We start from the raw sequence: 115,343 nt of genomic DNA, 5'->3' as shown, positions 1-115,343 counted from the left end.
AGCTAAAAGAGGATTTGATCCTATATATGGCGCGAGGCCATTAAAAAGGTTGATCCAAACTTTAATTCTTAATCCCCTAGCCCAAAAACTTTTAGAATTTAAGGACATGGCTAAAGTGGATAAAAGTTTTAAAGCCGATATAAACAACAAAGAAGAAATATCAATCAGATAAAATAATCCCCCGACCTTGCGTCGGGGGATTTCCACAACAAGGTTGTTTTAAGGTTTTGCTTTGTATGTTAGTATTGTTTAGACATAGTACTCTGAAATTATATAGGTTTTACGCCATTTGGTTTTTTCCACTGGAGCTTATTTTTTCCACAGTTGGCATAAGCTGGACACGATTTTCTTTATGGTATAATGTCTTTAACACAAGTTCAGGGTTTCCTGTTTAGCCAGCGGTTCGGAGACTTGATGTCGTTTTGTTTACCCCGTAGAGCAACTTTGACAGTCGCCTTTCATTAAACCGATGGTTAAATAGGGTATTTGTTCCAAAAGCAATTTGATTGTTAAGGCACTTAACTAGATTAGTCGGCGACTAGGTTTAATGGTCAAAGTTGTCTTACGGGGTTTACCCTGTTAGTAAAGCAACGCATTTTGACACAAAAATCAAACTGTCTTCAATTAAAATAAATTATTGACACAGAGGGGCTAGATGCGTAAAATACTTTCAGGTAAGCTAAATGAGCGTAACCTATGAATTTTCCAAATAAATATTTCAGGGCCAATTAAAAAGGCTGTTTTGTTGTTTTTAGAAAGCAGTTTTAAAAAATATCGTGGTTCTTAATTCTCAACCAAGAAAAAAGATGTAACGGAAGTAATAAATGGTTGCGGATTAAGGATTGTGATGAATGAGCAACGTTGAAAGGCCAAGCCCTTTAACAATTGAATATCTATCTGATATACAGAAATTCTTAAAGATTTATTATTCAGTTTTGAAAGATCGCTCTATATCCCAATTAAGTTTTGGTTTTATGGAGTTTCGAAAGTTAGGTCGGTTCCCTTTTGGGAAAATGACTTGGCTCCGATTATTAGTTATTAAATTTGATTTATAAGTAGTTTTAGAAATTAATTAAGAGATTTAAATATGTTTAGAGACTTCTTTACAGGGGTGTCTGGGCGCATTTAGATCAAAAAAGGAGAAAAACAAATGAGTTATTTTACTAGCAAGCGCCGTGAGCTCGCTAGCAAAGTTGTTTCTTTCGGTTTGATGGTAACAACTTTTGCTTGGCTCGTAGGCGTTCCTACTGCTGGCGCAGCTACAACTGCGGAGACGATTGCGCTTTTACTGTCGCAAATCCAAGCTCTTCAGGCACAGTTGATCGCTTTGCAGGGCGGTTCTAGTTCGGCTGGCGCAACTGCCTGTACGTTTACTAGAGCATTAACTGTAGGCGCGCGCGGAGATGATGTTACGTGCTTACAAAACTATTTAAAATCCATGGGGAATTTTAGTGCTACTGCTACGGGTTACTTTGGCAATGTAACCAAAGCCGCAGTGGCATCTTGGCAATCTGCCAATGGTGTTAGCCCAGCCGCAGGTTATTTTGGTACGATTTCAAGGGCTAAATATTCTTCTATGGCTGGTTCTGTTGCTGTTACGCCAACCACGCCTTCTGCAACCACGCCAACCGCACCAGTCGCGGCGGGTAGCGGTTTAACAGTAGCTTTGGCAAGTGATACGGCGGCGGCGGGTCTTTTCGGTGAAAGCTTTGCTTCCCGACCCTTCACCAAGATTAACTTTACAGCTTCTTCGGATGGCGATGTTACGGTTAAATCGGTAACGATTGAAAGAACTGGACAAGCCCAAGACGCAGTCTTTAGCGGTTTGATCCTTTTGGATGAAACAGGCACCAGAATCGGTACTTCCAAAACACTAAATTCCAACCACCAAGCTGTTTTGAACGAACCCTTTGTGGTTAAAGCTGGCACCACGCGAGGTATGAGCCTTGCCGGCGATTCCGACAACAACCAAGACGCTTATGCTGGCCAAATTGCCACTTTAAGTTTGATCGCGGTGGATGCCGGTTCGGCCACGGTTAATGGCACTTTACCAATCGTTGGTAACGGTATGACGATTAACTCTACCCTAGCAGTGGGCACTTTGACTTTGACCACAGGTGCACGAGAACCCGGTTCCAGTCCCACTAAAGAAGTTGGTTTGACCAATTATACTTTTGCTTCCATTAAACTCTCGGCAGGTTCATCGGAAGATATGACAGTTAAATCCATAAGATGGAATCAATCCGGTTCAGCCGCTACAGGCGACTTAACCAATGTTAAAACCTGTATTGATGGCGGTGATTGCTACGACCATACTGTTTCCAGCGATGGTAAGTATTTTACAGCTAAATTCGGCGATGCCGGTTTGAAATTAGCTAAGGGTGAGTTCAAAGACATCTACATTAAGGGCGATATTATTAGCGGTTCCGGTCGCGGTGTAGACTTTGATCTTTACAGATATGCTGATATTAAAGTTGCTGGCAATGTTTACGGTTATGACATTTTGCCAACAGCCAGTAACTCTGCTGATTCAGCTACGGATGATGACGGCACTTTCCAAGATGCTAATCCTAACTATGATGGCTATGAAGTTACGATTTCCAACGGCACTATTAACGTAACCAAATCTAGCAAGGTAGCCGCGCAAAATGTTGCGGTTAATCTTTCCAACCAGATTTTGGGCGGGTTTGATGTAGAAATAAAAGGCGAAGAAATTTCTGTAGCATCCATGAACTTTGATGTTTCCACGGTTGAATCGGCTGGCGTGGGAGGCGCTATTGATTCTGTTGACATTACCAGTATTACTTTGGTGGATGGCAACGGCAATACAGTGGCGGGTCCGGTAGACGGTGTAGCTGGCGGTAATAACGGTATTCAGTTTACCGACACGGTTACTTTCCCTATCGGCACCAACACTTACACCATTAAGGGTAAGATGGGTACGGATTTCTTGAGCAACGACACAGTGTCGGCTTCCACCACACCCAGTTCCGACTGGAGCACTGTCAGAGGCAAGACTACAGGTAATTCCATTACGCCCGGTCCGGCTAGCGCTGTTACCTTAAATACCATGACAGTGAAAGCGGCGGCGCTTACAGTAACTGTATCCCCGACCCCATCAGCTCAAAATATAGTTACCGGTTCCAAATCTTTCGTTTTTGCCAACTATGTTTTTGACGCTTCGGCTTCGGGCGAAGATATTCGCACCACCTTGTTTAAGACGAGAGTTACCGGTACGGCCAATACATTTGACCAGTTACAGAGTTGCGCCTTGTTTGACGGTGACACCTCACTGACCACAGGTGGTAATACCAATAGCCCGGCTAACAGCGTAACCACGGGTGATGATCTTACCTTCAACTTGGACAGCGGTTTAATTACGCCCAAAGGTTCGGTCAAGACGATTGCCTTAAAGTGCGATGTTAAAGGCAATGTGGATGCGGAAGCTACAGCGGGCACAACCACATTTAGTTTGGGTGTAACCAGTGCGGCAGGCAGTATAACTTCTACCGGCCAAACATCGGGTCAAGCAGTTACAGAAACCCTTTCCACGGCTAACGGACAGGCTATGACCTTGCGTAGTGGCGGTTCGGTATCGGTAGTTTTGGATTCTTCCAGCCCAGCTCTAAAATGGGTGCAAGCTGGCGCGACTGATCAAACTCTGGCTGTATTAAGAGTCAATGCTACTTACGAGGATATAAAACTAGAAAGAATGGGTCTTCAGATTGCTTCTTCAACGGATGCAAATGATACTATGGCTTCCAATACGCCTTCGGATATCAGCAAGGTTACTTTGTGGAGTGGCGCTAAGAAAATCGGTGAGGCCACATTTACTAGCAGTGATTATGCTACTACCACCTTTAGCACTAGTTTTGGTGCTACTGATGCTGATTTAACCATTACTAAAGACACCCAGATGCTTATAACCGTTAAAGGTGATATTGGCACTGTTGGTACAGTTACCAGTGCTTTCCCGGGGCACTTGATTATGGTGCAACATGATGCTGCGTCATCGGATGATGAAACTAATCTTGGATTGAAGGGTACAGGCGCATCTTCCGGTACTGCTCTTTATTCTGGCGGATCTGACACGGCTTCTAACGGCGCTAGAATTGCCAAAGCTGTTCCCACAGTGGAAAGAGTGGCTTTAACCAACACTAAGTTTTCCAACCTATCGGAGCAAAGCTTGTACCGGTTTAAGATTTTGTCTCCGGCTAGCACTAACGGCATTAGCTTGTACAAGTTTACCTTCTCGGTGTCCACTTCGGTCAGCGGTTATCTGCAGGAGTTCCCCGAAGGTCCTAATACAGAAGATCCGCCTGTGTCTGACTATCGGGTGACCAACTACCAAGTGTTCTGTTATAGCGATGCCAGTTTCAGTGTGCCTGCCTGTGGCAACACCAACAACAGTGGTTTACTTAACGGTACTGGTATTTCCGACTTCTCTACTATAGCCAGCACCACGGCGGGTGGATCTAACGAGCAGATTGTCAGCATAACCTTTAACCCCGCCAACCCAACCAGTGCTACCGCTGAAGCGGTTGCGATTCCGGCGGGAGAAACCAGATACTTTGTGTTGAAAGCCGATGTTACTGGTGCGAGTTCCACACCTTCAATTGTGGCTAAGATGCAGAGCGATGCCCAGTTTGCTTCACTGAATAATGGCGAATATGCTGATGATAGTGTTGATATTGAAGTATGCGGTGGTGATATAACCTGCAGTGGTGATAATTACACGACTGGTCGTTATGTCTTTGCTACCACGGCGGCTAATGTGGATGCTTGGCCGGACAATGATTTCATTTGGTCTGGTAATTCCACTAACACTGCCCAATCAGTTAGCTCCTACGATTGGTTCAACGGTTTCTTGGTGTCCGGTCTCTCCAACACTGACGGCGGTGTGACCGAGACTCTAACCTTGACGCAGTAAGTTAAATCTAGTTTACTTGTGCCTTCCGATCCGCCAGCTGGCGGATCGGAAGAGAAACTAGTAACCCCCTCACTCAAATTGAGTGAGGGGGTTGTTTTTTATTAAAAGTTCGGTTATTATTCTATCTTGTTATGTTTATGCTGAATAAAAAATTGTTAATAATTTTGGCTGTTGTTTTGGCCCTAGTCGGTATTATTGTGGCCAATTATATTTTTAAAAGCGATGAAATACCGTTTCAACCATCTCAAGACTCCAACAATTTCGATGCTATTATAAAAGAAACTCCAATCAACGAACCCAGCCCTTTTTTGGGTAAACCTATAAATGAAATTCCAAAATATACCGGCCGTCCGCTAAACGAAGTTATTTTTGGTCAAGGTTTTAGCGATCCAGGCGGTGGCGCCATAGAAAAGAAACGTGGCGATTTGAAAGTTCTGGCCGCGGTCTTAACTGCGAAGCCCATGGGAAATGCCGGTGTGGATGATTGGATTGCGGTCGGGGTTATAAAAAAGTTTTTTAACGATTTTGAAGGCACGCGCGATGCTTGGGAATATGCTGGGGTTTTATATCCGGCCAATGCGCTTTCTTTTGCCAATTTGGGCAACCTCTATGGATTTTATTTGCATGATAATGCCAAGGCCGAACTAAACTTTAAAAAAGCCATTACCAATGATCCTTACCAAGTAGGTTATTATTTGGGTTTAGCTGATTTTTATAAAAATGTTTATACAGCTAAAAAGTCAGAAGCGCCCAAAGTTTTACTGGAAGGTATAAGTATAATCAAAGATATTAATTTGGTATTAAGTTTGGCTACTTATTATAGAGATACTGGTGATAAAACCAATGCTTTAAAATATTACCAAGAAGTGCTTAAAATATCGCCCGATCAAACAGGTATACAGGATGAAATAGATAAGTTAAAGTAATACTTTAACTTAAATTTCTAATTTCTAATTACTAATTTCTAAACAAATTCTAAATTCCAATTTACCAAATTTAAAACAGTTTGGGGTTTTGGGTATTGTAATTTGTTTAGGATTTATAGTTTAGTGCTTAGAATTTGTTAGTGTTATATTATCTTGCTGTAATGGGTTACATTATTAGTATGGATAATGCCAAAAAACCTCGTATTTTAATCTTTTCTCTAGCTTACTTTCCCTTAGTAGGCGGAGCTGAAATTGCCATAAAAGAAATCACCGATCGTTTGGGTGATTCTTTTGATTTTGACTTAATAACTTTGCGGTTTGATAGAAGTCATGCGGATCATGAAGTCATAGGTAATGTTAGTGTTTATAGAGTTAAGGGCGGTAAATCACTTTTTCCGGCTAAAGCATTTTTTTTGGCCCGCAGATTGCATCGCGAGAAAAAATATAAACTGATCTGGTCTATTATGGCGGCTTATGCTGGTTTTGGCGCTTTGTTTTTTAAATTATTTAACCCCAGAGTTCCGTTCTTGCTAACTTTGCAAGAAGGCGATTCAGAAAAACATATATTAAAAAGGGTGGGAATATTTTATCCATTATGGAAGCAAATATTTAAAAAAGCGGATTATATTCAAACCATAAGCAAATATTTGGCTGATTTTGCGCATCGGTACGGTGCGATTTGTCCGGTGGAAGTAGTGCCGAATGGAGTAGATCTTTCCAAATTTCTAATTTCTAATTCCCAATTTCTAAATAAAACTAAAAATCCAAATGTCAAAATAATTATTACCACTTCGCGATTGGTTTATAAAAATGGGGTAGATATTCTTATTAGGGCTTGCGCCCAATTACCAATTACTAATTATCAATTACTAATTGTCGGCGATGGTCCAGATAGGTCAAATTTAGAGAAGTTAACTAAGGATTTAGGTATTGTTGATCAAGTAAAATTCGTCGGGCATGTTGATCCTGATCTGATTCCGAAGTATCTTTACCAAGCAGATCTTTTTGTACGCCCCTCCAGATCAGAGGGACTAGGCAATTCTTTTTTAGAAGCTATGGCGGCCGGTTTGCCGGTTATTGGCACTGAAGTTGGAGGCATACCTGATTTTTTGATCAATAATGTTAACGGATTATTTTGCCAAGTTGACGATCCAGATGATTTATCTAAAAAAATAACCACAATACTAAACGATGCGGAATTATCTCACGAGTTGTCGGAGAATGGTAGAAAAACTGTTGAAGAAAATTATTCGTGGGAAAATATATCGGTAAGAATGAAGCAAATTATGGAGAAAATGCCTAAAAAAAAGTTACTATTAGCGACAGGTATTTATCCGCCCGAAATCGGCGGGCCGGCCACGTATGCTGTTTTACTTGAAAAAGAGTTACCTAAGCGAGGTATTAGTGTATCCGTGTTACCCTTTAGGGTCGTAAGAAATTGGCCCAAAGGGGTTCGTCATTTATTTTATTTTTTTAAAGTTTTACGTTTGTGTTGGCAACATGATTTTGTTTTGGCTCAAGATACTATCAGTGTTGGCTTGCCGTCAATGCTCGCTACCAAATTGTCTGGCAGGAAATTTATAATCAGAGTGCCAGGGGATTATGTTTGGGAACAATCTGTACAGCGTTTTGGAGTAAAAGAGGGAATAGACATTTTTCAAAATAAAAAATATGGGTGGAAAATAGAATTTTTAAGAAGTATTCAAAAGTTTGTGGTTGGCAGTGCTGATATTGTTATTACCCCTAGCAATTATTTTCGCGATTTGGTGAGAGGATGGGTCCAGAATAAAGATAGGGTGGTTACGATATATAATGGCATTAAATTAGAAAATCCGAAATCCGAAATCCGAAATCCGAAACAAACCTCAAACTCTAAATTTCAAACTCCAAAAACTATTATCTCTGCAGGAAGGTTGGTGCCGTGGAAGGGGTTTAGTTTTTTGATTGAATTGATGAAAGATTTGCCGGAATGGAAACTTATAATTGCCGGGGACGGTCCGGAACATGCAAATCTCAAATCTCAAGTCTCAAATCTTGGATTACAAGATCGAGTGGGACTTTTGGGCCAAATTCCAAGAGATGAATTGATGCAAAAAATTAGTGAAGCCGATATATTTATGCTTAACACCTCTTTTGAAAGTTTTTCTTTTCAAATTGTGGAAGCTATGAGTTTGGGCGTGCCTGTTATTGCCACTAACATCGGCAATCTGGCGGAGATTGTGGAAAATGGTGTTGAGGGGCTATTGGTGGAACCGAACAATAAGGCACAATTTTTAAACGCCATAAATAAGTTGGATAATAATAAAGATTTTAGAAAAAATATTGCTGAAAAAGCCAAAATAAAAGCCCAAAAATTTTCTATAGAAAATACAATAAATGAACTTATAAAATTATTTTAAAAATGGAATTTAAAACTCAAAAAAATAAAGCTCACTATTTTAAATCCAAGTATAATAGTTTGGAGCGTTTTATATCGTATTTTTATCAAATAGATCTGGTGTCTTCGCTAGTGGAAGATAAGGCTAAAAGCAAGATTTTAGAGGTGGGTGTAGGCTCTGGTATGGCCTCTAATTACCTCAAAACGGCTGGTTTTAGCGTGGTTACCTGCGATTTGGATAAAAGCCTTAATCCCGACTATGTGGCCGATATACGGCAATTGCCATTTGGGGATGGGTCTTTTAGCGTGGTTACAGCTTTTGAGGTTCTGGAGCATATCCCCTTTGAAGAATTGGACAGGGTCTTAACGGAAATTAACAGGGTAAGTTCTAAGTATGTTGTTATTTCTTTGCCATATCGTTCAACTGGGTTTGAATTTGTTTTTAAATTTCCAGGCATTAGGACCTTATTTAAAAGAAATTTTCTAGGTTTTCTTTTTAGAATTCCATTAAAATTCGGCGGATTCAAAACCTCCGGCCAACATTACTGGGAGATAGACGGTTATAACTATCGGTTGGGCAAAGTAATGAAAATCTTAAAAAATAATTTTAAATCGGTTAAAAAAGTACGGCCGGTTTTGGATAACTTTAGATTGTTTTTTATTTTAGAAAAATGACCCCAGCACCAAAACCCAATCGAATATTTACATCAAAAAAATACTACAGCGAAACGCCTGCGGCTTTCACTTTGCACCAAAAAACTCTCTCTGCAGGTTTGGTGCGGGGTTCTATATTTTGTAGTCGCTCGCTAACGCTCACGAACAAAATATGAAAGTTTTAATGCTGTCTACGGACGAGAATATTTTTAAAGAAGGTTCGGAAGTTTTGGCTCGGATTGTAGATTATGGAAAGTTAGTAGAAGAATTACACGTAGTAATAAAAAGCTCCCAAAAAATAAATAAAGTTATTGGGAATATTTTTTTGTATTCCACAAATAGTTTTGGTGTCTTTTATTTCTGGAATGCTTATAGAATTTCTTCCTCGATAATTAGAAATTGGAAATTAGAAATTAAAAATTGTGTAATCACTTGTCAGGATCCTTTTGAGTTGGGTTTAGTTGGTTGTTTTTTAAAATTTTTTAAATCAGTTCCCCTGCAGATGCAGGTTCATACTGATTTTTTAAGCCCATATTTTAAAAAAGGGTCTTTTAAAAATAAAATCAGGGTTATTTTAGCTAGGCGGATTATCAAAAGAGCTGACAATATACGCGTTGTTTCTGAACGGATTAAAAATTCCCTAAAAGCTAAAAGCTATAAGCTAAAAGCTAGGATAGATGTTTTGCCAATTTTTATAGATACACAAAAAATAAAAGATGCTCCAGTTAATATAGATTTGCATAAAAAATATCCAAATAAGTTTATAGTTCTTATGGCTTCAAGGTTAACCAAAGAAAAAAATATTGGTTTAGCAATAGAAGCTATGGTTGAAATCGCTAAAAAATATCCACAAGCACTTCTTTTGGTAGTCGGCAATGGTCCCGAATTAGAAAAGCTAAAAGCTATAAGCTATAAGCTAAGGGCTAATGTGATTTTTGAAAATTGGTCTAACAATTTGTCTTCATACTATAAAACTGCGGACTTATTTCTATTAACGTCTAACTACGAAGGTTATGGCAGGACAGTTATAGAAGCTACAGGTGCTGGTTTGCCAGTTGTAATGACAGATGTGGGTATTGCCATAGGGTCTGTATACCCTGTTGGTAGTAAGAGAGAGTTAATAAAACAGTTAGGTATTTTAGTTGAAAGCAAGGAAAAAAGATTAGAAATTTTTAAGAGTCAAGAAAAGTTTTTAAGTTTTTATAATTCGAAGGAAGATTATCTTAATAAGATTAAACAATCATGGCAAAATTGCTTTTTATAACTCAAAAAATAGATAAAAACGACGATGTTTTGGGTGTTTATCACCGCTGGGCGGAAGAATTGGCCAAAAAAACAAATAAACTCAACATCATTTGCTTATATAAAGGCGAAAGCACTTTGGATAAAAGTATTAATGTTTTTTCCTTAGGTAAAGACGAAAGAAATTTAGAAATTAGAAATTGGAAATTAGAAATTATTTGGAAGTTAAAGTATGTTTATAGGTTTTATAAATATATTTTTTCAATAAGAAAGGAATACGATACTGTTCTAGTTCATATGAACCCAATCTATCTAGTTCTAGGTGGTGTTTTTTGGAAACTGATGAATAAGAAAATTTTTCTATGGTATAACCACCCCATGGGTAATATGTTAGCCATGGTCGGCATATTTTTTTCTAATAAAGTTTTTTGCACATCGCCTTACTCTTTTTCGGCTAAGTATAAAAAAACTTCACTAATGCCAGTGGGTGTAGATACAAATTTTTTTAGGCCAATGCCGGAAATCTCAAAAAATAACAGGCAGGTATTATATTTAGGGCGGATTTCGCCCATTAAAAAAATAGAATATCTTATCGAAGCCGCCAAAATATTGGATAATCGCAGTTTTGATTTTAAGGTTTTGATAGTCGGTTCTCCCAGTTCTTCTATAGTTGATAAAGAATATGAATTAAAGTTAAAAAAAATGTCGGCGGATTTGTTGTCTAGGGGCAAGATTGAGTTTAGGCCAGCGATATCTAATCAAAAAACTCCAGAAGTTTATAATAGTAGCGGAGTTTTTGTTAATCTTACCCCTACCGGCAGTTTTGATAAAACTATACTAGAAGCTATGGCTTGTGGCTTGTTGGTTTTGGTTTCTAATAAAACAGTGGAGGCTATAATTCCAATAGCGTATAAAAATCGAGTTATTTTTAAGGAAGAAAATGTTGGTGACCTTGCCGAAAAAATAATTGCCTATACTAAGATTACAAACAACGAGCAAGAAAATATAACTGTTTTTATGCGCCGATTAGTTGTGGAAAAGCATAGTTTGGTACAGTTGATAAACAAGCTAGCCGTTTTTATTGAAAATTAATTCTATGTCTAAAAATATGGAACCTAATAATAAGCCCAAAAGATTGTCCAGCTATTTTGTGAGCGTAGAAACCACTAGGCGTTTTTATGGAGCCCTAGCCACCTTTTTTAGTTTAGCTAGTTCCTTTTTTATCATATCCAGTTTGAGTGTTTTTCAGTTTGGTCTTTACCAACTATTGCTATCGTTTATAGCCATTTTACAAGGATTCAATGCCGGTATTGTGGCCAATGTGGTTGTTGTTGAAATCCGCAGATATTTCAACACGCACAAGCTTAAAGAAGCCAAGCAACTTTTTCTGGAAAGCGCTTTTGTTAGAATTTCTCTGGCACTGGTTTTGTTTTTGGTAGCCTTTTTAGGTGCTGAGGTTATTGCCAGATTCTATGATCAAGATATTTCCTCAATCATTAAGATAGGCGCGATTTTGATTATTATTCATACTCTTCAGTCGGTCCAAACCGCCCTGCTTAAACCAGCGCTGATATTTTCTTATTGGGCTTCGCCAGCCATTAGAGAAGTGACTAAGTTTTTGTTGCTGGCTGTGTTGTTTTTTTATTCTACACTAAGTATCTTAAATGTAGTCACTGTTCATATTATAGGAGAAGCCGTGGCGTTGGTAGTGATTACTTTATGGTCTTTCATTAAGGCATACGGACATTTTTTCGGTGGTTTGAAATCTGAACGTAGATTGACTATGTTTGCTGAAATTTTAAAAAAATATGGCGGATTTATTTTCTTAAGGTATGGTTTGGCCCAATTGACCAAAAACAGTATGCCCTGGTTGATTAAGTTTTTTATAAATGTAGAGGCGGTAGCTTTCTATTCATTATCTCTAAACTTGGTGGCTTTTGTCGAAAAGTTAATGCCCACACAAGGCATAGGCGAGGTTTTATTGCTAAGGATAGATAACAAAAACCAGGCCAGTTTTATTTTTACAAAAGCGGTTAAGTATACTGTATGGTTGGGCTCGATTCTTTTTGTGTTAGGCCTGGTGGTTATTCCCAATGTGATACCACTGCTTTTCCCCAATTACGTCCCGGCTTTACCCCTAGTTATAATTATGTTGATGGTATTGCCCATCTATGGTACATATAAATTGCTTAAGACCACTCTAACTATTTTACGGGAATACAAAATTTTAACTCTCCGTTTGTTTAACGAGGTCATTATTTTACCATTAGGTTCGCTTATTTTTCTGCCCACTTTAGGGATTTTAGGCGCGGGCGTTGTTTATGGGATTGTTTATATTGAACGTGTGGTTCTTTTCTATAGCCAGTTAGTAAAAAAGTATCCAGAATTTAAATTAAAATGGGGCGGGTTAATGAAATTTGACAGTTTAGATAAGGAAATAATATCTAAAGTAGGACGTCAGTTTATAATGGCGGCGAGATCTTTTTTTGTTAAAACATAAATAATACCTATGAAAACTATTTTCGTATCCAGTTTTTTTGGATTGATTGCTAGAAATATTCTGGCTACTGATTTTTTAAGAATTTTAGGCAGTCAGCCGGATATAAGAATAATTATTTTTGCGCCCCAAGAAAAAAAAGCGTCTTACCAAAAAATGTTTTCTGCGGGGAACATTGAGATAGAGGGGGTGGATAAGATGCCAAGTTTTTTTTGGGAGCGAATTATTTCGGCACTATTCTTGAATGCTTCGGATACCGCCGCCCGCAGAATACACCGACTTATTGAGCGCAAAAAATATGGGAAGTATTTGAGTTCGGGCTGGCATTTTATTGCGGCGAAAAGTTCTAAATTTAAAATCTTTAGGTCGTTTTTACGCTGGTTGGGCCGTCTTTTTTTAAGGGATGAGACCTTTGCCCGTTATTTCGAAAAATACCAACCGGATCTTGTTTTTGCCACCGACATCTTTGAACCGAGCGATGTTTGTATGATCCAATCAGCCCAAAGAAGAGGGGTTCATGTTATAGGTATGGTTCGTTCTTGGGATAACATAACCACCAAGGGTTTGAATAAGGTTATGACAAATGAACTTGTGGTTAATACACCTAAAATAAAAGAAGAAGCTGTAAGATATTGTGATTTCAAGCCAGATAACGTCTCTATAGTGGGTATACCCCATTATGATGCCTATGTTGCTGAAAAAAGAATTTCTAAAAAATTATTATTTGAAAAGCTGGCGCTGGATCCTAACAAAAAGACTATTTTTTTTGCCGCCCCTAGCGATATTTATACGCAAGGAGATTCTATAACCAAGAAAGTGGTTGATGCATTGGAAACAATAGATATTCAAATCATTCTTAGATTATATATAGTTGGCAGTGTGAATTTAGATGGCATCAAAGAAATTCCGGGAAGATTGGTTATAAATAATCCTGGCAAAGGGGATGATTTTATGTCAGCTGATCTTACCGGCAAGGATGCCTATTTGGCTGATTTGCTGTATCATAGCGATGTAGTGGTGGCTTTTGCTTCAACCTTAGCTATAGATGCTACGGTATTTAATAAACCGGTGATTTTTGTAGGTTTTGATGGCGAGGCGAAGAGACCATATTGGAAAAGCTTGCGTCGATTTTACGACTACGATCACCAACGTTCCATTTTAAGCACTCAAGGGGTTAAGTTGGCCAAGACACCGGCAGGCCTGATCGTATATTTGGAGCGTTATTTGGCCAACCCTAATTTAGACTTAGCGGGGAGAAAAAAGATTATTGAAGAGAGATGCTGGAAATTGGACGGCCAATCTGGTAAAAGGTTAGCCGATGTTATACTTAAAAAGTTAGTCTAAAATAAATTGTAATATATATGAAATATTTTAATCCCAGTGAAATAAAAAATGACAAAGAAACGATCCAAAAAAGATTTGAAATTCATCCCGACAGAAGGTTGTTAGCTCTGAAAGGCAGAAATATCGGTATTTTTGAAAGAACTGTTTTGAACAAAGAGGCTAAAGTGTTGGATATAGGAACAGGTTCCGGAGCTTTTCTCAAGGCAGTGCATGACCGTGGCTATAAAAATATTTATGCCTGTGATATCGATAATTATATAGCCACGGATTTTAAACCATTAATAAAGGAGTTTAATGACTTGGATATAAGTCTTGAGAATCTTAAGTGGGATAATTGTTTTTTTGATGTTGTAAGTGCTTGGGAAGTTTTTGAGCATTTAGAAAATCCGCATCATGCCATTAGAGAAATCCACAGGATTTTAAAGCCAGAAGGTTTGTTTATTTTTTCTGTGCCAAATATATTTCACATTGTATCCCGTCTTATTTTTTTAAAAAAGGGTTTGTTTCCTAGATGGAATGAAACAAACAATCATATAAGTGTTTTTCCGCACGGCATATTCGAAAAAACTTTTCTAAAATATTTTGAGTTGATTGAAGAAGGTTATATCCATTCCAAAATTAGTTTGCCGGTGCTGAAAAGATTGAAGTTTCTACCAGAGAATAAATGGTTTGGCAATTGGGTTTATTACATCTTAAGGAAAAAATGAAATCGGTCGGCGCCGATATTTTATATGATTTCTTCCCAAGACAACTATATTATAATCAATTATCATTATGTTGAAGATCCTCGTGCGGCTTGGGGCGGCATACATCCCTGTCCAGTCAAGGAGTTTGAAAAGCAGATAAGTTTTTTGTCTAAAAATTATGAGATTGTTTCCGTAGGCCAAGTTTTTGATTTTGCCCGAAAAGAGTCAAAGGGAAAGTTTTGCGCTATCACTTTTGATGATGGTTTGAAGGGACAATATGATAATGCGGTGCCAATATTGAACAAGTATAAAGTCAGAGGGACTTTTTTCCCCATAACCTCTACTTTTGAAGGCAGTTTGCCGGCTACCCATAAGATACATGTTTTACTTTCTAAGCTATCTTCCTCCGAACTTATTGATGTCTTCCACAGGTTTCTGGGTGAGTTTTATTCTGATCTTAAAGTTGTTTATTTTATTCCCACAGACAAGCGATTGTTTGAGCGCAGGCAACATGAGGATATACCCACCGCCAATTTCAAGGAAACTATGATTGGCCTACCCGAGGATGTTAAGGGCAGATTTTTAAGATACTGTTTTAAAACAACGCGGCTTGATGAAAAAAAATTGAGCCGACAAATTTTTATGAGTCAAACGCAAATTTTAGAATTACGTGATCAGGATATGGAAATTGGCAACCACTCTCATGGTCATTACGCGCTAGATACTCTGGGTGGCGATGTTTTAAAGCGAGATATTAGATTGGCTAATACAGTTTTAAAAGATTTACTAGCTAAAACTCCAGTTATATTTTCTTATCCACACGGGCGGGCTGGAGTTAGTACCATTAAAGTTTTAGCTGAAGAGGGTTTTAAATACGCTGTTACTATTGAGCCAATGGCCGTTTCAAAAAATGATCAAGCTATGTTAATACCGCGCTACGATACCAACGATGTTCAAGACTTCTTAAATCTAAATAAAACAGATTAGAAACCATGGGGGTAGTTTAGAAGTTATTAGATTTAAGATAAGCCAAGGATGGTTCTTATAAAATTCAACCAAAAAACCAGAGAAAGGGGAAAGTATGAATTCCAATGTTGTAAATAGTGGCGGAATACTGGTAGGCGACCACAGGATTTTTCTAGTGGCAGAAATAGGCATAAACCATAATGGTGATGTTGGAATTGCCAAGAAGCTGGTAGATGTTGCTGTAGAGGCGGGGTGGAATGCGGTTAAGTTTCAGAAAAGAACTGTTGATGTAGTGTATACACCCGAAGAATTAGCGCGTCCCCGGGAAAATCCTTTCGGTTCTACTAACGGTGATCTCAAGCGAGGTTTGGAGTTTGGTCAAGATGAGTATAGGGAGATTGATCGTCATTGTAAGGAAAAGGGTATCATCTGGTTTGCTTCTTGTTGGGATGAACAGAGTGTTGATTTTATAGATCAATTCAGCCCGCCGTGCTACAAGATCGCTTCGGCTTCTCTGACTGATGATAATCTTCTCCGTTATACCAAAGGCAAGGGTAAGCCCGTTATCATCTCTACTGGTATGAGTACATTAGAGCAGGTGGATCACGCTGTTTCTGTTCTGGGGGTAGAAAACCTGGTTCTGATGCATTGTGTAGCTACCTATCCTGCTGATTGGCATGAGCTGAATCTCCGAGTCATACAAACTCTGCGAGAACGCTATAGAGTGCCGGTGGGTTACAGTGGTCACGAGGTCGGTTTATACCCCTCTTTGACGGCGGTAGCTCTGGGTGCCTGTATGGTGGAACGCCACATCACGCTTAACAGGGCTATGTGGGGTACGGATCAATCGGCCAGTATTGAGCATGAGGGTTGCAAGAAATTAGCAGAGGAAATCAGGATTTTTGAACAGTCACAGGGCGATGGTGTCAAAAAACTCTTGGAATCGGAAATACCGGTTATGAAGAAGCTCCGACGCAAGGGATAGTTCATTCTAATAGGCGAAAAAACGCAACCGGCGAGTGTCAAAACTCGCCGGCTTTTTAATGGGTTATATTACAAGTCAGTTAGTTCTTTAACTTTTTGAAGAGGAGATAGTCATGATCGGGCAATCATCAGGTATAAAGTTGGGGCCAGAGCTAAAAACACTTGCTGATACTTTCGCTACCTTAGTAAGTGAAGAAAAAACTATTGATGCTATTGGCACTTTGATTGTTAGCGCGTTAAGGTCTGGTTACAAAATATTATCTTGTGGCAACGGCGGCAGTGCTTGTATTGCCGAACATTTTACCGAGGAATTGATGGGCCGCTTTAAAACAGATAGGGCGCCCTTGCCAGCTATCTCTTTAACCTCAAGTTCTGCTTGATCACTTGCATTGCCAATGATTATTCTTTTGATGCGATTTTTTCAAGGCAGGTTCAGGCTTTGGCACAGAGTGGCGATATTTTGTTGGTTTTTTCCACTAGCGGCGATTCATCTAATATCGTCAGAGTTGTTGAGGTTGGGAGAAATAAGGGTTTAGCCACTATAGGTCTTTTGGGTCGTGGGGGTGGTCAGGTTAGAGGAATGGTGAATTATAGTGTGGTAGTAAAATCCGACAGCACTGCTCGGATACAGGAGGTTCATACTTTTCTGATTCATTATTTTTGTGAAATGGTTGAGTTAGTTTTTAACCCTAACTATCGGAGGTAAAATATTATGGGTTCAGATCTGTCAAAACGATTGAGGCAGTTGAAATTGATTGCTTTTGATTTTGATGGTATTTTTACCGATGGCAAGGTTATTGTAGATCAACACGGTAATGAAAGCGTGATTTGTAGCCGCAAAGATACGTTGCGGTTTCCAGAGTTGAGAAAGCACGGGGTTGATCTCGTGGTCATATCCAAAGAAAAAAATCCTGTGGTGACTAAACGTTGTGAAAAAATGAAGGTTGATTGCTTGCAGGGTGTGGATGAAAAGTTGATCGCATTTAAGCAATTACTACAGGCTCGAAATCTGTCTATAGTAGAAATAGCTTTTATGGGTGATGATATCAATGACATGGAATGTCTCAAATTTGCGGGTTTAGCTTTTACTGTGGCTGATGGTCATGTCGAATGTATGGCGATTGCCGATTATGTAACCAGCCGCAAGGGTGGGGATCATGCCGTCAGAGAAGTTTGTGACTTGATTTTAGAAGCGATGGAAAAGTAAAAAGCTATTAGACGTAGATTAATAGCCAAGAGCAAAAACCTCTTGGCTTTTTATTGGGTTATATTTTTATGAAAGATATTTTTTCGGTAGAAGGTAAGGTCATTATAATAACTGGAGGCAGTGGTTTTTTGGGGAAGCAGTATTGCGAGTTTCTAAGGGGACGTGGTGCCACAGTTGTTAATTGGGATCTGGGAACAAAGGTTGATGTTATGGATTTTACCAGTGTTAATAAAGCAACCAAGGCGGTTGTAAAAAAATTTGGGCGTATTGATGTGTTAATAAATAATGCTGCTTTTAACACGCAGGTTGGCAGTGGTAAAAATGAAAATAGTTGGGCTCCTTATGAAGTGTTCTCATCTAAATTGTGGAGCCGGGAAATTGATATAAATCTGAAGGGTCAAATGTTACCTACTCAAGCGGTGGTGTGCCATATGATCCAACAGAAGTTTGGCTCAATTATTTTTATAGCTTCGGACTTGGCCATTATTGGCCCCCAAAATCGTATCTATGATGCTGGGAAGTTTAAAGATATTGCCTACATTACTTCCAAGGCGGGCGTATTAGGCCTGATGCGGTCTTGGGCGGCTTATTTAGGTTCGTATAATATAAGAGTTAACGCTTTTGTGCCAGGTGGCATGTATAGAAACCAGCCAGAGGATTTTGTTCGTCGAAATTCTGAACTTAATATGTTAAACAGAATGTCTAAGGTAGGAGAATATAACGGTCCGATTGTTTTTTTGGCATCGGATGCATCTTCATATATGACAGGTGCTTGTTTGATTGTGGATGGTGGACGAACAGCTTGGTAAAAAATAAAGATAGTTTTTATTGACCGAGCTAAGCTCGGTTGACCAAGCTCAGCTTGATTGACAAATAAACCCCAAAATTTAAATATTAGTATATAATGATAATGAGTAAAAATATTAAAGATGTAAGGACATTAGGAATTATTCCGGCTCGCGGAGGTTCTAAAGGTATTCCTTATAAAAACATCGCGCCTTTGGCCGGCCGGCCTTTGATTTATTACACCATTAAAGCAGCTCAAAACGCTACTAAGTTAGACGCTTTTTTAGTTTCTACAGATGATTTAAAAATTGCCGAAGTAGCTAAATCATTTGGGGCCGATGTCCCATTTTTACGACCCAAAAAGTATGCTCGCGCTGATTCAACCGATATTGAATTTTTAAAGCATGCTGTGGAGTGGGCAGAAAAACATCGCGGTTGGCAGCCGGAGTTTATTGTTTTGTTAAAACCCACTAGTCCTTTTAGAACCAGTAAAGATATTGATCAAGCTATAGAATATATAGAAAAAACAAAATGTGATTCAGTACGGACAGTGCATATTCCATCGCACAGTCCCTACAAAATGTGGAAATTCAAAAAGAACACTAACAAGCTAATGCCAATTTTATTAACAAAATATTTTGCTAAACACACTACCGATGTTCCGAGGCAATGGCTTGATCCGGCCTACTTGCAGGATAGTAATGTGGATATTACCCGGACCAAATTTATAAAAAAAGGAAGAGTTTGGGGGAAAGATTTGCGAGGAATTGTTGTTGACTCTAATAAAACAATTGACATTGATACGCCTATGGATTTGGAATTAGCTGAGTTTTTGATAAAAAGGGGTTATCTGCCCCAGCTTAATTAAATAGGATGAAACTAATTCACCTCGCTAATTTCAAAAGTACCAATATTGGTAATGGAGCTTTAATTTATGGTACCGAACGAGTTTTGACTGAAGACCTCGGTCCCGTAGAGTTTTTAGCTGAACCGTGGGATGATTATACTTTTGAAATAAAAAAATTTGACCAAAGTTTTGTTGATAAAGTTAATAATGCTGACGGATTATTGGTGGGTGGAGCCGTGGCTTTTAACGGCAGACATTATTTGCCTAATACCGGTTTTCGTTTAGATCTGCCCTATAATCTTTTGACACAGATTAAAAAACCCATAATTTTTTACGGTATTTCCTATAAATTTTGGCCCAAGCAATATTATCATCATCGTGACAAATTGATTAAGGCTATGGCTTGGTTACTCTCTAATCCTAAAGTTTTATTCGCGGTTCGCAATGACGGTTGTAAACCCTGGCTGGAATCCCTGATTGGTTACCAATCAGATAGAATTATTGAGGTTCCAGATCCAGCTCTTTTTGTTACAGCCACCGATCACGAATATCCTGAATTGGTCCGGGACAAGCCCAATGTGTTATTATCTCTCAATAATGAAGATGAAGTTTATCGCTATGGTGGTAGAACTCGAGAGTTGTTCTGGTCGGTTTTAGGTTCCCATGTTTCCGAAAATAGACTTTTAAAGTTCTGGCGTAATGTCCCAGATTGGCAAGGACGAAAGACGATTTTTTTGAAACGATTAGCCCGAGCCATTGAAAGACTAGTTGCTGAACAAGAACTAAATCTTATTCTTGTACCACATTATTTTGACGACTACAAAACCATGACCGAATTGATTGGCTTTTTGAAACCCAGGATTCTCCATCAGGTTACCATCTCCACTGGTTTACAGCGTGTTTCCCAGACAGAGTATTTCTATGGCCGCTATGCCAAAGCTGATCTGGCGCTTAGTATGAGAATTCATTCAATGTCACCGTCTATTGGTTTAGGTACGCCGATGATTCCTTTAATTTCTCAAACACGTATGTCGGATTTTCTAGATAATGTCGGTTTGCAGGATATTGGAGTCGATATTTTTGATCTTGATTTAGCAGATAAAGTTTATATTAAAGCCCGGCATGCTTTGGCCAACAAAAAAGAATTAAAAGATAGGTTTAGAAATGTTTTCGAAGAACAGAGAGATGAATTTAGGAGGTTTAATAAAAAGGTTTCGGAACTTTTGGGCGTATCCTCACTCTTTTAAAATTTTAATAATTTTGCCATGGAAAAATTGGGATTCAAAATAAAGGAGTTTGTAAAATTAAATAAATTTAGGCCTATGGAAATAAACCCCAGTATTCCGTTGGAGTTTTATCAAAACTGTCCCGCGTGTGGTTTGGCCTTTAAAGCGGTTTGTGCTTTGACCAGTATCAAGTATAAAAATTTTTTAAGAATCGGATGTTGTGATTTTTGTGGGCATGTAGCTTACATGGATAGGCCGACTCAATCATGGATTAGTAATTTTTATTCGGAAGAATGGGGCGATCAGTCATTTAAAAATTTAGAGAAAAGAATAGATAAAGCTAAAAGAAAAGTCGAAATGAGCCAACTAATGTTAAAGATGAATGTAACCATCAGGCTAGCTAACAAATTTTCTGAATATAAAGAAGTTGTGGTGTGTGAAATTGGTAGCGGTGTTGGCCAATCATTAAGACAACTTTCTGAATTGGGCTTTAGGAATTTAGTAGGTGTAGAGAGTTCAAGAGCTCAAGTTGTGGTTGCTTCACAGGGTTATGGTATGAATGTGCTCTTCGGGGATTTTGAAAGTAGTTTGGTTCAAGATCAGTTAAAGAATATTGCCCCAGTGCGGATGTTTCTTGCTCAGCATGTACTTGAGCATGTCACTCAACCAGATAGTTTTTTCGAAAAAATTTCCTGTTTACAGGAAAATGGAGATTTGATTATTTTAAGTGTGCCGAATTTTGCACAGGAAGCAGCCATGGGCACCTTACTATACTTGCCCCATCTTCACTCTTTCACGATAAAATCATTAAATATGTTGCTTAATAATGCGGGGTATCAAATTATTGATGATTCTTTAACCACGGATCAGTATATTAATGTAGTTGCCAAAAAGACAGGTCAATTTCCTCAGAGCGAGACAAAAACCGGAAATTATTTCGATAAGGCTATTATGAAATTAAAAAGCGGTTTATTGTTAAAGAAACGACTCAAAAATCTTAGTTATTATTGGAGTTGGCCTGATTATCAAAACAGGTGTGAAAAAATGGTACGAGGAGGGTCATTTAAAAAATGGTTATGGTCCACATTCTCGTCCCAATGGAGATCTACCAAATTAAGATGTGTTCTTGTTGAACCGTTAGCTATTCCGTTTGTTTCTTCACCAAAAATACCGATAGAAGTGCAATTTGAGGATAATATAAAACTTTGGGTTGCCTAAACGCCAATGTTTATTTACAAAAGATATATTTTAAAAATAGTTAATCGTGCTTTATTAGTTCTAGGACGTTTTAAAAAGTTGTTGGTTTTTTTGGTGACTAGGCCCTATTACGCTATCCGGACATCTTGGCCGGTTTGGTACTTTATTTTAAATCGCGAAAGTGTTCGTTTGTATAGAAAATATAATGCCACTGTAGTTTTGTCCAATGTTCAAAAAAAAATTATTCAAGACCTGAAAGATAAGGGTCTGGCCATAGTCCATATTAACGAACTTTTCCCAGAAGAAATTCTATTTCAACTGGAAAAATATTTTAAGCAACTATTGCCCACAGCCCAATCAAGAAGGGGCAAGCCCTTTTTAAAGGAGCTATGGGAGATGTTCCCATTAATTAATCTTGATAATCCATTTGTGGCGCTGGCGTTGGATTCGCGAATTTTAGAAATCGTTAACAGTTATTTGGGGCTTTTTTCCAAATTCCGTATTTTTACTTTAAATGTTACTGTTCCAGTTGGAGTAGGTATTGAAGCTATTAAATCACAACGTTGGCATCGGGATCCCGAAGACAAAAAGATGTGCAAGGTTTTTCTTTATTTAAATGATGTAGACGAACAAGCCGGTCCATTTACATATGTAATTGGTTCTCAACACGGAGGTCCTTGGCGGAATATTTTTCCACAGCGTCCACCCAAAGGTTTTTATCCGCCGGCCGGATCAGTTGAGAGAAAAATACCGAAAGAGAACGTCAAAACAATTACCGGCAAAGCTGGGACTTTAGTTTTTTGCGACACCAGCGGCTTACATAAGGGTGGCTTAGCGACAACAAAGGAAAGGGTAATGTTCACGGCTTGTTATAGTTCTCAAGCATCTCTTTGGCCAGTTATGTATCGTTATCCGGAGAATTTTGACAGACAGCTGGTTACTCAGCATGAGTTGGCGCGCTACGCACTGAAAAATCAACCATCTAAAAAAGCAGTTTCTGATTACTAATTTTAAAATGAATTTAAAAATTTCTTTTTCTTTGCCGCGCCACTGCCAAGTAAAAAGCCCAATTCCTGTGGGGGGAATTTCTTATTGGGCTCAATACTTTTTAGATTGCGCTCGCGAAATCACCAACTTGGTTCGTTATGGTAACGTCGGTCGAGGAGTCAGAAATCAGCATTTAGTTAAAAAAACGTATGAAAAGATTTGGGGTCTGGGTAACGAAGCGTGGGTTAGGCAAATGACCACAGCCACTTATAAAAGTGTCTTTGCGAATCAAGAATTGATAACAAATAAGTGGTTTGGTAAGAATATTTATTTGCAAATCGTTTCACAACTTTTTGATCAATTGGATTGCAGATCAGTTTTAGAGGTCGGATCTGGGCGAGGTGATAATATTACTCTATTATCTTTTCAGAATCCAAAACTGAAATTAACAGGGTTGGAGCTGTCGCGTATGGGCACCCAAAGAAGCCAGGAACTTATTACCAATTTTCCCAAACAGCTGATTTCTGATTTTTTTGGAGAGAAGTATTTAATTAGCAAGGAAAGTCTGGAAAATTTGAAGCAGATAAAGTTTTTTAATGGTGATGCGACACAAATGGATTTTCCCGATAACTCTTTTGATGCCACTTTTACGATTATGGTGTTGGAACAAATGCCGCATAGTTACCCAAAGGCTTTAGAAGAAATATGTAGAGTAACAAAAAAATATTGTATTTTTCTTGAACCTTTTCGGGAGGCCAATGGTTTTAAGGGTAGACTACATTTAAACAGGGTGGATTATTTCCGATCCAGCTATAAAGAATTCCAAAAATTTGGGCTTGAGCCTATTTTTTTCTATAAGGACTACCCTCAAAAAGTAACTTTTGGTACTGGTATTTTGGTTGCCCGCGTGGTTAAATAAATTATTAAAATGAAAACTGTTTTTTTATTTTTAAAAAATAGTCTGTTTATTTCGGATTTATTAAAAACTAATTATATCAAATACCTCTCGGAGAAATACCGAGTGGTTATTTTTAGCAATACTATCAGTTTGGAAAGTGTGCAAGCGGGAGAATATTTTTCTTCGCCCAATGTGGAATATGTTAACTGGCGGGTTCAAAACCCAAAGTTGTTTGCCATTTTTAAGTTTTTAAGGATGGCTTGCATGCATGAACTGGATCGTTTGCCGAGCATGAAGATATATTATAATAGCCGGCCATTTAGAAGAGACAAGCGGGCTCGGTTGCTTCGTTTTCTGTCCTGGCCGTTGGCACCATTACTGACCATAGATTTTTTTACCAAACTGGAAACCATTTTTACTTGCCATGTTAGTCTTTTTCAAGATTATGTTAAAAAATATCAACCAGTTTTAGTTATAACCGCTACCCCAGGGATTCAAGTTTTTGACGCCGAAGCAATCATTCTGGCAAAAAAATTCAAGATACTTACCTTAGCAACTAATTTTAGTTGGGATAATCTAACAGCTTTTAAAGCGGTACGAGTGCGTAAACCGGATTATCTTTTTGTCTGGAATAAAATTATCCAAGAGGCAGCACTGGCTGTTCATTACTTTTCTCCACAACGGGTTTATATAACCGGAAGCACTCGGTTTGATAAATATTTTGACGATTCTCATCCCATTATTGACCGCAATAAGTTTTTACTGTCTAAAAATTTAGATCCCAATAAGAAAACTATTTTATTTGCCACAGTTGCTTCGGGGAATTGCCCATATCAGTTAACAGTACTCCAGGCAATTTTGAAAGCACGCCAGATTGGTGAGTTGCCACCAGTGAATGTACTAGTCCGTTTACATCCCTTTAACGGTGGAGAAAGTTATCGGGACATACAAGATGAACCTGATTTTTATCTTGAAAAAGCTGGTCGAGAGGTTAAAATTCAGTCTGGAGAGAGTAGAATTGAAATGGATCAAGCCGATTTCATTAATTTAAAGTCAACATTGGCCCACACTGATATTAACATTAATTATAAATCCACTATTTCTTTGGAGTCGTTTATTTTTGATAAACCTGTGGTTAATTTTATTGATCCGACAGCGCCTTTTCAAAATAATTATTACTACCAAGAAGGGTCTTATTATTATCCGCTGGTTAAAGAGGGTGCGGTAACAGTGGCGGTAGATAATAATGAACTTATTAAAATTATAAATACTTACCTAGCTAACCCAAAAATTGGTAGTGCTAGTCGTCAAAAAATCGCCAATAGTTTTTTTGCTTCTCAAGATGGCTCGGCTTATAAGCGCAATGTGGATTTTTTGGAAAAGATAGTTGCGGTTTAACTTGTAAAAACATACAATGACGCTCCGCCAGTAACTCGCTGGTGCTTTTCCTTGTTGTTATATATAGGTGTTCCATCAAGCTTATGAGATATAGTATTTTGGTCGTTATTCTGGCAATTACGGTCGGCGGGCTTTATGCTACGCCACAATTGTTTATTAGGCAGGCAGTAGTAGAACAGGAACTGCCTTTTATTTTGTCGCAGTTTATTAATCTTCACGATGGAGGTGATGCCTATTTTCAGTTTGCCCGAGAGGTGGTAGACGGACATTTTCCTCCATCAAATATATTTTTTGACTATCGGACGCCCAATATTTTTCCTTATTTGTCATCGCTGTTTTTGGCGAGCATCATTTTCTTATTTAGGGATATTAACATTGCCTACATAGTCGCCAATTTTTTATTCAGCTCTATTTTATTTTTGTTGTTCCTGTTTTTAGGTTGGGTTGTGTTTAACAAAAATAAAGCGTGGTCTATTTTTATGGGGTTAGTGGGAACGCTGACGCCGATGGCCATCCACTTGCCCTATGCTTTTTTTAGTATTGATAACTTTACCAATATTGTTCTTAAAAATTTTTACCCGGGAATAAAAACTTTTTTACCGACTTTATTTTTAGCCCGAATTGAATATCCGCTGATGACCTATCTTATTTATTTGCCGGCCATAATTACCTTTTTTGTTTTTTGGCAAAAACCCAAGTTTATCACGGCTATATTAGCGGGTCTTTTTTCCGGATTATTGTTTTACACTTATTTTCACAAGTGGGTTTATTGGGTGGTGGTCATCGGCCTTGTTTTTTTATATACGCTTATTTGGGAACGCCAAAATAAACGTCGCCTGACGGGGTTAGTTATTTTAATCGGCACAATGATTTTAATAAGCATTCCCTATTTTGTAAATTATTTTGAATATAGTAGTTGGCCGGGCGCGCCAGATCATATACTGCGACTGCAATTAGAGATGGGGCATAGTTTCAATTGGTCGGTTTGGCCGAATTATGTGGCCTATTTATTGTTGGGAGTTTTGGTTTATCTGGTTTTTTGGAGAAAACGTGAACTTAGAGATCGGGCGATATTATATTGGGTATTTTTGGTGTCCGCTTTTTTAGTTTGGAATGTTCAAATTGTCACTGGTTTTGTGCCTCATCCGGATCATTGGCCCAGAGCCATAAGTCCTTTAACATTCTTAATGTTTTTTGATCTTGTTTACACTGGAATTAAAAGGTTCCAACCGGGTTTAAGTAAATCAATGCCTATCCTGATTACTATGGTTCTTGTTTTGATGTCAGCTCTTTTGGTAGTAAAGAAGGTTGTGAACGCCCTTGGGTTTGTTGTGCCTCCGCAAAATATTTTTAAAGATTACACCTTGCCTGGAAGCATTGTGAGTTCGTGGCGTTGGCTGGATATTAATTATGATGAATCTAAAATAATTTCGCCGTCGTTTATAAGTTCAATTTACTTGCCGGCTTTTACTTCGGCGCGACCGTACTTGCCGTGGGGAGGAATGATTTCTTTGTCCAACTTTGACTTAGAAGAATTATTTTTGAAATCAAACAAGGTTTTAGGCGTTGATTCGGCTACCTTGGAAAAAAGATTGCGAGATGGCCAAGGTTTGGAGTGCCGCGGGTTCTGCGATCGCTCTTATATTGGCAATAATATAAAAAGTGCGCCTGCCTTTCTCTACGGTCTTTATTTTGTTGATGGCGTCAAGTCGCGGCCACACCAAATACCGGAATATAAGATACAGGAACTGGTTAAACGATACGGAGGATTGCAGGTTAGCTGGGAAAACCTGGATGCTAATTATGTTTACTATGGTCCTTGGGAAAGGCAATTTATTGATAGGGATTTAAATCAAGATCAAAAACTGCAGTTGGTTTATAAAAACAGCTTAGTAGAACTTTATAAGATTAAGTGAGTTGTATTAATATACTTTAGTGGTATGTGTCATAATCAATAAAATATGAAAGTTGTTATTTTATGCGGCGGTAAAGGTATGCGCCTGCGTGAAGAAACTGAACATAAACCTAAGCCCCTAATTACCATAGGGGAAATGCCTATTTTATGGCATATTATGAAAATTTACGCTAGTCATGGCTACCGCGATTTTATATTGTGCTTGGGCTATAAGGGCGAGATGATTAAGGACTATTTTTTAAATTTTGATGAAAAGGTTAACAACTTTACACTTAAACTGGGAGCTGGTGTAAAAGAAGTCATACATCACAATAAGAAACGGTTGATTGACGAATGGAATATAACTTTTGTTGATACTGGCTTAAACACCGAGACAGGCGGGAGAGTAGCTTTGATTAAAGACTATATTGGAGACAATGAAGATTTTTTTCTAACTTACGGCGATGGTGTGGGTGATATAAATATTGCTGATACTTTACGTTATCACAAAAAGAAAGGCAGGATAGCCACTCTGTGTGGAGTTAACGACATTAATCCTTTCGGTGTGATTGAACCAAAAAATGGTTTGGTAAAAGCGTTTGTGGAAAAACCTAGATCCACAGCTTTTATCAGTGGCGGTTTTTTTGTGCTTAATAAAAAGTTTTTTGATTATTTGTCGCCTGACCCAAGTCTAAAATTTGAATTGAAACCCATGCAAAAATTGGCGAGCGAAGGGCAGCTAGCTGTTTATTCTCATCACGGTTTTTGGCATTGCCTGGATACTATGAAGCACCTAGAAGATTTGAACAATATGTATTATCAAGGCCGAAGACCTTGGATGATTTGGGAAAAATCTTAATACCAGTCTAACTCTGCCGAGAGTATCTGTTTGTGGTGGCCTATTATGTTTTTAGGCGTTTTTTTAGCAAACCATTTCCCGCCCGCTGGTTTTTTGCTGATTTCTGCCAAATAACACAGTGAAAATGTATGTCCGCGGGAGTCTATTAAATTATAAATACCATCAAGTCTTTTATATCTTTGCACCGTAGCATTCAGTTCTTTGTTAATAACTGTTTTTAATCTGTTTTCGGGTTTTTCTCCAAAACGAACAAAACCACCAGGAAAGTGCCAACCCTTATAGTTTTTATCTTCCCGCCAAGTTAGGAATACTCTAGTTGGGTTAGTAATGCTATCTACTACGATCGCTTCCACGGCAATTTGTGGCACGATTTTAATAATAGCTTCAAAAAGATCACTCCCTAGATCATGTGTTTTTCTTACTTTGGCGAGGTATGTTAGATATCCAGTTAGCAGTTTCTGGAGTTGTTGTTCTGATAGGTTCGGGAGTTTATTTTTCATTTTTCCAGAAAAGCTTACGGTCAATCATTTTATTTTTGGTAAGGTGTTGTAATTGGGCTAATCTTATAAGGTTTCTAGAAGTGGGAATTTCTTTGGCCAGGCCTATTTTTTGGAAATCGTTTTTTAATTCCTCGGCAGCTTTTTTTAGCGTCCATTTAAATTTAAAATCAGGCAAGATTCGGGCTAGTTTATCAAAACTAACTTTGTAAGTTCGGGAATCCTTATCGGGTTGTGAAGCATACGAAACCCGGATACCTTTTTGGATTTTTTGAACTGTGGTAGCAATATCTTTTACTTGGAAATTTTCTTTATTTTGACCACAGTTGATTATTTGGTTATGGACTTTTTTAACAGGAGCTTTCAATAAGGCTACAAACAGTCTGGCAATATCTTCGGCATGAATCATAGGGCGCCAGGGTGTGCCATCACTCATGATTTTTATTTCGCCGGTGGTGAAGGCGCTGGCCGCAAAGTTGTTTAATACTAAATCTAACCGTAGCTTTGGCGAAGATCCGTAAGCGGTAGCATTACGTAAAATTATTGGACAGAAATTTTTATCCGCTAGTTTTAATAACACTTTTTCAAATTCCACTTTGGATACAGCATAAGCTGTTTTGGGGTCTACGGGTGACTTTTCGGTGATCAATTTATCTCCCAGTGCTCCGTAGACGCTACAAGATGAAGAGAATAAAAATTTTTCTACTCCGCATTTTTTGGCTAGCTGGGCTAGTTTTTCCGATGCTTTCAGGTTTATATCTTGTGTCAACTTGGGATTAATAGCTCCCATAGGGTCGTTGGATAAAGCGGCTAGGTGGCAGATAGCATCAATATTTTTTAAATCTAATGACGTTACTTCCCGGATATCTTTTTTAATAAATTTATCTTCACAAGTATTGTGTTTTTTAAAAACACATTCTGGGTCATTAAAATAGCCCGTGTCTAGACCCACAACCCTAAAACCTGCTTGAGCTAATAGTGGTGTCAACAAGGAACCAATATAACCGTGTGAGCCTGTAACTAAAACTGTTTTGATCTCTTCCATACACGTTTTATAATACATCGGCAGGCCTAATTGTTTCAAACTAAAAGCCCCGTTTTCAGTGCCAAACCTTGATAAAAGATGCCGTTTCTCGTATAATAACCGAATTATTTATGGATAACAAAACAGCTAGTAAGCTGGATCCAATTATTCAAGAAGACCTTAATCATATTATTGATTCATTAGGGAAGGTTTTTGGCGCGCTAGCTGGCCAAACTATTTTAGTTACTGGCGCTAATGGTTTTTTGGCATCCTATTTGGTAGATACTGTGTTGAGCCTCAATAGAACCTTATTGTTGGAAAAACCGGCTCGGGTTATTGCTTTAACACGAAGACCAATAGAACAAAATAATAGATTAGTTCAGCACATAGGCAATCCTAATCTGGTTTTTTTGAAGGGTGACGTTGCCCAATCTTTTGAAATTCCTACTGGCATTGATTACATTATTCATGCCGCTTCTTTAGCCTCTCCCAATGATTATTTTATTAGGCCTATTGATACTATTAACGCTAATACTTTGGGAACAAAAATCTTACTGGACTATGCGGTTAAGAATCCCCTTAAAGGTTTTCTTTTTGTAAGTAGCGCGGAAATTTATGGCAATCCCGATATTCATCACATACCAATCAAAGAAGATTATTTTGGCAATGTTAATCCTATTGGGCCTCGTTCCGTTTATCAGGAAGCGAAACGGTTTGGTGAAACCCTATGTTATACTTTTTGGAAATCTTTTGGTGTTCCGGTAAAAATTGTTCGCTGTTTTCATACCTATGGTCCCCGTATGAGTCTTAACGATGGCCGAGCCATTCCCGATTATATGAAGAAAGGCTTTAAGGGTGAGGATATAGAATTGGGAGATGGCAGAGATTTTATAAGGACATACGCTTATGTGGCCGATACCATAACCGCTTTTTGGCGGGTCTTGCTTTTGGGTCGTAGTGGCGAGGCCTATAATGTCGGATCAGAAGAAGAAGTTACTATTAAGGATATGGCTCAGTTATTTGTTAATATTTTTGATAATGCGATAAAGGTAAGGGTTATTGAAAAAAATAACTCACTCAATATTGTTGACGCACCTCAAAAGACCACGCCTGATATAAGTAAGCTTAGAAATGAATTGAAATATTCTCCCAGAATCAATTCTTTGGAGCAAGGTCTACGCCGGCTCAAAAATTGGTATGAACTATATGGTTAACGATCAAAAAAAAATATCTATTATAACGATTTGTTACAATGAAGAATCCAACATTGTACCAATGTACGAGCGACTTAAAAAAACATTAGAACAGGCAAACTGTTCTTTTGAGATAATTTATGTAGATAATAACTCCGATGATAATTCCTTATCAATCTATGAGGATTTATGTGCTAAAGACAAACGGGTGAAGGTAATTTTAATGAGTCGAAATTTTGGCTATTCACAGTCCAGTTATTTGGCCGGTTTAAAATATTGTTCTGGGGATTGTGCTATTTTGTTGGACGGTGATTTACAAGATCCACCGGAATTAATTTCTAAGTTTTTAAAAAAATGGCAAGAGGGTTTTGATGTTGTTTACGGCATTCGCCATAAACGCCAAGGCGGTATTATATGGCAGATTTTGTATAAGTTGTTTTATCGTGTTTTTAGAAAACTGGCCTATATTTCGGTGCCGGTGGATGCCAGTGATTTTGGTTTAATGGACAGAAAGGTTGTTAATGAAATTATTAAATTTGGCGAGAGAGATATATTTATTCGGGGTGTACGCCCTTATGTTGGCTTTAAACAAACTGGTATTGAGTATGAGCGAGCGCTACGCTTAAGTGGCCAAACAACCCAAAGCTTTTTTCGGGGATTGTTTAATGCCAAAAGACTCATTATTAACTTTTCCTACAAACCGTTGGAATGGATTTCCAATTTTGCTTTTTTGGTAATGGTTTTAGCTTTCGTGGCCATAATAATTTATATGGTGGCGTTCTTTTGGGGTCCTACTCCGCCTAGTGGTATACCCACACTTATTGTATTTATACTTTTTTTTAGCGGAATTCAATTACTAGCCATATCAGTTATGGGAGATTATTTGGGTAAAATTTTTGAAGAAGTGAAACATCGCCCGCGTTTTATTGCTAGAAAAATATTGAATGATGACCGAGAAATTCCATTGGTTGATGATCTATAGTATAATATTATTCATCTTTTTATTAACATGATGTCTTCTGCCCTATCTGACTATAAACAAACTTCAACTCGCGTTCGGCGTACTGTGCTGGGCATGATTCATGCCGCTAAAGCAAGCCATATTGGGTCATGTTTTTCGTGCATTGATTTATTGACGGTTCTTTATAACAAAATTGTTAATTTAGACAGCGAACTTAAAGAGGATCGTGATCGGGTCATTTTTTCCAAAGGCTGGGCGGCCGCAGCCGCTTATGCTTTTTTAGCAGAAAAAAAAATTATACCCCAAGAAGATCTAGCAACTTATTGTCAGCCAGGTAGTCCCTATATTGGCTTAGTGGAGCGTTCGGTTAGGGGTATTGAGGCTAGTACGGGCAGTATGGGCCACGGCCTGCCGATTGGACTCGGCATGGCTTTGGGAGCAAAGCGCAGTGGTCAAAAATGGAAAACTTTTGTCTTGATGTCAGATGGAGAAATGAATTGTGGTACTACTTGGGAATCGGCTCTTCTGGCCGCCCATCACCAGCTTGATAATTTAATGGTTATTGTAGACTGTAACAGCTGGCAAGCTATCGGTCGTATCAACGAAGTATTAAATTTAGAACCGTTAACTGATAAGTGGCGGTCTTTTGGTTGGGAGGTTAGAGAAGTTGATGGGCATGATTTTGAAGCCATAGAAAAAGTCCTATCTGATTCACCGCTAACAAAACCAGTAGTTATTATTGCCCGTACAGTTAAAGGTAAAGGGGTGAGTTTTATGGAGGACAAAATTATTTATCACTATAAAAATCCTTCAGATGAAGAATACAGTCTAGCTCTTGAAGAACTAGACAAGCAAAAATGACAAACACTAGACAAGCTTTTATAGAAACTTTAACCAAATTAGCCTATAAGGACGATAGAATTATTTTAATAGTTGGTGATGTTGGTTTTTCCTATATTGAAGATTTCGGTAAAGAATTTCCTAACCAGTTTCTCAATGCTGGTGTAACCGAACAATCGTTTATGGGCTTGGCGGCCGGCTTGGCTCTTTCGGGTTGGAAACCGTATGTTTATTCCATGGTGCCTTTTGTGACTATGAGGAATTTTGAGCAGTTGCGAAATGATGTTTGTTATAACAACGCCAATGTAAAAGTTTTAGGGGTGAGAGGCAATGTCCACTATAAGTTTTACGGATTCTCACACAATATCAGTCCAGACGAAGATATTAAGATTTTAAGTCATTTGCCGAACCTTAAAATTCATATTCCAGAAACTCCAGAGGAAGTTGTGGAAATAATTAGTAGTAGTTATTTGACCAATAATCCAACCTATATAAGATTATAAAAATCTTAGGGAACAAACTGATGGATCACAATTTTTCGTCTGATGCTCAAAAACTTGTGGGTAGTTCCACATTTAAAATATCGGCTAGAACTAAAGAATTAGAAAGTTTAGGTCTGGATATTATTCATTTTGAAATTGGTGACCCGGATTTTAATACCCCCAGCCATGTTATTGATACAGCCATTGATTCTTTAAGGCGGGGTGATACCCATTATGTAAATCCTAGCGGGATTTTTGAACTTCGTGAAGCAATCTGCCAAAGTACATTTGATAGTTTAGGTTGGGAGCCGGCTATAGATCAGGTGGTGGTAGCGCCAGCTAAATCGTTTATTTACTTTGTAGTTAAAGCTTTAGTTAATCCCGGCGAGGCGGTAATTGTGGCTGATCCGAGCTATTCATCTTATTTCTCCACATTTGACTTTATTGGTGTTAAAGCTAAAATAGTTCCGTTACACGAAAAAAATAGCTTTAAAATGAAGGTAGCCGACTTAGAAAAAGTTATTACTCCAGAATGTCGTTTATTAATTTTAAACTCGCCAGGAAATCCTACCGGAGCAGTTATAAGTGGTGAAGATTTGGCGGAGATATATAAGCTGTGTCAGAAAAATAATATTTATATTCTAAGTCTAAGTGACGAGATTTATTCTAAAATGGTTTACGATAAACCTCACGAATCAATTTCTATTCACGATCATTGCAAAGAAAGAACCATTATACTTAACGGTTTTTCTAAAGCTTATGCTATGACCGGCTGGAGATTAGGTTATGCTATTGCCCCTATTGAGATTGCTAAGAAGCTAGGCTTGATGGTTGAGATGGTTATATCTAATGTGCCCCCATTTATTCAGCATGCTGGAGTAGCCGCTCTTAAGGGTGATCAGACAGCCATTAGTTCTTTGTTGTTTGAACTTAAAAAACGCCGAGATATTTTGGTTGATGGTATAAATGCTATTCCCAGCATATCGTGTATTTTACCAGAGGGCGCTTTTTATGCTTTTGTTAATATTAAAGAAACAGGCATGACCAGTCTAGAGTTTTCAAAGTTAGCTCTAGATAAAGCTGGCGTGGCTGTGTTACCAGGTACAGATTTTGGCGCTAATGGTGAGGGCTATGTACGCCTGGCCTTTGTAACTTCTACAGCCAAAATTACCGAAGGTGTTAATCGTTTATCCGCATTGTTAAATAATAAGGTATAGATTTTTATGAACAGCGAACTAAAGAAAAATATTATAGACCACTACCGTAAATCTTTGGCAAGCAAAAAAAAGTTTATTCCAGGTAAAGTTCATATACCGGCTTCAGGTAAGAGTTTTGACCATAAAGAACTTTTAGCTATGACCGAAGCAGTTTTGGATGGTTGGTGGACGGAGGGACGTTTTGCTGCTGAATTTGAAAATAAACTGGCTGAGCTTATCGGTGTAAAACATTGTTTAATGACCAATTCCGGTTCTTCGGCTAATCTTTTGGCGATTTCAGCTTTAACCTCTGCTAACTTAGATGAACGTAGGTTAAAACCAGGCGATGAGGTTATCACTCTAGCTGCGGCTTTCCCAACAACGGTTAACCCTTTGATTCTTCATCAGTTGATTCCGGTTTTTATAGATATTGAATTAGGCACGAACAATATTGATGTCAAACAACTGGCCCAGCTGATTTCAAAAAAAACTAAGGCAATTTTTTTACCTCATCACTTAGGCAATCCTTTTAATGTTGATGCTGTAAAAAAAATCTGCCGACAGCATAATCTATGGTTGGTTGAAGATTGTTGTGACGCTTTGGGCGGTAAATATAGAGGTAAAATGGTAGGTAGCTTTGGTGATTTGGCTACATTTAGTTTTTACGCCGCTCACCATATAACTACCGGCGAAGGCGGGGCTGTAGTTACCAATGATCCCAAACTAGCTAGAATTACCAGATCCCTGCGTGACTGGGGGCGAGAGTATTGGTTTAAGACCGGTGAAGATAAACGTCAGGACACTGGTCTTGGTACATCTAATAAACATACCGAATTGCCAGCTGATTATGATGATAAATTTATTTTTTCCGAAGTTGGCTATAATCTTAAAACCACCGATATTCAGGCGGCTTTGGGTTTAGCGCAATTAGATAAACTAGATAAATTTGCTAAAATTCGCGCCGCAAATTTCGAAAAACTATATAAATTTTTGTCGGCTTATGATAAATTTTTGTTGTTACCTAGGATAGAAAAATTCTCTTTGCCCTCCTGGTTTGGTTTTATGATAACACTTAAGTTCGACTGTCCTTTTAGCCGCCGTGAGATGCTGGATTATTTGCATCAACACAATATTGGCACTCGGATGCTTTTTACGGGCAATATTATCAAACAACCTTATTTTCGTATCTATCAAATTAAGTTTAGACAGGGTGATTTAACCAACACAGATTATGTTTTAAATAATTCTTTCTGGGTGGGCGTGTATCAGGGTATTGATAAAATCAAGCTGGATTACATGATTGGTGTACTAGGTTCTTTTCTTAACCAGTATAAATAGTGTTTTATCGAGTCTTATCTCTGGGTTTAGCCAGAATGCACACACTCTCCGTTCCCATCATTTTTAGTAGAACTATTTTTTTTATATCAAGCGTTTCCGAGATAAGATCCGATAACACTTTAGTTGGTCTAATGTATTCTCCTCTATCCATATAGGCTAAGAATCTTCCAATCAGATTATTCTTACTTTGGGTAACTGGATCGCAAATAACTATAAATTGTGAGGCTATTTTATTAAGAGTTTTAATTAAGATTCTATTTTCTTCATCAGAAAGGTGATGAGTGGCATCAATTAATAGGGCAACATCATAAGAGCCGTCCGAAATTTTAGAGGTGTTAGCGTCAGCGCATAAAAATGTTTTATTGTCTTTGCCATACAATTTTTTTGCGGTTTCTATATATTTTTCGCTGAGGTCAATTCCCAAGTACTGAAAATCAGTGATAGTACTATATTGACCAGTGCCACAGGCTACATCAACAACAGAAAGCTGATTGGTAATGCCGAATTGTCTTATTATGGCTTGTCGTTTTCTATAAATACCAAACAAAATATCTATGATTTTTCTGAATGGTTGCCAAACGACTGGATGCTCCAGTATATCGGTTATTTTCATAGGTTATGTGTATATTATCATTTTAATTAAGAGGCAGAATATGCTCGTTTTACTTGCGACAAATTTAACTCAGTTGAGGTTATATTGTAGCCCACAACGGGATTTAAGTGAAGACTATTTTTGTAACAATTTTTCAAGGTGTAGAAGCTAGAAATATATTACGCACCGACATTTATAAAAAATTGGCTAAGACCCCTTATGTCAGGTTGGTTTTATTTGTTGATAGCGAAGCCAAGAAAGAATATTATAAGAAAGAATTTAATGGTCCAAATATTGTTTATCAAGTAATTGAGAACTATATTGCTAAAGGTTTATTACAAAAGTTATTCGGTGCTATCAAATTTAACCTAATTAACACTGCCACAATTGATATTAAAAGAAAGTTGTTATTCAACTCAGATAAAAGCTTTATTAAGTTTCTATATCGATACTTTTTTAATCGTATTTTTGCTAGAAGGTTTTTTCGTCGGATTGTACGCTGGCTGGATTGGTATCTTATTTCGGAAGATTTTTTCTCTTCTTACTTTGATAAATATAAACCCAGTCTAGTATTTTTGGCGCATCTTTTTGGTGGTGTTGAAATTGCCATGCTCCGTGAAGCTAAACATAGGGGGGTTACTACCGTAGGCCTTATTAATTCCTGGGATAAAATAACAGCTCGAGCCATGGTAAGACTTCTGCCGGATTGGTTGATGGTTCATAATGATTTAGTTAAAGATGATGCTGTAAAATACATTGATATTCCAGAAAGACAAATAATTGCAGTAGGTGTGCCCCATTTTGATTATTATTTTAAAGAAAAAAGAACACCAGCCGATCAGTTTTATGAAAAATTAGGTTTAAGTCGAGATAAAAAAAATATTCTCTATTTACCAGTAGGCCGAACAGCTAGTGATGACGATTGGGATATGTTAGAGTTTTTTGATGAAATAATATCTAGCGGACGCTTGAATTTTCCTTGTCAAGTGATTGTTAGATTTCCTCCCAATGATGAAGTGGTGGTTAAAAAGAGTTATAAAAATAAGTTTATATTCCAAATTCCCGGTAAGAGATTTTCCAGTAAAAGGGGTATGGATTGGGATATGAATTTTGCCGATTTTAGGAGTTTGGCTGATACTCTTTATTATTCGGATGTGGTAGTGGGTTATCCTTCAACTATGATGATTGACGCAGCTATTTTTGATAAGCCTATAATTAATATAAAATTTGAACGAAAGATCCATCCCATGAATTTTGTTTTATGGGCTTATAAAGTAGCTCACTATCAATTTATTTTAAAAACTGGGGGGGTTCGTTTAGCCAATAACGAAAACGAGTTAGTAAAATGGTTGAATAACTATTTAGATGATCCCAGATTAGATAATGAAGGTAGGAGGAAATTAGTTAGTTCACAATGTTTAAGTGTTGATGGCCAAGCCGGCAGACGAGTAGCTGATTTTTTAATAAAACGGCTTAGCTAAAATAAATATGTTTAAAATACAAATTTTAAGAAAGTTTAGCACAAAGGTTCTTCAAGATATCAACCAACTTCTGCCACAGTTGGCGCTTTCAAGCGTGCCTCCCAAACTTCTTACGCCCGCTAGACTCAAGCGTTTACTGAAACAAAATAATGTTTATCTTGTTACGGTTGTTGATTCTAGCCAAAAGTTATCCAGAATTATTGCTATGGCCACTGTGTATTTAGTTTATATTCCTACGGGGGCTATTTCAGTTATTGAAGATGTTGTAGTCGATATGGCCTATCGTGGCAAAGGTTTGGGACGCAAATTGACCGAGAAATTAATAGAGATTGCCATGGCGAAAAAGGCCAAACACATCAGTGTTCGGACTAACCCAGTTAGAATAGAGTCCAATGCTATGTATATAAGTATGGGCTTTATAAAGAAGGAAACCAATTTTTACAGAATAAATTTACCATGGAAATAGGTATAGATATTGAAGAAGTTGGCCGCTTTAGAAAATTGCCGTATAAAAGCAATCAGTCTTTTTATAAAAAGATTTTTACTTTTGCTGAAATAAATTATTGTTTGTCTAAAGTCGATCCCTACCCCCATTTTGCTGTGCGTTTTGCAGTTAAGGAAGCTATTATTAAAGCAGTCGGCTTAAGATTAAAAGATTTGATCGACATAGGAATTACTAGCAGCCAAGACGGTGTTCCCAGCGCAAAAGTTAAAGGTCAAAAAGGCAAGTTTTTAATATCTTTGTCGCACACTAAAAAACATGCGATAGCTATGGCATTATGGTTAAATTAGTCCAAGAATATTTTTCCGAATCTGCTAAAAAATATCCTAACAAAATCACTGTTAACTTTGGTGATGTTAATTCGACTTTTTCCGAATTAGAAAAATCCAGTAATCAATTAGCTCGCGCCTTAAAAATAAAAAAAATAGAAAGAAATGATAGAGTGGCTTTCTGTCTGCATAAATCTACTAAGTCAATTCAGGTTATTTTGGGCATTCTTAAATCGGATGCGGTTTATGTGCCATTAGACGCACATTCGCCTAAAGATCGTTTGAGGCAGGTGGTGGCCGATGCTGAACCCAAAATTATAATCTGTGATTCTGATACTGCGAGCTTGGTTGTGGGTCTGGGTAGCATTCTTAATTTGGACGCTGAAGCTAGTTTTATTACCTCTCAATCAGAATCAGAATTGGATTATCAGAATAACTCCGGTGATCTAGCGTATATTCTTTATACTTCTGGTTCTACAGGCAAACCTAAAGGTGTGATGATAACTCATGCCAATATTATAAACGCCACAGATTGGGCGGTGGCAGAGTTGGATATTAAACCAGAAGACAAGATGTCCCAGCATCCGCCTTTGCATTTTGATCTTTCTACTTTTGATCTATACTGTGCTTTCAAGTCGGGTGCTACGTTATGTTTAGTTCCAGAAGAACTGTCTCTTTTCCCCGGCCAGTTGTTAAAATTTATAGAAGAAAACAAACTTACTATTTGGGATTCAGTGCCGTCGGTGATGGTTTATATGTTTACAGCTGGTGTGATTAAAGTTGGACGTATGCCCTCCATTAAAAAAATATTTTTTAATGGAGAAGGGTTTCCCACCAAATTTTTGGCTAGTTGGATGAACACTTTTCCAGATAAAGAATTTGTAAATATGTATGGACCAACCGAAACAACTGTCCAGTGTACGTTCTATAGAATACAGCAACCACCGATAGACTTTTCTAAATTAGTACCGATAGGCAAGGCGCAAAGAGGTGTAGAGGTGTTTGCAGTAAAAGATGATGGCACCATTGCAAAAGCAGGGGAAGAAGGAGAATTATATGTTGGTGGCTTGGGGGTTGGTTTGGGTTACTGGAATAATCCAGAAAAGACTAAAACTTCTTTTTTAAATTTTACTGGCAAGGGTCGAGTTTATAAAACTGGCGATTTAGTTAGATTACTTAACGATGGTAATTATGAATTTATTGGGCGCAAAGATTTTCAGGTAAAAGTTATGGGGCATCGTATTGAGCTTGGTGATATAGAATCAGCTTTGTATTCTTTACCGTATGTGCAAGATGCAGGTGTAGTAGCTGTTAGCGTGATTGAGACTGGAGGAACAAAAATAGTTGCTTACGTTAGTATCAAAGAGCCAAAATCAGTTAGCGAAATTAAAATCGATCTAGCCCGTATATTGCCAGATTATATGATTCCCCACACAATAGAATTAAGATCTTCTTTGCCTCGCACTAGCACTGGTAAAATAGATCGCCCTAAATTAAAAGATGAATATCAAAGAAACAATTAAAGTATTTTTAGAAAAAGAAACTCAAAAGAAGGTTGAAGACGATAACACTGATTTAATCAAAAATGGTTTATTGGATTCTTTTAATATGATTCGACTGATTAGTTTTATTGAAACAGAATTGGGTATCAGGGTTAACATGGAAGAAATTGGTTCCGATAACTTTAATTCAGTAGAAAATATAGCATCTACAATTCAAAAATGGAAATAAGACTACTTAAAAAAAGAGATTGGCCTATTATAGAGTCTTTCAATAAAGAACAGTATCGCCATGGTCATATTTTAGTTAACAAAGAGTATTATGATTGGCAGTTTGATAATATTTTTAATACAAGTAAAGAAAATTATACTTCTTTGGGTCTTTTTAATAAAGACAGGGAATTAGTTGGTACAGTTGGTTTATTTTTGGCAGATTGTAATTTTTTTGGAAAATCAATTAAGTGTAACTGGATTGCTAATTTAATTGTTAAAGAAAATTTACGATCTTTAGGTTACGGAGTTTTACTTTTAAAAGAAGCAGAGAAGGGTTTCGATCTTTTGGTGGATCATAATGTGAATGCTTTGGCCCAGCCATTGTTTGAAAAGATGGGTTATAAGGTTGGTAATGTTAAAAGATATGTTTGTATTTTAAACTCTGGGGCAATGGAAGTGCTGACAGATCAAAAAAATTTGAATTTTAAAGTTTATGAAAACCATCATGCCTCAAATCCTTTATCCTTAAAGTTTAAAGTGGTGACCCGCTGTGGTAAAGAATTTGATAGTTTTTGGGCAGAGATTAAGTCAAAATATCCTATTTCTATTGATCGCTCTAGCCAGTATCTAAACTGGCGTTATGCCGATAATCCTTTAGTTAAGTATGATATTCTTACCATATCCGAAGGGGACAAAATGATGGGTTTTGTTGTTTTAAGAATAGAGGAGGTAACAAGCGGTATTGAGAAAAAAACTACTGGAATAAAGATTGGAAGAATAGTAGATATGGTGGTCAACAAAGAAGTTGAGAGTCAATTGCTGTTAAAGACAGTAGAGTTTTGCCGAGGCAAAAATTTGGATCTGGTAGATTTCTTCTTTACAGGAAATTTTTTATTGTCAACCTTAGAAGAAGCAGGTTTTGCTAGTTCTGATATCCAACCGTACTCGTTTATCCCAACATTGTTGAATCCTATAAACAGAACAAAAAGAACAAAGAACAATTTCGCTTTTAAGCTTATTAATCAAAATTATTTTAACAAAGATATAGGGAATTTAGATAATTGGTACACCACCAAAGGCTGTGGTGATCAAGATAGGCCTTATTAAACTATGCAGTTTAGTGAATTACAACTTGAGGTTTCAAATTTGATGGCTAAAAGCGGTGGTTCGGTGGCAGATTATTTGTCTTTAGCCGAAGAATTACCTAGTTATGCCGACAAGCAACCACATTATTTTAGAAAAATAAGAGTGGCTTTTTTAAGTAACTTTACTTTGCAGGCTTTGCCGGAAGTTCTTAAGGTTCAAGCAGTTTTTTATAATATTTGGGCAGATACTTATCTTGGAGGATATGATCAATATGCACAAGATATTTTAAACTTGGAAAGTGAATTATATAAATTTAAACCAGACTTGGTTTATTTTTTAATAGATGAAATTGGTATAGATAAAAATCAAATAAAAGAATTAGCTAATAAACTATCCGATGGCGGTTTTAAGACTAAGCTTATTTGGGGCAGCACTGTTAAGGAAAAATTTAAAGATCATTGGTATACAAAATATAAAGAATTAGGCGATTTAAGGCTGGCGCCTCAAGCGTTCCCAAGTTTTTCAAACAAAGAACTTATTGCAGAAGTAATTGCCATAAGCGGATCAACAAAAAAATGCCTAGTCGTTGATTTAGATAATACTTTGTGGAACGGCATCGTAGGTGAAAGCGATCATAAAGAAATAAAACCCGAACAAGATCTGCAAAAATATATTTTAGAACTTTATAACAAGGGTATTATTTTGGCCATAAATAGTAGAAATAATTATGACGATTCTTTATCTGTAATAAATGAACATCCGGATATGGTTCTTCGGGCTAACAATTTTATCGCAATGAAAATCAACTGGGAAGATAAAGCTAAAAATATGATAGAGTTGGCTTCGGAATTAAATATTAGTTTAGATAGTTTTGTTTTTATTGATGATGATTCTTTCCAAAGAGAAAGTATTAAAAACAGGTTTCCAGAAGTTGCAGTTTTGACTCCAGAGAGCTTAAAAGGCTATCAAGGTTTCAGTTCTTCGGCTTTGACCGAAGAAGATAAAAATCGTGGGAAAATGTATGCGGAAGAAAATAAAAGAAAAAAATTACAATCTTCTTTGGGTGGTGTAGAAGATTTTCTCAAACAGCTAGATTTAAAAATTGAGATAGCTCCAATCAACTCTAATAGTTTAGCTCGAGTGTCCCAACTTACCCAAAAAACCAATCAGTTTAATTTAACAACTCGGCGCTATTCAGAAAAAGAAATTGGAGATTTTGTGGCCGATGGTTGGAAGGTGTGGACCGTACAAGTTAAAGATAAATTTGGAGATTATGGTATTGTGGGTGTTTGTATGATTGAACCTAAAGACAGTATTTGGTATATAGATAATTTTTTATTGAGTTGCAGAATTTTGGGTAGAGAGATAGAAAAAGTTTTTCTTGGTCATGTTTTAGCTCAAGCTAAAACATGCGGAGCCGCATCTGTTTTAGGCGAGTTTATACCGACTGCCAAAAACCAACCCTGTCAAAATTTCTATCCTAACAACGGCTTTAACTTAACAAGGGAAAATGATAATGTAACATCCTATAAGCATAGTTTGGCTCAAGCTTATAAAGTTCCAGATTTTATAAAGATTAGCTATGAAAACTGTTGAAGAAATTTTAGAAAAAGTTTTAAAAATTAGTGCTAAAACCATATCTGACTCAACCAAACCAGAGGATATCGAAAGTTGGGATTCATTTAATGGGTTGGTGCTGGTAACGGAATTGGAAAAAAACTTCAATGTAGAATTTAGTTTGGACGAAATTGTTTCTGTAAAAAAAGTCGGCGACATAAAAAAAATACTTAAACGCCATGGGGTCAATATCCACAAAAATAATTCCCAATAAATTAAGTTTTAAATTATTTGAAACATCGCGGATCAGTAATAAATAAGGTTTTTGAGGAAAGTCATGTATTATACTGCCGAATCTGAATTGAAAAGTAACTCGTTTATCATTAATAAGGGTGATTGATAACAAATTTATTGTAGTGTTAATTGTTTTGGCTTTGGTGGTGGGTGCTCTGAACATCTTACCGCCTGTTTTAATTTGGCATAATCTTGCTCAAAAAGGCACTGATTTTTTATTAGCCCAGCAAAGCGGCTACCGTGATGAATTTTTCCAATACTTGCCCCGCGCTCGCGAGGTTTTTGATGGCCACTGGCCTCCTCGCAATGTTTTTTCTGGAGAGAATGGATTATCTCCATTAAACCCCTTGCCGTCGGCCATGTTTTCCCCCTTTTTATTTTTATTTAATGGCAATCTTAACTGGGCCTATATCAGTGCCCAGTTTGTGTTTGCTATCATAATTTTTTTGCTGTTTTTTTGGTTGGGTTGGCTTATGATTCGTTCCAAGTTGTGGGCTATATTTTTTGCGTTAACAGGTGTTTTAACTCAAATTCCCCAACTGATATTTAGATATTATGATCGTGATTTTTTGGGCATCACTTTAAAAAAATTTATTCCCATTGTTAGAACCCCTATTGATAAAATGTATTTTGCCCGCATAGACGATCCTATGTTAACTTATCCCGTCTTGTTAGCGGCCATAATATCATTTTATTATTTTTGGGTCAGACCCAAAAAAGTTACCGCCCTTGTCGCTGGTGTTTTTGCTGGTTTGCTGGCTTATACTTATTTGCACTATTGGCTTTTTTGGGCGATATTTCTGGGTGTGTGTTTTTTATGGACTTTATTTTCAAGAAAGTCGGGCAAACCCAGATTAAAAAATTATTTGATCCTGTTATCAACGTTCTTTTTGATCCTAATCCCATATGTAATTAATTACTTTAATTTCTCGCAGATCAACTATAGTGCTGATTACATTTTTCGTTTGGGTAAGGAAGCTGGTCGGTTATTAACATTTGACTATATTAGTTCCTCTTGGGGCTGGACGCTAATTCTCAATCATATAATTTATTTGGTAATCTTGACCGGAGTTTATTTCTTTTACTTTAAGAAAAAGATCAATCCAGCCAAGGGGTGTGTTTTTATATGTCTAGTAGTCACAATGTTTCTGGTTTGGTATACGCCTACGCTTTTTGGCTTCGGTTTTGCACTGGCTCATTTCAATAAACCTATCGGTTTGATTATTTATATTATTTTATTTAATCTTGTTCATGATTTTTTTAAAAACTATAGCCAAGAAAAATCTAAACAAATAAAAGTAGCAATCGATATTGTGTTGGTGGTACTGATGGCATTATTGATAAGCAAGCACACAATTAATGTTTTTATTTTGAAAAATCCTCCCCTAGAGCTTTCCAGAAGGTATGATTTCCCTCAAGATATTGTTTCTTCATGGCGTTGGATCAATAAGGGTGTTGAAGGTGAACCCCGTGTAGTGTCGTCATCGTTGATTACTTCTTTATATCTGGCATCTTATACTTCGGCTCGTCCATATTTGGCCTCCGGTTTTTTGTCGCCCTTAACTGATTCCGAAATTGAAGATAGATTTTTGACTAGCAATAAGTTATTTCAAGTTTCTAATGAAGTTTTAGCTCGTCGGTTGGATGTTTATTTTAAAATTGATTGTTCTAACAAGTTGTGTCCTAAAGACAGTCAGATAAATTTTGAAAAAACTCCATGGTACCTTCTGTCGGCTGGATATGGTATTAGTGATTTTTATAAGAATCCGCAGGAGGTGTTAAAACAATATGAGAATATATTGCCCAGTTGGTATGAAACTAACTCGGATTACGTGTATTATGGTCCATGGGAGAAACAGTTTGGCCAAGTTGATTTCTCCTATGATCGAAATTTGAAGTTGGTTTATCACAACCCTTTAGTCAAGATTTATCGCGTTATCAAATAGATGGTTACTCATTTTGCCTTTATTGAGTTTAATTACTATGAAGAATACGGTGTTTCTGGCTGTGCCTAATTATGTTTTTGCTACTGATCTTTTGCGGACAAGATATATTGAATATCTTGCATCTAAGTATAGGGTTATAGTTTTAACTCCTTTTTTGGGTCAGAATAAGGCGGATCAATATTATCAATCCGCCGATACTGTCTATGTTCAGAGGCAGTTGGAGAATCCAAAATTTTGGAGTGTGTTTAAATTTTTAAGGATATGTTGGGTAAATGAATTTGATTATTTAGCTTCCGCTCAGCATTTTTATAAGCGGCCAAATTATAAAAATAATTGGAAGAGACGTTTGTTTAGAACTATAGGTTTACCTTTTTCAAGGTTTCTTACCGTGAATTTTTTTACGGCTATAGAAGCTATGGTTTTGCCGAATTCAGTTTTTTTTCGGTCGCTGATAAAACAATATCGACCGAAGTTGGTTATTACGGCTACTCCGGGTTTTGATCCTTGGGAGGCAGAGATAATTCTTTTGTCAAAACGCCTGGGTTTATCCACTGTGGCGGTTAATTTTAGTTGGGATAATTTAACCATGAATTCTAAACATATTCGTAAAGCTGATTTCTTGATCCCTTGGAATGGAATTATGAAACATGAAGCGGAGACAATCCATAATTATCCAGAGAATCAAGTTTTTGTTTCAGGCACACCGCGTTTTGACCCATATTTTAAAAAAGAAGAATCTGAACCAACTCGGGCCGACTTTATAAAATCGAAAGGGTTGGATCCAAAATATCCTACAGTTTTATATACTACCGTAACAAAGGCCTATCCTTTCCAGAAAAAATATATCTATGATTTAATTGAGCTTCGAAAGAAAAAAGTTATTCCCTATGTTAATATTTTTGTTCGGCTTCATCCATTAGATCTGCCAGGCAATTACACCGAATTTACGGGGTTGCCGAATTTTTACATTGAAATGGCTGGTCGAGAGGTGGTACCTGGACGAGTAGAAATGAATTATCAAGATCTTTTAAATTTAAAATATTCACTTAAGTACACTGATCTAAATATTAATTATGCTTCAACTATCTCTATTGAAGCCTGTATTTTTGATAAGCCAATTATTAACATTGGTTACTTAGGTGTTTATGCTCTGGCCTACGACTTCGATCATTATCGGCCAATTTATCAAAGTGGTGCGATTCGATTGGTTAAAATAGATGATGATTTGCCAAAACTAATCAGCTTATATTTAGAAAGTCCAAAATTAGATAGCGGCCACCGGAAGAAAATCGTTGATCGGTATGTTGAGTTTATTGACGGATTATCCTACAAAAGAAGTGTGGATTTACTAGAAAGATGTTTTTTATCGCAAAAATAAAATGGTAAAAATTAAAATAATTAAAAAAGCCAAAGAGCGTGAACTGGTGGATATCAATAACTTGATTTCTCAAATGAGCTTGACTAAAGTTTCACCTAAACACATAACCATGACAGAATACAAAGAAATGCTTAATCAAGAACATTTATTTTTTATAGTAGCAGTTGGCAAAGTTAGCAAAAATCAAGAAAAAATAATCGGTGTTTTGAGTGTCTATTTTGTAAAAATACCAACAGGTTTGATTGCCTGGTCAGAAGATTTAGTGATTGATAAGCCCTATCGGAAGTGGGGGGTAGGTCGTTTACTTATGGAGGTGGGCATAAAATTAGCCCATCAAAAAAGGGCTCGCCATTTGAGTTTACGTACTAACCCGGTTAGAGAAGAGGCTAATAAACTCTATCAAGCAATGGGGTTTAACTTGGTGGAAACCAATTTTTACCGATTTAACTTATTTAAGTGATAAATAAAACTATTTTTATATCAGCTTTCAACCCTTTTATCCTAAGGAACGTTTTGGCAAGCAATGTTTTAAAAACACTTAAGATAGATGCCAGTATAAAAGTTGTAGTTTTTGTGCCCGATTACAAAGCTGATTTTTTTAAACATGAAATTGGTGCGCCTAATGTGATTGTTGAGGGTGTAGCAGTTTGGAAAACTTCACGCCGAGACACTATATTTAAATATCTTACCAGTTCTTTAGTTAGTACAAGGACTATTTTGGTTAATAAACGAGTTAGATTAGCGCGGGACGGTAGATGGTTTCGTTTTGCTGTTTCGTGGCTGATAATGGAACTGTTTAGCCGGTTACCAATATTCAAAGCGCTAGTGAGGCGATTAGATTATTCAACTATAAGAAAAGATTATTGTTCAAATTACTTTTTTAAATATCGACCACAACTTGTTTTTATCACAGATGTTTTTAATGATAACGATATTTTTTTGTTGGCTACGGCTAAGCGCAGGGGCGTTAGCACCATAGGCATGATCCGCTCGTGGGATAATTTGACCTCCAAAGGCATTTTACGTATTAAGCCGGATAAGTTGATAGTTCACAATGAAATACTTCAGAAACAAGCAATTAAATATAACGATTTTTCTAAAAAAGATATTTTTATATCGGGTATTCCTCAATACGATCGCTATATTAATGGTGAAAGAATGAATCGTGAAGAGTTTTTTAAAAAAATAGGTTTGGATCCAAAACAAAAATTAATACTTTTTTCTCCTTTTGGCGGGCGTTTTACAGATACAGATTGGCAGATTATGGAAATTTTAAAAGGCTTTATTAAAAATAAGGAAATTATACCTGCTCAAGTTTTGATAAGGTTTACGCCAAATGATCCAGTACATCTGGGTAAGTTTATTCCAGATGAGAATTTTTGTATTGATAAGCCTGGCCGAAGTTTTGAAGGTAGAAGCATCAGAGATCAGGAATTAATCGATGCAGATATGGATTGGTTGGCCGATTGTCTTTACCACTCTGATGTTATTGTTGCGGGCGGAGGTTCTATTGGTATCGATGCCGCTATATTTAGTAAACCTACTATTTTAATACATTTTGATGGGTTTGATAAAAAACCATATTGGCAAAGTGTTAAAAGATTTTTAGAATACCAACACCCTTACGATATTATAAAATCAGGTGCAATGTTTTCGGCTCAAAATATTGAAGAATTTAAAAAATACTTAGATGCTAGTTTAAAAAATCCCGATTTAAATACTTCTGCTAGAAAAGAAATGCTTGAAAATCAGTGCTGGAAACTGGATGGCTATTCGGGCGAAAGAATTGGAAAGTTTTTGTTATCATTGTTATATTAAAACCATGTTTAATCTTGCGAGTAAAAAAATTTTATTAACGGGTGGCGCAGGTTTTTTGGGTAAATTTGTTGTGTCCGAATTATTAAAAAATGGTGCCAGTATAGAAAATATAACAATTCCAAGATCCCGAGATTGCGATTTAAGAGATCGTTCTAATTGTGAACAGGTTGTTGCTGGGCAGGATATTATTATACATTTGGCTGCTAAAGTTGGCGGAATTGGCTATAACAAAGAAAACCCCGCATCTTTGTTTTACGATAACGCTATTATGGGTATTCAGCTTATGGAAGCGGCTCGCCAAGTCGGCGTGGAAAAATTTTTAGCGGTAGGAACTATTTGTAGCTATCCTAAATTTACGCCTTCGCCTTTTAAAGAAGAAGATTTTTGGAATGGTTATCCCGAAGAAACAAATGCACCTTATGGTTTGGCTAAAAAAATGTTAGCAGTTCAGGCCTCTGCTTATCGTCAACAGTACAATTTTAATGCTGTAACTCTTTTGCCTGTTAATCTTTATGGTCCCGGTGATAATTTTGATTCTGCTTCTTCTCATGTCATACCGGCTTTAATAAAAAAAGTTTTTGAAGCCAAAAAACAAAATCTAAATACAGTAGAGGTGTGGGGTAGCGGTGAAGCTACAAGAGAATTTTTATATGCCGAAGATGCTGCCGAGGGCATAGTTAAGGCTTTAGTGTATTATAATAATTCGGAACCTATAAATTTAGGTTCTGGTAATGAGATTTCTATAAAAAATCTTGCCGAAAAAATTGCGGAACTAGCTAATTTTAAAGGCAAGTTAACGTGGGACAAATCTAAGCCCGATGGCCAACCACGTCGATTATTGGATACCTCTAGGGCCGAAAAAGAGTTTAATTTTAAGGCTAAGACAAACTTTGAAGATGGTTTAAGAAAGACGATTAAATGGTATGAACTGTATGGAAAATAGATATAAAACAAAAATTATTTCCTATAAAGAGGCGGCAACCATTGCAAAGCGACTTCATCACGATAGCAAAAAAATTGTTTTTAAGACAGGCTGTTTTGATATTTTTCACATTGGGCATGTTCGAGCTCTTCGTTATTGCAAAAGTATAGGAGATATCTTGGTTGTAGGATTAGGTAGTGACAAAACCTTAAAAGCACTCAAGGGTGAAAATCGCCCGGTTTTTTCTGAAAAACATAGAGCTGAACTGCTTGCTACCCTTGAGTGTGTGGATTATGTGGTTATTTTAAAAGAACCCCTTAAGGGACGTATTGATCACGAAAAAATTATATCTATTATCTGTCCCACATATTATATGTTGCCACCCGATGATAAAGCTTTGCTGTTAAAACAAAAAATTGCCGATAAATATGGAATTAAAATTTGTCTTAGAAAAGAAATGAAAGGAGAATTTGTTTCTACTACGGCATTACTGAATAAGGTAATACTAAAGAATTTTACTTAAATGAGTACGGATCAAAAAGAAAAATTTGAAAAAAAATTCAACCGTGAACTTAATTTTTTAAAAAATAAAGGAAGATTGGTAGACGATTGGATAAATGTTTTTAATCATTGTTTTACAGAAGGGCTTGTTGCTAGTGTTTTAGGGGAACTACTTGGGTTTAAAGAAAAAGATCAGGATATGTTGATAATAGCCGCAATACTGCACGATTGGTTTAAACGCAATGAACGAGAGGCAGTTAATAAATATGGAGCAGAAGAATACAATAAAAAAGCAAAAGAAAGTTCACAGTTTTTGAAAGAAGCTGGATATTATGATGATGTTATTTTGCTTACTGAATCGGTTGGCCATTCTTCTTTAAGTAATATCCTTGGTAAGGATTTCATTTATCAGGTAATGCACTATATTGATGATATTACATTTGGCAATGCTGTTGTTAGTTTGGATGAACGAATAGATGAGCTAGAAAGCGCTGAACGATATCGTGAGTTAAATGAATCAGGTAAGAAGCTTTTTAACGGCAAAACTTATTTTCAAGTCCAAAGAGAGGTTGGGCATATTATAGAAAACGAGATCGCCAAAAGACTTAAGGTTAGTCCAGAGATGATAGTTTCTCTTATTAAACGCAAACTCAAAGAATTATTTAACATATAACATATGCCGAAGATATTATTAGCCGAACATTTTGATTTAAAGGCAGAAACTCGAGATTATTGGAAAAAGCGAAATTGGTATTATCACCAAAATCTTGAAAATTTATTATGTTTTTTAATACCTAAAAAACAGCTTGTGCTCGAAATAGGTGCTGGTACGGGAGATTTATTAAATGCTGTTATGCCCAGCCGGGGAGTGGGGGTTGATATAAGTTCGCGAATGATGAATAAGGCTCGTTCAAAATATCCTTCTTTAGAGTGGCGAGTTGATAATGCGGAAGATTTAAAAATTGGAGAGAGTTTTGATTATATTATTCTTTCCGATTTAGTTGGCTCAGTAAATGATGTTGAGTGCGTTTTTTCAAATTTAAGACGTGTTACTCACGCAAAAACAAAACTTGTTATTACGTATTACAACTATCTCTGGGAACCTATCTTGAGACTCGCAGAGTTACTCCACATAAAAGATCGTCAACATTTGCAAAATTGGCTTTCACTAAAAGATGTAGAAAACCTGCTATACATGAGCGGGTTTGAAATTATTAAAAGTGACAACCAATTGGTTTTACCTGTGTATATACCGTTTATTTCGGTAATTATAAATCGCTACATAGGCAACCTACCTTTAATTAGAAAAGTTGGTGTAATTCAGTATGTCGTTGCTCGTCCTATTCCTCAAGATCGAGAAGAAAGATCAGTTTCCATTATTATTCCATGTCGCAATGAAAAGGGAAATATTGAGGATGCTGTTAAACGAATACCTAGATTTGGTACTTATCAAGAGATTATTTTTGTTGAAAAAGGATCATCGGACGGCACATTTGAAGAAATTAAACGAGTAGCAGAGATATATGTCGGAAAACAGAATATACATTGGTATGAAGGAATTATTGATAACAAACGAGATAAGGTACGGTTGGGCTTTGAAAAAGCCAAGGGAGAAGTTCTGATGATTCTTGATGCCGATTTAACTATGCCGCCGGAAGATTTGCCAAAGTTTTATAATGCTATAATTTCTGGAAAAGGAGAATTTATAAATGGCTCGCGTCTGGTGTATCCGCTAGAAAACGAGTCAATGAGATTTTTAAATATTTTAGGCAATAAATTTTTTAGTTTGATGTTTAGCTGGATTTTAGGCCAACGCATAAAAGATACTCTTTGTGGCACTAAAGTTTTATTTAAAAAAGATTACGAATTTATTGCAGCTAACAGGAAATACTTTGGCGATTTTGACCCTTTTGGCGATTTCGATTTGCTTTTTGGTGCGGCTAAATTGAATTTAAAAATAGTAGAAATGCCTATTCGGTATCAGGCTAGAACCTATGGCGATACCAATATTCAGCGCTGGCGCCATGGCTGGCTTTTGCTAAAAATGACTTTATTTGCCGCGCGAAAGTTTAAATTTAGGTAGCTAAAGTCATGAAAACTTTAATTGTTGAGTCAGAGGATTATTCTCTAAAAGCCCTTGCTTTGTATAAAAAATTGGGGCAGGTTTATTTTTGTACTTCAGTTGAAGCCTTAAAAAAACAAGGGCCAAAGTTCTTGGCTGATATACTTGTGGTCAGATTAAAATATGCCATAGATAGATTCTGGATTGATAAGATGCCCAATCTTAAAATAATTGCAACTCCAACGACTGGTCTAAACCATATAGATATAGGTTACTCTAAATCAAAAGGAATTGAAATTATTAGTTTAAGGGGACATACTGGTTTTTTAAGAAATATTACTTCTACCGCTGAATTAGCTTTTGGTTTAATGATATCTTTAGTAAGAAACATAAACCCTGCATTTGAAAATATTAAAAAAGAAAGTCAGTGGGATAGAATGAGTTTTCGTGGTTATCAACTTTCTGGAAAGATATTGGGAATTATTGGGTACGGTCGGCTTGGAAAAATTATGGCTCGATATGGCAAAGCTCTTGGCATGAAAATAGTGGCTTATGATCCTTATGTGAAGCCTGCAAGAGGTGTTGATTTTGTTAGTTTAGAAAAATTGCTAAAAATTTCCGATGTTGTTTCTCTCCACGCGCTTTTGACAGAAAAAAATCATAGTTTCCTAAAATTGAAGCATTTTAGATTGATGAAACCCACGGCTTATTTTATCAATACTGCACGGGCAGAGTTAATAGAAAAGCAGGCTTTGTATAAGGCTCTGTCCCAAAAAATGATAGCCGGATCGGCCATAGATGTTATGGATAACGAATTATCCGATGGCGCCCATCTCAAGCAGGATTTTTTGTGGAAGTATGCCAAGGCACACGACAATTTAATAATAACTCCGCATATAGGCGGAGCTACTTTTGAGGCTATGCATATAACTGAAGATTTTATAGCTAAAGAGGTTGAAAAGTTCGTCAAGTCTGGGAAACTAAGATAAGTTAAAAATTGTTGTAATAGGCATAAAAATGGGGTTTAAAATAGAAAATTTAAAACACGCAAATAACTCCGTTTTTGTCGTAGCCGAAATCGGCAAAGGTTTTATACAGACCGAAGCCGATCAAACGCCAGAGGTTTATTTAGCTAATGCTAAAGAGCTGGTTCGTTTGGCCAAAGAAGCTGGTGCTGATGCTGTTAAGTTTCAAACTCACACCGTAGACGATGAGCAGGCCAATATAAATGTTGTGGCTCCTCATTTTAACGGAGCAGACAGATATAGTTGGGTTAAGAGAAATACCAGTGCTACGCCAGTTTGGTTTTGGCAGGAACTAAAAAAGTATTGCGATGAGCTTGGTATTATTTTTTTCTCTACACCAATGAGTCGCGGTGCGGCTAGGCTTTTAAACGAAGAAGTTGGCGTAGATTTATGGAAAGTAGGTTCGGGCGATATTTTGGATTTTGTAATGCTAGATTATCTGGCTTCAACCGGAAAGCCGATTATAATCTCGGCGGGCATGAGCACATTGGCAGAGGTGGATCTGGCTGTTAAATTTTTAAAAGATAAGGGCGCGGATTTTTCTTTGTTGCATTGTGTTTCTAAATATCCCTGCCCACCCGAAGAACTTCAGCTGCAAACGATTAACTTTTTTAAGGAAAGATATAATGTGCCCATAGGTTTTTCCGATCATTCTATCGGTATGGATTCGGCTTTAGCGGCTGTAGCTCTGGGCGCCAAAATAATAGAAAAACATTTTTCTTTAAATCGCGATTTATGGGGTTCGGATCATAAAGTGGCTATGACACCAGAAGAACTTAAGCTTATGGTTTCAGAGATAAGAAACATAGAATCAAATCCAAATAAAAAAGAAGAATATCTTAACAAGGAAATTGTAAAAGAGGGGATGGGTAAAACCATAAAAGTTTTACAAGAAGGCGAAGTTAAGTTTAGGCCGTTTTTTAGAAAAACGTTGGTAGCTTTAACAGATATACCAGCAGGCATAGAGATCAAACAAGAAATGTTGGGAGCTATGCGCCCACAATTGCATTTGGACGGCTTGCCTTCCGAAAAATATGAAAATATTCTTGGTAAAAAAGCTTCTCAAGCTATAACTAAGAACCAACCGATTTCTCTAGAAATGATAGTTTGACTGTTATGAATCCTAAAAGAAAAATTTTAGTTCCAATATTTAACCGAGCCCACTATGGTCGGTTGCGTCCGGTTCTTAATGCTATAAAAAATCATCCAAACTTAGATTTAAAGATAATAGTAGGTGTACCCGCGGCTTATGGTTATTTTTTAAAAAATATAATAAATAGCCGTCCCAGATCTTGGTTTTTAGCTTTGCCTTGGTATATGTTAGCGCGAATAAGATCTTTCTTGGGTAAAAAATATGTTTTTAAAAATGATTTTTTAGCCAGAAATCTTTTAGCAGATGGTTTTGAGTTAGAAGCATATGTGCCAATTTTTTTTGACGGCGGTAAATCGGAAACAATGGCTAAAACCGCAGGGTTTGGACTAGAAAAACTAACCGATGAAATTAGAAAAATAAAACCCGATGTGGTTTTCGTTAATGCCGACAGATTTGAAATGATGGCTGTGGCCATGGTCGCTTCCTATCTAAACATTCCCATAGCCCACAATGAAGGCGGTGATATGAGTGGCACTATAGATGAAAGCGTAAGACATGCTATAACCAAGCTGGCGCATATTCATTTCACTTCTACAGAATCTAGCAGAAATAGAGTTATACAAATGGGTGAAAATCCAGAGAAAGTTTTTAACGTGGGTTCTCCGGCCATAGATGCTATTGCTAATGTGGATTTTAAAATTAGGCCGGATGTCTTTTCTAAACTGGATATATCAAAACCCTATCTTTTAATCTTAGCTCATCCCGTTACTACAATTTCTTCGGAAGAAAATTTTAAATTTGCTCAAAATTTAATCTCTGCTATAAAAGAAATATCAATACCCAAAATTATTTTAGGTTCTAATATTGATGCCGGTTCAGACGCCTTAGGTGGTGTTATTAAAAATTGGTTAGAAAAAGAAAAGCCCAATAATGTTTTTTTTACAAAAACATTACACCCCGATGATTTTTATAAGTATTTAAAATATACAGCCTGTGCCGTAGGCAATTCTTCCAGCTTTATTCGTGAAGGGGCCTATTTTGGTACCCCGGTGGTTTTACTGGGTTCCAGACAAAACAACAGAGAAAGGGGAGATAATATTTTAGAAGTCATTGATAACCAAAAAGATTCTTTAAGACAAGCAATTTTGACTCAAATTAACCGAGGGAAGTTTCCTGTTAGTAATATTTTTGGCGGGGGCGACTCGGCTCTTAAAATAGTCGATGTTTTTGCCACAGTTGATTTGGATATTCAAAAAGTTTTTCACGAGATTTTTATTTCTCCAGTAGCTTAATATTGTGTTAGGGTATTCAAAATATGATAGATGATATTTTTAAAAATAATTTTTTTGCCGGTGCATTGGTTTTTTTAGGCGCTCTACTGGTAGGCGCGCTATATATAGGACCTCCGCTATTCGTAAAGAAACATTTTGAAAAATCAGACAATGTTTTTGTTTTGGCGCAGTATAAAACTTACCGAGATTCGCTACAAGCCTATTTGCCTCGAGCTAGAGAAATTTACGACGGACATTTTCCACCCTCGGAGCTTTATGGTTCCCCTGGCGCGCCGACTATTCAAAACTTAATACCATCCACATTGTTTTCGGTTTTTATTTTTCTATTCAAAGGCAATATAGATTTAGCTTATTTAGGTGCTCAATTTGTATTTTCAGGTATTATATTTACCCTTTTTTATGTTCTGGGGCAAATCATATTTAGATCGCGAGTTTGGTCGTGGTTTTTTTCTTTAACTGCCGTTTTATCTCCGATTGTTTTAAAATTACCTTTTTACAAATGGCAGGGCTTCTCGGAATTTCAGGCTTTCTTTATAAACAATTTTTTGCCTTTTGTTAGGACTCAATTTGACCAACTTTATTTAGCGAGAGTGGATGAACCTTTATTGACCTATCCGTTCTATCTAGCCGCTATTATATCTTTTTTCATTTTTTGGACAAGACCCACTCTAAAATTTGCCCTATTTTCAGGATTTTTTGCCGGTTTAATGTTTTATACTTATTTTCACCACTGGGTTTACTGGTTGGTTGTGTTGCTGGTTCTTTTTCTGTATGCGCTAGTTGCGCGGGATAGAAATCGCATCAAATCTTACCTTGTTTTGTTTTCTGCTTTGGCAGTTACCACTATTCCTTATTTTTGGATGTATAACAATTTTAGATCTCTAGATACATATCAGGATTTTATCTTAAGAGCGGGGGTAGTTTTTGGACATTCTTTGGGAGTAGCTAGAGACAATATTGCGGACTATTTTGTTTACTTGCTATTAGTCTTGGTGGTTTATTTTGTCTACCGCCACCATGACCGCAATAAGTTCGTTTTGTTTTTGGGTCTTATTGGTGGAATGATGCTGGTGTGGAATATCCAGATGGTGGTTGGTTATTTACCGGTGCCCCATTTTTTTAGGAGGTCTATATCTCCGATTATCTTTATAATTGTTTTTGCTGTACTTCACGATCTTTCTAGTAGAGTTACACTTAAACGGTTACGATTAAAAAAAGTTTTTTTGACGGGCTTAGTAGTTTTATCTTTATTTATTGTTGCCAAAAAAATAATCAATATAGTTTTAATAAATTATTCTCTGCAAGAACATATTGTAGATTACTATAAATTTCCGAGTGAGGTCGCAGTTTCCTGGAAATGGGTCAATCACAATCTTTCGCCCGAAAGCGTGATAGTTTCTCCTTCAACTTTAACATCTTTTTATCTTAATACTCACACCTTCTCTAGGCCTTTTTTGCCGACGGCCTTTATAACATTGTTGAGTGTCAAAGAAATGGAAGACAGATACCTTTTAAGCCACAAATTATTTGGAGTGAGACCGGAAGTTTTAGAGCAACGTTTAGCTGGTAAACTTGATCCGCAATGCGAAGCTTATGATTGTTTTCCCGACAAGGATAGTAATCTTAACGATAGTTTTGGTAATTTGTACGGAGGTTATTTTTCTAGCCGATACAATACTTTTAACAGTATTTACTCCTCAAATTCTGATCAAGATTTTGTAACCAAAAAAAGGCAAGAAAAGATAATAGAGTTGTCGGGTCGTTACAAAACAATGCGCAGGGATTGGTCAGAGATCGGAACAGGTTATGTTTATGTGGGGCCGTTAGAAGAACAAATTACTGGTAATAATAACTTTATTACAGACAGGGGCTTAAAAATAGTTTATAAAGATCCTCAGGTATCAATGTATAAGATTTTGAAGCAATAGTGACCAGTGCTAGGAATGAAAAGTTGGCGACGGTCTAAATGTGTTTGCCTGAGTTAATTGTGTATGTCATATACTTGGATTTTACCATTAAGTGATTCCAAGCTATTGGGCCATAACGGCTGGGTTGACTTATACACTATCTTATGATAAAATTTATTTAAATCAAGCCAAGGTGGTTTGATAAACCGTAGTAGTACATTAAATAAAAAAGGAGGTGTGCCTTGGATATTCTGGTTGGCAGTTATACAGAGGATGGGTATCAGCCTATTCCTTCGGTACGTCTTACGGACGATGAGTATAGCAGGGGGCTTCAATGTTTCGTCCCAGCATGTACAGATGTTGTCCCAATTGATACTAATCGGAAAGTAATCTATCTTGCAAAGCGAGTATCAATACCCATGACTGGCTGGTGGTGGATTGGTGGTGGTATGATGCCGCATGAGACCAAGGAAGAAGCTGTGGCGAGAAATTTCCAGCGGGAAACCAAGTTAGAGCTTCCTCAAGATCGTTTCGAATTGATAGCGGTTTTTGACTATCGCTGGAAAGATCGAGCTCAATTGCCACAGGAGATTGGTTGTCACATGCTCGGTTACACATTTACAATCGAGCTCACAGTGGCCGAATTGGGCTCTGTCTATGCAAATCTTGAGGATAGAGAATACAAAGAAAATACTGGCCTTTTCGCCTTTGATCGAGAGCGGTTAGTCAGCGAGAAAGTTTTTCCTTCAATTCTAGATCTATACGATCGAGTGTTTTCTTGAGACATAGTACTGTTTAGAGGGTCCGTTTTTACGGACTCTTTTTTTATTCATTTGTTAAACTAGACAATCGGATTTATAAGCTGTTAGTATTCATAGTATATTTTTATGAAAAAAGCTTTAATTACAGGTATAACTGGTCAGGATGGTTCGTATTTAGCTGATTTTTTATTATCTAAGGGGTATGAAGTTCATGGTCTTATACGACGTTCTAGTTCTTTCAATACTAAGCGTATTTCTCATATACCAATAGACTTGCTTAGGAAAGAAGGAAATTTTTTTTTACATTATAGCGATTTAACAGATGGCGCCTCTATAAATCGTATATTAAAAAATACAAAACCAAATGAGATTTATAATTTGGGTGCCCAAAGCCATGTCAGGGTGAGTTTTGATGTTCCTGAATATACGGCCGATGTTGTTGGTTTAGGCTCGTTACGCCTTCTAGACGCTATACGTGAAACTGGAATTAAGACAAAATTTTATCAAGCTTCTTCTTCTGAAATGTTTGGTTTGACTCCACCTCCCCAAAGTGAAACTACCTCATTCCATCCTCGCAGTCCTTATGCTTGCGCCAAGGTGTTTTCTTATTGGATAACAAAAAATTACCGCGAGGCCTATGGCATGTTTGCCGCTAACGGTATTTTGTTTAACCACGAATCGCCAAGACGAGGCGAAAACTTTGTTACTAAAAAAATAACCCACACCGTCGCTAGGATTAAGGCAGGTTTAGAAAAAAAACTTTACTTGGGGAATCTAGAGGCTGTGCGCGACTGGGGCTATGCCCCAGAGTATGTAGAGGCTATGTGGCTTATGTTACAGCAAAATAAGCCAGACGATTTTGTTATTGCTACGGGTGAGGCGCATACAGTTAAAGAATTTGTTGAGGAAACTTTTCGTCTGGTAGGTTTAGATTGGAAGAAATATGTAGAAATAGATCCGCGTTATTACAGGCCTTCAGAAACTCCAACTTTGATAGGGGACTATAAAAAAGCCAAAAGGGTTTTGAAATGGAAACCCAAAGTGAAGTTTAAAGAGTTAGTAAAGATAATGCTGGAGCACGATTTAAATGAACACAACCTTAAAATATGAATCAGGCCAACAATTTTTATCATAACAAAAAAGTTTTGGTTACTGGCGGAGCTGGGTTTGTAGGCAGTCATTTAGTAGAAATGTTGGTTGATCAAGGTGCTGATGTCACAGTTCCGGTAAGAGCTACCACAAATTTGAATTTTTTAAATAGTGTAAAAGATAATATTAAAATCGTTATAGCTGATTTGAGAGATAGGGATAGCGTGGCCAAGACAATTAAAGACCAAGAAATAGTTCTAAATCTTGCCGCTTCTAAGGGTGGCGGTATTGAACATAGTATGAAACACCATGCTAGTCTTTTTCGTGATAACCTTAGTACTTTTATGAATGTTATAGATAGTGCCCGCCTAGCTAATGTTGAGCGTTTTCTAGTGGTTAGTTCGGCTTGTGTTTACCCAAAGAACGCCACTAATCCTACTCCGGAAGAAGAGGGTTTTAAAGATGCCCCCGATTCGGCTAACGCGGGCTATGGCTGGTCTAAACGCATGGAAGAATATTTAGGGCAGGCTTATGCCGATGAGTTTGGCATGAAGATTGCTATTGCTCGGCCTTACAATGCTTATGGCCCTAGAGATGATTTTTTTGCCGAATATTGCCATGTTATACCTGGTTTGATCAAAAGGATTCTAGGGGGAGAAAATCCTTTAGTGGTCTGGGGTACCGGAAAGCAGACAAGATCATTTGTTTACGCTACTGATTTTGCCCGGGGACTTTTAGAGGTTTGTGAAAAATATCCGGTAGCTGATCCGTTAAATATTGGAACACAAGAGGAAACAGCCATAGGTGACTTGGCTAAATTGTTGGTTGAGTTGACGGGTTCAAAAACAGAAATTGTTTTTGATACTTCAAAGCCAGATGGCCAGCCTCGTCGAACTTGCAATGTCAAGAAAGCCGAAGAAAAAATAGGTTTTAAAGCTTCTATTCCGTTACGCCAAGGTCTTAAAAAAACAATTGATTGGTATATTACGGAGAAAGAACTAAGAAAAAAATTATGAAAATAACTTTATTAGCGCCAACTTTAAACGAAATCGAAGCCGTTCAGGTTGTTTTGCCTAAAATTAAAAAAGAGTGGGTAGATGAAATTCTAGTTATAGATGGAGGTTCTACCGATGGTACGATAGAATATTGCCAAAACAATGGCTATTCTGTTTATAAACAAAAAGGGCGGGGGTATGGTCAGGGTATGAAAGAAGGTATGAATGTAGCTCAAGGGGACATTATTATTGAGTTTCCTCCAGACGGCAATTCTCCGCCCGAAAGGATATTGGACTTAATTAGTAAAATAAACGAAGGTTACGATTTCGTAATAGCTTCCCGATATCTTAAAGGAGCCAGAAGTTATGATGACGATTTTTTGACTTCTAAGGGTAACCGTATTTTTACTTTTTTAGTAAATCTTTTATTCAGGTCTAATTATTCAGATGTTTTAATAGGTTTTAGAGCCTATAGGAAAGATGCTTTTAGTAAACTAAAGATGAATGCCTCTGGTTTGGATTGGTCTATTCAAATGCCAATCCAATTTGCCAAAAATAAACTCAAGGTTGCTGAAATTCCTGTAGATGAACCTAAGCGCATAGGAGGAGAACGTAAAATGTTGCCATTTAGAACCGGTTGGAAAATTTTAACTCTTTTAATAAAAGAATTTTTAAATAAATAGAAAATGAACGGCTTTTATAAAAATATTAAAAAATGTCGTATTTGCGGTAGTGGCAACCTTACTCCTGTCTTGAGCTTGGGTAAGCAATATCTATCCTCATCTTTTGTTAAAGATAATTCCGTTGAAAAAATGAGTCAGATTAAAATACCCTTAACTTTACTGTTATGTGATAGAAATCGCAATAACTTGGCTTGTGGTTTGGTGCAACTAAGAGAAACCGTAAACAGGGATTTGCTATATAAGAATTATTTTTACCGTTCGGCGATTAATCCTTTAATGAAAAAAGCTTTAAAGAATATTGTTAACGAAGTTATGGAAAAAGTAGAGTTTAAAAAAGGTGATCATATTTTAGATATAGGGTGTAATGATGGTACGATGCTTTCTTACTTTCCTAAGAAAACTGTAAGAATTGGTATTGATCCTGCAAGCAATATTGATCGATCTTGGCTAGATAAATCTATATCAGTTGAAACAGATTATTTTTCTAAAGAAAAAGCTATAAAGCTTAGCCGTGGTTCGTTATTTAAATGCGTTACCTCAATAGCAATGTTTTACGACCTAGATAATCCTATTTCATTTGTTAATGAGGTTAAGTCTGTATTGGCACTAGGCGGTGTTTGGTGCATTCAGTTAAGTTATTTACCTACTTCATTAAAGACATTAAATTTTTATGACATTTGCCATGAGCACTTAGGGTATTATTCTTTAGGAGTTATAAGCAACTTAATGTCCACTCAGGATTTGAAGATTTTTGATGCTTCTTTGAATAGTGTTAACGGGGGAAGTCTAAGAGTCTTTATTTCACATAAGAACGATAACAGGCCGATTTCAGTGGGTCTTAAAAAGTTGTATGCAGCTGAAAAAAAGATGGGTTTATACAGTCCAGAAACTTATAAATCTTTTGGAGCCAAGATAGATAATCTAAAAGAAATAACCAAGGATTTTATTCTCTCGGAGAAGAAAAACGGTGGGTTAGTAACGGGATTAGGTGCTTCCACAAAAGGCAACGTTTTGCTTCAGTATTTTGGTATTAATAAAAAGATGCTTTCTTTTATTAGTGAAAGAAATTCAGAAAAGGTTGGGCTAAGAACTTTGGGTACAGATATGGAACTAATCTCCGAAGAAAGAGCAAGAGAGCTTAATCCTAGCGCTATGCTTGTTTTGATATGGTTTTTTAAAGATGAAATAATAAAAAGGGAACGTAATTACCTAAAAAATGGAGGTAAGTTGTTTTTTCCAATGCCTTATCCGCATATCATTACTAAAAAAGGTGAAAATCAGTTAGATTTTATGTATTCATAATCTTTTTTCATGAATTCTAAGATTAAAATACTAGGAATTATTACAGCTCGAGGTGGGTCTAAGGGTATACCCGGCAAAAATATTAAAGATCTTTGCGGTAAGCCTTTGATCGCCCACACTATTGAAGCCGCTCAAAAGTCGGGTGTTTTTGATCGTATTATTTTAAGTACAGACGATGAAAAAATTGCCAATATAGCCAAAAATTACGGCATAGAAGTACCTTTTATACGCCCAGCCGAACTGGCTCAAGATGACACGCCTCACTTGCCAGTGTTACAACATACCGTTTCTTGGCTCAAGGAGAATCAAAACTATCAGCCCGATGCTGTAATGTTGTTGCAACCGACAGCGCCACTAAGACAACCGCAACATATTAAAGAGGCAATTAAATTATTTGACGAAAAATTGTCTGATTCCGTTGTTAGTGTTTCGGAAATACCCGGACATTATAGCCCATATTGGGCTGTAATTAAGGACGAAAATGATTATGGAAAACTTTTTAATGGAGATTCAATAATGCATAGAATTCCCCGCCGCCAAAGTTTTCCTACACCAGTATATTATCATAATGGCGCTATTTATCTTTTTAAAACAAGGCTATTGTTTGATAAAAATGAACCTAATTTTTATGGCAATAACGTAGCTCTTTATCCTATGGCGGAGAAATACAGTGTTAATATAGATAGTCCCGAAGATTGGCTTTTAGCCGAAAGAATGGTGATGGAGTTGTAGTACGATTGTTGTTGGTATGTTTTTGTGTTATATAAACTTAATATGTTGAATAAGAAATATATAAACTGGATTATCAAGCTTGGCCTTTTAGCTGTTCCCATTTTACCTTTAGTCATTACTAAATCACTTTATTTCCCATTCATAACTGGGCGTAATTTTATTTTTAGAATAATTATAGAAATTATTTTTGTGTTATGGGTTTGGTTGATGATGGTTGATGCCAACTATAGGCCTCGCGCTTCAATTATTTTATATAGCGTCATAGCTTGGCTAGGAGTATTGTTTTTAGCCACAATTTTTAGCGTTTCGCCTTATAAGAGTTTCTGGTCGGGTTTTGAACGTATGGAAGGTTTTTGGGGTTATTGGCATTATTTTATTTATTTCCTTGTGCTTATTAGTGTTTTTAAAAAAGAGCGCGATTGGGTCACTTTTTTTGGCGTGTCTTTGGCGACAAGTTTGGTAGTAAGTTTTTACGCTGTTGCTCAAATATTTGGTTTAGCCGATATTCACCAAGGCGATGATCGTATAGATGCTACTATGGGTAATGCCACTTATTTGGCTATTTATATCGTTTTCCATATTTTCCTTTTAGCTTGGTTATTTTTTAAATCAGAAGGGAAAAGCATTTTTTTAAGAATGGGTTTGTTGGCCCTAATTTTATTTGAAACCTTCATTGTTTATAAAACGGCTACCCGTGGGGCTATCCTAGGTTTAATTGCGGGGTTGTTTATCGGCACAATTGTTAATGCTATTTATAGTCGCGGTCTAACTCGAAAATTAGCGCTGGGCGGGCTCGGCGCTATAATATTTTTAGTAATAGGTTTTATTACGGTTAAAGATACTTCTTTTGTAAAAAGTAGCGACGTCTTAACTCGATTTGCCAGTATTTCTTTTAGTGAAACTACAACCCAATCTCGTTTTATTATTTGGAATATGGCTTATCAAGCCTGGCAAGAAAAGCCTATTTTGGGCTGGGGTCCGGAGAACTTTGTTTATATTTTTTCTAAATATTATAAATCGGAACTGTGGCGCCAGGAACCGTGGTTTGATAGAGCTCATAATGTTTTTTTGGATTGGCTTACGGCCACAGGCCTTGTAGGTTTGTTATCTTATTTAGGTATGTTTGCCTCAGCGGTGTTAGTTTTGTGGAAACTGTTTAGATTAAATAAAATAACGCCTAAAATAGCGACTGTGTTTTTGGGAATGTTGGTGGCTTACTTTATCCATAATATTTTTGTTTTCGATAATTTTACCAGTTATATGGTTTTCTTTGCGGTTTTGGCCTATCTGCACTGGTTATATGTTAGAACTAGTGCAGACTTATCGGATAGCAAATTGCTCGAAGCCATGATTGTGCCCAAGATTGCTAGATATGTTATTACGCTTACTATAGGGGTAGTGGTTGTTTTTTCTTTGTATTGGTTTAATGCTAAGCCCATTTTAGCCGCTAAAAGCATTATTGATTCTTTGCAGTTAGTAACTTATTCTCAAGACGGTAGCCGTATTCGCGATTTAGACGCAGGTGTAGACATGCTTAAAAAGGGTTTAGCTTACAATACTTTCGGCACTCAAGAAATTAGAGAACAGTTGACCCTTTATTCCGAAAAGATTAATCAAGATCCAGTTACTTCGGCCGAAGACAAGGAAAAAATTACTGAACTGGCTTTAGAGCAGATGAAAATTCAAGCAGAAAATTTTCCCTACGATGTTCGGGCCTTGGCTTTTTTATCAACTCTTTACGGTACCTCGGGCGATCACGCTAATTCCATACTTACCGCTAAAAAGGGTTTGGAAGTGTCTTCTAGCAGGCAGCAGTTTTATTTCTTGTTAGCCGAAGCCTATTTTAAAGCCGGCGAAGAAAACTTAGCTTTAGATACGCTTAAAACAGTTTACGAACTTTCTCCAGATTATCCCGACGCTATTAACAATTATGCGGTTATAGCTATTTTTGCTGGTAAACCAGAATTAGCCGAGAGTTTGCTCAAGAAGCATTTTGGCTCGGAAATTATTGCCGATACAAAATATTTAAATGCTTACGCGGCCATAGGCGATTTTAAAAAACTAACTCTGGTCTGGGAAAAGCTGGTGCTAAGTAATCCAACTAGTGTACAGTATCGTTTAGGTTTGGCTTCGGCTTATGTAAAAACTTTTCAAGACAAAAAAGCCATAGAACAACTAGAAAAAGCTATAGAAATTAGTCCAAGCTTCAAAAATCAGGGGGAAGCATTTATTAAACAGATCAAAAGTGGAAAACTAGAAAGATAGTATATTAAAACATTTAATCCCGCACCTTTTTGATTAAAAAGGTGCGGGATTTTCTTGTGGATAACTTATGTTTATTTTATTCCCTAGATTTATAGTATACTGTCTGTTATATAGGTATTAGACTTATAACCTAACAAGTGACCTCTGTGTTTCTTTAAAAAAGAAGTACATGGCTTGTTGGATTAAAAAATTAATAAGTTAATGAGTAAAAATAATATGAAGTCTTTTTTTTCAAAACGGTATTTTTTGACTACCGTTGTTTCTTCCTTATTATCAATTTTTGTAGTCGCGGTGGTAGCTTATGGCGCTACTATGACTATAAGCAATGTCGGTTTAGGTAGTGGTACTTCCACGCCAGGCGCGGCTTTGGGCGTTCAAGGTGCGGCCATTATAGATGACTTTGTTTGGGCCAATGCGTTTGTAGCCACATCTACAAGTATGGCTTCTGGTTTTGGCACAACCTCGCCCGGTGCGGAATTTGCAGTGGCCGGTGGCGCATTGTTTGAGGGTAGAGTTATTGCTTCTTCCCTAGAATCTACATCAACAGTTGCTTCTAGTTTTGGTGGGGCTCTGGGTATATCAACGTCTTCTCCTTGGGCTTTAAATTCGATATCTGGAGTAGTTGGTACAACGGATGAAGAAACACCTAGGTTTGTGATTAGTGATGTTGGTACGAGTACTCCAACGATGATTGTTAAAGCGACATCATCTGTTGGTTTTTATACAAACAATCCCAGAACCAAGTTCAATGTGCACGACGAGTTTGGTACTAGCACAATATATATTAGCACCGGTCTTAATTATGGAGACCAAAACCATGGTGGAACGATAATTCTTAAGGATGCTAAAGGCGATACTTGCACAGTAATCTCGTCTGATACCGGAGTTCTAAAAACAGATGCTATTACTTGTCCGGGACAAGAGTAATTTAAAAGTTAATCGTTGGTCTTTCCAATTCTTTATAAATAATTATGAAATTAACTTATTTTCTAATTGCTCTAGCCTTGTTGCTTTCTCCAGTCTTAACTTTTGCCGCTTATAATGATGTTAGTCTTACAACAGGTACGACTTTAAGGGTGACTGTTGGTGGTACGGTGCTTGATTTGACGGTTACTAGTGGCACTGTTGAGAGTATGACTGTTATGGACAGTAGCTTGAGTATAGGTTTGGCTGGAGGGTCTTCTATAGATCTTACTTCGGCAGACAAGATTACTTTTGGCTATACTAAAACAAATACCATTGCTGGTTTTGCCTGCAACAGTGCTTCATCGGTTTTAAATCTTTCTTTGGCTAGTGGTCAAACAGCAGAGACGGTGTTTGTAACTCCCAATACAACCACCTGTGCGGCTTCCACATCGGGCGGTGGTGGATCGTCCACAGTAACTACAGCTACCCCAACTACCACGACCACAACATCCACGACATCTTCAACCTCATCCTCATCTGCTTCTCCTACAACCACAACCACGACAACAGCTACTACTCCAACTACTACGACCACAACGACTACAGCACCAAAACCAGCAACTCCAGCCGTAACGGCTCCTGCTCCGGTTGTGTCGGTTCCAGCGTCCGTTGTCAGTATGTCTCCTGTTTTAATGAAGGAACTTAATCCCGGCGCACGCAATAATGAAGTTATGGACTTGCAAAAGTTGTTAGCTAGGGATCCCGAAATTTATCCCGATGGCACAGTTAGCGGTTTCTATGGTCCAAAAACAGTTGCGGCTGTAAGAAAGTTCCAAGCCAAATATGGTTTGCCTGTGGTGGGTAGAGTAGGACCAGCAACTTTGGCTAAAATAAATGAGGTGTTAAGTTCCAAACCGGCAGAAATAGCCCAGCCTTCGGTTCAAGATCAAACAACAGATCAAATAACTTCGCAGATTCAAGCCATTCAATCTCAAATACAAGCTCTGACTTCTGGTAGCGCTGTGGCTGTTTCTTCTGTTGTTGGCGTGAGTGTTAATTCCGAACTCAACCCTGGCGCGCGTAACGACGAAGTTATGGACTTACAAAAATTGTTAGCTAGGGATCCCGAAATTTATCCCGAGGGTACAGTGTCTGGTTTCTATGGTCCTAAAACAACTGCCGCTGTAAGAAAATTCCAAACCAAGTACGGTATTAACCCTGTAGGCCGAGTTGGTCCAGCTACGATGGCAAAAATTAACGAAGTGTTGGGTGGCGAAAGCATAGTTGTTCCTGTTACTCCTTTGCCAGTAGCTCCCGCAACTGAATCTTCACAAACCCAGCAGATTGAAAATCAGATCAAAGCCATTCAAGATCAGATTAATTCTTTAACTGCTCCAGTTGCTCCGATTCCAGCACCCATACAAACCACCTCAAACGATGCTTTAACGAAACAGATTGAAGATCAGATGAAAGCCATACAAGCCCAGATAGATGCTCTGCTGAAGCAATAATGATGTAATGAATAAAAACTCCTCCGATCAAATCGGGGGAGTTTTTGGGTTACTTTTGACTTAAATTCTGGTTATATTAGAGTGTATATTTAGACTAAATTGATGATGTCAAAAACAAAAGTAATAGTTACGGGCGGAGCTGGGTTTATTGGGTCACATATAACTGAAAATAGATTTAAAGAAAGGTCTAGCAGAGCTTAAAGAGTTTTATTTTTAAATATGCCAGCTCAAGCTAAAAAAATATTGATTTTATTTGGAGACATAGCGATTCTTTATTTCTCGCTGTTTGTTACTGTTTATTTAAGATATAGCAATGTGGCTGATTCTACCAGTTCTAATTTCACTACCTCTCAACTTTTTTCTATTCACGTTCAGGCCTTCACCCCCTTGATACTTATTTGGCTTTTAGTTTTTTATATACATAACCTTTACGAAATTACTTCGGCCAAAAATTCATTGGAATTTTATAGTGGCCTAGCGCGCTCACTCGCGGTAAATTTTTTGGCAGCGGTACTGTTTTTTTATTTTGCCAACTTTACTTATGTGGCGCCCAAAACAAATTTATTTATATATTTTGGCATATTTTCTGTTCTTTTTACGCTATGGCGGGGACAAGTGAATATAATTTTTAAGAAAAATTTACTGCTAAAAACTTTTATAATTTCAGATAACGAAAAAGGTGAAAAATTAGCTGTTAAACTAAACCAGAACCCCCAGATAGGTTATAGAGTAGAGGCTGTAATAAATGCTGATAGTAGTATTGGCGAATCTATAAAAGAAAAAAAAATTGGCGCCTTAATAGTGGATGATAGGTTTTTTAGTAAAGAAGGCTTAGCTGTTTCGCTTTACAATTTTATAGATAAGATCGAAGTTATTACGTTAGATAAATTTAACGAAAGAGTTTGGCGCAAAATTAATTTAGCTAATGTTAATCATATTTGGTTTTTAAATAATATTGTTTCGGGTAAAAGATCTTTTTATGAAACAACTAAACGTTTTTTCGATTTTATTCTAGCCATCTTACTGACGCCCATTCTTTTTTCTTTGGGCTTGCTTATTATTCTTATTATTAAAATTGAAGGCGACGGCCCGATTTTTTACCGTCAAATAAGAGTGGGGCATAAAGGTAAAAATTTTAATTTAATTAAATTTAGAACTATGCGTCAAGATGCCGAAAAGAATGGCGCGCAGTGGACTATCGAAAACGACAGCAGAGTAACCAAGGTGGGTAGGTTTTTAAGGAAGGCTCGCCTAGACGAATTGCCTCAACTTATAAATATATTAAAAGGCGAAATGTCTTTTGTGGGCCCCAGAGCCGAACGCCCCGAATTTCATCAGCTCTTGGTTAAAGAAATTCCTTTTTACGATAGAAGATATTTGGTTAAACCCGGCTTAACGGGCTGGGCGCAAATAAATTATACCTATGGCTCTTCGGTGGAAGATACCAAAGAAAAATTATCTTACGATTTTTACTATTTAAAGAATCGTTCATTTATATTTGATGTTGGTATAATCTTAAAGACTGCCAATATAGTTTTAGCTGGATTAGGCAGGTAAAATATGGTACAATCTAGGTGTATAAAAAGGTCTATATTATATTTATTTAAATATTGAACTTTAATATGAAAGCTATTCATTTTGTTGCTTTTATACTGCTTGTAGTCGGAGGTTTAAATTGGCTTTTAGTAGGCGTCTGGGGTTGGGATATTAGCCGTTGGTTGGGCGGTATGGATTCAACCTTGGTTAAGGCCGTCTATATTTTAGTTGGTCTTTCAGCTGTTTTTGAACTGGTTACGCATTCTAGGGGTTGCAAAACATGCAAAAAAGACAACATGGACTCTATGTAATTTTTGGTTGAGTATTCTTATTTAAAAACTACCCCTTGACTTCGCTCGGGGGTAGTTTTTTTAGGTGGAAATTATTTTTTTAAATTTTTCTACCAGAGGCACCTGTTCCGGATCATTACCGTAATATTCAGCTAGATTCAAGGTTATGTAGTCAGCGAGCAACAAAGAATTAAAAATACTTTCAGTTTTTGTATCTCCATATAGGGGCAATATAGTCACTTCAAGACCTTGTTGTTCTAAAATATTTTTTGTAGCGTCTATTCTTTTTAAAATTCTAGCATCATCTTTTTCGTCTTTTAGAAAAACAAAATGAAATTGTTCCATTAAACTTTTTGTGTTCTCTTTAGAATCAAAACCCGTCATTTCGTTATGATTGAGTTCCGGCCATGTATTAGAAAAAGCGGGAATTTTAGAGGTTTCATTAAATTTTATTTTCCAGATATCAGCTAGAGCCTTGTTTTTTAAAGATGAGTAAATTACAGGAATTTTATTTTGTAATTTTTTAGAAAGATTATTAGCTTGGTTTTTAATGGCATCTAAGTCTAGTTTATTGGCTAAGGCATCGGATTCGCCCAAAGTGCTGGTTTCGTCTAATAGTTTAAGTATGGCCCTAAAGCTATAACCCAAGGCTAGGCGGGGCTGTATATTTTCGGCAGGCATTTTTACATAGGCAATATTATTTTTTATAGCCAAATCTAAAAGTTGTCCTCCGGTTGCAATTACGGCCAAAGCCAAACCTTGTTTATGCGCTGTATTAAAAGAATCTAAAACTTCTTCGGTGTTGCCAGAATGAGAGCTTAGTATAATTAAACTATTTTTTAAAAGTTTTTCCGAAACATCGGGCAAGCCATAGCCACTATGAATAGTTAAAAATATATTTGGCAGGCAAAGTTCTACTAAATCTGCGCCAAGATGCGAACCGCCCATGCCTACAACTATAGTGTTCTCTTTTTTAGCTAAGTTATTCGCATTAATAACTTCGGGTTCCCAAGAGAATTGTTGGGGGAAGTTTTGGAGAGTTTCTTTGAACATGGTTTATAAACGAATTATATATGATTTGCTTAAGTCTGGAAACAGTATTATAATTTGCTTAAATCTTATGAAAAAAATCAGATTTGAAATTCCGTTTTACGCTTTGTTTTTCGGTCTTATAATCCTCGGTTTGTATTTTGGCGTGATCAAACTACGCGAATGGGCTAATCCCACGCCTAATTTGGCCATAGCCGATGTAGTGCCCATAGTTAAAGCTATAGATCAAAAACCTTATAAGGATGACGTTATAATTGAAAACAGAATCTATGTAGACAAAGCCACACTGGATTGGCCAGGGTTTGTGGCAGTATATGAAGACGTTTACAACAAATACGATACTTTGGTTGGCACCAGCCGTTTTTTGGAAGCAGGCACGCACACCTATGTTCCGGTGGACTTAGTAAAAGAATATAAACAAGGTCAAAGGCTTTATGTAGTTTTGCATAAAGACAACGGCGATGCTATTTATAATTTGGTTCAAGATTTTCCTGTTAGAGACAGGCGGGGTTTTGATATAGCCGATAGTTTCTCAATACGTGTGGGTGGCTTCGGGCATGGTAAATAATTCTATCGAAGTGAGGCTTCAATAGAATTCGGGCTGTCGTAGTCGTTTGTCTGGGAGACAAACGATAGGTAATACCCCAGTTGAAGAACTTTCGGTTCTCTACAGGGCAGGCGCGAGTTGGGGGATTTAAACAAATGTCTTTGTTTAAATGGGAATTTTAGAGAATTTATTTTCGTAATTTTGGCGGTAACGGGGTATGGGGTAGTGGTAGCCCGCGAGCATGGGGTGTTTGTAGCGGCGGTTCGATTCCGCCTACCCCGACAAAATTAAAATTCCCAGGAACTTGCAGACGGGGTTCGATTCCCCGCAGCCCGACCAAGTCAAACTTGGCACAGCAAAGTGAATGTGCCCGACAACAACAAAAAATATCCCGACACTGGTGTCGGGATATTTTTTTACTTATACAACTTTGGGGCTATTTTTCTAAAATAATTTGGATTCTTTTGAGAAGCTTTTAAACAGCTGGCGCAAACTTTAATTCTTTTTCCTATGCCAATACGAACCCATTGTAGGTTAGGGTGCTGTTTTTGTTTTACGGTTGGATTATAATGACCGCGTAACAATACGCGTTTGATTCTAAAACCACTGGTTTTCTTACATGTTGGACAAACCATCCGAATAGCTTTTAGCTTTTAGGAATTAGGGTTTAGAGTTTCAAAAACTCTAACTTTCTTTCTCCTTATGCTATTATTATGAAAACTACACTAACATATATTTTAAAATGGATCAAACAGTGCTTCTAATATTCAACTTGGCCGTGCTTATTATGTCCGTAGTGGTGCACGAGGTTTCGCACGGCTTAATGGCTAAAAAATTGGGCGATAACACCGCTCGCGATCTCGGCCGTTTAAGTTTTAATCCTTTAAAACATTTGGATTTTATGGGTTCTTTTTTGGTGCCCTTACTTTCTTATATAGGCGGAGGCTTTATTTTTGGCTGGGCTAAACCTGTGCCGTATAATCCCTATAATTTAAAAAACCAAAAATGGGGTCCGGCACTGGTGGCTGGCATTGGCCCTGTATCAAACTTTACTATAGCTTTGGCTTTTGGATTGGCCCTTAGATTTATTCCTATCATTCCGGCTCAAACAGCTATCGCTATTTCACTTATAGTTTATATAAACATTCTTTTGGGCTTATTTAATTTAGTGCCGATACCGCCGTTAGATGGTTCTAAAATCTTAGCCGCTGTTTTGCCTTATAAATACGAAAGACAGCTTAACATGCTAGAAAGATACGGTATGTTTTTGGTTCTTATTTTTATATTTTTTTTATTCCCTCTAGTTACACCTATAATACCTATTATTTTTCGCTTTATAACTGGGTTTCCCTTGATGGCATAGAGTATCTTGACCTTGTTTTTTAGTTAATTACTATTATCTTTTTTTATTTTTTACATTATTTGGATATATACACCGAGCTTACGATCGTATGCTCGGTGTACGAAAGCCCTTGCGCCAAGCCCTCTTTTAATCTATAATGACTTCAGTTTAAATCCTTAGTATTTAAGTAGTGCCAAGGTCAGACCTTGATTCCAAGGGCTGGCCTTTATAATCAAGCGTGTCTCATGAGCAAAATATGCCGACAATAAATCAGTTAATAAAACGAAATAGAAAAACTTCTAAGCGCAAATCCAAATCTCCAGCGCTTACTTTTGCGTTCAATAGCTTAAAAAACAGGTATTCATATTTTAATTCTCCTTTTAAAAGAGGTGTGTGTATCTCGGTTAGAACCATGACACCTAAAAAACCTAACTCGGCTTTGCGTAAAATTGCCCGTGTTAGGTTATCTAATGGTATGGAAGTCACAGCCTACATCCCAGGTATTGGCCACAATTTGCAAGAACACTCGGTGGTGATGATGCGGGGCGGTAGGGTTAAAGATTTGCCGGGTATTAGGTATCATATTGTGCGTGGTGTATTGGATACTACTGGTGTAGAAGGCCGAATGCAAAGAAGGAGCAAGTATGGAGCCAAAGCTCCCAAATAGGAAATTAGCTTTCTAGGTTTTAGCTTTTTAGAAAAATCTAAGAAGCTAGTAGCTAAAAAGCTAAAAGCTAGTTCATGAGACGAAAAATAAACATCAAACGCGATATTAAGCCGGATATTAAATACGGCAGTGTTTTGGTTTCTCAATTTATAAATAAAATAATGCAAGATGGCGAAAAAAGAGTAGCCGAAAAGATTTTTTATACGGCTTTAGCCAATGTAGAAAAGAAAGAAAACAAACCGGGTTTGGAAATTTTTGAAACAGCTGTTAAAAATGTTATGCCTCATTTAGAGGTTAAATCTCGTAGAATAGGTGGCGCTAATTATCAAGTGCCGCGCGAAGTTCGGGGTGAAAGAAAGTTAACCTTAGCTATGCGCTGGTTGGTTACGGCGGCGCGAAATGGCAAAGGAAAATCTATAGATAAAAAATTAGCCGAAGAAATTATTTTGGCTTCCAAGAACGAAGGCAACGCTATTAGAAAAAGAAACGACACTCATCGTATGGCCGAAGCTAATAAGGCTTTTGCGCATTTCAGCTGGTAATATACCAATATACGAATCTATGCGAATGCTACGAATAAGCTTAACGAATAATGCGAATATAAAACGAATTCGTTAAATCATTAGTATAATTCGTATCAATTTGTAGATTAGTATATTTATGAGAGATTATCCCATAGAACGCACTCGCGATATCGGTATTGTGGCTCACATTGATGCCGGAAAAACAACTGTTTCCGAGCGTGTTTTGTTTTACACCGGCGTTTCTCATAAAATTGGCGAAGTTCATGAAGGCGAAGCTATTATGGACTGGATGGAACAGGAACAAGAACGCGGTATTACCATTACCGCAGCCGCTACAACTTGTTTTTGGACACCAAGCGAAGATAGGGTATTAGGTTCAAAAAATAAAGATAAAGAAATGCGTATCAATATTATAGATACGCCTGGGCACGTGGATTTTACCGTGGAAGTAGAAAGATCTTTAAGAGTGCTAGATGGTGCTGTGGTTGTGTTTGATGGCGTGGCCGGTGTAGAACCTCAATCCGAAACTGTGTGGCGCCAAGCCGATAAATATAAAGTGCCTAGGGTTTGTTTTATAAACAAGCTAGACCGTATGGGAGCTTCTTTTGAGCGTTCTTACGCTTCTATTTTAGATAGGTTAACCGACAAAGCTGTCAGGATACAAATTCCCATCGGCCTAGAAGAAAATTTTGAAGGTATTATAGATTTAATAAAAATGAAGGCCTACAATTTTGAAGGCGAACATGGTGAAACAATTGTAGAAATAGAAATCCCAGAAAACTTAAAAGCGGAGACCGAAAAATACCACGCCGAACTTGTAGAAAAAATTGTTGAAACCGATGATGCTTTAATGGAACGCTACTTGGCTGGCGAAAAACCAAATTTAGCCGAATTAAGAAAAGCTTTGCGCGAAGCTACAATTTCTGGCCAAATTATTCCAGTTTTGTGTGGTTCAGCTCTAAAAAATAAAGGTGTGCAGTTTATGTTGGACGCAGTTTTGTATTATTTACCCAGCCCATCCGATTTGCCACCGGTAAAAGGTGTTAATCCAAAAACCAATACCGAAGAAGAGCGTGAAGCTAAAGATGAAACTCCGTTTTCGAGTTTAGCTTTTAAAGTGGCGAGCGATCCATTTGTGGGCCAGCTAACTTTTTTTAGAGTATATTCCGGAAAGTTAGAATCGGGTTCTTATGTTTTAAACGTAAATAAAAACCAAAAAGAAAGAATAGGCCGTATTTTAAGAATGCACGCTAACCACCGCGAAGATGTTAAAGAAATTTTTGCTGGTGAAATCGGTGCGGCCGTTGGTTTAAAATATACCAAAACCGGCGACACGCTCTGCGATGAAGCTCAGCCAATAATTTTAGAACAAATAGTTTTTCCCGAACCGGTTATATCTGTGCGGATTGAACCTAAAACCAAAGCCGATCAAGAAAAAATGGGTTTGGCGTTACACAGGCTAGCCGATGAAGATCCAACCTTTAGAATAAAAGGCGATGAAGAAACTGGCGACACTTTAATTGCCGGTATGGGCGAGCTTCATTTAGAAATTATCGTAGACCGAATGAAACGGGAATTTAAAGTAGACGCCAATGTGGGCCGGCCGCAGGTGGCTTATAAAGAAACTGTAAAAGCCGAAGCCGAAGCCGAAGGCAAATATATTCGCCAGTCGGGTGGCCGTGGTCAATATGGCCATGTGCGTTTAAGAGTGGAACCGTTACCTCGTGGCGGTGGTTTTGAATTTGTTGATGCCATTAAAGGCGGTGCTATTCCTCAAGAATTTATTCCAGCGGTTGAAAAAGGCATCAAGGAATCAAAAGATAAGGGCGTAATGGCGGGTTACCCCGTGGTAGATGTTAAAGTTACGCTTTATGATGGTTCTTACCACGATGTAGACTCTTCGGAAATGGCTTTTAAAATTGCGGGCAGTATGGCTTTTCAGGAAGGCGCTAAAAGAGCCAGTCCCGTTTTGCTGGAACCTATTATGAAGTAGAAGTTATTGTACCCGAAAAGTTTTTGGGCGAAGTTACCGGCGATTTATCTTCTAAGCGCGCTCGCATAGAACAAATGACCGCTCGGGGCGGTTCTGGCGCGGTGGGCGATTCGGCTTTAAAAGTTATAGACGCTAAAGTGCCTTTGTCAGAAATGTTTGGTTATTCCACGCAGTTACGTTCTCTTTCCGAAGGCCGAGCGTCTTATACGATGGAGTTCTCTCACTATGAAGAAGTACCAAGAAATGTTGCAGAAGAAATAATCTCGGGAAGAAAGAAATAGAACAATGTCCCGATTTTGTAAAACTACTTTATTGTCCAACACCAGGTGTTGGACAGAAAAAAATAATAAAAAATAAAATTTAGTATATACCGAGATAGCGATCGCTATCTCGGTATATCTATTTGACGGCTGGGGTTGGAGGTGGTAGTTTTTTGGGGAACGGCAGAGGATAGTTTTTTAAACCTAAAAAAGGAGGCCAAGTATGGGTCATTTGACTAGGCAACCAACGAGTAATGAACAGTCGCCAGCACAGAGCAAAAATCAATGGCTTGGCGAAAATGAATTAGCAGATGAAAGATTTCTGCTGATCAGCCGTTTTGCCAAGCGTTGCAAAGGAGGATGCGGACGCGCAATTCGTGTCGAGCATCTAGACGATCAACAGTGTTGCCCTGACTGCCGCGGTGACGGCTAGAAGTAAAACCTAGGGGGTTGCCAAAAAGACGGCAATCCCTTTTTAATCCTGCGCCAATGTAAACGACAATATTCTATCTGCGCCCGCGTTTTTTAAAACGCGGGCGCACTCTTTTAATGTGGCACCGGTGGTGGCCACATCGTCCACCAGCAAAATTACTTTAGTGTCCAACACCTGGTGTTGGACACACCCGAGCTTGCGATCGCAAGCTCATGCTAAGTTGAATTGACGGGTATGGTTGGAGATGGTATTTTGTTGGTAAACAGAAAAGGATAGTTTTTTCATTTTAAACAAGGAGAATATAGCCGTGTATTCTATAACAGATATTCCCAAGATGCTTTTTGAGGAGTTTTCCGAAAAACAAGGAGTGGGACAGGAATACGAGCGTATTTTTTATGGACATTATCGGGTTCGGGAACTAGCAGAAGAGTTAGGCATTATAGCTGTTTGCGATGAAAAAGAACTAAAGCATTTTATTTTATGTTCTGCTCCTTTAGGTCAAGAGGGGCTCAATAGTTGGGAATTATGTATAACGGCTGGTCCCCAGAACACTGGTGTATGGGGCTATGGATCTGGTTGTAGAATGTTTGATATGATGAAAGTGGAATTCCGAAGGGGATTTATTTATCTTCACCGTCCAGTGGCATTGATTGCTTCTACCCTCATTACTCGAGCGGCGCAATTAGTTCATGCAGAAGAGTGTGAGATGCCGGTTCCTTTTTTTCAGTCAGAGCGCTATCCCCAAGGTGTGTATACTGAGCCCTAAAAAGTATCCAAGTTGATAGGAGGCGGAAAACAAACCGCCTCTTTTTTAATCCTGCGCCAGTGTAAACGACAAAATACTACGTGCGCCTGCGTTTTTTAAAACGCGGGCACATTCTTTTAAGGTAGCGCCAGTTGTAGCCACATCGTCTATCAGCAAAACTACTTTATTGTCCAACACCTGGTGTTGGACACACTCAAATATATTTTGAGTGTTTTTTATTCTAGCTTCGCGGTTTTTAACTTCCATTTGGGGCCTACGGTATTTTTTCCTTTTTAAAATATTATCAATTATTGGTTTTTCTGTTATCTCGCTAATTTTTTTAGCAATTAATTCGCTCTGGTTAAATCCCCGTTCTTTTAAGCGTCGTCTATGTAAGGGAACCGGCACAATAAAATCAAACACTAGCCTTCTAAAATTAATACGCTCGCTTTCTATACCTACATTAAAAGTATCGGCGATTTCTTTAACAAAATCGTATTTTAGTGTATGAATTAGTTTTTTAGCTAGCTTATCTTTTTGGTAATCAAAAATATAATAGCTTTCGCTAATATCTGGCTTAAAAGAAACTTTTTCCCATTTAGTTATCAATAACCTATGGCAGTTTAAACATAGCCAGCGCAAACTCGGCGGTTCTTCGGGTGTATCGCTTTTGCAGTTTATGCAAAATGACGGAAATAATAGAGAATCAATCTTCTTTGATATCATCATGCTTTAAAAATATGCTAATACCATCAATTTTACTATTGGGGATAACCGCGTAACCTAAGTTTATTTAGGAATAGTGCTATAATTTTAACAAGGAAACCTATTTTATTTATGTGGCCATTTAGTCGTAAAATCCGGCGCCAGCTTGGCGTTGATGTTGGTACTTCCTCCATCAAGATCGTCGAACTAGAAAAAGAAGATAACCTCATTAAGTTGGCTAATTACGGATTAATTTCAGATTCCGATTTTTTTGGAGAGATAACCAATGGTTCAAGTATTCCCTCTGGTTTAAAGGTAGCCGAGGGTGATGTTTCTGCGCTAATAAAACAGCTTTTAGAAAAAACAAAGATCAAGGCGGATACAGCAGTTATGTCTATTCCTATTTTTTCTAGTTTTCTTACGGTTATGGAGTTACCGAATTTGGATAAAAAAGAATTAGAAAGCGCAGTACCCTTTGAAGCTCGGTCGTATATTCCTGTGCCGTTATCGGAAGTTGTTTTGGATTGGATAGTTCTGCCGCACGAAGAAACCACTACTGCTTTAAAAGCTGGAGAAGCTCCTGTGGGTGTTAACCAGAATCGTCCAGAAAAAATAATGGTGCTGCTTATTGCTGTACCTAAAGAAGTTGTTTCTAAATATCAAAGAATAGCTGTGGGGGCTGGTTTAAAACTTGCCTCATTGGAATCCGAAAGTTTTAGTTTGGCCCGCTCTTTGGCTGGAGGCGATCCAAGCTCTATTATGCTAGTAGACATGGGCGCCAGAAGTTCAAATTTAACAATTTTGCATAAAGGTTTTATTTTTATGAGCCACAGTGCTGATCTTTCTGGCAAAGAATTAACCAAGATCATTGGGCATAGCTTAAATGTTGATACCAAAAGAGCCGAAGAACTAAAAAAGGGTTCGGGCGTAGCCATGGCGGCTAGCGACAAGGGTCTGGCTCAAGTGATTGGTCCTTTTGTGGATAGGTTGGTTAGCGAAATAGAAAGGATGGAGAGTATTTTTAGCAAGAAAGAGAACAGGAAAATAGATAAAATAATTTTAACAGGTGGCACCGCTAATATGCCGGGGATGGCAGAGTATCTTAGCAAGAAGTTGGGCGTGGTTGTGACCGTGGGCAATCCGCTGGGCAAGATTAAATACGAGGCTGTTCTAGAACAAACTTTAAGGCGTGAGCTGGGTTCAAATTTAGCGGTTTCGATTGGACTGGCTATGCGAGGACTATGAGTTTTCGCCAATATAACTAATCAACACTAATATAGCGAATGAATTCTTATTAGTATATTCGAATCAATTCGTATATTAGCGAAAAGTATGGAAAATATTTCATTAATTCCAAAAGAAGAATCGGGTGGCGATGGCTTGCCCAAGTTTTCTTCTTTTAAAAAACCAGATATAGAGTTAAGTGCTCTTTCAAAGTTGGGTTTGGGTTTTATAGCCTTACTTCTTGTGGTGGCCGGTGGCCTTTATTTTTGGAAGTATCAGTTAAGTAATCAAGCCAAAGCTTTCAATACCGAATTACAAAATTTGACCAGCCAAAGAGATGTTAGTTTGGAAAATCGTTTAAAAAACTTAAATTCAGTTTTAGAAATTTTTAAGGGAGTTTTAGATGAGCATAAATACTGGACGTTATTTTTTGAGGTATTGGAGGCTAAAACCCTAAATTCCATAACTTTTAAAACATTAGAAGCTTCCGATGCGGATAATATTATAAATATGTCGGGTGCGGCTCCCAGTTATGCCGCTTTAGCTCAACAGATCAAAATTCTTGAAGATACGCCCCATGTTGTTTCAGTGATGTCTTCCAACATTGCCTTGTCGGCCGAGGGCAAAGTTAATTTTGGTTTAAAGATTGTGTTTGCTAAAGACCTTATAATTAAGAAATGAATAGCAAGTTAATAATTAATTCAATTGTTTTTGCCGGCGCCTTTTTAGTTGTGTGGTTCTTGCTTCTACCAACCTGGGGTGATGTTTCAACTTTAAGAAAAGAGGTTGGTTTAAAAAAGACCTCTATAGAATTGGAGAAAAAAATTATTGAAAAATTAAATTCTATAAACCAAGTTTTAGATTCTCAAAAAAGTAATGTGGAGCGGTTAGAGCAAGCTATTCCCAGTTCTGAATTTAAGCCGGAATTAATAAGCATTATGGAAAGCTTAGCCAACCAAAATGGTCTTAGCTTGGTCTCTGTAAATATTGAAGCCCCCAACGAAACTACAGGTGTTACTTCTAACCGCAGGGGCCAAACTGTATCCAAAGAAACCATAAGTAAGTTGCTCATAAATATAAATGCTTCGGGCACTTATTCTTCTTTTAAATCTTGGTTGGCGGCGGTGCAAAAAAGTTTAAGAATCATAGATGTCGGCCAGATTTCTTTTTCTATAACAAAAAAGAAAACAGCTGAAGGAGAAAGTTTGCCCAATATTGACCCCGCCATAGATTATAATATCGGCATGAAAACATATATTCTTAAGAAATAATATTAGCTTCCTAGCCCCTTAGCTTTTTAGAAAATCTTTCTAGAAAGCTAAAAGCTAAAAGCTAAAAGCTAACTTGGCTGTAATTGTCACAAAAGAAATAAAAAAGAAAAGGATTTTATTAGCAGTTTTTGGAGTTTTGGTTTTGGTTAGTTTTGGGATTCTTTACTTTGGTTTTTTTGGCAGTAGCTCGCCTCCGCCAGTTCAACCAGAACAAAGCGCAGTTGTAGCTGGAACTCCCAGCGCCACAGTGGCTGATCAGGTTTCGGATTTAAAAGTTAAAATTTTAGAAGATGAAAGATTTAAAAGTTTGCAAATACCCCCAGGTGTGCCCATAGAAACGCAAACAACAGGAAAAAGTAATCCATTCTCAGATTAGGGCTTGGCCCAAGAAACGGAACGAAGTGAACGTTTCTTGGTTGCCAAACCTAACCCCGCCCTTTAAGCAAAATATATAAAAAATAAGCACGAAATCAAATCTAGTGAAAATAAATTTAATCAAAACAATTATAGTTGATATAAAGGGCGGGGTGCTCTCTTTTGTAGCTAAATTTTATTCGCTACAAAGAAGCTCTAAAATTTAGACAAAAAAGGCACATGCTAGAAAAATTAATTGCATATCTTATAGACAATAATTTAATTAAAGAGAGCCAGGCTAAATCGCTGGCTCTATCTGCGCTTAGCAATGTGGCGGAATTAGAGCAAATTTTATTAAAGAATTTTTTAATAAAACCAGCGGAATTTCTTAAAGCCAAAAGCGCTATTATGGGTTTACCCCTGCTTGAACTTACCGGCAAAAATATTCCGCCAGAGGTTCTACAGCTTTTGCCCGAAGACGCCGTTTTGCATTATAAGTTTTTACCAGTAGAGAAAAATGGCAACAATTTAATAGTGGGCATGGTTGATCCGGATGATGTTGAGGGCAGAGAAGCTTTAAAGTTTATTTCTGTAAAAAATGGTTTCATGCCCAATGTTTATGTTATTTTAGATTCTGATTTTGCCAATGTTTCTCAAAAGTATAGAAATCTTGGTAAAGAGGTTACCAGCGCCCTTGAACAGTTAAATCAAGAATTAATCGAAGATGTCGAAAAACTTGGTACAGAGGAATTTACCGGCGAAAAAGTTGAACAGCTAGCCGCCGAAGCTCCCATAACTAAAGTTGTGGCGGTTATGCTTCGGTATGCAGTCGAAGGCAAGGCTTCCGATATTCACATAGAACCGCTAGAAAATGAAACGAGAATTCGTTTTCGTTTAGATGGCGCTTTGCATTCATCAATGACACTGCCCAAAAGCACGCATAACGCCATAATCAGCCGTATAAAAGTTTTATCTAACCTTAAAATAGATGAAACTAGAATTCCCCAGGATGGTAGGTTTCGCACTAAGGTTGGCGCCAACAATGTGGATTTTAGGGTTTCTTCTTTGCCCACGACTTTTGGTGAAAAAATTGCTCTAAGAATTTTAGATCCCAACGCGGGTGTAGGAAATTTTACGGATTTAGGTTTGATTGGAAAAAGTTTAGAAATTTATGAAAGAGCTATTAAAAACCCCTTCGGCGTTATTTTAATTACGGGTCCCACTGGTTCTGGCAAATCTACTACGCTTTACACCACGCTTAATTATGTAAATAAAGAAGGCGTCAATATTATTACTTTGGAAGATCCGGTGGAATATTATATTCCGGGCGTTAACCAATCTCAAATCAAACCCGAAATTGAGTACACTTTTGCTTCGGGCTTAAGGAGCATCTTAAGGCAAGATCCTAATATTATTATGGTAGGCGAAATTCGCGATAAAGAAACTGCCGGTTTAGCTACGCATGCTGCTTTAACGGGGCACTTAGTTTTTTCTACGCTTCACACTAATAATGCGGTGGGTATAATACCCCGCTTGGTGGATATGGATGTAGATAAATTTTTGATTCCATCTACGCTGGTGGCCGGCATGGCTCAAAGATTGGTTAAAAAGATGTGCAAAGACTGCGCTAAGCCGATGGCTTTGCCAGATAAATTTTCTAAGGTGGTTAACGAAACCTTGGCCGAGGTGCCCGAAGCCGAAGCCGAAAAATATGGAATAAAAAAACCGTATAAGATTTTTGAAGCTAAGGGTTGCGCTACTTGTGGTCATAAAGGTACCAAAGGCCGACTGGCTATTTTTGAAGCTATCGAAATGAATAAAGAAATGGAAAAGGTTATTTTAAGCAAGGAACTATCGGATTATATTATAGCTGAAGAGGCCAAAAGACAGGGGATGATTACCATGAAACAGGATGGTATAATGAAAGCGTTGGTGGGGCTGGTTTCTATTGAAGAAGTTTTGAGAGTAGTAGAAGAGTAAATTTGAAATGACAAATTTCTAATAACAAATGTCCAATCAAATCCAAATGACTAATTATAAATTATTATTTCTTTGACATTCAATCGTTTGGCATTGATTTGTCATTAGGGTTTAGATATTAGGCATTTTATTAGAAATTAGGAATTAGATATTATAATATGTCACATAAGATATTACTTGTGGAGGATGACCCGTTTCTTTTGGATATGTACTCTACAAAATTTAAAGAGGTTGGTTTTGATGTGGTTGTGGCTCAAGATGGAGAAATGGGTCTGGCTAAAGCCAAAGAAATTATGCCCGAACTTATTCTTTTAGATATTGTTTTACCAAAAAAAGATGGTTTTGAAGTTTTAAAAATATTAAAATCTGATCCTGTTATGGCAAAAATTCCGGTGGTAATGCTTACCAATTTAGGTTTAGACAGCGATGTTAAAAGAGGTTTGGAACTAGGCGCGCAAAGTTATATTATAAAGGCGCATTTTACGCCTACAGAAGTAGTGGCGAAGGTTAAAGATATTTTAAAGTAAGGGCTTGGCCCAAGAGCGGAGCGATTGGTCGCGAAACCTTACCCCGCCCTTTGAATAAAAATAGTCTAATTAGATAATTAGATATGAAATCAAGTTTGATAAAAAATAATTTACTCGCATTATATATTATTAACCTAAAGGGCGGGGTGCTCAATTTTGTAACTGCTCGCTACTCTCGCAGACAAAATTGGCATGGATAACTATCAACGCGAAATAGAAGAGTTAATGCTTGTGGCGGCCGAACAAGGGGCGTCCGATTTGCATATTGCGCCCGGCCGTCCGCCGGTGTTGCGTGTTGATGGCGAACTGATTCAACTGGCTCAAAAACAGATTGTAACCCCCGAACGTTCCGAAGGGTTGTGTTTAGCCTTGATGGATGAAGAAAAAAAACTGCGTTTTAAAAAATTTAAGGAAATAGATTTTGCCTTTAGCTTTAAAGATAAAATAAGATTCAGGACCAATATTTATATTCAAAAAGGTTATACTTCTGCGGCTTTAAGACTGATTCCCCACAAAATAAAAAGTATAGATGAACTGGGTTTGCCCCATGTTTTAAAAGATTTTACTAGGCCCAGCCAAGGCTTCGTAATTGTTTCTGGCCCCACAGGGCATGGCAAGTCAACCACCTTGGCCGCCTTAATAGATGAAATAAATCATAAGCGTTCGGATCATATAATTACCATAGAAGACCCGATAGAATATATTTTTACGCCGGATCGCGCCATTATAGAACAGCGCGAAGTTGGTATGGATACCTTAAGTTTTAACAGGGCGTTAAGGTCTATTTTTAGGCAGGATGCCGATGTGGTTATGTTAGGCGAAATGAGAGACAAAGAAACTATTGCTACAGCCGTTACAGCCGCCGAAACGGGCCATTTAGTTTTTGCCACGTTGCATACAAATTCAGCCTCGCAGACTGTAGATAGAATTTTAGATAGCTTTCCGCCGGAACAACAAGCTCAAATAAGATTGCAATTAGCTGGTGCTCTTTTGGGTATAGTTTCTCAACGCTTGGTGCCTAAAGTAGATGGCGGTTTAGTGCCGGCCGTGGAAGTTTTGATAGCTAATTATGCCGTTAGAAATTTAATTCGAGAAAATAAAATACATCAAATAGATTTAGTTATAGAAACCAGCACAGATAAAGGTATGATTTCTTTAAACAGATCGCTTTCAGAATTAGTTAGACAAGGGCAGATATCGCTAGAAAATGCGGAAATATATTCGCTAAATCCGTCCGAACTCTCTACTTTACTATCGCGTTAATAATATACCAATATACGAATGTATGCGAATTATACAAATAAAATAACGAATACAGGTTATTAAAGTTCGTATAAAATATTCGTATCATTCGCATAATTTGTTGATTAGCATATTATATGAAGTTCAATTATCAAGCCAGAACAGCCCAAGGAGCTATTCAAACCGGTGTGGTAGAAGCTCCCAATAAAGACGTAGCTTTAGAAACCTTGCATCGCTATGGGTTGGTTATTTTGGAAATCATCGAAGAAAAAAAAGGCTTCGCTTTAAGTTTAAGCGGTGAGTTGCCTTTTTTTAATAAAGTAAAAAATCAGGACCTCGTAATTTTTTCTAGACAACTTGCTGTTCTTTTTGATGCGCAGGTGCCTTTGGTTCAGGCTTTACGAACATTGTCGGAACAGTCTGCGCCGGCTTTAAAAAAAATAATTAAAGAAGTAGCTTCCGATGTTGATTCTGGCACTGCTTTTTCTCAATCTCTGGAAAAATTTCCTAAAGTTTTTTCTTTTTTTTATGTTTCGGTGGTGAAAGCCGGAGAAGTTTCGGGCAGATTGCAAGAGGTTCTTAATTATTTGGCGGATCACGAAGAAAGATCTTACGACTTAAACAAAAAAGTTAAAGGCGCGCTAACCTATCCAATTTTTGTTGTGGCCTCTTTGGTTATTGTGGGAGCTGTTATGATGATTTTTGTTATTCCTCAACTTACCGGAGTTTTGCTGGAATCAGGTCAAGAGTTACCTGTTATAACAAGAGCCATAATAGGCCTAAGCGATTTTATGAGAAATTATTGGTGGCTGGCACTTTTAATATTGAGCGGGCTGGGCGTAGGCACTTGGTATACGCTTCAAACAAAAAAAGGCCAGGACACTTGGGATAAAATTAAGTTGCATTTGCCAATCTTTGGGGGAATATTTAGGAAAATTTATTTAGCCAGGTTTTCAGAAAACTTAGGCACGCTAATTAAAGGGGGTATTCCCATAATTCAGTCTTTAACTATAACCGCGGACGTAGTGGGAAATTTTGTTTTTAAAACTATAATATTAAAAGCTAGGGAAGAAGTAAGGAAGGGTAACACTATAAATTCTGTTTTTTCTGCAGAGAAAGATATACCGCCCCTAGTTTCTCAAATGATTATGATAGGCGAACAGACAGGCAAGTTAGACGTTTTACTCACCAAAATAGCTACTTTTTTCCAAAAAGATGTGGATAACATAATGGAAAACCTAACCTCGCTTATTCAGCCGCTTTTAATATTGATTTTGGGTATTGCCGCAGGGGTTTTAGTTGCAGCTATTTTACTTCCGATATATAATCTAAGCAGTAGCCTGTAGCGACACCAATACGCGAATACACTCGAATGACGCGAATAAAATTCATTCGTAGATTCGTGTGTTATTAGTAATTAGTGTCGCTGGTTAATCTTTCAAAATTAAAAAATTAAACAAAGATAAAATGTATAAGTCAATGAAGTTAAATAAAGGTTTAGGTTTCACTTTGGTCGAGTTGTTGGTTGTTATCGCCATTATTGGTATTTTGGCTTCGGTGGTTTTGGTTTCGTTAAACAGCGCTCGGTCCAAGGCTAGGGATGCTAGAAGAATTGCCGATTTGCACCAACTTTCTTTGGCTTTAGAAAGCTATTACGATTCTAACCAAGGCCATGACGGCGCTGCCGCCGATACGGGCCAAGATTACCCAGCTATTAGTAGCACAGTTCTTGATTCATTAACTCTTCTGGTTACCGGAGGTTTTGTTAGTGCTGTGCCAAAAGATCCTCAAAGCGCCGCTGTTTATTCTTACGCAGCTTTGGGTTCGGGCGATTCTTGTTCTAGCTATCATTTAGGTTCTACCTTAGAGAATGCTGGTAACACTGCTTTTAGTAGCGATGCTGATGCTGCAGCTGGTACTGCTTGTACTGGTAGCCCTGCGGACTTTGCTGGAACCGATCCTATTTACGACGTAAAGCCCTAGTTTTTAATGAACAGACGCGACACCAATACGCGAATACACTCGAATGACGCGAATAGAAATTCGTGTGGGCGCTTTCGTGTTGCCGTAGCCCAAAGGGCGCAGGCGCGCTATTCGCGTGCTGGGTTTACTTTGGTGGAACTTTTGGTGGTTATAACCATTATTGGTATTTTAGCCACAGTGGTTTTGGTTTCGTTAAATTCGGCTAGAGCCAAAGCCAGAGATGCTAAAAGATTGGGCGATGTCAGGCAAATAGCCTTAGCTTTAGAGTTTTGCTATAACGATATAGGCAAATATCTGTCGGCCTCTACTTTTCCAGCGGTAGCTACCCCAATGGCTTGTGGCGGCACTACCTATATTACAAATATGCCGGCCGATTCTTCGGGTAATAGCTACACTTATGCGGTAGATAACGATTCCAACCCTCAAAAATACGTTATTGCTTCTTTGTTAGAAACGCCAAATTCAGCTTTAAATACAGATAGGGACGGCACGGTTTATGGCATTGATTGCGAAGACTTTGTTTATTGTTTATCGCCATAGATATAGATAAATATTTATTTTTAAAAACGCCTTTGACCAAAAATCGAAGGCGTTTTTGTGTTACAATAGATTGTATTAATGTCTAATTTTCAAAAATTATGAAAAAAGCACTTCTCCTTTTGTTTGTTAGTTTGTTTTTATTTGTACCCGTATCTGTTTTTGCCGATCCGATAGGTACAGACGATCCCTCTTTGGGTTGGATTTATAATTTAACGCCGTTTGAATTATATCAGTTAGTAAAGACATATCAGTTGGGGGGATCAAGTATGCATCCAAACGCAGTAACTTATAATCAGGCATATAAGTGGATGAAGGACAGGGCTTCGGTGTGGACGGGGGGGGAACCTTGGGATCCTTATTCTACTACGGCTAATACAAATAACCAGTGGGGGGGATTTGGTCAAGCGGCCGAGCAAGATTTTAACAGATGGAAATCTCAGCCATTTGGCCGACAAGAAAAAGATCTTTCTTATACAGATCAACCTCGATCTTCCGATTGGGGCAGGCCTTGGAATCCAGAATCTGAAATGGGCAAGAGAAGCAGGGCTAGAGGAAAAGTTGTTGCTGTCTCCAGCTTTGCCAACCTTACTCTTACTAACCCCGTCCTTTCTCCTAGTAAACCTGCATATTTAAAATCAGAACAAGTTAGGGTCAGTGCTGTCATAAGGAATACTGATAAAGGAGATTCAGGTAGCTATATAATAGTTATTAGGAATAAAAATAACGGTTCTATTTTGGGGCGACAGATTATGAATGGTCTTAAGCCTAGTCAATCTGTTAATTTTTCTTATACTCTTAGGAGTCTAAACGGGTCTAATGCAGGCCAAAATAACTTAGAAATTGTAGTGGATCCAGACAACGATATTATTGAATCCAAGGAAGATGATAATTCAACTAACGTCTCTTTGAATATAATTTTGCCTAAACCAGCTGATTTAGTTATCAATAGTATTACATTATCTCCTCGAAAAAGTGCTTATACCAAAGCCGATAGCAGAGTTAACGTCAGGGCTACGATTAGAAATTTAGGTGAAACTGAATCGGGTAGTTATGTTGTAATTGTAAGAAATAAAAATGATAATTCGGTAATAGCTGAATTACCACAAAGCAATTTAAAACCTAAGAAGGTTTTAAATTTTGCTTATACTATGCCCAATTTCAATTGGTCAGTAGAGGGGGACAATACGATAGAAGTTTTAGTGGACACAACCAATATGGTTAATGAATCAAATGAGACTAATAATTCTGCAGCTGTTTTGTTTAAAATAAAACCTAGCCAAGCTACGCCAAGTAAAAAAGTAATTTTTTTGGACAATAACAAATCTGGAACAGCGGGAGTATTCAACTTTTTTGATATGTCATTTCAAAAAATATTTAATATTTTTAAATAATTAGAATAATATTAATGATAAAGTTGTATGCTCTGGTTCTTGGTTTGATTGGAGGCAGTTTTATAAATGCTCTGCTTTGGCGAATTCCCAGAAATAAGAATATTTCTTTTGAAAGATCGGAATGTGTTAAGTGCGGGCATAAGTTGGGTTTTCTAGATTTGATTCCGGTTTTAAGTTTTATCTTTTTATTGGGCAAATGCCGTTATTGTAATAAAAAGATAAGTTGGCAGTATCCGTTAATAGAATTGGTTTCTGGTTTAGGCTTATATTTTTTAGCTTCAAAATTTAATGGCGCGGAATTTATTTGGCTTGCTGGAATATTTTTATTGTCAGTCTTTATATTTGTTTACGATCTTAAAAATTTAATAATTTTAAATGGATCTATCTTTTTAGGTGCAATATGGGTTGTTTTTGGCTTATGGTTTTTTCAAGTAGAGAATTTTGAAAATAATATATTGATGGCGCTGGTTATATTTTCCTTTTTCTTTGCGCAATATTTTCTTTCAAAAGGGAAATGGGTCGGCGGCGGGGATGCCAAATTGGGTTTATTTTTGGGTTTATGGCTGGGCTGGCCAGTGGGTTTAATTGGGCTTTTGTTTGCTTATATCTTGGGTTCGGCCGTAGGCATACCTCTTTTAATATTTCGCTTGGTTAATTTAAAAAGTAAAATTCCATTTGGCCCATTTTTAATAACTGGAGCTTGGGTAGCGTATTTGTGGGGAGACGCGGTTTTAAGGTGGTACGAGAAACTATTGTTGGTATGGTTTTAATTTTGTTGCAGGTGAAGTATAAAAATGCCTAATTTCTAATTACTAATCAATGTCAAATGTCAAAGCCTAAAGGCCAAGTTTAATTTAATCATTAGACATTAGTCATTTAGATTTGATTAGAAATTTGAGCTTAGTCATTTGTCATTTTTATGAATATGAATTTCAAAACAAGCGGTTTCACCTTGATTGAGTTAATTATAATTATAGGTATAGTTGGTTTTTTGTCGGCTATGGTAATTACCGGAGGCAATAAAGGAGCGGATCAGCGAAAAATTATCTTAGAGACTAGGCGTTTGGCCGAGGAAATAAGAAAAGTTCAGAATATGGCTTTATCGTCTATTGCACAAGATTGTGGGGTCTTGGGTAATAAAGTTGTGCCTTCTGGTATAATTTTAAGTACAGCCTTGCCGGATAGATATCGTTTGGTGGCCGATTGTGACGAAAATAAAGCTTATAATGCAGGTTCCGACATATTGCTTTCAACCGTTATTTTATCGGCTAGCCAAATAAGCTTGGTTAGCCCGGCTAGCCCCTTAGAAATATTTTTTATTCCGCCCCTACCTGTAACTGCCATAAACACAAGCGAACTTGATTTGGCCAGTGCCACCATAACTCTTTGCGGTATAAAAGATATTACGCTTTGCAAATATATTTATATAAATTCAAAAGGATCAGTCAGCGTAGAGTAATGTCTAATTACTAATTTCTAATGACAAATCAATTTCAAATTATTAAATGTCAAATTTCTAAAATTTTTATTATTGGTCATTGGACATTAGTCATTGATTAGAAATTTGAGCTTAGTCATTTGTCATTTTTATGAACAGGAATTTCAAAACAAGTGGTTTTTCTCTGGTCGAGGCTATTGTGGCTATTGGTGTAATTTCTGTTGGCTTTGTGGGGTCTTTGGTTTTGATTTCCAAAAGTTCGGCGCAAGCCTCGGTTTTAAAAGATCGCGTGGTGGCAGCTCATTTGGCCGCCGAAGGTGTTGAAGTTGTTCGTAATATTAGGGATACAAATTATTTAAAGGGCTCGCCCTGGTTAACCGATATCCCAGATACATTGTCGGGCATAGTTGATTACAATAGTATATCGGTTGATGCTTCTGATAGTAGTGAGGCTAGAAAATGTTTAAACTGGAGCGGTAGTACATACAAACACGCGGTGTCGCCAGCCTATGTTTGCAATACTTCTTTTAAAAGTCATTTAGAAATTACAACAAAAATGGAAACCATTTCTGGAAACAATGTAAGTTATTTGGAGATAAAAAGCATTGTGGACTGGAAAGAGAAAAATTTAAATCAAAGTACAATGGTTATAGAGCATCTATATGATTGGAAATAAGAAAAAATTAGAAATTAGAAATTGGAAATTAGAAATTAAAGAGGGCTTCACCCTCATAGAGTTAATTGTGGCTATGGCGGTTTTTTCTACGGTAGTAACTATAGTCAGTTCTATTTTTGTAAGCACGGTGGGCTCGCAAAGAAAAAATGTCAATCAGCAGGAAGTTTTAGAAAACGCGCGTTATGTTTTAGAAATAATGGCGCGGGCCATAAGGCAAAGCACAATTCAAACCGCCGACGGCACAAGTTCCGTTTTGGCTATTAATCACCCAACCAAGGGTCTTGTGACTTACCAACTTGATAGTAGCCAAATAAAAGAAAGCACGGGCGTTAACCCTTCTCTGGCCCTAAGTTCAAGCGAAGTCTCTATAGAGAAATTGGATTTTATTATAAAGGGCAAGGGCGCATCTGATTTTAAACAGCCCAGGGTTACGATAATTATTTCTATAAAAAATACAGAAGTTGGTGTTAGTACAGCGAGTTCAATAAATTTACAAACAACTGTTACCCCGCGTAATTTGGAAGCTCTCTAATGAACAATCAAGGCATAGCTTTACTAATAACCATGTTGTTACTGGGCACCATAATGGCCACGGCTCTTGGCGTTACAATTTTAACTACAAGCCAAATTGGCGTAACAAGATTGGTTGATGATTCTATTTCGGCTATTTTTGCGGCGGATTCGGGCGCTGAAAAAATGTTTTATGTTTGTTCGGGCAAAATAAGCCCCGACCCTAGCCCTGCCAGTTTTACAAATTTAGATATGGGTAATGGAGCTGGCTACGAAGTTCATATAGACGATGATGGTATCGCTCCTTATACTGATAATTGTAATGACACAAAGGTAAAAAGCACTGGTAGCAGGGGTTCTGTCCAGAGATCTTTTCAAGCTTCCTACTAACTTTTCGTATATAGTACCCGTGCTTAAAAAGGGTGCTATTTTTGTCTTGGTTTGCTATATTAGGAGTGTCAATTATGGACAAAAAACAAGCCAAAATTAGGATAGAAAAACTTAAAACGGAGGTAGAACGCCACCGCTATCTTTATCATGTTTTAGATAAACAAGAAATTTCCGATTCAGCTCTAGATAGCTTAAAGCATGAACTTTCCGAGTTAGAGGGCAAATTCCCAGATTTAATAACTCCAGATTCTCCCACACAGCGTGTGGGGGGCAAGCCTTTGCCGTTTTTTAAAAAAGTAGGCCACCACGTCCCTATGCTTTCCTTGCAAGATGTTTTTACTGCCGAAGAATTTGAAGCGTGGCTCGCCAGAATTTCAAAAATTGTGCCAAACGAGAAATTAGATTTTTTGGGCGAACTTAAAATAGATGGTTTTGCCGTGTCTTTAACCTATAAAAAAGGAGTTTTAAATATTGGCGCCACACGCGGCGATGGTAAAACAGGCGAAGATGTTACCGAAAATATAAAAACAATACAAGCCATACCTTTAAAATTGCGCGAGTTAAAAGAATCGGAAATAAAAAGACTTGGGCTAGATTCTAACGAAGTTTTAAAGTTAATTTCAGCGGGCGATATTGAAATACGCGGTGAAGTTTTTATGACAAAATCCGTTTTTGAGAAAATTAACCAAGAACAAAAAAAGCTGGGTCTTTCGGAATACGCCAATCCTAGAAACACTGCGGCCGGCACGGTTCGCCAGCTGGATCCAGCTATTGTAGCTAAACGCAGACTAGATTTTTTGGCTTATGATTTGGTAACAGATCTTGGTCAAACTGAACACAGCCAAAAACATTCACTTTTAAAACTTTTAGGATTTAAGACAGACTCCGAAGCTAGGGAACTTAAAAATATAGATGACGTTACAAATTTTTGGAACGAGATTTATAAAAAACGCGAAAAGATGGCTTGGGAGATAGATGGGCTTGTTATTTCGGTTAACAATAATCAAATTTTTTCTAAATTAGGCGTGGTAGGTAAAGCTCCGCGCGGAGCTGTGGCTTTTAAATTTCCGGGCAAGGAAGCCACGACAAAAGTTTTAGATATTATTATACAAGTTGGCCGCACCGGAGTTTTAACGCCGGTGGCAGTTTTAGATTCGGTAGATATTAACGGTGTAAATGTGACTAGAGCCACGCTTCATAACGAAGATGAAATAAAAAGATTAGATATTAGAATAGGCGATACGGTTATTGTGCAACGCGCGGGGGATGTTATTCCGGACGTAGTTAATGTTTTAAAAAAATTACGCCCAAAAAATTCTAAAGAATTTTATTTTCCTAGAAAATGTCCGGTATGTAGTGGCGAAATTAAGCGTCTCGCGGGTGAAGCTACGCGTAAATGCATAAATAAAAAATGTCCCGCTCAACACAGAGAAGGCTTGTATCACTTTGTTTCTAAAAAAGCTTTTAATATGGTGGGCTTGGGTAGCGAGATTGTAGATAAGCTGGTGGATGAGGGCTTGGTTAAAGATTCCAGCGATATTTTTAAATTAGAATCAAAAGATCTTTTAGGTTTGGAAGGTTTTGCCGAAATCTCGGCTGATAAACTAGTAGCTTCTATACAAAAATCTAAAAAAATATCTTTAGCTAGGTTTATATATGCTTTGGGTATAATTCACGTAGGTGAGGAGACAGCGAATTTACTCGCAGTATATTTTAATAGTATCGAAAATTTAACCCTAGCTAGTGAGGAAGACTTAAAAAAAGTTCCGGGCGTGGGCGAGAAAGCTGCGGCCAGCATTAAAGCTTGGTTTGAAAACAAAGAAAATAGGCAACTAATTACCAAGTTGCTTAGGTGCCAAATTACTGTTTTGTCTCCGCCTAAAATCTCCAAAAAATTAGCGGGTAAAACTTTTGTTTTAACCGGTACATTGGAAACTTTGTCGCGCGATTCTGCCAAAGAAAAAATCCGCCTAATGGGCGGAGATGTATCATCGTCAGTTTCCAAAGAAACCGATTACGTTATTGCCGGCGAAAATGCAGGGTCTAAATTTGATAAAGCAGAGAAGCTTGGTGTAAAAATAATTTCCGAGCGTGAGTTTTTAAACATGGTCGGTTGACTCATATATCTTATATGATATATACTTTCTATGTCCGAATATAAGGTTAAATTTTATCGAGATAGTTTGAACGGCAGAGAACCTGTTTTAGAGTATATTTCTAAATTAGATATTAAGAATAAAGCCAAGGTTTTTAAATACATTGAATTTTTAAGAGAGCACGAAGGATATTTAGACGAACCTTACTCTAAACACGTCACCGGCAAAATAAGAGAATTAAGGGTTGATTTTGCCAGAAACAGACACAGAATCTTCTATTTTACTTTTGTGGGAAAGAAAATTATTTTATTACACGCTTTTTTAAAGAAAACAAATAAAGCGCCTTTATCGGAAATAAAAAGGGCGGTTGAAAATTATAAGGATGTTATAAGCAATCCCAATCTATATGAATAAAAAAGACAAGATATCAAAAGCTACTGATTTTAATGTTTATCTAAAGAGGCAATTAAAGAATAAGGAAATAAAGAAACATTACCATTCTTATGGTAAACAACTTGAAATTGCTTACCAGATTTTACAATTACGCAGAAAGAACCGTATTTCTCAAGAACAATTTGCCAAAAGAATCGGTACTACTCAAAGCAATATTGCCAGAATGGAAAGCGGAAGCCAAAACTTTACTATAGAAATGTTAGATAAAGTGGCCGAGACTTTCAATAAGAAGTTACAGATTTTGATTAAATAATTTTTTTAAAAAATCCCCAGCGGCGCATTGGCCGCTGGGGATTGTCGTAGACAATGTGACAGTTTATTGTTTCTGTCTTCCCGGCAAACTTGAAGCCGGAATTGGATTCCCACTGGTAGTGATGGGTTCTGGCGAACCATTTAGAAAATGTCGCCGGACTTCTTGTCCAGTCACAGACCCTTTAACCCCTGCTGTGTTGAAGAGGGCTGTCGCACCGGCGGAGCAATCGCAGGGTAGATCGTTATTACCGGTTTCTATTGAGCCAGTGTCGTTGCACTTCTTGCATTTTGGCATCTCGCTTCCTCCTTTTTGGGGTGTAGGCCCATCCAATCTAAGTGTGCTTACTCGGGCTTATAAATACTATTACTTACTTATTTAATCAAGTCAAGTTTCGGCTGTTTTTCAAACCTGTTATCATAAACAGCATGATCTCCAAAAAAGAAGTTAAAAAAATTGCGCAGTTGGCGCGGATAGAGGTTACCGAAGATCAAATAGAAAAATACCAAGCCGAGATGTCGGCTATTTTGGATTTTGTTGGCCAGCTTTCAAAAGCCGATACTAAAGGTGTAGGACCCATAAGGCAGATAACTGGTTTAGAAAGTATTTTTAAAAAAGACGAAGATAGACACCTTTTAGCTCAATCAGATAATAAATTGGTACAAGAAGCTCCCGAACACAGAGATGGATATGTCGTAGTGCCCGAAGTTTTAAAAGGAAAATGACAAATATCTAATATCTAATGAATCTAAGAGACTTAACAATCGAAAAAGCTCACGAACTTTTAACAAACGGCAAAATATCTGCGGTAGAATTAACTTCGCACTATTTAAAAGAAATTGATTCTAAAAATAAAGAACTAAATGCTTTTCTTTCGGTTCATGCCGAAAAGGCTTTGGCTAGTGCTAAAGAAGCCGATGTTAGAATCAAAAACGGTGAGGCTAGTTATTTAACGGGAATTCCAATCGCGGTCAAAGACAATATCTTAGTCAAAAATGAAATCTGCACGGCTGGTTCTAAAATTTTAGAAAATTATAAAGCTTCTTATAACGCTACTGTTATAGAGAGATTAAACCGCGAAAACGCCATAATCTTAGGCAAAACGAATTTAGACGAATTTGCCATGGGTTCTTCCACAGAAAATTCGGCTTATGGTGTAACTAAAAACCCTAACGATACTTTGTTTGTAGCTGGAGGTTCTTCTGGTGGTTCGGCTGTAGCTGTAGCGGCAGATTTATGCTTAGGGTCACTCGGCACAGATACAGGTGGCTCAATACGCCAGCCCGCCAGTTTTTGTGGTGTAGTTGGTTTAAAACCAACTTACGGCACAGTTTCACGTTTTGGTGCTGTCGCACTCGGGTCATCGTTAGATCAAATCGGTCCAATGGCCAAAACCGTAAAAGATGTGGCTTTAATTTACGAAACAATTTCTGGACACGATCCTTTGGATTCAACCACTGTGCCAAATAATACACGCCCGCAAGATAGAATAAACGAAATTAATATTGCCGATTTAAGAATTGGAATTCCCAAAGAATATTTTGAAGCCAAGGGTTTAAATCATGAGGTCAAAGATATAGTTATGAAAGCGGTTAAATGGTTTGAATCGCAAGGTGCCACCATAAAAGAAATTAGTTTGCCCAATACAGAATATTCTTTACCGGCCTATTATATTATTCAACCAGCCGAATGTTCGGCTAATTTGGCTCGTTACGATGGTATGCGTTACGGCATGCGTGCTGAAGCTAAAGATTTAATAGATACTTATTTTAAAACAAGAGGGCAGTTTTTGGGTGCCGAAACACAGCGTCGCATTATGGTAGGAACTTATACGTTATCCTCTGGTTACTACGATGCCTATTATTCGCAAGCTCAAAAGGTTCGCACTTTAATCAAACAAGATTTTATAAATGTTTTTGAAGATGTAGATGTAATTATGACTCCGACCTCGCCTACCACAGCATTTAAAATAGGAGAAAAAACTGCTGATCCATTGGAAATGTATGCCGCCGATATTTTTACGGTTACGGCCAACTTGGCTGGGGTCTGTGGGCTTTCTCTAAATTGCGGTAAAATTAATAATCTACCAGTGGGCTTACAAATATTAGGCCCATGGTTTGGCGAGAATTTATTATTCAAAGTAGGCGAGTATTATGAATTAGGACATTAGCTTTTTAGGACATTAGCTTTTTAGGTTTGATTCCTAACAAGCTAAAAGCTAGAAGCTAAAAGCTAGTTAATGGATTTTTGGTATAACTTTGTAGATTTTTTAACAACACTATTTAAAAAGCCGGAGGTTTCAACTTCCATAGCGGTTTTTAAGATTCTATTTTTATTAGTAACATTGTCTTTTATCTCCATCGGTATTTGGTTTAAAGTTAAGTCCGGTTTTTTTGCCGAAAGGGCAATGTATTATTCTTATTATTTTAATAAGAAGAAAAAACCAGACGAAGCCACGGCCTTGCCTTTAAAAGAATTAAAAGATTATTGGCAACAGCTGGGTATGAGGTTAAATATGCAGGACGATGCCCAGTGGAAGCTGGCGGTTATAGAAGCTGATAATTTTTTTGACCATGTTTTAACTTTGCTCGGCTATCAAGGAGAAAGTATGGGTGAAAGATTGCAAAAAGTTTTACCCGAACATTTGCCCAATATTAACGATGTTTGGCGCGTGCACAAAGTTAGAAATTCTCTGGTGCACGATGCCACTTACAGGCTTTCTTACAACCAAGCCCGCGATGTTTACGATACTTACGAAAAGGCCTTGAAACAATTGAAGATTTTATAATTTTTTAGTTATACCTGAAATAAATCAATACCCAACACAATGTTAATATAATAAACGATCGTTGATTGCGTTAACATTGTTAGTTTGGTTGTTTTGACTTGCCAAAATATTTTTTAGCTGTTATACATGATGTTAAATAAATAAATTCAATGTCTCCGAGAATTGTTATACCTCTTATATTAGTTTTAGCTATTATAGCTGGTCTTTTTATTTATCCAGCAGGTAATAATGATACTGATAGTTTTTATCCAAACTTTTTTCTAAAACCATTTCGTTTGGGTTTAGATCTTTTGGGGGGCACGCATTTGGTTTATCAGGCTGATCTTTCTCAAGTAGAAGAAAGCGAGAAAGATTCTTATATGAATGGCTTAAAAGATGTGGTGGAACGCCGAGTTAATTTTTTTGGAGTTTCGGAGCCTGCCATAACTGTAAATCATTCGGGCGAAAATTGGAGGCTGATTGTGGAACTCGCGGGCGTAAAAGATATCAATCAAGCCATAAAACTGATTGGCCAAACTCCATTTTTAGAATTTAAAGAACAGCGTAGCGAAGAAGAAGTAAAAAAAGCTCTTGATTTGCTAGGCGGTAAAGAGCCAGATTTGTCCCAAGCCGATCCTTACTTTGTTTCTTCCGGTTTAAGTGGCCGTTATATTAAAAAAGCTAGCTTGGCTTTTGATTCTCAAACAACTCGTCCAGAAGTTTTATTAGAATTTGACGATATTGGCAAGCAACTTTTTGCCGAAATAACCAAAAAGAACGTGGGTAAGCAGTTAGCTATCTATTTAGATGGTTTGCCCATATCGGCTCCAGTGGTTCAGCAGGAAATTTTAGACGGTAGCGCTCAAATAACTGGTAATTTTTCTATAGATGAAGCTAAAACTTTGGTGGAGCGTTTAAATTCTGGCGCTTTGCCTGTGCCTATAGAATTAATTTCACAGCAAAGCGTAGGCGCCACGCTGGGCCAGGCTTCTTTGGAAAAGAGTTTGGTGGCAGGTATTATAGGTTTTGTTTTAGTGGTGCTGTTTATGATTATATGGTATCGCTTGGCTGGTATTATGGCGGTTTTGGCTTTAATAATTTATACCATAATTTCTCTGGCTATATTTAAATTGATTCCAGTTACCCTAACTTTGGCAGGCATTACGGGTTTTATTCTTTCTATTGGTATGGCGGTGGATGCTAATGTTTTAATCTTTGAAAGGATGAAAGAAGAATTAAGAAGCGGCAAGGCCTTTGGACTTGCTGTCAAAGAGGGTTTTGCCAGAGCCTGGACATCTATTCGCGATTCTAATGTTTCTAGTTTAATTACGGCTGGTGTGCTTTATACTTTTGGTTCCAGTTTGGTTAGGGGTTTTGCCTTAACGCTTATTATTGGTATTTTAATTTCAATGTTTTCTGCTATTACTTTAACCAGAACATTTTTAAGAGTTTTTGAAGGCACAAGATTAGAGAGGGTAAAGTTTTTGTGGAAACAATAATAAAAAATGACTAACATCTAATTACTAATTCCTAATCAATGACTAATTACCAAAGGTCTAATGCCAAAATTTATACTTTAGTTATTAGGCATTAGAATTTGATTAGAAATTAGATATTAGAAATTTATAAATTATGCTCGCTGTAATTCCCAACAGAAAAATATATTTAACCATTTCGGCAATATTGGTTGTCGTTAGTATTTTGCCTGTGCTGTTTTGGGGTTTAAAATTTGGTATTGATTTTACGGGCGGTTCACAGTGGGAAATTGAATTTAAAGATACACGCCCTGCCAATGAAGATGTTTTAAAGTCTTTATCTTTTTATAAATTAGAAAGTTCTGTTTTACAGCCTACCGGCGATAAGGGCTTAATTTTAAAATTTAGATCGGTCAATGAAAATACGCACGAGGCTATGAAGCGGGATCTTAATGATGCTTTTCCCATAGAAGAGAAAAAATTTGATTCCATTGGACCGGTTATAGGTAAAGAACTTCAAAAAAAATCTGTTAAGGCGCTCGCTTACGTTTTAGTCTTGATAGTGGCCTATATTGCTTGGGCTTTTAGAAAAGTATCAAAACCAGTTTCTTCTTGGAAGTATGGCGTTATAGCCATTGTTGCGCTGGTGCATGATGTTACGATTCCTATGGGCCTCTTTGCTGTTCTGGGGCATTTTTACGGTATAGAAGTTGATGCTTATTTTGTTACGGCCATTTTAACTATTTTAGGTTTTTCGGTTCACGATACCATTGTGGTTTTTGATAGAATCAGAGAAAACTTAAGAAAAAATCCTGCCGAAAACTTTTCTACAACTATAAATAACAGCGTTAACCAAACTTTAGCCCGTTCTATAAATACTTCTTTCACGGTGTTTTTAGTGCTTTTGGCCAGTTACTTTTTAGGTGGGGCCAGCACTAAAAATCTATCACTTGTCTTGCTTATAGGGGTTTTTTTTGGAACTTATTCCTCTATATTTTTGGCAAGTCCCATATTAAGTCTTTGGGCGGGCTCCAAGCATAAATAGCCTAGTTTTGCTTGGGTACTATGGGTAGTTGACATATGTTTTGGGTAATGATAGTATATAAAAGCTTAAAAGTTAATATTAGCTCGGTTGCATCTAGTTTCTAGAGGTGCTTTACTGGGTTTACCAAAATGGTCAAGTTTGATATCAAAAAAATTGTTAGCCGATTAGTGGATAACTTGTCGGATCGCTCCAAGGACATAATTTTGTCCCGATTTGGCATTGGTAAAGATGATTACGAAACTTTAGAGGCCATAGGCCAGCGCTATGGCATTACCCGCGAAAGGGTTCGCCAAATAGAAGCCGATGCTTTAAAGCATATTAAAAGCGCTTCCAACGAACCTACTATAAAACCAGTGATTATAGTTTTAAACGATTTTATTAAAGCTAATGGCGGTGTTATGGATGAAAACGATTTAAAGGCCAGTTTTGCTTCTACTCACTTTGAAACAAAACCAGAAGCCACCAATAAATACGAAGGCGCCACTATGTTTTTCTTAAACTTGGCGGGTAGTTTTGTGCGAACCAAAGAAGACGAAAATTTTTGGCCTCGCTGGGCTTTAGACAATTCTCATGTAAAAAATCAAGAAGCTTTGGTGGCACATTTAACTAGCCAGTTAAAGAAAGAAAAGAAAGTGGTGGGTTTTGAAGAAATGATTAATTGGGCTAAGAAACATAATGCTATTTTAAACAAAGATATGGTTTTGGCCTATTTAACTTCGGCTAAAAATATTTCTAAAAATTCTTTTGGCGAATGGGGCATGATTTCTTGGGCCGAAGTTTCGCCTCGGGGTGTGCGCGACAAAGCTTATTTGGTAATGAAGCGCGTGCAAAAGCCGATGCACTTTACCGAAGTTGCCAGCGAAATTAATAAAGCTAGTTTTTCTAAACGCATAGCTTTACCTCAAACAGTTCACAACGAACTTATAAAAGACGGCCGGTTCGTTTTGGTGGGCCGAGGTTTATATGCTTTAAAAGATTGGGGTTTTGAAGCTGGCACAGTTAAGGATGTAATTAAAAGCGTGCTCACAGCTAAAGGCCCAATGACTCGGGAAGATGTGGTTAAATCCGTTCTAGATAAAAGAATGGTAAAACCAAGCACAATTATTCTAAATTTAAACGGCTTTAAAAAGAAAGACGATAACAAATATCATTTAGTCTAAAATAGGGACTAGCCACTAGGGATTTGATTTTATTAGTCGAAATGTTGTAGATTATAGTCTATCGGATTTGTTCTTTAACTCTAAAAAAGGAAGGTCGGTCATGGCTTGGTATTTGATGTATAATGTTAGATCCGAAAATAAATTCGGAGATTTTAAATTAGTTGAAAAAGATTGTTTATCAGTTCCTATAGCTGTTTCTCACGAGAATGAACATTTTTTGTCTCTTAGGCAAGAAATGGCCAAGAAATGTAGATCTCTTTTGGAGTCAACAAAGGCAACTTGTAGTGGTACTAAAATGTCTGTTGTCTTCCCTAGATTGGTTTGGATTGAGGATCTAGAAGAAATAATAAAAGATGATGTAAGTATTCCACTTCACGACCCTGACTGCACCGCCGAGAGATGACTCAAAAAGTCTACCTTTATGATTTCGTCCCCAATAAAACGGGGACGATTTTTATTTGCTAAAAACCTAGGAAATTTATCGGAAGGACCGCCCTTCCTGTTATTTTAAGAAAGTCTGATAAAAACAAACTTATTTGACATCTAGTCAAATATTTGCTTTAATGCATATTCGTGTTCTTTGATTTTTTTACCTTAATCCGCGGAGGTTTTTATGTTTCATCATTTGACTTGGCTTTTCGCTATCACTCTTGGCCTTTTGGCCTGTGATAGCAAAAGCAAAACAGTGTTGTCCTCGAACGCAGAAGATGAGGGTGTGGTTGTAGAAACGAACAATATGGATACTTCTTCTTGGGATCTCACCAAGATTGTGCCATTGGATTCAGTTCGGGCTATGCCCGCAGGAACAAAGATGTATGTGCGAACTTCTGTTTTTGGCGAGATGGAAGACTTTGAAGTTGCATTGGTTTCGGTGGTGGACGATTTTGTCCCACCGATGCCAGTGGTCATGTTCAAATCCTCGCGTCCTGCGGTTCGTGGCCAGTCGGGTTCACCAGTTTTTACAAAAGACGGCGTGATTGGTGCTTTGTCCATGGGCTTTGATTCGGAGAACAGCTCACCTTACTATTTTTTTGCAACCCCAATTGAGTGGATGCAAAAAGGCATCATCGACCCGGAAATCAGATCCAGTAAGCCGGTGGTTTGGAATGGAAACATTGTTAGACCATTGGCTTTGCCCCTATTGATGTCGGGTGTGAACAACCGTCTGCTTGATGCGGCTATGCGAAAGTATGCCGACAAATTGGGCGACGAGAGTCATCTCAATTTGCTCGCGGCATCCGGTTCTGCTGGAGTTGGCGGCAAAATCGAACAAGAATTTAAACCCGGCAGTTCCTTGGCTGCTGCCTTATTTACGGGCGATGAAGTAAATATCGGAGCCGTGGGAACGGCAACCTATGTTGAGGGTAACAATATTCTCGGTTTCGGCCATCCTTTTTTAGGCAATGGTCAGACTTCGATCCCGATAATCGGCGCCGAGGTTCTGGGCGAGATAAGTAATCTCAACTCGCCTTTCAAATTTGCCACTCTGGGCAACAAAGTTCTAGGAACAATTCTTTATGATCGCATGCCCGGAGTCGGAGGTGTGATTGGCCAAGAGCCCGATATGATTCCGCTGGTCTTCAGCGCTTCCATTTTTGGTGAAAAAGCCTTTAGCATGAATCACCGAATGGCTCGAACGCAACTGTCCGGTTTTGGCTTATTCAATCAGGCTATAATGACAGGAGTTACGCTCTTGTCGCCATTGGCCAACCGGTTGGATAATTCCACCGGCAAGAGCCTGAAAGTCCGAACAGAGGCGAGCTTCACTAATTCCGATTTAAAGGTTGAGCGCGAGAGAATCTATGCTTTTCCCAATTCTGGGGTGATAGACGTGTTGGGTGAGGCACTGTTCGATTTTGTCTTTAGCGTCTATTTGAACTCCGTGGCCAACGGATACGCCAATTTGGAGTTCCGTAGTATCCAAATGAGCGTGGATGTAGTGGACGATGCTTTGTTTGCTATGCCGATCGCGCTTGAAGCAGATAGTGTGGTCACGGCCGGTAGCGACCTGTCGGTCAAATTTAGCTTAAGGGTCGGAGGAAGTAAGGATGCTGATTTCAATGTGATAGTAGCTGTGCCGGATACATTTGCGGCCGGCATCTACAGTTTGACCGTGGGCTCACTGTATTCTTTGGGCAAAGATGCTGATTATGACGACACTCCCAGTTCGGTTGAGTTTGGAAACCTGCAAGATGTTTTTGACTTCATGAATGGTCCTGAACCCAAAGCCATTTTGAAAGTCATCCTTGCTTTTAGCCAGCCTTTGCCAACAGAAGTATCGGTTGATAGTTTGTTGACCGCTATTTCTGAGGCGGCTAAAATAGACTCAACCAAGTCAGACTCAACGGGGTTGGTGTCGACGATGTTATTGCCTGTTCTGGAAGAACTCACTATCTACAACGATACGACTAGTCTGGAGAAAAAACTAGATTGGGTTTTGCCGGAAGGTTTTGGCTCGGTCATGGTCAAGGTTTTGGAAAAGAAGTAGTTCGTGTTAGAGCGAAGCGTAAAACCGCTTCGCTCTTTTTGTTTTATTAAGATTACAAAGTCCCGTAAAATCCTTTCTTACGTACTTGTTCATTCCGCTTAATTTTCTGGATAATATCACTCTATTTTATACTGCATAACTTATTTTGGATTACACGGGGTAAAATGATAAAATATATAATAAGATGATCCAAAATCCGTTTAGTTTAATGTTCGATGTTTTGGGAATAGTCTGGCACCATATTTGGCTATGGGGCTGGGTTTTCTTGCCTATTCTTTTGGCGCCATTTTTATGGGACGCGTGGTTGTATTATATCCGCATTCGTACTATGAAAAAGTTTAAATGGGAGATGCTGGAGTTCCGCTTGCCGCCAGATGTGGAAAAAAGCCCGCTAGCCATGGAGCAGGTTTTGGCAATTATTCAAAGCACTCTTTTTAAAGGTAGTTGGTGGAAGCGTTATGTGGAGGGCCGCGTCCAAGAATGGTTTAGTTTAGAAATAACTTCTTTCGAAGGCGAACTGCATTTTTATATTCGCACCTTAAATCAATTTAGAAATTTAGTAGAAGCGGCTATTTATGCTCAATATCCCCAGGCCGAAATTTTTGATGCCGAAGATTATACAGCCAATGTGCCCATGATAATTCCCAACGAAACGCATAATCTTTTTGGCTCTGAATTTAGATTGGGCCGTGAGGACGGCTATCCCATACGCACCTACAAAGATTTTGAATTAAAAACAGAAACGAGCAAAGAAGGCGGTTCTAATATTGCGTTGGTTGACCCTTTAGCTGGTATAACGGAAACATTAACTCGGTTGAAAAAAGGTGAACAGGGCTGGATCCAAATCGCCATAAGGCCAACAGATGACACTTGGAAAAATCTGGCTATGGAAACAGTTTTAAAATTGGTGGGCCGTCCTAAAAAAGAAGTGCCGCAGGGTTCATATATGTTGGCGTTATTAAAAAAAGAATTATCCGACTATGCTAAAGGCGCGGTGCAGGCTCCGTTTAAAACTCCAGAATTTGAACCTTTTGAATGGGGCACGCCTAAAAGCGATAAACCTCATTCTTTAATGCAGTTTCTTACCTCTGGCGAAAAAGAAATTATAGAAGCTATTGAGCGAAAAATTGCTAAAGTAGCTTTTGAAACAGTTATAAGAGTTGTATATATAGCTACTAAGGATGCTTTTTACATCCCAAATTTTTTTCATATATCTTCGGGTTTTAACCAATTTAGTACGCAAAATTTGAATGCTATCAAAAGAAATAATGCCACTTTAACTGCCGGCAGATTTCCTTTCAAAAAAATGAAAGAAGCGCAGAAAAAGAAATGGTTATTGTATCAATATAGAATTAGAGGACGTCCTAAAGTTATGTCTGTTATGAATATAGAAGAATTAGCAACGGTATTTCACTTTCCGGGCCGAGTGGTTATGGCGCCCAGTTTGCCTAGGGTTCAGGCCAAAAAAGGCGAACCGCCAGCAGGGCTTCCTTCCTATTAAGATAAGTCTAATAGGTCTTATAAGACCTATATCAATATGAATGATAATAATGAGATAACTTTGTTCGCAGAGACAAATTTCCGCAATGAAAAGCGGCGGTTTGGCATTAAACTGGATGATCGCAGAAGGCACACCTATATAATCGGTAAAACCGGTATGGGTAAAACCACTATGCTGGAAAATATGATTATTTCCGATATTATTCACGGCAAGGGCTTAGGCTTTATAGACCCTCACGGCGATTCGGCCGATAAAATTTTGGAATTTATTCCACCGGAACGCATCAAAGACGTAATTTACTTTGACCCTTCCGATTTAGATATGCCCATCGCTTTTAACGCTATAGAAAACGTGGAGGCCGAGAAAAAACATTTGGTGGCTTCGGGTTTGATGGGTGTATTTAAAAAAATCTGGCCCGATGTTTGGTCGGCTAGAATGGAATATATTTTAAATAATACAATTTTAGCTTTATTAGATTACCCCGGCGCTACGGTTTTAGGCATTATGCGCATGCTGTCCAATAAAGATTACAGAAAGCAAGTGGTGGATCAAATTAAGGACCCTATGGTTAAATCTTTTTGGGTAGATGAATTTGCTAAATACACTGATCGCTTTGCCGCCGAAGCCACGCCGGCTATTCAAAATAAAGTGGGACAGTTTCTTTCGGCCGCGGTTATTCGCAATATTGTGGGACAGGTCAATAGCGCTATAGATATGCGTAAAGTAATGGACGAAGGCAAGATTTTAATAATGAATCTTTCTAAAGGTAAAATTGGCGAAGATAATTCCAAACTTTTAGGCGGGTTATTGGTTACTAAATTGCAACTGGCCGCTATGAGCCGGGTAGATATTCCCGAAGAAGACCGCCGAGATTTTTATTTATATGTGGACGAGTTTCAAAATTTTGCTACTGAATCTTTTGGCAATATTCTTTCCGAAGCCCGCAAGTACCGCTTAGCTCTTATTTTGGCCAATCAATACATTGCTCAATTGGTGCAGAACGTAGCTGGCTCCAAGAGCACGGCGGTGCGCGACGCTATATTTGGCAACGTGGGCACACTGGTTTCTTTTAGAATAGGCGCGGAAGATGCCGAGTTTTTAGAAAAAGAGTTTATGCCAGAATTTGTGGCCACTGACATTGTTAATTTGGCTAAGTACAATATTTATTTAAAACTTATGATAGATGGCGTAGCCTCTCGGGCTTTTTCGGCTACAACATTGGCGCCCTATCCCAAACCAGTTGTAAGTAGTCGTGACGAAATTATTAAGCACTCTAGGGAAACTTATGGCACGCCGCGCGAAAAAGTAGAAAATGAAATAGCGGATTGGGCGGGCGTTAGAGAGTTAATGACGTCTAATAAAAAAGATTCTAGGATGGAAGATGATTACGACGATAGGGCTTTTCAGAGTTCTCCCAAAGCTTCGCCCGCGGCATCTTCAGCTAAACCAAAAAGTGATAAAGATTTATTCGAGGCCATTTGTTGGGAAGGGGGCGAAAAAGTTTGGGTGCCATTTAAACCCGATGGTGTGCGCCCCATATATTGCAAGAATCATTTATATAAATTAAACGAAGTTAAGCAGCAAGTTATCTCGGAACAATTTAAGCCAACCAGTTTGCAAGACGCTTTACAAAGGGGTGGAGTGATTAACCACGCGGGCAATCAAGCACGTCCGTTTAAAAAGAAAAATAAAACCAAAGAACCTCCAGCCGATATAGAAGGTTTACGTTCGCTGCTTTCGGATATAAAACCCAGTTAACATTGAAGTTATAATCAAACTTTGGTTTTTTAAGGATAACATGGTTTATTGGCATATTTGTATTACCTCAAAATAGCTTTGGAACCTGTTTTAATATTATTTTTTTTGCTCCAACCGGCGCTAGTTTCTAAAACATAGAGCGCTTTTTTAGTTGGCACAAAATAATTCGGATAAGTTTCTGGTTTAACGTCTTCGGCTAGGTCTACAACTCTAAAATCGGAATCTAGCCAAATAATATCTATAGGGAAATTCATATCGCGCATCCAGAAAGGATAAACATCGGGTTTATCAAAAATAAAAAGCATACCTTGGCCTTGCGGTAGAGATTTTCTACCGCCTAAGCCTTGAGCTCGCGCGCCTTGGCTTTGGGCTAGTTCAACTTTTAATTCGGCATCGCCCAGCCGAAGAATTTTAAAATCTGTTTGATAGTTTGATTTTTCTTTTAAAACAAACCAAGTAACACTCAAGCAGATTAAAACCAAGGGAATTAGAATCAAAAAAAACTTTTTCATATGGTTAATTGTAACCCAATGATGACAAAGTAGACAAAAAATGATATTTATTAGTTTATGTCAAATACGGTTGGTCAAAAAACTTGCCCTGAGCGGAGTCGAAAGGTTTATGTAGGCATGAGTGGCGGAGTTGATAGCTCTGTTGCTGCTTTGTTATTGAAAAATGAAGGCTATAATGTAATCGGTGTATTTATGAAAAACTGGAGCGATCCAGCTTGGCCTTGCTTGTGGCAGGAAGATCGTGCTGATGCTATGCGGGTTTGTTTAAAATTAAATATACCCTTTGAAACTTGGGATTTTACAAAAGAATATAAAGCTTTGGTGGTAGATTATATGCTTCGCGAATATGCAGTTGGGCGAACTCCAAACCCAGATGTAATGTGTAATAAAGAAATTAAATTTGGTTTATTTTTTGAAAAAGCTATTTCTCTTGGAGCTGATTATATTGCCACGGGCCACTATGCTCGCGTGGCGCGGGAATTTCCAATTTTTAATTTCCAATTTTCAAATTCTAATAAGCTAAAAGCTAAAAGCTATAAGCTATTGCGTGCTCGCTATTTAGACAAAGATCAGTCCTATTTCCTTTGGACTCTCAAGCAAAAACAACTGGCTAAGTGCTTATTCCCCATAGGCGAAATAGACTCTAAAGCGGAAGTTAGAAAACTTGCGAAAGGTGCGGGTTTATCTACGGCAAATAAAAAGGATTCACAGGGAATTTGTTTTATGGGGCCGGTGGATATTAAAGAATTTATAAAGCCGTACGTTAAAAAAGAAATTGGCGATATTGTTACAACTTCTGGGCAAAAAATTGGCACACATGCCGGTTTATATTTTTACACCATTGGCCAACGAAAAGGAATCGGCATAGGAGGTACTGGGCCGTATTACGTTGCTAAAAAAGATTACGAAACTAATACTTTAATCGTTTCGCCTATTACAGATATGTCGGCTTTAGAATCAAAAGAGTTAATTGCTACTAATGTTAGTTTTATAAATAATGATACACCGAGCATACGATCGTATGCTCGGTGTACAAAAGAGGAATCAGAGAAGTTGGTTAAAATTCAGGCATCTATTCGTTACAGACAAGAACCAATTTCGGCAATGTTATCAAAGCTTGAAAGCGGACCGAGCTCAGCTCGGTGGAAGGTGGTTTTTGAAAAACCAGTCCGCGCTGTCGCCTCTGGCCAATCGGTAGTATTTTATCAGGGTGAAGAACTGCTAGGCGGAGGAGTTATAGAGTAATTGTAATGTTTCATTCAAAATGCATAGGTGAGTAGTCAAATGATACACTCACCATATATGCACATTCACAAAAACATTATCGCAGTCAGACGCCAAGTTTGGCAACTTAAAGAGTTAGGTTGGTCGCAGTCGAGAATCAGTAGATACTTTGGTTTCAACCAATCTACCATCAGCCGCTGGTTGGGTATGTATCCCACTCTTCAAAGTTTTCGACCGATGCCTTTAAGTGCCCATCCCAAGCAGACCTCTCTGGAGTTAGAAGAAAAGATTATTCATTTAAGAAAAACCGAGGGTTGGTGTCATCAAAAGATAGTTCTTTACCTGAAGGCTCAAGGTATCAGCATTACCAACATAACAACCTACCGCGTCCTTAAAAGAAACCAGCTGATTAAATCAAAACATAGATACCAAAGGAGACACAGACAACTACCTCCCATCTTTAGACCCCAAGAGGACGGCAAGCTAGTTTTGTTAGATACCAAGCATCTAATGGTTAAAAATCAATCTAGAAGATACCAGTATGTTTTCGTGGATGTGGCTACCAGATATATATCCAGTCTGTATTGTTACAGAAAAACTTTCTATGGCATCAGCCAGCCGAGCTTTACGATCAGCTTTAACTAGATTACCTTTTAAAGTAGGGATGATTCAAACAGATAATGGTCCCGAGTTTCAGAAAGAGTTTGTTCAAGAATTAAACAAGTTAAAGATTCTGCATCGTTATTCAAGAATCAGAAAACCTAGAGACAATTCCATAGTAGAGAGATTCATTAGAACCATTGACGAAGAACTCTGGAGAAAAGTATCCTTAAATCAGTCTCTAACCACCTTGAATAGCTCCTTAAAAACCTACACTGACAAGTTTATCAACCATCGTCCACATCTAGGTTTACAGGGTTTAACCCCTGCTCAAAAGATGGCTCAAATACTAACTAAAACCTATGCATAAGATATGAGACATTACAAGTAATTTGACAAAATAACAGCATTGGTATAATATACCATTGGTTCATTTAAAATCCTTTACCCTTTACCCAAAAAGGAGGACTCATAATGTATTCAGAAGTATGGGAGTGGTTGTGCTTGGTAATATTTCTTCTTTATGTGGTCGGATGTATAGTTTGCACTTTCCATTCTTCTTATGTAATCGAATTTATTTTTTCTGTTAAAGTAACTACATCAAGCAAAACAAGATCATTTGACTTGGAAAAAATTCCAATGTTTTTTGCCAGTATTATTGTAACACCATTTGTACCTTTACTTGTTCTTGCTACTCGCCATATGGAAAAGAAAAATATAGATGTTTTGGATATGAAGAATCGATCATGGTTTTTGATCTGTATTTTTTATACACTTACGATAGTAACGCCGATTATTTGTGGGGGCTTTTATATGTTTAGATATGAGGCAAATCCTTACAATGTTTGTTTTTGGACGGCTATAACAGTAGCTATTTTTTATTTTTCTGATCTTTTCAAGTTTGAGCTTTCAGTCCCGGCTTCCGAAGAAGATTCTAAAGAAAAGGAAAAGTAAGAGACTTATCGCGCGGAGCCTACAAAAGGGTTCCGCGCTTTTTTTATTGCTTTATCTCTGATTTTAAACCCGAAGGTTCAACCTTCGCCCGAGCAAAAGGGAGACTGCAAAAACTGCAGTCTCCTTTTTTATTTTGCTTTATTTTGCTTTTTGCTAGCTGATAAGATAAGTAATTTAATCTAGATCGGATCTGTTCTGTTTTTTGTTTCTTTTTTTCCCCTCAACTTAGCACGAGAACTGCGATCGCAGTTCTCGTGCTATAATTACCATAATTATAATATAATAACTAACTAATAAAATAATGCAGAAGAATGATTAATTTGAAAAAGAAAATTCAACGCTTAGGTCCCAACCAACAAAAAGCATTATTACTTTTATTTACTGGAATAGGTCTTAGCTTTGCCAGAACCTCTAAACAATATTTTCGAGTATTAGAAAGCACGGCTGAAGAATGGAAAAAAATTAACAAACAGTCTTTAGAAAGAGCTATAGCCAGCTTGTATAAATCCAAACTTATCCGCGAACATGAAAACCCCGACGGTTCTTTAACTATGATTTTAACAGACAAAGGCAAGGATAAAGCCATTACCTTTAATATAGACAATATGGGAATCAAAAAACCTAAAGTCTGGGATAAAAAATGGCGAATAGTTTTATTTGATATACCAGAAAAACATAAACCTGCCCGCGAAGCTTTAAGAGAAACTCTAAAAAGATTAGGTTTTTATGAATATCAAAAAAGTGTTTTGATACAGCCTTATCCTTGCCAAGATGAAATCAATTTCTTGATTGAATATTTTAGTATTCGTTCCTACGTTAGAATTATTACGGCTACGGATTTAGATAATGAATTACACTTGCTCAAGATTTTTGATTTAGCATGAGAACTGCTATCGCATGACTCGTGCTAAGTGGATTTTATTAAAGAAGTTAAATATACGAAATATTAGATGGTAGGGCGATTGAGCAACTTTGATTTTATTAGCCTTTTTCCGTTACAATAAAGCCACAATGGATTCTCAAGAGATTCGGCAAAGGTTTTTAAAATTCTTTGAAGAAAGGGGGCATAAGGTGGTGCCGTCTAGTTCGCTTGTGCCAACCGATCCTTCGGTTCTTTTAACAACCGCAGGTATGCAGCAGTTTAAGCCTTACTTTATAGGTCAAAAAGACCCAGTAAAAGATTTTGGTTCTAAAAATACTGTTTCTGTTCAAAAATCTTTTCGCACTTCTGATATAGATGAAGTTGGCGATGAAACCCACCTAACATTTTTTGAAATGTTAGGGAATTTTAGTTTTGGCGGTTATTTTAAGTCCGATGCTATTAAATACGCTTACGAATTTATAACCAAAGAAATGGATCTTGCGATTGATTACGTTAGTGTTTTTGACCCTTCGATGGACTCAGGGCAAGAGGGCTTTGGTCTAATTGTTCCTGCCGATACGGAATCCGAAGAAATTTGGAGATCTTTAGGAATTACTAAAATAGAAAAGTTTGGTAGAAAAGATAATTTTTGGGGTCCAACCGGCGCGGAAGGTCCGTGTGGACCTACTACAGAAATATACGTTAAACCTTCGACAAGCTCAGGTCAAGCGGCAGTAGAGGTTTGGAATATAGTGTTTAACGAATACTACTGTAAGGCCGATAAGACTCTAGAACCTTTGGCTATCAAGGGAGTTGACACTGGTATGGGTTTAGAAAGGTTAGCTGTTGCAGTTCAAGAGAAACAAAATATTTTTGAGACGGATTTGTTTGAGTTTATTTTTAAAAAAATAGAGGAAAATACACCCGAGAAGGATCAGAGATCGAAAAGAATAATAGCCGACCACATTAGAGCTTCTGTGTTTATGATCAGCGATGATGTCGTGCCATCTAATACAGATAGAGGTTATATTTTAAGGCGTTTAATTCGCAGGATAACTCATCCGGATAAATCTCAGATACCTATAGCCGAAACAGTTATTGAGAGTTATGGAAACTTTTATCAGGAACTGAAAACAAAAAAAATCCTTATTTTAGAGGAAATTAAGAAAGAAGAAGACAAATTTAGAGAAACTTTATATTCGGGTCTAAAACAATTTGAGAAAGGTGTAGATCCATTTATATTACACACTACATACGGATTTCCTTTTGATTTGACCAAAGATCTTTCAATAAAATCTGGCAGGAGTATAGACGAAAAAGATTTTGAAGAAAAGTTTAAAAAACACCAAGAAATTTCGCGGGCGGGGGCGGAGAAGAAATTTGGCGGTCATGGAATCACAGAAGGCGACTTAACCGCGGCCAACGCCGAAGAGATGAAAATAAAAACTCGTTTGCACACGGCCACGCATTTGCTAAACGCCGCTTTGCATAAAGTTTTGGGCGACGAAGTTTCTCAACGTGGGTCGGACATAACCATAGAAAGAACTCGCTTTGATTTTGTTTTTAATCGTAAGTTAACAGACGAAGAAATTAAAAAAGTAGAAAATTTGGTTAACGAAGCCATTGCCGCAAATTATCCAGTTAAGATAAAAACTATGCCACTGGCAGAAGCTAAAAAATCTGGAGCTTTGTTTTTCTATCAGGGAAATTATCCCGATCAAGTTAAGGTTTATTCAATAGCCGATTTTTCTCGCGAACTATGTGGCGGTCCACATGTTTCTAGTACTGGTGAGATAGGAAAGTTTCGTATAGTTAAAGAAGAGAGTTCAAGTGCAGGTATTCGTAGAATCAGAGCTACTGTGGAATAGATTTTATCAAATATAGTATATAATAAATAATATTGTAACCCTCCTTGCCTACTCCGCCGAAGTAACTTCGGCTACGAAGGCTAAACGCTCAAACTTTGGAGGGCATTTTTTTCAGCTAGTCACTAACGTTCATAGGCAAATATGTCAAAAGAAAATATATATATAGAACTCCACGAAGATATCCAATCGGCCATGGAAAAAATACAGTCTGCCGAAGCCGATACCATAGATCTAGTAATTCCCACAGGCGCTAGAATCTTACAAAATATAGTAGATGCCCATCTTATAAAAGATATTGCCGAAGAATACGGCAAAGACTTGACTGTGATCACAAGCGATCTAATGGGTAAGATTTTTGCCGAACGGGCGGGGCTGGCCGTAGCTGGTTTGAATGGTGATGATGAATCTGGCGTTATGGCTTCGCCAGCAATTGCTACTACAGGCAGAATAAGCGATATTATTCCAAGAAAAAGAGGAATACCCATAGGGATATCTTCTCAAAAAAAACAGCAAGCTGTTTTAACTGCTAAAACCAAGGCCATGCCGAGGTCTTCACATATTAGTAAATCAAGCGATAAAAAAGCCGAAGATTTTTATTTAAAGAAAAATAAAGGTGAAAACGGCGCTAGTTTTTTAAAATCATACAGAGAGGAACGTTCTAAAGCGGGTGTTTTTAACGAATTAAGAAAAATAAATCGTAAAAAGTTTTTAAGCCCCAGCGCTTTTGTTGGTTTGGTGGTAGTTGTGGCTCTGGCTGTTTCTTTTGCTGTTTTTAGCAGGGTGTTGCCTAAAGCCGATATTTTAATTTACCCAACACGCGAAGCTAAAAATGGCAGTGTCGATGTTTTTGTTTCCGGTAAAGATTCTAAAATAAACTTGGAAAAAGGTTTAATACCGGGCGAACTTTTAACGAGCGAAAAAATGGCAAGCAGTGAATTTGTGGCTTCGGGTACGCAAAGTTCTTCTGATAAAGCCAAGGGGAAGATAACTATATATAATACTTATTCAACGCAGGTGCAAAAATTTGTGCCTTCTAGATTTCAATCCGAAAGCAGCCCCTCCACAGGAGTCGGGGCAGGCAAAATATTCTGGACAACAGCCAGTGTTAATGTGCCAGGGTACACAACAAAGAGTGGGAAAATAGTTCCCGGAGAGATTACAACCAATGTTATTGCGGCCGAAGGCGGGGATTCTTATAATATTGCCCCCTCTAAGTTTACGATGCCCGCATTTAAAGGTACTGCCAAAGGAAATAAAATTTATGCTGTTTCTAAAGAAGCCATGACAGGCGGCGGTGCCCAAGGAGCCAAAATTGTTTCCAACGATGACGCTACCAATGCCTACGATAGTTTGAAAGAAAAAATAAAACCCGAGTTTGATTTGTTTAAACAAAACTTACCACAAGGTTTCAAATTTTGGCCCGAAGCTTATAACGAAGAGTTAGCTTCAAGTTCTGTTTCGCCGGAGGTTGGCGTGGCCAGCGAAAAATTTACAGCTACGGTAAAAATGGTGGCTAGAGCCATAGTTTTTAAAAATGATGATTTAGATGCCTATATAAATAAAAGAATTTCTAACGATATAGATGAAAGCAAAACTCTTTTAACTAGTTCTAAAGATGTTTCTTTTTTGAAGCAACCCTTAGTTGATTACCAAAAAGGAACTGTTTCAGCAACTCTAAACGTCAAATACGACGTAATGGACGAATTTAATATGGAAACTTTCAAGAAAAGCGTTTTAAATAAGAAAAAAAAGGATATAGACATTGCCGATTACAAGGCTGATCGTATAGAAGTTAACCTTTGGCCGTTCTGGGTACGCTCAATTCCATCCAACCCAGATAGAGTAAATGTAAGCATCATAGGGCTTTAGAAAGCTTTGTAAGTCCAATATCTCAAGGAGTAGAGTATTAAGATGAATTTTTTCAAATTAACAAAAATAAAAATTTTATCATTTATAATTGTATTTGTGATCCTTGAAATTTTAATATATTTTAAAAGTTTTATAGTCCTTGAATATGCGCCAGAATATGGTATATCTCAAAAATATTTCTATTTTTCTGGATTTATTTTTTTCTCCATTATCTCAGTAGTTATCAGTTATATAGTATCTTCACTTATAGATTTAATGTACTTAAAATATAAATCTAAAAATAAATTTATATGAATCCAAAATCATCTCTTGAAATAGTCTATCAAGGTTAAACCTTGGTATATGTCCCCGACGAAAGTCAGGGGCTTTTATTATAAGTATCCTTGAAATTAAAATCTTTCCAAGGAAAGTCGGGGCGGTTTTTTAATTGTGGTTGGGCTGGTAAAATATATATAAGCATGAAAAAGGATTTTCAAAAGTGGCATGCATTAAAATCAAATATAGAGGAACATAATAAACCGCCTCTTTTCCGTGAGCAAGAAATTTGGTGGTGTTCTTTGGGCGCGAATATTGGTGTAGAAGAAGATGGCAAGAACGAATTTTTTGAAAGACCAATTCTTGTTTTGCGCAAGTTTAATAAAGAAATGTTTTGGGGTTTGCCTCTAACTTCTAAGAAAAAAGAGGATAAATTTCATTACTTTTTCATTTTGCATGGATTGGAAAGATCGGCAATATTATCGCAATTACGCCTTTGGAGTAGCAAGAGATTGATTCGCCGTTTAGGTAAGATAAGCGATAAACAGTTTATTTCTCTTAAAGATTCGGTTATGGCCTTAACGAAAACGGACCCGATTAAGGGTCCTCGAGTGCCTAACGGCAATAGTTCAATTATATAGCAGACTCATTTCAGGTGTCAATGTAGCTATATTTGTAGCTATATTTACTTGATTTTAAGCCATTTGACGGGTATAATTCTATTTGTTATACTCTGGCAGTTACTAAATAATGAAAAAGGATGCTATCCGAAAGGAAGGAGTCGTATTAGAGGCTCTTCCCAGCGCCATGTTTAAGGTTAAATTAGACGATGGCATGGAGGTACTAGCCCATCTTTCAGGTAAGATGAGGCTAAATTTTATTCGCATTCTTCCGGGAGATAAAGTTGCTATGGAATTTTCTCCATACGACCCTAAAAGAGGCAGGATTGTTTATAGGGGGAGGTAGTTAGCTTCTTAGCTGACTAGCTTTTTAGGGTAAACCTAGGAAGCTAAAAGCTAAAAGCTAAAAGCTATTTGTGAAAGTTCAACCATCAGTTAAAAAAATTTGTAATAAGTGTAAGACCGTTCGACGTAAGGGGCGCATTTACGTTATTTGTTCGAATCCTAAACATAAACAGCGCCAAGGCGCATAGTTTTCGCCAATATAGCTAATCAAAGCTAATATACGAATGAATTCTTATTATTAGCCATATTCGCGTCAATTCGCCATATTAGAGAAAAGTAATGAGAATCGCCGGCATAAATATTCCAGATAATAAAAGAGTTGAAGTCGCCTTAACTTATATTTTTGGCGTGGGCTTAACTTTGGCTAAGGGTATTTTAAAATCCACAAAAATTGATCCAGATAAAAGAGCTAAGGATTTAACTTCGGATGAAGCCAATAAAATTAAAGAGTATATTGAAAAGAATTTTAAGATAGAAGGAGAACTAAAAAGGGAAATAACACAGAA

At 37.6% G+C, this 115,343-nt stretch carries 113 protein-coding genes, 1 tRNA gene and 1 pseudogene (2 of these 115 cut by a window edge); 108 read left to right on the top strand and 7 right to left on the bottom strand.

Going from position 1 to position 115,343, the window contains the following annotated elements:
* The 24 genes from clpB to Q8Q95_01855 all read left to right on the top strand — a co-directional run.
* Positions 1-172: the 3' portion of an ATP-dependent chaperone ClpB gene (gene clpB / locus Q8Q95_01970; protein MDP3764367.1), read on the top strand. It extends 2,447 nt beyond the left edge of the window; 172 of the gene's 2,619 nt are visible here — the last part of the coding sequence; the start codon falls outside the window, past its left edge; it ends in the stop codon at positions 170-172.
* A gap of 978 nt (positions 173-1,150) precedes the next feature.
* Positions 1,151-4,930, top strand: a complete 3,780-nt coding sequence (locus tag Q8Q95_01965; protein ID MDP3764366.1) for a peptidoglycan-binding domain-containing protein — start codon at positions 1,151-1,153, stop codon at positions 4,928-4,930.
* 137 nt (positions 4,931-5,067) lie between these two features.
* On the top strand, positions 5,068-5,856 hold the full coding sequence (locus Q8Q95_01960; GenBank protein MDP3764365.1) for a hypothetical protein: 789 nt from the start codon (positions 5,068-5,070) through the stop codon (positions 5,854-5,856).
* Between the two features lie 179 nt (positions 5,857-6,035).
* On the top strand, positions 6,036-8,255 hold the full coding sequence (locus Q8Q95_01955; GenBank protein MDP3764364.1) for a glycosyltransferase family 4 protein: 2,220 nt from the start codon (positions 6,036-6,038) through the stop codon (positions 8,253-8,255).
* Between the two features lie 2 nt (positions 8,256-8,257).
* Positions 8,258-8,908, top strand: a complete 651-nt coding sequence (locus Q8Q95_01950) for a class I SAM-dependent methyltransferase (protein MDP3764363.1) — start codon at positions 8,258-8,260, stop codon at positions 8,906-8,908.
* Positions 8,909-9,059: 151 nt separating this feature from the next.
* Positions 9,060-10,151, top strand: a complete 1,092-nt coding sequence (locus tag Q8Q95_01945; GenBank protein MDP3764362.1) for a glycosyltransferase — start codon at positions 9,060-9,062, stop codon at positions 10,149-10,151.
* The gene (locus Q8Q95_01940) at positions 10,130-11,221 is read left to right on the top strand and encodes a glycosyltransferase family 4 protein (protein MDP3764361.1); all 1,092 of its coding nucleotides are present in this window, start codon (positions 10,130-10,132) and stop codon (positions 11,219-11,221) included. The genes Q8Q95_01945 and Q8Q95_01940 overlap by 22 nt, the downstream gene beginning before the upstream one ends.
* Before the next feature lie 4 nt (positions 11,222-11,225).
* A complete protein-coding gene (locus Q8Q95_01935; GenBank protein MDP3764360.1) occupies positions 11,226-12,629 on the top strand; it encodes an oligosaccharide flippase family protein in 1,404 nt (467 codons plus the stop codon).
* Positions 12,630-12,638: 9 nt separating this feature from the next.
* Positions 12,639-13,970, top strand: coding sequence for a hypothetical protein (locus Q8Q95_01930; protein MDP3764359.1), 1,332 nt, complete (start codon positions 12,639-12,641; stop codon positions 13,968-13,970).
* Positions 13,971-13,987: 17 nt separating this feature from the next.
* Positions 13,988-14,677 (top strand): class I SAM-dependent methyltransferase, encoded by a 690-nt coding sequence (locus Q8Q95_01925; protein MDP3764358.1) that lies wholly within the window; start codon positions 13,988-13,990, stop codon positions 14,675-14,677.
* A gap of 24 nt (positions 14,678-14,701) precedes the next feature.
* The gene (locus Q8Q95_01920; GenBank protein MDP3764357.1) at positions 14,702-15,643 is read left to right on the top strand and encodes a polysaccharide deacetylase family protein; all 942 of its coding nucleotides are present in this window, start codon (positions 14,702-14,704) and stop codon (positions 15,641-15,643) included.
* A 94-nt stretch (positions 15,644-15,737) separates the two neighbouring features.
* Positions 15,738-16,607, top strand: coding sequence for an N-acetylneuraminate synthase family protein (locus Q8Q95_01915; GenBank protein ID MDP3764356.1), 870 nt, complete (start codon positions 15,738-15,740; stop codon positions 16,605-16,607).
* Between the two features lie 112 nt (positions 16,608-16,719).
* The gene (locus Q8Q95_01910; GenBank protein ID MDP3764355.1) at positions 16,720-16,986 is read left to right on the top strand and encodes an SIS domain-containing protein; all 267 of its coding nucleotides are present in this window, start codon (positions 16,720-16,722) and stop codon (positions 16,984-16,986) included.
* Positions 16,983-17,312 carry an SIS domain-containing protein gene (locus Q8Q95_01905; GenBank protein ID MDP3764354.1) on the top strand — a complete coding sequence of 110 codons (330 nt, stop codon included), beginning with the start codon at positions 16,983-16,985 and terminating at the stop codon, positions 17,310-17,312. Before Q8Q95_01910 ends, Q8Q95_01905 begins: the two co-directional genes overlap by 4 nt.
* A gap of 6 nt (positions 17,313-17,318) precedes the next feature.
* Positions 17,319-17,813 carry an HAD hydrolase family protein gene (locus Q8Q95_01900; GenBank protein ID MDP3764353.1) on the top strand — a complete coding sequence of 165 codons (495 nt, stop codon included), beginning with the start codon at positions 17,319-17,321 and terminating at the stop codon, positions 17,811-17,813.
* 68 nt (positions 17,814-17,881) lie between these two features.
* Complete coding sequence (locus Q8Q95_01895) at positions 17,882-18,622, top strand: SDR family oxidoreductase (GenBank protein ID MDP3764352.1); 741 nt, start codon at positions 17,882-17,884, stop codon at positions 18,620-18,622.
* A gap of 101 nt (positions 18,623-18,723) precedes the next feature.
* On the top strand, positions 18,724-19,467 hold the full coding sequence (locus Q8Q95_01890) for an acylneuraminate cytidylyltransferase family protein (protein MDP3764351.1): 744 nt from the start codon (positions 18,724-18,726) through the stop codon (positions 19,465-19,467).
* Positions 19,468-19,472: 5 nt separating this feature from the next.
* Positions 19,473-20,693, top strand: a complete 1,221-nt coding sequence (locus Q8Q95_01885) for a polysaccharide pyruvyl transferase family protein (protein MDP3764350.1) — start codon at positions 19,473-19,475, stop codon at positions 20,691-20,693.
* Between the two features lie 18 nt (positions 20,694-20,711).
* The gene (locus Q8Q95_01880) at positions 20,712-21,890 is read left to right on the top strand and encodes a methyltransferase domain-containing protein (protein MDP3764349.1); all 1,179 of its coding nucleotides are present in this window, start codon (positions 20,712-20,714) and stop codon (positions 21,888-21,890) included.
* Positions 21,891-21,896: 6 nt separating this feature from the next.
* Complete coding sequence (locus Q8Q95_01875) at positions 21,897-22,877, top strand: phytanoyl-CoA dioxygenase family protein (protein MDP3764348.1); 981 nt, start codon at positions 21,897-21,899, stop codon at positions 22,875-22,877.
* Positions 22,878-22,884: 7 nt separating this feature from the next.
* On the top strand, positions 22,885-23,775 hold the full coding sequence (locus Q8Q95_01870; protein MDP3764347.1) for a class I SAM-dependent methyltransferase: 891 nt from the start codon (positions 22,885-22,887) through the stop codon (positions 23,773-23,775).
* A gap of 9 nt (positions 23,776-23,784) precedes the next feature.
* Positions 23,785-25,152 (top strand): CDP-glycerol glycerophosphotransferase family protein, encoded by a 1,368-nt coding sequence (locus Q8Q95_01865; protein MDP3764346.1) that lies wholly within the window; start codon positions 23,785-23,787, stop codon positions 25,150-25,152.
* Positions 25,153-25,235: 83 nt separating this feature from the next.
* Positions 25,236-27,068, top strand: a complete 1,833-nt coding sequence (locus Q8Q95_01860; GenBank protein ID MDP3764345.1) for a hypothetical protein — start codon at positions 25,236-25,238, stop codon at positions 27,066-27,068.
* 45 nt (positions 27,069-27,113) lie between these two features.
* Positions 27,114-27,905 (top strand): sugar phosphate nucleotidyltransferase, encoded by a 792-nt coding sequence (locus Q8Q95_01855; protein ID MDP3764344.1) that lies wholly within the window; start codon positions 27,114-27,116, stop codon positions 27,903-27,905.
* On the opposite strand, the gene Q8Q95_01850 is transcribed toward Q8Q95_01855, so the two are convergent.
* Both Q8Q95_01850 and Q8Q95_01845 read right to left on the bottom strand, forming a co-directional pair.
* Positions 27,902-28,405, bottom strand: a complete 504-nt coding sequence (locus tag Q8Q95_01850) for an NUDIX hydrolase (protein MDP3764343.1) — start codon at positions 28,403-28,405, stop codon at positions 27,902-27,904. The two genes, Q8Q95_01855 and Q8Q95_01850, sit on opposite strands and share 4 nt — an antisense overlap.
* Positions 28,395-29,447: an SDR family oxidoreductase gene (locus tag Q8Q95_01845; protein MDP3764342.1), complete on the bottom strand. Its 1,053-nt coding sequence runs from the start codon at positions 29,445-29,447 to the stop codon at positions 28,395-28,397. The genes Q8Q95_01850 and Q8Q95_01845 overlap by 11 nt, the downstream gene beginning before the upstream one ends.
* A 110-nt stretch (positions 29,448-29,557) precedes the next feature.
* On the opposite strand from Q8Q95_01845, the gene Q8Q95_01840 reads away from it, so the two are divergent.
* The 6 genes from Q8Q95_01840 to rfbH are packed head-to-tail and all read left to right on the top strand — an operon-like array spanning position 29,558 to position 35,436.
* Positions 29,558-30,640, top strand: a complete 1,083-nt coding sequence (locus Q8Q95_01840) for an NAD-dependent epimerase/dehydratase family protein (GenBank protein ID MDP3764341.1) — start codon at positions 29,558-29,560, stop codon at positions 30,638-30,640.
* Positions 30,624-31,601 (top strand): glycosyltransferase family 2 protein, encoded by a 978-nt coding sequence (locus Q8Q95_01835; GenBank protein ID MDP3764340.1) that lies wholly within the window; start codon positions 30,624-30,626, stop codon positions 31,599-31,601. The genes Q8Q95_01840 and Q8Q95_01835 overlap by 17 nt, the downstream gene beginning before the upstream one ends.
* A 27-nt stretch (positions 31,602-31,628) precedes the next feature.
* The gene (locus tag Q8Q95_01830) at positions 31,629-32,441 is read left to right on the top strand and encodes a transketolase (protein ID MDP3764339.1); all 813 of its coding nucleotides are present in this window, start codon (positions 31,629-31,631) and stop codon (positions 32,439-32,441) included.
* Complete coding sequence (locus Q8Q95_01825; protein ID MDP3764338.1) at positions 32,438-32,923, top strand: hypothetical protein; 486 nt, start codon at positions 32,438-32,440, stop codon at positions 32,921-32,923. The genes Q8Q95_01830 and Q8Q95_01825 overlap by 4 nt, the downstream gene beginning before the upstream one ends.
* A gap of 20 nt (positions 32,924-32,943) precedes the next feature.
* Complete coding sequence (locus Q8Q95_01820) at positions 32,944-34,119, top strand: pyridoxal phosphate-dependent aminotransferase (GenBank protein MDP3764337.1); 1,176 nt, start codon at positions 32,944-32,946, stop codon at positions 34,117-34,119.
* Positions 34,120-34,125: 6 nt separating this feature from the next.
* Positions 34,126-35,436, top strand: coding sequence for a lipopolysaccharide biosynthesis protein RfbH (gene rfbH / locus Q8Q95_01815; GenBank protein MDP3764336.1), 1,311 nt, complete (start codon positions 34,126-34,128; stop codon positions 35,434-35,436).
* Between the two features lie 4 nt (positions 35,437-35,440).
* Here rfbH and Q8Q95_01810 read toward each other — a convergent pair whose 3' ends face one another.
* Positions 35,441-36,049, bottom strand: coding sequence for a class I SAM-dependent methyltransferase (locus tag Q8Q95_01810; GenBank protein ID MDP3764335.1), 609 nt, complete (start codon positions 36,047-36,049; stop codon positions 35,441-35,443).
* Between the two features lie 107 nt (positions 36,050-36,156).
* On the opposite strand from Q8Q95_01810, the gene Q8Q95_01805 reads away from it, so the two are divergent.
* The 31 genes from Q8Q95_01805 (at position 36,157) to Q8Q95_01655 (ending at position 68,964) form a co-directional block, all read left to right on the top strand.
* The gene (locus Q8Q95_01805) at positions 36,157-37,509 is read left to right on the top strand and encodes a CDP-glycerol glycerophosphotransferase family protein (protein ID MDP3764334.1); all 1,353 of its coding nucleotides are present in this window, start codon (positions 36,157-36,159) and stop codon (positions 37,507-37,509) included.
* Positions 37,510-37,516: 7 nt separating this feature from the next.
* On the top strand, positions 37,517-37,975 hold the full coding sequence (locus tag Q8Q95_01800) for a GNAT family N-acetyltransferase (GenBank protein ID MDP3764333.1): 459 nt from the start codon (positions 37,517-37,519) through the stop codon (positions 37,973-37,975).
* On the top strand, positions 37,966-38,301 hold the full coding sequence (locus Q8Q95_01795) for a 4'-phosphopantetheinyl transferase superfamily protein (GenBank protein ID MDP3764332.1): 336 nt from the start codon (positions 37,966-37,968) through the stop codon (positions 38,299-38,301). The genes Q8Q95_01800 and Q8Q95_01795 overlap by 10 nt, the downstream gene beginning before the upstream one ends.
* Positions 38,289-39,803 carry an amino acid adenylation domain-containing protein gene (locus tag Q8Q95_01790; GenBank protein ID MDP3764331.1) on the top strand — a complete coding sequence of 505 codons (1,515 nt, stop codon included), beginning with the start codon at positions 38,289-38,291 and terminating at the stop codon, positions 39,801-39,803. Before Q8Q95_01795 ends, Q8Q95_01790 begins: the two co-directional genes overlap by 13 nt.
* Positions 39,781-40,011 carry an acyl carrier protein gene (locus tag Q8Q95_01785; GenBank protein ID MDP3764330.1) on the top strand — a complete coding sequence of 77 codons (231 nt, stop codon included), beginning with the start codon at positions 39,781-39,783 and terminating at the stop codon, positions 40,009-40,011. The genes Q8Q95_01790 and Q8Q95_01785 overlap by 23 nt, the downstream gene beginning before the upstream one ends.
* Positions 40,002-41,099 carry a GNAT family N-acetyltransferase gene (locus Q8Q95_01780; protein MDP3764329.1) on the top strand — a complete coding sequence of 366 codons (1,098 nt, stop codon included), beginning with the start codon at positions 40,002-40,004 and terminating at the stop codon, positions 41,097-41,099. The genes Q8Q95_01785 and Q8Q95_01780 overlap by 10 nt, the downstream gene beginning before the upstream one ends.
* A gap of 3 nt (positions 41,100-41,102) precedes the next feature.
* Positions 41,103-42,674 carry an HAD-IIIC family phosphatase gene (locus Q8Q95_01775; protein ID MDP3764328.1) on the top strand — a complete coding sequence of 524 codons (1,572 nt, stop codon included), beginning with the start codon at positions 41,103-41,105 and terminating at the stop codon, positions 42,672-42,674.
* The gene (locus tag Q8Q95_01770) at positions 42,661-42,909 is read left to right on the top strand and encodes an acyl carrier protein (GenBank protein MDP3764327.1); all 249 of its coding nucleotides are present in this window, start codon (positions 42,661-42,663) and stop codon (positions 42,907-42,909) included. The genes Q8Q95_01775 and Q8Q95_01770 overlap by 14 nt, the downstream gene beginning before the upstream one ends.
* A 118-nt stretch (positions 42,910-43,027) precedes the next feature.
* The gene (locus Q8Q95_01765) at positions 43,028-44,875 is read left to right on the top strand and encodes a hypothetical protein (protein ID MDP3764326.1); all 1,848 of its coding nucleotides are present in this window, start codon (positions 43,028-43,030) and stop codon (positions 44,873-44,875) included.
* A gap of 37 nt (positions 44,876-44,912) precedes the next feature.
* A complete protein-coding gene (locus Q8Q95_01760) occupies positions 44,913-46,253 on the top strand; it encodes a CDP-glycerol glycerophosphotransferase family protein (protein MDP3764325.1) in 1,341 nt (446 codons plus the stop codon).
* Between the two features lies 1 nt (position 46,254).
* Positions 46,255-46,713, top strand: a complete 459-nt coding sequence (locus tag Q8Q95_01755) for a GNAT family N-acetyltransferase (GenBank protein MDP3764324.1) — start codon at positions 46,255-46,257, stop codon at positions 46,711-46,713.
* Complete coding sequence (locus tag Q8Q95_01750) at positions 46,710-48,071, top strand: CDP-glycerol glycerophosphotransferase family protein (GenBank protein MDP3764323.1); 1,362 nt, start codon at positions 46,710-46,712, stop codon at positions 48,069-48,071. Before Q8Q95_01755 ends, Q8Q95_01750 begins: the two co-directional genes overlap by 4 nt.
* Before the next feature lie 4 nt (positions 48,072-48,075).
* A complete protein-coding gene (locus Q8Q95_01745; protein MDP3764322.1) occupies positions 48,076-49,014 on the top strand; it encodes a GDP-L-fucose synthase in 939 nt (312 codons plus the stop codon).
* A complete protein-coding gene (locus Q8Q95_01740; GenBank protein MDP3764321.1) occupies positions 49,004-49,516 on the top strand; it encodes an adenylyltransferase/cytidyltransferase family protein in 513 nt (170 codons plus the stop codon). Before Q8Q95_01745 ends, Q8Q95_01740 begins: the two co-directional genes overlap by 11 nt.
* Positions 49,517-50,167: an HD domain-containing protein gene (locus tag Q8Q95_01735; protein MDP3764320.1), complete on the top strand. Its 651-nt coding sequence runs from the start codon at positions 49,517-49,519 to the stop codon at positions 50,165-50,167.
* Between the two features lie 3 nt (positions 50,168-50,170).
* Positions 50,171-51,577, top strand: coding sequence for a glycosyltransferase (locus Q8Q95_01730; protein ID MDP3764319.1), 1,407 nt, complete (start codon positions 50,171-50,173; stop codon positions 51,575-51,577).
* Between the two features lie 8 nt (positions 51,578-51,585).
* Complete coding sequence (locus tag Q8Q95_01725) at positions 51,586-52,545, top strand: NAD(P)-dependent oxidoreductase (protein ID MDP3764318.1); 960 nt, start codon at positions 51,586-51,588, stop codon at positions 52,543-52,545.
* A 28-nt stretch (positions 52,546-52,573) separates the two neighbouring features.
* Positions 52,574-53,692 (top strand): N-acetylneuraminate synthase family protein, encoded by a 1,119-nt coding sequence (locus Q8Q95_01720; protein ID MDP3764317.1) that lies wholly within the window; start codon positions 52,574-52,576, stop codon positions 53,690-53,692.
* Between the two features lie 5 nt (positions 53,693-53,697).
* A complete protein-coding gene (gene neuC / locus Q8Q95_01715) occupies positions 53,698-54,966 on the top strand; it encodes a UDP-N-acetylglucosamine 2-epimerase (protein ID MDP3764316.1) in 1,269 nt (422 codons plus the stop codon).
* A 23-nt stretch (positions 54,967-54,989) separates the two neighbouring features.
* Positions 54,990-56,894, top strand: a complete 1,905-nt coding sequence (locus Q8Q95_01710) for a hypothetical protein (protein MDP3764315.1) — start codon at positions 54,990-54,992, stop codon at positions 56,892-56,894.
* A gap of 221 nt (positions 56,895-57,115) precedes the next feature.
* Entirely contained in the window at positions 57,116-57,655 is a 540-nt protein-coding gene (locus Q8Q95_01705; protein MDP3764314.1) for an NUDIX domain-containing protein, read from the top strand.
* Positions 57,656-57,760: 105 nt separating this feature from the next.
* Positions 57,761-58,744: a GDP-mannose 4,6-dehydratase gene (gene gmd / locus Q8Q95_01700; GenBank protein ID MDP3764313.1), complete on the top strand. Its 984-nt coding sequence runs from the start codon at positions 57,761-57,763 to the stop codon at positions 58,742-58,744.
* Positions 58,741-59,739: an NAD-dependent epimerase/dehydratase family protein gene (locus Q8Q95_01695; GenBank protein MDP3764312.1), complete on the top strand. Its 999-nt coding sequence runs from the start codon at positions 58,741-58,743 to the stop codon at positions 59,737-59,739. The genes gmd and Q8Q95_01695 overlap by 4 nt, the downstream gene beginning before the upstream one ends.
* Positions 59,736-60,401 (top strand): glycosyltransferase family 2 protein, encoded by a 666-nt coding sequence (locus tag Q8Q95_01690; GenBank protein MDP3764311.1) that lies wholly within the window; start codon positions 59,736-59,738, stop codon positions 60,399-60,401. Before Q8Q95_01695 ends, Q8Q95_01690 begins: the two co-directional genes overlap by 4 nt.
* Before the next feature lie 3 nt (positions 60,402-60,404).
* A complete protein-coding gene (locus Q8Q95_01685) occupies positions 60,405-61,703 on the top strand; it encodes a class I SAM-dependent methyltransferase (GenBank protein MDP3764310.1) in 1,299 nt (432 codons plus the stop codon).
* 9 nt (positions 61,704-61,712) lie between these two features.
* Positions 61,713-62,435 (top strand): acylneuraminate cytidylyltransferase family protein, encoded by a 723-nt coding sequence (locus Q8Q95_01680; GenBank protein ID MDP3764309.1) that lies wholly within the window; start codon positions 61,713-61,715, stop codon positions 62,433-62,435.
* Positions 62,436-62,477: 42 nt separating this feature from the next.
* A complete protein-coding gene (locus Q8Q95_01675; protein MDP3764308.1) occupies positions 62,478-64,700 on the top strand; it encodes an O-antigen ligase family protein in 2,223 nt (740 codons plus the stop codon).
* Between the two features lie 216 nt (positions 64,701-64,916).
* The gene (locus Q8Q95_01670; protein ID MDP3764307.1) at positions 64,917-65,627 is read left to right on the top strand and encodes a hypothetical protein; all 711 of its coding nucleotides are present in this window, start codon (positions 64,917-64,919) and stop codon (positions 65,625-65,627) included.
* Positions 65,628-65,671: 44 nt separating this feature from the next.
* The gene (locus Q8Q95_01665) at positions 65,672-67,117 is read left to right on the top strand and encodes a peptidoglycan-binding protein (protein MDP3764306.1); all 1,446 of its coding nucleotides are present in this window, start codon (positions 65,672-65,674) and stop codon (positions 67,115-67,117) included.
* A gap of 219 nt (positions 67,118-67,336) precedes the next feature.
* Positions 67,337-68,674 carry an exopolysaccharide biosynthesis polyprenyl glycosylphosphotransferase gene (locus Q8Q95_01660; protein MDP3764305.1) on the top strand — a complete coding sequence of 446 codons (1,338 nt, stop codon included), beginning with the start codon at positions 67,337-67,339 and terminating at the stop codon, positions 68,672-68,674.
* A gap of 65 nt (positions 68,675-68,739) precedes the next feature.
* On the top strand, positions 68,740-68,964 hold the full coding sequence (locus Q8Q95_01655; GenBank protein ID MDP3764304.1) for a DUF378 domain-containing protein: 225 nt from the start codon (positions 68,740-68,742) through the stop codon (positions 68,962-68,964).
* A 60-nt stretch (positions 68,965-69,024) separates the two neighbouring features.
* Here Q8Q95_01655 and Q8Q95_01650 read toward each other — a convergent pair whose 3' ends face one another.
* The gene (locus Q8Q95_01650) at positions 69,025-69,996 is read right to left on the bottom strand and encodes an SIS domain-containing protein (protein ID MDP3764303.1); all 972 of its coding nucleotides are present in this window, start codon (positions 69,994-69,996) and stop codon (positions 69,025-69,027) included.
* A gap of 67 nt (positions 69,997-70,063) precedes the next feature.
* On the opposite strand from Q8Q95_01650, the gene Q8Q95_01645 reads away from it, so the two are divergent.
* The 6 genes and pseudogenes from Q8Q95_01645 to fusA all read left to right on the top strand — a co-directional run bounded on the left by Q8Q95_01645 (position 70,064) and on the right by fusA (position 75,347).
* Positions 70,064-70,561 (top strand): hypothetical protein, encoded by a 498-nt coding sequence (locus Q8Q95_01645; protein ID MDP3764302.1) that lies wholly within the window; start codon positions 70,064-70,066, stop codon positions 70,559-70,561.
* A gap of 190 nt (positions 70,562-70,751) precedes the next feature.
* Positions 70,752-70,822: transfer RNA gene (locus tag Q8Q95_01640), tRNA-Pro, on the top strand.
* 460 nt (positions 70,823-71,282) lie between these two features.
* Entirely contained in the window at positions 71,283-71,903 is a 621-nt protein-coding gene (locus tag Q8Q95_01635; protein ID MDP3764301.1) for a site-2 protease family protein, read from the top strand.
* A 235-nt stretch (positions 71,904-72,138) separates the two neighbouring features.
* Positions 72,139-72,549: a 30S ribosomal protein S12 gene (gene rpsL / locus Q8Q95_01630; GenBank protein MDP3764300.1), complete on the top strand. Its 411-nt coding sequence runs from the start codon at positions 72,139-72,141 to the stop codon at positions 72,547-72,549.
* Between the two features lie 74 nt (positions 72,550-72,623).
* Complete coding sequence (gene rpsG / locus Q8Q95_01625) at positions 72,624-73,091, top strand: 30S ribosomal protein S7 (protein MDP3764299.1); 468 nt, start codon at positions 72,624-72,626, stop codon at positions 73,089-73,091.
* A gap of 118 nt (positions 73,092-73,209) precedes the next feature.
* Positions 73,210-75,347, top strand: a pseudogene (gene fusA / locus Q8Q95_01620) (elongation factor G).
* A 454-nt stretch (positions 75,348-75,801) separates the two neighbouring features.
* On the opposite strand, the gene Q8Q95_01615 reads toward fusA, so the two are convergent.
* Complete coding sequence (locus tag Q8Q95_01615) at positions 75,802-75,930, bottom strand: phosphoribosyltransferase family protein (protein MDP3764298.1); 129 nt, start codon at positions 75,928-75,930, stop codon at positions 75,802-75,804.
* A 136-nt stretch (positions 75,931-76,066) separates the two neighbouring features.
* Between Q8Q95_01615 and Q8Q95_01610 the strand changes: the two genes are divergently transcribed.
* On the top strand, positions 76,067-76,525 hold the full coding sequence (locus Q8Q95_01610; protein MDP3764297.1) for a hypothetical protein: 459 nt from the start codon (positions 76,067-76,069) through the stop codon (positions 76,523-76,525).
* 45 nt (positions 76,526-76,570) lie between these two features.
* Here Q8Q95_01610 and Q8Q95_01605 read toward each other — a convergent pair whose 3' ends face one another.
* Positions 76,571-77,233, bottom strand: coding sequence for a ComF family protein (locus Q8Q95_01605; GenBank protein MDP3764296.1), 663 nt, complete (start codon positions 77,231-77,233; stop codon positions 76,571-76,573).
* A gap of 108 nt (positions 77,234-77,341) precedes the next feature.
* On the opposite strand from Q8Q95_01605, the gene pilM reads away from it, so the two are divergent.
* The 29 genes from pilM to Q8Q95_01460 all read left to right on the top strand — a co-directional run bounded on the left by pilM (position 77,342) and on the right by Q8Q95_01460 (position 105,728).
* Complete coding sequence (pilM, locus tag Q8Q95_01600) at positions 77,342-78,454, top strand: type IV pilus assembly protein PilM (protein ID MDP3764295.1); 1,113 nt, start codon at positions 77,342-77,344, stop codon at positions 78,452-78,454.
* 87 nt (positions 78,455-78,541) lie between these two features.
* Positions 78,542-79,114 carry a hypothetical protein gene (locus tag Q8Q95_01595; GenBank protein MDP3764294.1) on the top strand — a complete coding sequence of 191 codons (573 nt, stop codon included), beginning with the start codon at positions 78,542-78,544 and terminating at the stop codon, positions 79,112-79,114.
* Positions 79,111-79,704, top strand: coding sequence for a type 4a pilus biogenesis protein PilO (gene pilO, locus Q8Q95_01590; protein ID MDP3764293.1), 594 nt, complete (start codon positions 79,111-79,113; stop codon positions 79,702-79,704). The genes Q8Q95_01595 and pilO overlap by 4 nt, the downstream gene beginning before the upstream one ends.
* A 73-nt stretch (positions 79,705-79,777) precedes the next feature.
* Positions 79,778-80,080, top strand: coding sequence for a hypothetical protein (locus tag Q8Q95_01585; GenBank protein MDP3764292.1), 303 nt, complete (start codon positions 79,778-79,780; stop codon positions 80,078-80,080).
* A 218-nt stretch (positions 80,081-80,298) separates the two neighbouring features.
* Positions 80,299-82,038, top strand: coding sequence for an ATPase, T2SS/T4P/T4SS family (locus tag Q8Q95_01580; GenBank protein MDP3764291.1), 1,740 nt, complete (start codon positions 80,299-80,301; stop codon positions 82,036-82,038).
* Positions 82,039-82,196: 158 nt separating this feature from the next.
* Entirely contained in the window at positions 82,197-82,565 is a 369-nt protein-coding gene (locus Q8Q95_01575) for a response regulator (GenBank protein MDP3764290.1), read from the top strand.
* Positions 82,566-82,757: 192 nt separating this feature from the next.
* Positions 82,758-83,828, top strand: a complete 1,071-nt coding sequence (locus tag Q8Q95_01570) for a PilT/PilU family type 4a pilus ATPase (protein MDP3764289.1) — start codon at positions 82,758-82,760, stop codon at positions 83,826-83,828.
* A gap of 116 nt (positions 83,829-83,944) precedes the next feature.
* Entirely contained in the window at positions 83,945-85,153 is a 1,209-nt protein-coding gene (locus tag Q8Q95_01565; protein MDP3764288.1) for a type II secretion system F family protein, read from the top strand.
* Between the two features lie 133 nt (positions 85,154-85,286).
* Complete coding sequence (locus tag Q8Q95_01560) at positions 85,287-85,790, top strand: type II secretion system protein (GenBank protein MDP3764287.1); 504 nt, start codon at positions 85,287-85,289, stop codon at positions 85,788-85,790.
* A gap of 6 nt (positions 85,791-85,796) precedes the next feature.
* Positions 85,797-86,330, top strand: a complete 534-nt coding sequence (locus Q8Q95_01555; protein ID MDP3764286.1) for a prepilin-type N-terminal cleavage/methylation domain-containing protein — start codon at positions 85,797-85,799, stop codon at positions 86,328-86,330.
* Between the two features lie 98 nt (positions 86,331-86,428).
* Positions 86,429-87,721 carry a CARDB domain-containing protein gene (locus tag Q8Q95_01550; protein MDP3764285.1) on the top strand — a complete coding sequence of 431 codons (1,293 nt, stop codon included), beginning with the start codon at positions 86,429-86,431 and terminating at the stop codon, positions 87,719-87,721.
* Positions 87,722-87,735: 14 nt separating this feature from the next.
* Positions 87,736-88,491, top strand: a complete 756-nt coding sequence (locus Q8Q95_01545) for a prepilin peptidase (protein ID MDP3764284.1) — start codon at positions 87,736-87,738, stop codon at positions 88,489-88,491.
* A gap of 155 nt (positions 88,492-88,646) precedes the next feature.
* Positions 88,647-89,180: a prepilin-type N-terminal cleavage/methylation domain-containing protein gene (locus tag Q8Q95_01540; protein ID MDP3764283.1), complete on the top strand. Its 534-nt coding sequence runs from the start codon at positions 88,647-88,649 to the stop codon at positions 89,178-89,180.
* Between the two features lie 130 nt (positions 89,181-89,310).
* Positions 89,311-89,835: a type II secretion system protein gene (locus Q8Q95_01535; GenBank protein MDP3764282.1), complete on the top strand. Its 525-nt coding sequence runs from the start codon at positions 89,311-89,313 to the stop codon at positions 89,833-89,835.
* Positions 89,822-90,367 (top strand): prepilin-type N-terminal cleavage/methylation domain-containing protein, encoded by a 546-nt coding sequence (locus Q8Q95_01530; GenBank protein MDP3764281.1) that lies wholly within the window; start codon positions 89,822-89,824, stop codon positions 90,365-90,367. Before Q8Q95_01535 ends, Q8Q95_01530 begins: the two co-directional genes overlap by 14 nt.
* Positions 90,367-90,735, top strand: a complete 369-nt coding sequence (locus Q8Q95_01525) for a hypothetical protein (protein ID MDP3764280.1) — start codon at positions 90,367-90,369, stop codon at positions 90,733-90,735. The genes Q8Q95_01530 and Q8Q95_01525 overlap by 1 nt, the downstream gene beginning before the upstream one ends.
* A 74-nt stretch (positions 90,736-90,809) precedes the next feature.
* Positions 90,810-92,852 (top strand): NAD-dependent DNA ligase LigA, encoded by a 2,043-nt coding sequence (gene ligA / locus Q8Q95_01520; GenBank protein MDP3764279.1) that lies wholly within the window; start codon positions 90,810-90,812, stop codon positions 92,850-92,852.
* A 30-nt stretch (positions 92,853-92,882) separates the two neighbouring features.
* Positions 92,883-93,245: a type II toxin-antitoxin system RelE/ParE family toxin gene (locus tag Q8Q95_01515; protein MDP3764278.1), complete on the top strand. Its 363-nt coding sequence runs from the start codon at positions 92,883-92,885 to the stop codon at positions 93,243-93,245.
* A complete protein-coding gene (locus tag Q8Q95_01510) occupies positions 93,238-93,537 on the top strand; it encodes a helix-turn-helix transcriptional regulator (protein MDP3764277.1) in 300 nt (99 codons plus the stop codon). Before Q8Q95_01515 ends, Q8Q95_01510 begins: the two co-directional genes overlap by 8 nt.
* 425 nt (positions 93,538-93,962) lie before the next feature.
* Positions 93,963-94,259 carry an Asp-tRNA(Asn)/Glu-tRNA(Gln) amidotransferase subunit GatC gene (gatC, locus tag Q8Q95_01505; protein ID MDP3764276.1) on the top strand — a complete coding sequence of 99 codons (297 nt, stop codon included), beginning with the start codon at positions 93,963-93,965 and terminating at the stop codon, positions 94,257-94,259.
* 17 nt (positions 94,260-94,276) lie between these two features.
* Positions 94,277-95,704, top strand: a complete 1,428-nt coding sequence (gatA, locus tag Q8Q95_01500) for an Asp-tRNA(Asn)/Glu-tRNA(Gln) amidotransferase subunit GatA (protein ID MDP3764275.1) — start codon at positions 94,277-94,279, stop codon at positions 95,702-95,704.
* Positions 95,705-95,773: 69 nt separating this feature from the next.
* Positions 95,774-96,322 (top strand): hypothetical protein, encoded by a 549-nt coding sequence (locus tag Q8Q95_01495; protein MDP3764274.1) that lies wholly within the window; start codon positions 95,774-95,776, stop codon positions 96,320-96,322.
* Positions 96,323-96,471: 149 nt separating this feature from the next.
* The gene (secD, locus tag Q8Q95_01490) at positions 96,472-97,800 is read left to right on the top strand and encodes a protein translocase subunit SecD (protein ID MDP3764273.1); all 1,329 of its coding nucleotides are present in this window, start codon (positions 96,472-96,474) and stop codon (positions 97,798-97,800) included.
* Positions 97,801-97,933: 133 nt separating this feature from the next.
* A complete protein-coding gene (secF, locus tag Q8Q95_01485; protein MDP3764272.1) occupies positions 97,934-98,821 on the top strand; it encodes a protein translocase subunit SecF in 888 nt (295 codons plus the stop codon).
* Positions 98,822-98,949: 128 nt separating this feature from the next.
* The gene (locus Q8Q95_01480) at positions 98,950-99,981 is read left to right on the top strand and encodes a sigma factor-like helix-turn-helix DNA-binding protein (GenBank protein MDP3764271.1); all 1,032 of its coding nucleotides are present in this window, start codon (positions 98,950-98,952) and stop codon (positions 99,979-99,981) included.
* 100 nt (positions 99,982-100,081) lie between these two features.
* Positions 100,082-100,384: a hypothetical protein gene (locus tag Q8Q95_01475; protein ID MDP3764270.1), complete on the top strand. Its 303-nt coding sequence runs from the start codon at positions 100,082-100,084 to the stop codon at positions 100,382-100,384.
* Positions 100,385-100,594: 210 nt separating this feature from the next.
* Positions 100,595-102,469 (top strand): hypothetical protein, encoded by a 1,875-nt coding sequence (locus Q8Q95_01470; GenBank protein MDP3764269.1) that lies wholly within the window; start codon positions 100,595-100,597, stop codon positions 102,467-102,469.
* A 184-nt stretch (positions 102,470-102,653) separates the two neighbouring features.
* A complete protein-coding gene (locus Q8Q95_01465; protein MDP3764268.1) occupies positions 102,654-103,970 on the top strand; it encodes a hypothetical protein in 1,317 nt (438 codons plus the stop codon).
* A gap of 36 nt (positions 103,971-104,006) precedes the next feature.
* Positions 104,007-105,728: a type IV secretion system DNA-binding domain-containing protein gene (locus Q8Q95_01460; GenBank protein ID MDP3764267.1), complete on the top strand. Its 1,722-nt coding sequence runs from the start codon at positions 104,007-104,009 to the stop codon at positions 105,726-105,728.
* Positions 105,729-105,790: 62 nt separating this feature from the next.
* Here the strand turns inward: Q8Q95_01460 and Q8Q95_01455 are convergent, their stop codons facing one another.
* Positions 105,791-106,240 carry a DUF192 domain-containing protein gene (locus Q8Q95_01455; GenBank protein MDP3764266.1) on the bottom strand — a complete coding sequence of 150 codons (450 nt, stop codon included), beginning with the start codon at positions 106,238-106,240 and terminating at the stop codon, positions 105,791-105,793.
* A gap of 57 nt (positions 106,241-106,297) precedes the next feature.
* On the opposite strand from Q8Q95_01455, the gene mnmA reads away from it, so the two are divergent.
* The 11 genes from mnmA to rpsM all read left to right on the top strand — a co-directional run.
* A complete protein-coding gene (mnmA, locus tag Q8Q95_01450) occupies positions 106,298-107,485 on the top strand; it encodes a tRNA 2-thiouridine(34) synthase MnmA (GenBank protein MDP3764265.1) in 1,188 nt (395 codons plus the stop codon).
* A gap of 57 nt (positions 107,486-107,542) precedes the next feature.
* A complete protein-coding gene (locus Q8Q95_01445) occupies positions 107,543-108,109 on the top strand; it encodes a helix-turn-helix domain-containing protein (GenBank protein MDP3764264.1) in 567 nt (188 codons plus the stop codon).
* Positions 108,069-108,434 (top strand): integrase core domain-containing protein, encoded by a 366-nt coding sequence (locus Q8Q95_01440; protein MDP3764263.1) that lies wholly within the window; start codon positions 108,069-108,071, stop codon positions 108,432-108,434. Before Q8Q95_01445 ends, Q8Q95_01440 begins: the two co-directional genes overlap by 41 nt.
* A gap of 104 nt (positions 108,435-108,538) precedes the next feature.
* Positions 108,539-109,018, top strand: coding sequence for a hypothetical protein (locus Q8Q95_01435; GenBank protein ID MDP3764262.1), 480 nt, complete (start codon positions 108,539-108,541; stop codon positions 109,016-109,018).
* A 311-nt stretch (positions 109,019-109,329) separates the two neighbouring features.
* Positions 109,330-109,902: a hypothetical protein gene (locus Q8Q95_01430; protein ID MDP3764261.1), complete on the top strand. Its 573-nt coding sequence runs from the start codon at positions 109,330-109,332 to the stop codon at positions 109,900-109,902.
* Between the two features lie 127 nt (positions 109,903-110,029).
* A complete protein-coding gene (locus Q8Q95_01425) occupies positions 110,030-111,748 on the top strand; it encodes an alanine--tRNA ligase (GenBank protein ID MDP3764260.1) in 1,719 nt (572 codons plus the stop codon).
* 141 nt (positions 111,749-111,889) lie between these two features.
* Positions 111,890-113,617: a hypothetical protein gene (locus Q8Q95_01420; GenBank protein MDP3764259.1), complete on the top strand. Its 1,728-nt coding sequence runs from the start codon at positions 111,890-111,892 to the stop codon at positions 113,615-113,617.
* A 458-nt stretch (positions 113,618-114,075) separates the two neighbouring features.
* The gene (locus Q8Q95_01415; GenBank protein ID MDP3764258.1) at positions 114,076-114,513 is read left to right on the top strand and encodes a type II toxin-antitoxin system PemK/MazF family toxin; all 438 of its coding nucleotides are present in this window, start codon (positions 114,076-114,078) and stop codon (positions 114,511-114,513) included.
* Positions 114,514-114,622: 109 nt separating this feature from the next.
* Positions 114,623-114,838: a translation initiation factor IF-1 gene (infA, locus tag Q8Q95_01410; GenBank protein ID MDP3764257.1), complete on the top strand. Its 216-nt coding sequence runs from the start codon at positions 114,623-114,625 to the stop codon at positions 114,836-114,838.
* A 70-nt stretch (positions 114,839-114,908) separates the two neighbouring features.
* Positions 114,909-115,025: a 50S ribosomal protein L36 gene (gene rpmJ, locus Q8Q95_01405; GenBank protein MDP3764256.1), complete on the top strand. Its 117-nt coding sequence runs from the start codon at positions 114,909-114,911 to the stop codon at positions 115,023-115,025.
* Positions 115,026-115,116: 91 nt separating this feature from the next.
* Positions 115,117-115,343, top strand: partial view of a 30S ribosomal protein S13 gene (gene rpsM / locus Q8Q95_01400; GenBank protein ID MDP3764255.1) — the 5' portion only. The gene runs 160 nt beyond the window's last position; the window shows 227 of its 387 coding nt (coding positions 1-227); the start codon lies at positions 115,117-115,119; its stop codon lies beyond the right edge, outside the window.

This window comes from bacterium (assembly GCA_030697795.1).
Classification (GTDB): domain Bacteria; phylum Patescibacteriota; class Minisyncoccia; order JACQLN01; family JACQLN01; genus JACQLN01.
This window is presented reverse-complemented; position numbering and strand designations above follow the sequence as displayed.

Bases quoted from the DNA above. Each gene is read 5' to 3' on its own strand.
- Q8Q95_01965 (MDP3764366.1), top strand. From the start codon at position 1,151: ATGAGTTATTTTACTAGCAAGCGCCGTGAGCTCGCTAGCAAAGTTGTT.
- Q8Q95_01960 (MDP3764365.1), top strand. From the start codon at position 5,068: ATGCTGAATAAAAAATTGTTAATAATTTTGGCTGTTGTTTTGGCCCTA.
- Q8Q95_01955 (MDP3764364.1), top strand. From the start codon at position 6,036: ATGGATAATGCCAAAAAACCTCGTATTTTAATCTTTTCTCTAGCTTAC.
- Q8Q95_01950 (MDP3764363.1), top strand. From the start codon at position 8,258: ATGGAATTTAAAACTCAAAAAAATAAAGCTCACTATTTTAAATCCAAG.
- Q8Q95_01945 (MDP3764362.1), top strand. From the start codon at position 9,060: ATGAAAGTTTTAATGCTGTCTACGGACGAGAATATTTTTAAAGAAGGT.
- Q8Q95_01940 (MDP3764361.1), top strand. From the start codon at position 10,130: ATGGCAAAATTGCTTTTTATAACTCAAAAAATAGATAAAAACGACGAT.
- Q8Q95_01935 (MDP3764360.1), top strand. From the start codon at position 11,226: ATGTCTAAAAATATGGAACCTAATAATAAGCCCAAAAGATTGTCCAGC.
- Q8Q95_01930 (MDP3764359.1), top strand. From the start codon at position 12,639: ATGAAAACTATTTTCGTATCCAGTTTTTTTGGATTGATTGCTAGAAAT.
- Q8Q95_01925 (MDP3764358.1), top strand. From the start codon at position 13,988: ATGAAATATTTTAATCCCAGTGAAATAAAAAATGACAAAGAAACGATC.
- Q8Q95_01920 (MDP3764357.1), top strand. From the start codon at position 14,702: ATGATTTCTTCCCAAGACAACTATATTATAATCAATTATCATTATGTT.
- Q8Q95_01915 (MDP3764356.1), top strand. From the start codon at position 15,738: ATGAATTCCAATGTTGTAAATAGTGGCGGAATACTGGTAGGCGACCAC.
- Q8Q95_01910 (MDP3764355.1), top strand. From the start codon at position 16,720: ATGATCGGGCAATCATCAGGTATAAAGTTGGGGCCAGAGCTAAAAACA.
- Q8Q95_01900 (MDP3764353.1), top strand. From the start codon at position 17,319: ATGGGTTCAGATCTGTCAAAACGATTGAGGCAGTTGAAATTGATTGCT.
- Q8Q95_01895 (MDP3764352.1), top strand. From the start codon at position 17,882: ATGAAAGATATTTTTTCGGTAGAAGGTAAGGTCATTATAATAACTGGA.
- Q8Q95_01890 (MDP3764351.1), top strand. From the start codon at position 18,724: ATGAGTAAAAATATTAAAGATGTAAGGACATTAGGAATTATTCCGGCT.
- Q8Q95_01885 (MDP3764350.1), top strand. From the start codon at position 19,473: ATGAAACTAATTCACCTCGCTAATTTCAAAAGTACCAATATTGGTAAT.
- Q8Q95_01880 (MDP3764349.1), top strand. From the start codon at position 20,712: ATGGAAAAATTGGGATTCAAAATAAAGGAGTTTGTAAAATTAAATAAA.
- Q8Q95_01875 (MDP3764348.1), top strand. From the start codon at position 21,897: ATGTTTATTTACAAAAGATATATTTTAAAAATAGTTAATCGTGCTTTA.
- Q8Q95_01870 (MDP3764347.1), top strand. From the start codon at position 22,885: ATGAATTTAAAAATTTCTTTTTCTTTGCCGCGCCACTGCCAAGTAAAA.
- Q8Q95_01865 (MDP3764346.1), top strand. From the start codon at position 23,785: ATGAAAACTGTTTTTTTATTTTTAAAAAATAGTCTGTTTATTTCGGAT.
- Q8Q95_01860 (MDP3764345.1), top strand. From the start codon at position 25,236: ATGAGATATAGTATTTTGGTCGTTATTCTGGCAATTACGGTCGGCGGG.
- Q8Q95_01855 (MDP3764344.1), top strand. From the start codon at position 27,114: ATGAAAGTTGTTATTTTATGCGGCGGTAAAGGTATGCGCCTGCGTGAA.
- Q8Q95_01850 (MDP3764343.1), bottom strand. From the start codon at position 28,405: ATGAAAAATAAACTCCCGAACCTATCAGAACAACAACTCCAGAAACTG.
- Q8Q95_01845 (MDP3764342.1), bottom strand. From the start codon at position 29,447: ATGGAAGAGATCAAAACAGTTTTAGTTACAGGCTCACACGGTTATATT.
- Q8Q95_01840 (MDP3764341.1), top strand. From the start codon at position 29,558: ATGGATAACAAAACAGCTAGTAAGCTGGATCCAATTATTCAAGAAGAC.
- Q8Q95_01835 (MDP3764340.1), top strand. From the start codon at position 30,624: ATGAACTATATGGTTAACGATCAAAAAAAAATATCTATTATAACGATT.
- Q8Q95_01830 (MDP3764339.1), top strand. From the start codon at position 31,629: ATGATGTCTTCTGCCCTATCTGACTATAAACAAACTTCAACTCGCGTT.
- Q8Q95_01825 (MDP3764338.1), top strand. From the start codon at position 32,438: ATGACAAACACTAGACAAGCTTTTATAGAAACTTTAACCAAATTAGCC.
- Q8Q95_01820 (MDP3764337.1), top strand. From the start codon at position 32,944: ATGGATCACAATTTTTCGTCTGATGCTCAAAAACTTGTGGGTAGTTCC.
- rfbH (MDP3764336.1), top strand. From the start codon at position 34,126: ATGAACAGCGAACTAAAGAAAAATATTATAGACCACTACCGTAAATCT.
- Q8Q95_01810 (MDP3764335.1), bottom strand. From the start codon at position 36,049: ATGAAAATAACCGATATACTGGAGCATCCAGTCGTTTGGCAACCATTC.
- Q8Q95_01800 (MDP3764333.1), top strand. From the start codon at position 37,517: ATGTTTAAAATACAAATTTTAAGAAAGTTTAGCACAAAGGTTCTTCAA.
- Q8Q95_01795 (MDP3764332.1), top strand. From the start codon at position 37,966: ATGGAAATAGGTATAGATATTGAAGAAGTTGGCCGCTTTAGAAAATTG.
- Q8Q95_01790 (MDP3764331.1), top strand. From the start codon at position 38,289: ATGGTTAAATTAGTCCAAGAATATTTTTCCGAATCTGCTAAAAAATAT.
- Q8Q95_01785 (MDP3764330.1), top strand. From the start codon at position 39,781: ATGAATATCAAAGAAACAATTAAAGTATTTTTAGAAAAAGAAACTCAA.
- Q8Q95_01780 (MDP3764329.1), top strand. From the start codon at position 40,002: ATGGAAATAAGACTACTTAAAAAAAGAGATTGGCCTATTATAGAGTCT.
- Q8Q95_01775 (MDP3764328.1), top strand. From the start codon at position 41,103: ATGCAGTTTAGTGAATTACAACTTGAGGTTTCAAATTTGATGGCTAAA.
- Q8Q95_01770 (MDP3764327.1), top strand. From the start codon at position 42,661: ATGAAAACTGTTGAAGAAATTTTAGAAAAAGTTTTAAAAATTAGTGCT.
- Q8Q95_01760 (MDP3764325.1), top strand. From the start codon at position 44,913: ATGAAGAATACGGTGTTTCTGGCTGTGCCTAATTATGTTTTTGCTACT.
- Q8Q95_01755 (MDP3764324.1), top strand. From the start codon at position 46,255: ATGGTAAAAATTAAAATAATTAAAAAAGCCAAAGAGCGTGAACTGGTG.
- Q8Q95_01745 (MDP3764322.1), top strand. From the start codon at position 48,076: ATGTTTAATCTTGCGAGTAAAAAAATTTTATTAACGGGTGGCGCAGGT.
- Q8Q95_01740 (MDP3764321.1), top strand. From the start codon at position 49,004: ATGGAAAATAGATATAAAACAAAAATTATTTCCTATAAAGAGGCGGCA.
- Q8Q95_01735 (MDP3764320.1), top strand. From the start codon at position 49,517: ATGAGTACGGATCAAAAAGAAAAATTTGAAAAAAAATTCAACCGTGAA.
- Q8Q95_01730 (MDP3764319.1), top strand. From the start codon at position 50,171: ATGCCGAAGATATTATTAGCCGAACATTTTGATTTAAAGGCAGAAACT.
- Q8Q95_01725 (MDP3764318.1), top strand. From the start codon at position 51,586: ATGAAAACTTTAATTGTTGAGTCAGAGGATTATTCTCTAAAAGCCCTT.
- Q8Q95_01720 (MDP3764317.1), top strand. From the start codon at position 52,574: ATGGGGTTTAAAATAGAAAATTTAAAACACGCAAATAACTCCGTTTTT.
- neuC (MDP3764316.1), top strand. From the start codon at position 53,698: ATGAATCCTAAAAGAAAAATTTTAGTTCCAATATTTAACCGAGCCCAC.
- Q8Q95_01710 (MDP3764315.1), top strand. From the start codon at position 54,990: ATGATAGATGATATTTTTAAAAATAATTTTTTTGCCGGTGCATTGGTT.
- gmd (MDP3764313.1), top strand. From the start codon at position 57,761: ATGAAAAAAGCTTTAATTACAGGTATAACTGGTCAGGATGGTTCGTAT.
- Q8Q95_01695 (MDP3764312.1), top strand. From the start codon at position 58,741: ATGAATCAGGCCAACAATTTTTATCATAACAAAAAAGTTTTGGTTACT.
- Q8Q95_01690 (MDP3764311.1), top strand. From the start codon at position 59,736: ATGAAAATAACTTTATTAGCGCCAACTTTAAACGAAATCGAAGCCGTT.
- Q8Q95_01685 (MDP3764310.1), top strand. From the start codon at position 60,405: ATGAACGGCTTTTATAAAAATATTAAAAAATGTCGTATTTGCGGTAGT.
- Q8Q95_01680 (MDP3764309.1), top strand. From the start codon at position 61,713: ATGAATTCTAAGATTAAAATACTAGGAATTATTACAGCTCGAGGTGGG.
- Q8Q95_01675 (MDP3764308.1), top strand. From the start codon at position 62,478: ATGTTGAATAAGAAATATATAAACTGGATTATCAAGCTTGGCCTTTTA.
- Q8Q95_01670 (MDP3764307.1), top strand. From the start codon at position 64,917: ATGAAGTCTTTTTTTTCAAAACGGTATTTTTTGACTACCGTTGTTTCT.
- Q8Q95_01665 (MDP3764306.1), top strand. From the start codon at position 65,672: ATGAAATTAACTTATTTTCTAATTGCTCTAGCCTTGTTGCTTTCTCCA.
- Q8Q95_01660 (MDP3764305.1), top strand. From the start codon at position 67,337: ATGCCAGCTCAAGCTAAAAAAATATTGATTTTATTTGGAGACATAGCG.
- Q8Q95_01655 (MDP3764304.1), top strand. From the start codon at position 68,740: ATGAAAGCTATTCATTTTGTTGCTTTTATACTGCTTGTAGTCGGAGGT.
- Q8Q95_01650 (MDP3764303.1), bottom strand. From the start codon at position 69,996: ATGTTCAAAGAAACTCTCCAAAACTTCCCCCAACAATTCTCTTGGGAA.
- Q8Q95_01645 (MDP3764302.1), top strand. From the start codon at position 70,064: ATGAAAAAAATCAGATTTGAAATTCCGTTTTACGCTTTGTTTTTCGGT.
- Q8Q95_01635 (MDP3764301.1), top strand. From the start codon at position 71,283: ATGGATCAAACAGTGCTTCTAATATTCAACTTGGCCGTGCTTATTATG.
- rpsL (MDP3764300.1), top strand. From the start codon at position 72,139: ATGCCGACAATAAATCAGTTAATAAAACGAAATAGAAAAACTTCTAAG.
- rpsG (MDP3764299.1), top strand. From the start codon at position 72,624: ATGAGACGAAAAATAAACATCAAACGCGATATTAAGCCGGATATTAAA.
- Q8Q95_01605 (MDP3764296.1), bottom strand. From the start codon at position 77,233: ATGATGATATCAAAGAAGATTGATTCTCTATTATTTCCGTCATTTTGC.
- pilM (MDP3764295.1), top strand. From the start codon at position 77,342: ATGTGGCCATTTAGTCGTAAAATCCGGCGCCAGCTTGGCGTTGATGTT.
- Q8Q95_01595 (MDP3764294.1), top strand. From the start codon at position 78,542: ATGGAAAATATTTCATTAATTCCAAAAGAAGAATCGGGTGGCGATGGC.
- pilO (MDP3764293.1), top strand. From the start codon at position 79,111: ATGAATAGCAAGTTAATAATTAATTCAATTGTTTTTGCCGGCGCCTTT.
- Q8Q95_01580 (MDP3764291.1), top strand. From the start codon at position 80,299: ATGCTAGAAAAATTAATTGCATATCTTATAGACAATAATTTAATTAAA.
- Q8Q95_01575 (MDP3764290.1), top strand. From the start codon at position 82,197: ATGTCACATAAGATATTACTTGTGGAGGATGACCCGTTTCTTTTGGAT.
- Q8Q95_01570 (MDP3764289.1), top strand. From the start codon at position 82,758: ATGGATAACTATCAACGCGAAATAGAAGAGTTAATGCTTGTGGCGGCC.
- Q8Q95_01565 (MDP3764288.1), top strand. From the start codon at position 83,945: ATGAAGTTCAATTATCAAGCCAGAACAGCCCAAGGAGCTATTCAAACC.
- Q8Q95_01560 (MDP3764287.1), top strand. From the start codon at position 85,287: ATGAAGTTAAATAAAGGTTTAGGTTTCACTTTGGTCGAGTTGTTGGTT.
- Q8Q95_01555 (MDP3764286.1), top strand. From the start codon at position 85,797: ATGAACAGACGCGACACCAATACGCGAATACACTCGAATGACGCGAAT.
- Q8Q95_01550 (MDP3764285.1), top strand. From the start codon at position 86,429: ATGAAAAAAGCACTTCTCCTTTTGTTTGTTAGTTTGTTTTTATTTGTA.
- Q8Q95_01545 (MDP3764284.1), top strand. From the start codon at position 87,736: ATGATAAAGTTGTATGCTCTGGTTCTTGGTTTGATTGGAGGCAGTTTT.
- Q8Q95_01540 (MDP3764283.1), top strand. From the start codon at position 88,647: ATGAATTTCAAAACAAGCGGTTTCACCTTGATTGAGTTAATTATAATT.
- Q8Q95_01535 (MDP3764282.1), top strand. From the start codon at position 89,311: ATGAACAGGAATTTCAAAACAAGTGGTTTTTCTCTGGTCGAGGCTATT.
- Q8Q95_01530 (MDP3764281.1), top strand. From the start codon at position 89,822: ATGATTGGAAATAAGAAAAAATTAGAAATTAGAAATTGGAAATTAGAA.
- Q8Q95_01525 (MDP3764280.1), top strand. From the start codon at position 90,367: ATGAACAATCAAGGCATAGCTTTACTAATAACCATGTTGTTACTGGGC.
- ligA (MDP3764279.1), top strand. From the start codon at position 90,810: ATGGACAAAAAACAAGCCAAAATTAGGATAGAAAAACTTAAAACGGAG.
- Q8Q95_01515 (MDP3764278.1), top strand. From the start codon at position 92,883: ATGTCCGAATATAAGGTTAAATTTTATCGAGATAGTTTGAACGGCAGA.
- Q8Q95_01510 (MDP3764277.1), top strand. From the start codon at position 93,238: ATGAATAAAAAAGACAAGATATCAAAAGCTACTGATTTTAATGTTTAT.
- gatC (MDP3764276.1), top strand. From the start codon at position 93,963: ATGATCTCCAAAAAAGAAGTTAAAAAAATTGCGCAGTTGGCGCGGATA.
- gatA (MDP3764275.1), top strand. From the start codon at position 94,277: ATGAATCTAAGAGACTTAACAATCGAAAAAGCTCACGAACTTTTAACA.
- Q8Q95_01495 (MDP3764274.1), top strand. From the start codon at position 95,774: ATGGATTTTTGGTATAACTTTGTAGATTTTTTAACAACACTATTTAAA.
- secD (MDP3764273.1), top strand. From the start codon at position 96,472: ATGTCTCCGAGAATTGTTATACCTCTTATATTAGTTTTAGCTATTATA.
- secF (MDP3764272.1), top strand. From the start codon at position 97,934: ATGCTCGCTGTAATTCCCAACAGAAAAATATATTTAACCATTTCGGCA.
- Q8Q95_01480 (MDP3764271.1), top strand. From the start codon at position 98,950: ATGGTCAAGTTTGATATCAAAAAAATTGTTAGCCGATTAGTGGATAAC.
- Q8Q95_01475 (MDP3764270.1), top strand. From the start codon at position 100,082: ATGGCTTGGTATTTGATGTATAATGTTAGATCCGAAAATAAATTCGGA.
- Q8Q95_01470 (MDP3764269.1), top strand. From the start codon at position 100,595: ATGTTTCATCATTTGACTTGGCTTTTCGCTATCACTCTTGGCCTTTTG.
- Q8Q95_01465 (MDP3764268.1), top strand. From the start codon at position 102,654: ATGATCCAAAATCCGTTTAGTTTAATGTTCGATGTTTTGGGAATAGTC.
- Q8Q95_01460 (MDP3764267.1), top strand. From the start codon at position 104,007: ATGAATGATAATAATGAGATAACTTTGTTCGCAGAGACAAATTTCCGC.
- Q8Q95_01455 (MDP3764266.1), bottom strand. From the start codon at position 106,240: ATGAAAAAGTTTTTTTTGATTCTAATTCCCTTGGTTTTAATCTGCTTG.
- mnmA (MDP3764265.1), top strand. From the start codon at position 106,298: ATGTCAAATACGGTTGGTCAAAAAACTTGCCCTGAGCGGAGTCGAAAG.
- Q8Q95_01445 (MDP3764264.1), top strand. From the start codon at position 107,543: ATGCACATTCACAAAAACATTATCGCAGTCAGACGCCAAGTTTGGCAA.
- Q8Q95_01440 (MDP3764263.1), top strand. From the start codon at position 108,069: ATGGCATCAGCCAGCCGAGCTTTACGATCAGCTTTAACTAGATTACCT.
- Q8Q95_01435 (MDP3764262.1), top strand. From the start codon at position 108,539: ATGTATTCAGAAGTATGGGAGTGGTTGTGCTTGGTAATATTTCTTCTT.
- Q8Q95_01430 (MDP3764261.1), top strand. From the start codon at position 109,330: ATGATTAATTTGAAAAAGAAAATTCAACGCTTAGGTCCCAACCAACAA.
- Q8Q95_01425 (MDP3764260.1), top strand. From the start codon at position 110,030: ATGGATTCTCAAGAGATTCGGCAAAGGTTTTTAAAATTCTTTGAAGAA.
- Q8Q95_01420 (MDP3764259.1), top strand. From the start codon at position 111,890: ATGTCAAAAGAAAATATATATATAGAACTCCACGAAGATATCCAATCG.
- Q8Q95_01415 (MDP3764258.1), top strand. From the start codon at position 114,076: ATGAAAAAGGATTTTCAAAAGTGGCATGCATTAAAATCAAATATAGAG.
- infA (MDP3764257.1), top strand. From the start codon at position 114,623: ATGAAAAAGGATGCTATCCGAAAGGAAGGAGTCGTATTAGAGGCTCTT.